This window comes from Enterobacter sp. RIT418 (assembly GCF_003057745.1).
Classification (GTDB): Bacteria; Pseudomonadota; Gammaproteobacteria; order Enterobacterales; family Enterobacteriaceae; genus Enterobacter.
The window spans coordinates 170,296-279,903 of sequence record NZ_QBJD02000005.1; the positions used below are offsets into that span (position 1 = coordinate 170,296).

Genomic DNA, 109,608 nt, shown 5'->3' on the forward strand with positions numbered 1-109,608 from the left:
CCTGGCTCCAGGTCAGCATGTTGTGCGCGTCCGGGAGCGTTTTATCAAACGGCGCGGGGCAGGCGCTAAGCTCCGTGCCTTCGCAGGCCGCCATCGCGACGGGGGAGAGCAGGCTGCCGAAAACCAGGCCCGCCAGCAGGGTGTAATTTAAGGATTTGTTTTTCATGTTGATCTCGTTTGGCTCAGGAATGGCTTCAGTTTAAGAACCTCCGGCCTATAATAAAAAACGCGTAATGGGGGAAATTCCCCCAAAATATCGAACGGAGAGTAACGTGGCGGCGCTAATTTATTCTTTTGCCCAGCTTGAGGCGTTTACCGCCGTGGCCGAGCAGGGCAGCCTGAGCCAGGCGGCGGTTAAGCTTGGGAAAGATCGCACCACGCTGCGCGATCTGATTGATTTTCTTGAGGACGGGCTGGGCTATACGCTGTTCGTGCGCGAAGGGCGCACGCTGCGGCTCACCCCTGAAGGGGAGCAGCTTCAGCGTCAGGCTCATCTGCTGATGCGCCAGGTGCGGGCGTTTGAAGCCTTTGCCAGAGAGGTGCCTTCCGGCGCGACGCAGGAGATTTCCCTCGTTTACGATCCTTTTACCCCACGGGCGTTTTTGCAGACGCTGATTGCCGACATGGCCAGGCGCAGCGTCCGCCTGAGTTTGACCTGTGCGTCGCGCGACGAGGCGGAGCGCGCGCTTGCGCAAGGCAGTGCGGATTTAGGCATCTGCCAGGCGCGCAACCGCAGCGTGGGCAATGAAATGGAGTGGCGGGCGCTGGGCGCCATTGATATGGATTTCTATGCCTCAGAAACCCTTTTTTCAGCCGCGACGGAGCCGCTTTCGCTGCTCGATCTCTCCCTGGTTCCGCAGGTCATCATGCATGCGTCCTCCGACGAGCCCGTTGCCAGGCGGCTGCAAATCTCCGGGCACACGATATTTACCAACGAGCTGGAGATGCTGCGCGGGCTGCTGGAGCAGGGATGCGGCTGGGGGTTTTTGCCAACGCACCTTAACGCCGCGCGCTGGCAAAAGGTTAAAAGGCTTAATGCCGAAGTGGGCAATCAGGGGATCAGCCAGACGATGGTGACCATCTGGAAGCCGGGCAGCGACAAGCGGGCGGTGATCCACGATCTTCTGACGCGATTGCCGACGCTCTGGCAGTGCGATGGGCACTAACTGTACGGAGGCTTTTGCGCACTGCGCCGCAACCCGGTGCAACGTTTTCACTGGCCTCAACGATTGGCCTGAAGCCTCGTTCCCTTTCCCGGCAAACGCACATGCACTTGGTCTTTGAAAACAGCAGTATCTCCTTTATCGATTTGCATCTATATAGCTTGTGATCTATATTGATAAGGAGGCCCTGTGTGGGCAATTAAGACGACGGATTGTTTTGACAGCTGGTTTAGCGCACTTTGTGCTGCCGATCGCGCCTGTGTACTAGCATCGCTACTGGTGCTACGCGAAAAGGAACCGGGCCTGCCACGGCCTTATGCGGATACGGTTAAAGGTTCCCGCTTTGGCAATATGAAAGAATTACGCGTTCAGAGCCGGGGAGACCCGATACGGGCTTTTTTCGCCTTTGATCCCTTTCGTACCGGCATTTTGCTTTGCGCCGGTAGCAAAGTCGGTCATGAAAAACGTTTCTATGACCAGATGATTCCGCTTGCAGACCGGGAATTTACCGATTACCTGGACAGGCTGGCTAATAAGGAGTAACGCAATGGGCAGAACGCTTGAACAGCTTCTTGCGCATGAAAAACCGGACGTTGTGGCCGATGCCAGGGCAATGGCAAACGATATTTTGCTCAACATCCATCTTGCCGAGCTGCGTGAGAAGGTGCAGAAAACGCAGGTTGAAATGGCGCAGGCGCTGGGTATCCGGCAGCCTACCGTTGCCAGCATGGAAAAACCGGGGCGCGATGTAAAACTGTCAACGCTAAAGCGCTACGTGGAGGCGGCGGGGGGAAAACTGCGTCTTGACGTAGAGCTGCCGGACGGCACGCACTACGATTTTGTGTTGTAAATGCAGAGCGAAAGCCGGGCAGACCGCGGTCTGCCCGATCGTTTACTCAGCGCTGTGAACACCCTTTACACTGCGTGTTCTGAATCTGCTGGAAGAAGTCGTTGCCTTTGTCATCCACGAGGATAAAGGCCGGGAAGTTCTCCACTTCGATTTTCCAGATAGCTTCCATTCCCAGCTCAGGATACGCCACGCACTCCAGGCTCTTAATGCTGTTTTGCGCCAGCACCGCTGCCGGGCCGCCGATGCTGCCGAGGTAGAAACCGCCGTGCTTGTGGCAGGCGTCCGTCACCTGCTGGCTGCGGTTGCCTTTCGCCAGCATGATCATGCTCGCACCGTGCGACTGCAGCAGATCGACGTACGAATCCATGCGGCCTGCGGTGGTTGGGCCAAGCGAGCCGGACGCGTAGCCTTCCGGCGTTTTTGCCGGACCCGCGTAGTAAATCGGATGATCTTTGACGTACTGCGGCAGTTCTTCACCGTTGTCGAGCAGCTCTTTCAGCTTCGCGTGGGCGATGTCGCGCGCCACGATGATGGTGCCGCTCAGCGACAGGCGGGTTGACACCGGATGGGCAGAGAGCTGTGCCAGGATGTCGGGCATCGGCTTGTCGAGGTTAATGCTGACCACATCGCCTTCGCCCTGCTGGCGCAGTGACTCGGGAATATACTGCCCCGGATTGTGCTCCAGCTTCTCGATCCAGATGCCGTCGCGGTTGATTTTCGCCTTGATGTTGCGGTCAGCGGAGCAGGAGACGCCCATGCCGATTGGGCAGGACGCGCCGTGGCGCGGCAGGCGGATCACGCGAATGTCGTGGGCGAAGTATTTGCCGCCGAACTGCGCGCCGAGGCCGAGGTTCTGCGCTTCGGTCAGCAGCTCTTGCTCAAGCTGGACGTCGCGGAACGCCTGGCCGTGCTCGTTGCCCTCGGTTGGCAGCGCGTCGTAATAGCGGGTTGAGGCCAGCTTCACGGTTTTCAGCGTGGCTTCTGCGGACGTACCGCCAATGACGAACGCGATATGATACGGCGGGCAGGCCGCGGTGCCGAGCGTGCGCATCTTCTCGACCAGGTAGTTTTTCAGCTTTGCCGGGGTGATCAGCGCCTTGGTTTCCTGGTACAGGTAGGTTTTGTTGGCGGAGCCGCCGCCTTTTGCCATGCACAGGAATTTGTACTCGTCGCCGTCCACGCTGTAGAGATCGATCTGCGCCGGCAGGTTGGTGCCGGTGTTCACCTCTTTATACATATCCAGCGCGGCGTTCTGGGAGTAGCGCAGGTTGTCTTCAATATAGGTGTTATACACGCCCTGGCTCAGCGCCGCTTCGTCACCGCCGCCGGTCCAGACGCGCTGGCCCTTTTTGCCCATAATGGCAGCCGTGCCGGTGTCCTGACAGGTCGGCAGCACGCCTTTTGCCGCGATCTCCGAGTTGCGCAGGAACTGCAGGGCAACGTATTTATCGTTATCGCTGGCGTCCGGGTCGTTAAGAATGGCGCCAACCTGCCGCTGGTGGGAAGGGCGCAGCATGAACGCCGCGTCGTGGAAGGCCTGCTGGGCCAGCAGGGTGAGCGCTTCTGGCTCAACCTTCAGCACCTCCTGACCGTCGAATTCGGCAACGGAGACGTGCTCGTTGGTCAGCAGGTAGTATTCGGTGTCGTCGTGAGACAGCGGGAAGGGGTTCTGGTAGACAAAGGGTTTGTTTGACATAGCTCTTCACTCCATAAAAATAAAACCGCCGGAGGTTGCCCACCGACGGTTATGAATCAGAACATCATGGACATCCACGGATAGCCAATCAGCAGCAGGGCCGCCAGGAAGATGGCACCGAAGATAGTGCCCAGGCGCCAGTAGTCTTTGGTTGGCAGGTAGCCGCTGCCGTAGTAAATCGGGCTTGGGCCGGTGCCGTACGGGGTGATAATCCCCATGATGCCCAGAGACGTCACCATCAGCAGGACGAACACTTCCATGTTCATGCCCGGAATGGTGGAGGCGATGGTCAGCATCGCTGGCAGCAGCGCGGTGGTGTGCGCGGTGGTGCTGGCAAACAGATAGTGCAGCAGGTAGAACGCCAGCAGCAGGACGATGGTCGCCACGCCCGGAGAGATGCCGCTCATCAGCATGCCGCCTTCTTTACCCAGCCAGCCGATAAAGCCGGTAGAGGAGAGGCCATCCGCCAGCGCAACCAGGGTGGCGAACCACACGAAGGTGTTCCAGGCGGCCTTGTTGCCGGTGATGTCGTTCCACTCCAGCACGCCGGTCCACAGCATCAGGCCGACAATCAGCAGGGCGGCCATCGCCGGTTCAATCCACGCGGCAGCAAAGATCCACATCAGCAGGGCACAGCAGACAAACACCAGCAGCAGGATCTCATTGCGGGACAGCTTGCCCAGCTTTTCCAGCTCGCGGGTTGCCCACAGCGGGACTTCGTTGTTCACCTTCACTTCAGGCGGGTAGAACCAGTAGGCCAGCAGCGGCATGGTCAGAATCAGCAGCACGCCCAGCGGCAGGAAGGCGATGAACCAGGTGCCCCAGGAGATGTTAATTCCGACGATGCTTTTCACCAGCGCCAGCGCCAGCAGGTTCGGCGCAAGCGCGGAGAGGAACATAGAGCTGGTGATACAGGCGGCGGTAATGGCAACCCACATCAGATAAGAACCCATGCGGCGCGCGCTCGGATCGTTAGGTTTTGAGCCGTACAGCGGCGGCAGGTTAGCGATGATCGGGTAGATTGTCCCGCCGCTGCGCGCGGTGTTGGACGGCGTGAACGGCGCGAGCAGCAGGTCCGCGAAGGTAATCGCATAGCCGAGCGTCAGGCTGCGGCGGCCCAGGTATTTCACCAGAATCAGCGCCAGGCGACGGCCGAAGCGGGTTTTATCGTAGCCCGCGGCGAACATGAACGCGCCGAAAATCAGCCATACGGTCGAGTTGCCGAAGCCGCTTACGGCCCACTTAAAGGAGGCGCCCGCCAGCTTGAATTTTGGGTCAGCCAGCTGTTCGGGGCTGAACAATACCCACTGGCTGAACAGCGCGATGGCGACCACGCCGGTCAGGCCAATCACCGCACCCGGCAGCGGTTCGAAGATCAGGCCGACGATCACGCCGACAAAGATCGCGAAGTAGTGCCAGGCATAAGGAGGCAGGCCTTCCGGTACCGGTACAAACAGCAGCAGCACGGCGACGACGATGGGCAGCGCCATCATCACCAGACGTTTTGCTTTACCGTCAGATGCTTTACTCGCCGCAGGAGGCGTTACAGCAGTTTTTGTATTCATAGTTTCACGTCTTAAGTTGTTAAGAATGCTGTTCTGAAAAATGCTCGCTCGCTTTTTTTAGTTTCTTTTCTTTCTTTAGTTATTAAAGCGCGTCGCTACATTTTCCATAAATACGAATTAACGCTTTTTTGTCGGCGTTAAATTAAAAAAAGATGATGTTTATATATTGCGCCTTTGGATGCTATTACAATTGATCGCGATCAAAAAAAGAGAATTGGAGAGGTATTTTTCATCGCCATGAAATAACCCTACAGAGCTATGTGGTTAATGACATATTAAGTCAGCCTTGTGTATCTTTTTGGTAACATTGAGAAAGTGGTGTTGTGTATATGCTTCTGTTTTTCATGTTTTTTATTGCTTTGTAGAGCGATTTTGACGTTAGCGTTTGGTTAACATTGTTTAAAATGTTGTGAATTAACTTATTTAGATGACTAACACCAATGTGTTATTAATGTTACTGAAGGGATTAATTAGTTTATTAACTAACGTAATTTCTTTAGTAACTAAAGAAAGCGTTATATTAATAACATGACATCAGCATAAAAATATCGAACTAAAACGAGCCTGATAACGAATTCTTAATTTTTAAAGTTTGGAGTTTTATTATGAACGCGAACGAACGCATGTTAAGCCCATTTACCTTACCCAATGGCACCGAGCTGAAAAATCGTTTGTTTATGGCACCGATGACCACCTGCACCGGCTACTATGACGGTACGGTCACCGGCGAGCTGGTGGAATACTATCGCGAACGCGCGGGTACCATCGGCACCATTATCGTTGAGTGCTGCTTCGTTGACGATCTTGGCCTGGCCTTCCCGGGCGCGATCGGCATCGATAGCGACGAAAAAATCGCCGGGCTGGCGAAAATCGCCGAGGCGATCAAATCCAAAGGTTCAAAAGCGCTGCTGCAGATCTACCACGGCGGCCGCATGGTTGACCCGAAACTGATCGGTGGCCGTACCCCGGTTGGCCCAAGCGCCGTTGCCGCGCCGCGCGACGGTGCCGCCACCCCGGTAGCCCTGACCGGCGAAGAAGTTGAAGGTATGATCGGCAAGTTTGGCGAGGCGGTTCGCCGCGCGATCCAGGCCGGTTTCGACGGCGTGGAAATCCACGGGGCAAATACCTACCTGATTCAGCAGTTCTATTCCCCCAATTCCAACCAGCGCGACGACGAGTGGGGCGGCAGCCGCGACAACCGCGCCAAATTCCCGCTGGCGGTGCTGGATATCACCCATAAAATGGTGCGCCAGTACGCGGACGATGCCTTCATTGTCGGCTACCGCTTCTCGCCGGAAGAGATGGAAGTCCCCGGCATTCGCTTTGACGACACCATGTACCTGCTGGAAAAACTGGCGGCGCGCGGGGTGGACTATCTCCACTTCTCGGTAGGCGCAACCCTGCGTCCTTCCATTGTCGATACCCAGGACCCCACTCCGCTTATCGAAAAATACTGCGCGATGCGCTCCGACACGCTGGCGCAGGTGCCGGTGATGGGCGTGGGCGGCGTGGTGAACGCCGCTGACGTCAATGAGGCGCTGGATCACGGTTACGATCTGGTGGCCGTGGGCCGCGCGACCATTGCCTACCCTGACTGGACCGACCGCATCGCCGCTGGCGAAACGCTGGAGCTGTTTATGGACAGCACTCAGCGCGAGGCGCTGAGCATTCCTGAGCCGCTGTGGCGCTTCTCGCTGGTTGAAGCGATGATCCGCGACATGAGCATGGGCGAATCCAAATTCAAGCCGGGCCTGTTCGTTGAGAAAGTCCAGGATGATGCCAACGAGCTGATCGTTAACGTCAGCCTCGAAACCGACCGTATCGCCGATATCGAGCTGGCCTCCGGCCCGTCCGATGACGTTGAGTTCGTCACCAGCTTTGAAGAGATCCGCTCGCGCATTCTGGACGCCAATACGCCGCACGTGGACGCTATCACTGGCGCAACCAGCCAGAGCGAAGCGGTGAAAAAAGCGGTGTCGAAAGCGATGCTGAAGTCCAGCAAGGCGCTGGCGGCGGAAGAGGGTGTCGATCCGAACGAAACCAAACGCGTTGACGTTGTGGTAGTCGGCAGCGGCGGCGCCGGTCTGGCGGCGGCGATTCAGGCGCACGACGAAGGCGCAAGCGTGCTGATCGTTGAAAAAATGCCGACCATCGGCGGGAACACCATCAAAGCCTCCGCCGGGATGAACGCGGCGGAAACCCGCTTCCAGCGCGTGAAGGGGATTCAGGACAGCAAAGAGCTGTTCTATCAGGAATCGCTGAAGGGCGGCGGAAACAAGAACAACCCGGAACTGCTGCGCCGCTTCGTGGAAAACGCGCCGCAGGCCATCGAGTGGCTGGCAACCCGCGGCATTATGCTTAACGACATCACCACTACCGGCGGGATGAGCATCGACCGTACCCACCGTCCAAAAGACGGCTCCGCGGTGGGCGGCTATCTGATCAGCGGCCTGGTGCGGAACGTGAACAAACGCAATATCGAGGTGATGCTGGATACCTCCGTCAGCGACATTGTCTTTGAAAACGGCGAAGTCACCGGCGTGCGCCTGACCACCGAAGAGAACGAAACGCTGACCGTGGCGACCAAAAGCGTCATCGTGGCGACCGGCGGCTTCAGCGCCAACAGCCAGATGGTGGTGAAATACCGTCCGGACCTGGAGGGGTTTGTCACCACCAACCACAAAGGGGCGACCGGCGGCGGTATCGCGCTGCTGGAGCGCATCGGCGCGGGCACCGTGGATATGGGCGAAATTCAGATCCACCCCACCGTGGAGCAGAAAACCTCGTACCTGATTTCCGAATCCATCCGCGGCGGCGGGGCGATTCTGGTCAATCAGAAAGGAGAGCGCTTCTACAACGAAATGTCGACCCGCGATAAAGTCTCCGCGCAGATTATCGCCCTGCCGGAAAAATACGCTTACATCGTGTTCGACGAGCACGTTCGCGCTAAAAACAAAGCGGCGGATGAGTATATCGCCAAAGGGTTCGTTACCAGCGCCAGCTCGCCTAAGGCGCTCGCTGAAGCGCTCGGCATGGATCCCCACGCCTTCCTCGCCACGCTGGAGCGCTACAACGGTTTCGTTGAGAAACAGCACGACGATGATTTTGGCCGTACCACCGCGCTGCGTGCGCCAATCAACGAAGGGCCGTTCTACGCCATTCAGATTGCGCCGGGCGTGCACCACACCATGGGCGGCGTGACCATCAACACCGATACCTGCGTGCTGGACGCCAACCACAACGTCCTGCCAGGCGCTTACGCGGCCGGTGAAGTCGTTGGCGGCATTCACGGCGGCAACCGCATTGGCGGTAACGCGGTGGCAGATATCATTATATTTGGTACCCTTGCAGGACATCAGGCGGCGATGCGTTCGAAAAAACGCTAAGGCACCTGTTTTGTAGGCCGGATAAGCGCAGCGTTATCCGGCAATTTCCCCGGCGGCGCGGTGCCTGCCGGGGCTACAGCTAAGGAAACTGCCATGTCTGATGACAACCGCGTCTACAGCTACTCCGCCGTCCTGATGGGCTCGCCCATTCTCCTCAAGCTCTTTTCCCACGACGAGGCGCTCGCCTCCCGCGTTTTTCGCCTCATCAAACGCTATGAAGACCTGCTTACGGTAAACCGCGCCCAGTCGCAGGTGATGGATATTAACCACGCCGCCGGGAAGCACGCCGTGGCGGTCAGCCGTCCGGTATTCGAGCTAATACGCTGCGCCAAAGCGGCGAGCATGATAAAGGACAGCGCGTTTAACCTGGCCATTGGCCCGCTGGTGAAGCGCTGGAAGATCGGCTTTCAGGGCGACAGCGTGCCGCCCGCCGATGAGATTGCGGCGCTGCTCAAGATAACGCGCCCTGAAGAGGTGATGCTGGACGAGGCCAGCAGCAGCGTGTTTTTAGCGCGTCCCGGCATGGAGATTGACCTGGGGGCGATTGCCAAAGGCTATATCGCCGACAGGGTGCGGGATTACCTGCGAAAAGAAGGCGCAGATCTCGGCCTGATTAACCTCGGCGGAAACGTTCAGACGCTGGGATCGCCGGACGGCGGCTGGAGCATCGGGCTGAAAAAGCCGTTCGCTGGTGACGCGCTGATCGGCACCCTGACGGTTGAAAACCGCTCGGTCGTCACCTCCGGCACCTACGAGCGCTACTTCGAGCAGAACGGCAGGCGCTATCACCACATTCTTGACCCGCGCACCGGCTACCCGCTGGACAACGCGCTGGACAGCGTCACCCTCATTTCGACGGATTCTATCGACGGCGATATCTGGACCACGCTGCTGTTCGGCATGGGCGTGGAGAAGGGCTGCGCCGCGCTGCGCGCCCGGCCCGATATCGAGGCTATCTTTGTCACCAAAGCAAAAGAAGTGGTGCTCTCTTCAGAACACCACTTCCGCTTTACCCTGCTGGACAACGGCTACAGGGTTACTGGCAGTACTGCTTGAGCAGGCCGGTATGCTCCGGCTGGAGCCGGTAGCGGTAAACGGGACGCCCGGTGGCGCCGTAGTGGATGCTGGTGAAGAGGATATTAATCTGCGCCAGCCAGATCAGGTACTTGCGGCAGGAAACGCGTGAAATATTGACCGCGTTTGCCAGATCGTCGGTAGAAAACTCGCTCTCCGGATGCGCGTCAATCCACTGGCAGATGGTGCGCAGGGTTTGCGGGGTCAATCCTTTTGGCAGCTTTTTGCTGTCTGCCAGCTCCGGCGCGCCGCCGTGCAGCAGCCTGTCCACGTCGGCCTGCTCGTAATACTGGTGCGAGCCCATCAGATTGCGCTTGGCCTTCCAGCCGTTGAGCGCCTCTTCAAAGCGCGGGAACTGGAACGGCTTGATCAGATAATCCACCACGCCGTAGTGCATGGAGGTCTGGATCGTGGCGGCATCCGAGGCGCTTGAAATCATAATCACGTCGATCTGGCGGCCCGACGCCCGAATCACCGGCAGCAGATCGAGGCCGTTATCCTGCTGCATATAGACGTCCAGCAGCACCAGATCGACGGGCTGAGCGGGATCATTAATGATGGCCTCCGCCTGGCCGAGCGTGGAGGCGACGCCGCAGCAGCTAAAACCCTCAACGCGGTTAACGTACAGACGGTTGAGGTCGGCTACCATGGCGTCATCATCGACAATTAATACATTTATCACGCGATATTCCTCTCGCTATCCCAGGGGATGTGAACAAAAAATTGGGTAAATACGCCAGGCTCAGACTCGACGGTAATGTCTCCGCCAAGGTTCTGGATCTGCTGGCGCGCCAGGAACAGCCCAACGCCGCGGTTTTCACCTTTCGTTGAGAAGCCCCGGATAAAGACGTCGTCCAGATGCTCAGGATCGATGCCCGGACCGTCGTCGCTGACTTCACAGCTAAGCCAGCCGTTTTGATAGTGCAATAGCAGGGTTATCTCGCCCTCGGCCTGATCGGCCATGGCGTCGAGGGCGTTTTCAATCAGGTTCCCCAGCGCCGTTACCAGCACGGCGACCTGCTCTTCGCTGGCCGTATCGGGGATGTGGCACTCGTCCGCCAGCGTCAGGGTGATGCCCGCCTCTTTAGCCCGGTTGATTTTCCCCAGCAGGAAGCCCGCAATTACCGGCGATTTAATCTTGCGCTGAACGGTGCCGATGTCCGTCTGGTAGATGTGCGCCGTCTGGAGAATATACTCTTCCAGCTTGTCGTAGCGCTTAATGTGCAGCAGGCCCAGGATTACGTGCAGCTTGTTCATAAACTCGTGGGTATGCGCGCGCAGGGCGTCGACATAGTTCACCATGCCGTCCAGACGCTGCATCAGCTGGCTGATTTCCGTTTTATCGCGGAAGGTGCTAATCGCGCCAATCACCCGGTTCTGACTTTTGACCGGCACCATATTGCAGAGTAGCAGACGACCGTTACAGCCGATCTCCTGATCTTTACGCGCGATGCCGGTTTGTGACACCTCGCGCAGGCTGGCGAGCAGCGCCGCGTGGGGCGGGTTGCCGCTGCCGTCCGCATGCTGACCCGATGGCAGAAGCAGTATTTCGCGCGCGGCGTGGTTGATCATCGTCACGCGACCCTGAATATCCACCGCCACGACGCCTTCACGCAGCGACTGCAGCATCGCCTGGCGCTGCTCGAAAAGCGCGGAGATTTCGTATGGCTCCAGGCCGAACAGGATACGCTTCAGGATGCGCACCAGGCCCCAGATCGCCAGCGAGCTCATCAGAATACTGAACAGGATGGTCCAGACGGCGTTCAGCCGCCCGCGGGTGATTTGCTCCTCGACCTTTTTCAGCGAAATGCCCACGACCACGACGCCAATCTGGTCGTGCTGGTCGTCGTAGACGGGAGTAAATACGCGCAGCGCTTCGTCGAGGACGCCGCGGTTAACGGACACGTTTTCTTTCCCTTCCAGCGCCGGGGGCAGGTCGTCGCCGATAAAATGCAGCCCCAGCAGCGCCTCGTTGGGGTGCGAATAGCGAATACCGCGCATGTCGGTGACGACGGCAAACAGGAGGCCGTTGCGCTTTGTAACGGCCTGCGCGATGGGCTGAATGATATCCGCCTGCGGCGGCTGCAACAGCCCGCGCTTGATCTCCGGGCTGTCGGCCAGCGTGCGGGCAATGCCGAGAGCGGTGTCCTTGACGTCATCCCGCGTGGCGTGGGTGATTTGCACGGAATAGAGCGCAAAGACCAGCAGCAGCACGGAGCCGATAATGGCGCAGACCATCAGCGTGACCAGGGTGTACAGTTTCATGGGGCGCCTGCGCGTCTCAGGGAAAGGCTGCAAATCGCTCATTACCGCTCCGCGATGAAGAAGAAAAGGGGGTAATTATTACCGATGACGGCCATTTCTTAAAGCCATGTAAATCTGGCCGTTGCGCCGCTTTTTCGTGAGCCCCCTCGCAGGTCAGCCATATAAAACACTTTATAGTGTGTGGGAACTCATAATAAGGAGGCTGTTTATGAGCACTATGCTTACCGGTTTGGTCAAGGAAAGACGGCACGCCAGCACGATAAATATCGACAGATTGTCCACGCTGGACATGCTGAACGTTATCCACCAGGACGATGCCCTTATCTCTGAATCTCTCACTCCGTTCTTACCAACCCTCGCCCGCGTGGTGGATAACGCGGCGGCGACGCTTAGCCACGGCGGCCGTCTGGTGCTGGTGGGGGCGGGCGCTTCCGGGCGCATAGCGCAGCAGGCGGCGGACGAATTTGCGCCGGGCAAACATCCCGTTATCGCCCTTTGCGCGGGCGACGACGCCGGAAGCTACGAGCGCGGCGTGGCCTGCCTGCAGGCGATGGCGTTCGGCGAGCATGACATGATGCTGGCGCTGACCGTCAGCGGGAAAACGCCGTGGGTCTGGGGAGCAATGCGCCACGCGTGGTCGTTAGGCGCATCCGTCGCGGTGGTGACCGTGGACGCGCAAAGCGAAGCCGCGCAGCTGGCAAGCATGGTGATTGCGCCCGCGCTGGGGGCGGAAGTCGTCGCAGGCTATAGCCATCCGAAAGCGGGGGTTGCGCAGAAAATGGTCATGAATATGGTCATGACCGGGCTGGCAGTGCGCAGCGGACGGGTCTACAGCAACCTGCGCGTCGACCTGGACGCCAGCAGCACCAAATGGCAGGAGCGCCAGATCGCCATCGTGATGGAAGCGGGCGGCTGTAAGCGCGCCGTGGCGAAAGCGGCGCTGGAAAGCTGCAACCAAAACTGCAAAACGGCGGTGCTGATGGTGTTGACCGGGCTGGACGCGTGGAAAGCGCACGAGCTGCTGGCGCAGAATAACGGGTTTATTCGCGTGGCGCTGCAGGAAGCGCCGTAGCGCTGTGGTGAAGACACAAAAAAAAGGCCGCAATCGCGGCCTTTGCTATTTTTACCAATTAGAACTGGTAGGTCATACCGATACCAACGATGTCGTCGGTAGAGATGCCGAAGTCGGTATACAGCTCGTCATTAGAATCCAGCATGTTGATTTTGTAGTCAACGTAGGTGGAGAAGTTCTTGTTGAAGGTGTAGGTCATGCCCAGGTCGATGTAGTTAACCAGATCCTGGCTGTAGCCCTGACCGTTCAGGTCTTTACCTTTTGAGTAAACCCATGCCAGGGAAGGACGCAGGCCGAAGTCGAACTGGTACTGTGCAACCGCTTCGAAGTTCTGGGTCTTGTTAGCAATGCCGGTGTCGCCGAATGGCGTCATGTTGCGGGTTTCCGCATACATCATGGCCAGGTAAACGTTGTTCGCGTCGTACTTCGCGCCAACGGTCCAGGCTTCTGCACGATCGCCAGCGGCTACGCCATAGCCTTCATAGCTTCTGCCGTAAGCAACCTGTGCGTTAGTACGGTCAGAAGAAGAGTACGCCGCGCCCAGGCTCAGGCCGGACAGATCGCCCGCGAAGTCGTAGGAGGTGGACATGCCGTAGCCGTCGCCGTTCTGGAAGCGAACGTTGTCGTGACCGTTTTTGGTGCCTTCCTGATTTTCTTTAGCGTTAGCACCTTCGTTCGCGCCCTGGTACTGCAGCGCGAAGTTCAGGCCGTCAACCAGGCCGAAGAAATCGGTGTTGCGGTAGGTTGCCAGGCCGTTAGCGCGGCCGTTCATGAAGTTGTCGGTCCAGGTGTAAGAGTCACCGCCGAACACGGGCAGCATATCGGTCCACGCTTCAACGTCGTACACCACGCCGTAGTTACGGCCGTAGTCAAATGATCCGTAGTCGGCAAGCTTCAGGCCAGCGTAGGCCAGACGGTTGAAGGATTTGTCGCCAGCGCTTTCAGTATTGTTTGCGTAGGTTTTGTATTCCCACTGGCCATAACCGATCAGATCGTTGGTGATCTGGCTTTCGCCTTTGAAACCAACCTGAACGTAGGTTTCATCGCCGTCGTCGCCCGGGTTGTCGGAGAAGGTGTGACGCGCATCAACTTTACCGTACAGATCGACCTTGTTGCCGTTCTTGCTGTAGATCTCTGCCGCATTTGCCGCGCCAGCCATTAATAAAGCGGGTACTAAAATCGCCAATACTTTTCTGTTCATTATATATTCCCTTAAACTATAATAGATTTGAATATATGTAGTCACCCTCCGTGACTACAGCATGGATACTATTCCAGGACATCTCTTTTTAGTTCAGAAATAAATGTAATTAAATCATAATAAGTATTTCAAAATGTGTTTATAAATCTCAATATTTTTCATGTGAATGTTTTTGTTGATCGCATTTTTCATATCTATATGTATTTATTGTCTTTTTGAATGCGTCTTTGAGTTGTTATTTCTTCGGTGATTATATTTTTACAGGCGCTTTGCTCAGCGGGTAAGATAATTTTCGTCATGCCTTGCAGCGTGTGATAGAAAATCCTTAATTAAATGAGAATATCCTAATTAAAATTTCAAGACCTGAGGAAAATACGCCATCAAGAATAATGTCGTCGCGATGAATTTCTCTGAGTGTCAGCCCGGATGAATATTGTTATCGTACTTCTTTTACTCGCGAGGCATAACGATGGAACTTGCGCAGTGGCAACACCGCTTTGAAGGCTGGCTTGAGCAACACCATGCGACGGACGACAGCGCGCATGATATTTCTCACTTTCGACGCGTCTGGATGACGGCGCAGAAAATCATGGGTGACCAGGCGGCCGATCCGCTGGTGACCCTTACCGCCTGCTATTTTCATGACATCGTGAGCCTACCGAAAAATCACCCGCAGCGCAGCCGCTCCTCGCAGCTGGCGGCGCGGAAAACGCGCGACATACTCAGGCGTGATTTCCCGGATTTCCCCGTCGAGGCCTATGCCGCCGTGGAGCACGCCATCGAAGCGCATAGCTTTAGCGCGGGCATTGCGCCCGTCACGCCTGAAGCCAAAATCGTGCAGGATGCCGATCGGCTGGAAGCGCTTGGGGCGATCGGCCTCGCGCGCGTCTTTGCCGTGTCGGGCGCGCTGGGCGTGCCGCTGTTCGACGCCGTCGATCCCTTCGCCGACGCGCGGGAATTGAATGATGCCGCGTACGCGCTCGATCATTTCCAGACGAAGCTGCTGCGCCTGCCCGAAACGATGCAGACGCCTGCCGGGCGCGAGCTGGCGCGCCACAATGCCGATTTTCTGATTCACTTTATGGCCAAACTCAGCGCAGAATTGCAGGGGGACTGCCTGGGCGTTGATGGCCGGGTGCTGAGCCGCTTTCGCCACAGTTTGATATCCTGAACTGTGTTACTCTGTTTTCAGTCTATATTGTGCGGTTGAGAGAATGCAGGAATTACACACAGTGATGGAGCCCGCGTCCGAGCGGGTGGTGAAATCAACGGCGACGGTGCAGGCCTTGCTGCGCCAGCTGCTGGATATTTATGATGCCAAAACTCTGGCAAACCAGCTCGAGGCGCACGGCGAGAGCCACTGGAGCCCCGCCATTCTCAAAAGACTGCTCACCAGCGACCGCGCGGGGCATCGCCTGAGCGAAGGTGAGTTCCGCTATCTGCAGCACCTGCTTCCGCGCCCGTCTGCCGCGCACCCTCATTACGCCTTCCGTTTTATCGATCTCTTTGCGGGCATTGGCGGTATCCGTCACGGGTTTGAGGCCATCGGAGGCCAGTGCGTCTTTACCAGCGAGTGGAACAAGCACGCGGTGCGCACCTACAAGGCCAACTGGTACTGCGACCCGCTGGAGCACCGCTTCAACGCCGATATCCGCGACGTGACCCTGAGCCATAAAAGCGGCGTCAGCGATGAGGAGGCCGCAGAGCATATTCGCAAGGCGATTCCGGCGCACGACGTTCTGCTGGCGGGCTTCCCGTGTCAGCCGTTTTCGCTGGCGGGCGTATCGAAGAAAAACGCGCTGGGCCGCGCGCACGGCTTTGCCTGCGACACGCAGGGCACGCTTTTTTTTGACGTCGTGCGCATCATCGACGCGCGTCGTCCGCCCATTTTCGTGCTTGAGAACGTGAAGAACCTGAAAAGCCACGACGGCGGTAAAACCTTCCGCATCATTATGCAAACGCTGGACGAGCTGGGCTACGACGTGGCCGATGCCGAGCATATGGGCGCCGACGACCCGAAAATCATCGACGGCAAGCATTTCCTGCCGCAGCACCGGGAGCGCATCGTGCTGGTGGGGTTCCGTCGCGATCTGAACCTGAAGGGCGATTTTACCCTGCGCGATATTCCGGCGCTGTATCCCGCGCGCCGTCCGACGGTGGCCGATCTGCTGGAGCCTGCCGTTGACGCGAAATTTATTCTGACTCCGGTGCTGTGGAAATACCTCTACCGCTATGCCAAAAAGCATCAGGCGAAGGGGAACGGCTTTGGCTTCGGGATGGTCGATCCCACCGATCCGCACAGCGTCACGCGCACGCTGTCGGCGCGCTACTACAAGGACGGGGCCGAAATCCTCATCGACCGGGGTTGGGATAAGGCGCTCGGCGAGAAGGATTTTGACGATCCGCAAAACCAGCTTCACCGCCCGCGCCGCCTTACGCCGCGAGAGTGTGCGCGACTGATGGGGTTCGAAACGCCGAACGGCTACAGCTTCCGCATTCCGGTGTCGGACACGCAGGCCTACCGCCAGTTTGGTAACTCCGTGGTTGTGCCCGCGTTCGCCGCGGTGGCTAAGCTGCTGGCCTCGCGGATTGCGCAGGCCGTGGCGCTGCGCGCGCGCGAGGCCGTCAATGACGGACGTGCATAATAAAGCCACGCGCAGTAAAAACATGCGTGCCATCGGCACGCGCGACACCGCGATTGAAAAGCGCCTTGCGGGCCTGCTGACCCAGGCCGGGTTTACCTATCGCGTGCAGGACAAGGCGCTCGCCGGACGTCCCGATTTCGTTGTCGATGACTATCGGTGCATCATCTTTACCCACGGCTGCTTCTGGCATCATCACGACTGCTACCTCTTCAAGGTGCCGGCGACGCGCACCGACTTCTGGCTGGAGAAGATTGGCAAGAACGTGGCGCGCGACGCCCGCGATACCGCCGCGCTGATCGCGCAGGGCTGGCGGGTACTGGTGGTGTGGGAGTGCGCGCTGCGCGGGAAGTTAAAGCTGAAGGATGCGGCGCTGGCGGAGCGCCTGGAAGAGTGGATCTGCGGCGGCGGTCAGGCCGCGCAGATCGATACGCAGGGCATTCACCCGGTTACGATTTCTTAACCTCGCAGGGCGTCACCACCGGCTTCGCGGGCAGCAGGTATTTGCCCAGCGTCACCAGCACCACCGCAAACACGATTACTCCCAGCGCCAGCCATTCGATGGTGGAGAGCGTTTCACCGGCAAAACCGGTTCCCAGCAGCACGGCAACAACCGGGTTAACGTAGGCGTAGCTGGTGGCGACGGCGGGGGAGACGTTGCGGATCAGGAACATATAGGCGTTGATGGCGATCACCGAGCCAAACAGCGCCAGATAGCCCACGGCGAGGAAGCCCGAAAGCGGCGGCATCGCCGTCAGCTTTTCACCGGTCAGCAGCGAGGCGATAAGCAGCACGATGCCTGCCGCCAGCATCTCAATCGCTCCCGCCATCATCCCGGTCGGCAGCGCAATGCGCGAGCCGTACACGGACCCAAACGCCCAGCTCATCGAGCCGATCAGAATAATCACCGCGCCCCACGGGTTGCCGCTCAGGTTGCCGCCGCTGTTCAGCATCACGATCCCGGCAAGCCCGATAGCAATGCCCAGCCACTCCAGCTTGCGGGTGCGAATGCCAAACAGGCGGCTAAAGCAGAGCGTAAACAGCGGTACGGTCGCCACCACCACCGCCGCGATGCCGGAGGGCACGTTGCGGTGCTCCGCAATGGTGACGAACCCGTTGCCAACCGCCAGCAGCAGCAGGCCAATCAGGGCGGCGTTCAGCATCGGGCGAAGCGGCGGGAGCCTGTGGCCGCGAAGCAGCAGAAAGGCCAGCAGCACGATCCCGGCGGAAAGAAAACGCACGCCGGCCATCAGCAGCGGCGGCCAGCTTTCTACGCCGATGCGAATAACGAAATAGGTGGAACCCCAAATGATATACAGCGAAAAAAGTGCCCCAATGAGCGGTAATAATTGCCGAAAACGCATAGTCCCTCACGACGGAATAAAAAGGTCGCTCATAGTAAACGCCAAAACTATCGGGCTGGCGAGTGCTTTAACTGGCGCGAGATGTGAATTTTATGTTGACTTAATGTGCCTGTTTCCGGGTTGCCGCTTTTGCTCCATACTATTCATGTCATTACTAAAAAAAGAAGGATAGTGATTTTGGCAGGAAGTAGCTTATTAACATTACTGGACGATATTGCCACCTTGCTGGACGATATTTCCGTTATGGGAAAACTGGCCGCCAAGAAAACGGCCGGCGTGCTGGGCGATGATTTATCGCTGAACGCCCAGCAGGTGAGCGGCGTGCGGGCGAACCGCGAGCTGCCCGTCGTGTGGGCCGTGGCGAAGGGCTCATTGCTCAATAAGGTGATCCTCGTGCCGCTGGCGCTGCTGATCAGCGCCTTTATCCCCTGGGCCATCACGCCGCTGCTGATGATTGGCGGCGCATTTTTATGCTACGAAGGGGTCGAGAAGGTGGTGCATACGCTGTCTTCCCGTAAGGAGAGCGACACGCCGGAGGTGCGCCAGCAGCGCCTCGAGTCGCTTGCCGCGCAGGACCCGAAAACCTTTGAGCGCGATAAGGTCAAAGGCGCTATTCGTACCGATTTTATTCTCTCGGCGGAAATTGTGGCGATCACGCTCGGCATTGTCTCCGAGTCGCCGCTGCTTAACCAGGTGCTGATCCTGGCGGGCATTGCGATTCTGGTGACGATAGGGGTGTACGGCCTGGTGGGGGTTATCGTCAAGCTGGACGATATGGGCTACTGGCTGGAGCAGAAAAAAAGCGCCGTGGCGCGGGGCATCGGCAAAGGCCTGCTGGTGATGGCGCCCTGGCTGATGAAAAGCCTGTCGGTCGTCGGAACGTTAGCCATGTTCCTGGTGGGCGGCGGCATTGTGGTCCATGGGATTGCGCCGCTCCACCATGCGATTGAGCATTTCGCCTCCTCCCAGGGTGCGGTTGTGGCCTCGATTCTGCCTACGCTGCTGAATTTGGTTCTGGGCTTTATCATCGGCGGCATCGTGGTCGGCGCCGTGAAGCTGGTGGAAAAAGCGCGCGGCTCATCGCATTAATTGTTACCTTACTAAGGAGGCAAAAAGGCCGTTCCTCGTCTAAATTGAAAACGTTTCACCCTGATACGGGAGGCAGGTATGGTCTTTTTGGTCAGTGATGAAGTTAAGCCTAAGAATGGCGGCCCGAGCATGATCGTGACCGGGTATGCCAGCGGAATGGTGGAATGCCGCTGGCACGATGGCTATGGCATCAAGCGGGAAGCTTTTCGTGAAGATGAGCTTCAGCCGGGAGACGCGGGGCAAAGGCACGATAAGACTTAATCACGCGACGCCCGGCTTGCCGGGCGTTTTTACGGCTGGCTATCATACCGCCGGGTTTCGCATGTCCGGGGTACGTGTGAAGGGGTGTTAAATGGCAATCAGGGAGTGTGTGTGCAGCGCGATACCTATGACGTGAAGCGAACGGTTCTGCAATGGCTGCGTAAGCGCAGCAATCCCGGCCTGATTGTTAATCTCTGTTTTCTGGTAGTGCTCATTTTTTCAACCCTTCTGACCTGGCGTGAAGTCGTGGTGCTGGAGGGGGCGTACGTCTCAAGCCAGCGCAATCACCTTGAGACGGTCGCCAGTTCGCTGGACAGGCAGCTGCAGTTCAGCGTTGATAAGCTGCTTTTCTTCCGAAAGAGCATGGGCGAAGCGCTGCAAACGCCGCTGGCCTTTGCCGTGCTGCAGGATGCCGTTTCGCGCTTCAACCTAGTGCGGACTCGCGCCTCGTGGCAGCTAGCGGTTGATAAGAACCGCACGCTGCCGATTAACGGCGTGTCCGACGCCTTTGTAAGCAAAACGACGCTTCTCAACCGCGACGACGCGCGGATCGATCGTGAAATTTCCGCCGCGCTGGAAGTGGGCTATCTGCTGCGCCTGGCCTCGTCGGCAGTCAAAAAAGAAGCGCGCGGCATGTACGTCTCCCGCGCCGGCTTTTGGCTCGCCACCGACACCCCCGCGAAGAATGCCGACGCGGTGTCTCGCTATTATCAGTTTGTCACTCAGCCGTGGTTTACCCTCCAGTCAGAGCGCGAAAACCGCGCCCGCGCCGTACGCTGGTTTTTCGCCTCCTCGACTCAGCATGCCGGAACGATCACCGCCAGCGTGCCGGTCTATTTCGATAACTACTGGTACGGCGTGGTGGCGATGGATTTTTCCAACGACACCATACGGCGCCTGCTGGTGGATGCGGTAGACGATCGCACGGAAGGGGAATATCAGCTTTACGACACCCGGCTGTCGCTGATCGCCTCCTCAGCGCCGTCAGCCGACAGCATCAACCCGTTTGACGCGGCGGAGCTGGCCCAGATTGCCCATGCGATAGAAAGTGACACCGAAGGCGGCGTGCGCCTGGGCAGCCGCTTCGTCAGCTGGGAGCGGCTGGATCACTTTGACGGGGTCATGCTGCGCGTCCACACGCTGGATGAAGGCGTGCGCGGCGATTTCGGCAGCATCAGCATCGTGCTGGCGCTGCTGTGGGCCTTATTCACCGCGATGCTGCTGATCTCGTGGCTGGTTATTCGCCGGATGGTCAGCAACATGTACACGCTTCAGCACTCGCTGCAGTGGCAGGCCTGGCACGACCCGCTCACGCGCCTCAATAACCGCGGCGCGCTGTTCGAGCAGGCGAAAATTCTGGGGGAAAAGTGCCAGAAGCAGTCGCGGCCGTTCTCCGTTATTCAGATCGACCTCGACCACTTCAAGGGCATCAACGACCGCTTCGGCCACCAGGCGGGGGATAAGGTGCTGTCCCACGCCGCGGGCATCATCGCCAGCGGGCTGCGCGACAACGACGTAGCAGGACGCGTTGGGGGAGAAGAGTTTTGCGTGGTCCTGCCGGGCATTGCGCTTGCGGAAGCGGCGGCGATTGCCGAGCGGATACGCATGCGCATTGACGCCAAAGAGATCCTCGTGAAAAAGAGCACCACGATCCGCATCAGCGCATCGTTTGGCGTAAGCTGCGCGCATGAAAAGGGCAACTATAGCTTCGAGCAGCTCCAATCGATTGCTGACGACAGGCTGTATCAGGCCAAACAGCGGGGGCGCAACCGGGTGGTCTGGCGCGATGAGGGGAAAGCATAAGAAACGCTGATGCATGAGGTGAGGCTTATTAAGATTATTCCTAAAAAATTGCCGTTAAGTTGGCGAAAATTCTTAGCTCGTCTCGTGAGGCCCGCATTCTGCGCGCACTTCTCTCTTTTAGGAAAATGACTGGCGATAAGTTATACATTCACGAAAAGAATATATGCTTGTCAGCCATATTGGTAGAGGATACTGTGGCTGCTGCATCGGATTTCCTGGTGTAACGAATTTTCAAGTGCTTCTTGCATAAGCAAGTTTCATCCCGGTCATCCCCATGGCCGGGATTTTTTTCGCCTCAGCGGTTCGTTTCAGAGACGCTGAAATCATGAATATCGAGCTCAAAGGCCTCGGCCAGCTCGCGATAGGTGTGATAGTCCCTCCCGTTGACAATGACCCGGTCAGAGCCATCCTCCGTTCGACGCACCTCGGATTCGCTGATCTCATTGATGGCGGCAAGCAGGGCATCGACGTCCACTTCAACCTCGCGTTTGATGGTGTCGCTGTACTCTTTGTCTGTCTTCATTGCAGGTACCTCAGTTAAGCGTGTCCTACACAGTATAGACCGCACAGAAAAACGCCATTCGCGCCGGCAGAGCGATGCCAGTTAGAGCGTTTTGTTCTACACTGGCTCAAAACCACAGGAGGAATCTATGAAGGTCAACGATCGGGTTACAGTTAAAACGGACGGCGGGCCGCGCCGCCCGGGCGTCGTGCTGGCGATTGAAGAGTTTAGCGAAGGCACCATGTACCTGGTCTCGCTGGAAGATTACCCGATGGGCATCTGGTTCTTTAACGAGCTGGGGCATCCGGACGGTATTTTTGTCGAAAGGGCAGAGTAGCGCGGCGTCGGGTAAACCAGCCCGACCTCGGTGGCGGAATGATAAATAGCAAAAATCTCTGGCCAGGCCAGAGATAGATGGTAGAGGACAGTCGGTAAAAGCCGCTCAGCGCATATTGACGAATATTCCATTCGTCACATTATCGGTCAGGCGCACTACATGATATATGACTTGCTTATTATGCGTTTTAATTTTCCTTTTAATATTTCCTTTGTGCGATGAAACGGTCTTGGCTTTGATATTCATCTGATCGGATATCTGAATAGTGCCTTGTCCGGCCATCCACATGCGCAACATGCTTGATTCAGTTCTACTTAATGACAGCGTGGGCAAGTTAACCACCCCTACATTTTTTACTTCTTTATTCAAATAATCGCCAAGTATGTCGTCCAGAGACTCCGGTTTTATCGATTTTGAACTGATCAATAAATTTTTCCTGACCAGCAAATATTCGTCAAAGTGAATATTGGCTATCGCCATAAAAACAATAAACATTGTCTTCGGATGCTGATTAATGATTAGCTTAATTTTCTGACTGTTGGCTGGGTCGTGTATGAAACAGTCCTCATTAATAAACACCACGCCTGGCTTGAACTCCTCACAAGCGGCTGCAAGTTCGTCAACGGTGTGCGCATCGTTGATTTCTCTCTTTCGTACCCCTCTGCTTGCCAAATACCCGGTTAGCCCTAACCGGGTGTAGCTGCATAAATCCATAATGATCGTTGACATGGCATACCCTCACTCAATGCGTAACGATAATTCACCATCTGCCTGAGAGCTCATAAACAGCCATACGGGATGGAAAAACGTAATAAACCTGTGAGCATGACAAAGACTTTCAGGCGGCACTCACTATCCCGTAAAGTTACGTATAATTTGCCAGGAATCTTCTTAAAGTAAAGTAAATATTAAGTATTGTGAAGTGGTTAGAAACATTTAAACCGCACCAGTTATATCCTGGTAGATGTTTTTCAGGATTTATTTTAGGAATATCCTCAGAAAGACAATGCGGAGAGTGAGGGTTATTATTTACGGGGCAGTTCGCTAACAATATCCGCTAAGAGGTTGAATATCTCGCTGAATAAATGTTCGCAGAAGGGGGCGATAAGTGGCATCAGGAATGACATTAATAAAAGCCCGACCATCAGGGTGATCGGAAAACCGATGACAAATACCGAAAGCTGCGGGGCCATTCTGTTCAATAACCCTAATGAGAGGTTTACGGTTAACAGCAGGGTGATAATCGGTAGCGCCAGCATCAGCCCGTTGAGGAAAATCAGCCCCGCCGCGCGCACCAGCGCCAGGAAGGCGTTGCTGTTTACCGGGCTTTCGCCAATCGGCAGCGTGTGGAACGTGTCCACCAGCAGGGAGATAAGCCACAAATGGCCGTTAAACGTCAGAAACAGCAGCATCGCCAGCATATCAATGATGCGGGCGATGACGGGCATGTTGAGGTGGCTTCCCGGGTCTACGAATGTCGCGAACGACAGCCCCATCTGCAGGCCAATCAGCTCCCCGGCGGTACGCACGGCGGCGAAGGCTAGCTGCATCGTGAACCCCACGGCCACGCCGATCATCACCTGCTGCAGCGCAACCCATAGCGCGTTGGCGGAAAAAATCGGAATGTTCACCGGCGGCAGAGACGGGGCAATGATAATGGTGATAATGATCCCCAGGCCCAGCTTGACGCGCTTGGGAATGGCCTTTTCGCTCAGAATGGGCGCCGTTGAAATAAGCGCCAGCACGCGGAGCATCGGCCAGAAGTACAGGCCGAGCCACTGCATCCATTGATCGCTGGTGAAGTGCAGCATCGTAATATCAGCCGATGATGTACGGCAGGTTGGTAAACAGGTTGCGCATATAGTCCAGCAGCAGGTTGAGCATCCACGGCCCGGCGACGACGATCGCCACAAAGACGGCGATAATTTTCGGAATAAACGACAGCGTCATTTCGTTAATCTGCGTGGCGGCCTGCAGGATGCTGATGATAAGGCCGGTGACCAGCGCAACGAGGAGCAGCGGGGCGGCGACGGCAATCGCGACTTTCATCGCTTCCGTGCCCATCATCATGACCGATTCTGGCGTCATTTCGCGCTCCTCAGCTGTAGAAACTTTGCGCCAGCGAACTCACCAGCAGCTGCCAGCCGTCAACCAGCACGAACAGCATAATCTTAAAGGGCAGGGCGATGGTGGCGGGGGGCACCATCATCATCCCCAGCGCCATCAGGACGCTGGCAATGACCAGGTCGATGATCAGGAACGGGATGAAAATGGTAAAGCCGATCTGAAACGCGGTTTTCAGCTCGCTGGTCACGTAGGCGGGCAGCAGAATGCGCATCGGCACGGCTTCTGGCCCCTGAATTTCGCCCGTATTCGCCAGGCGCGCAAACAGGGCCAAATCCGCTTCGCGCGTCTGGCGCAGCATAAACTCGCGCAGCGGCTGTGCGCCCTTGTCCAGCGCCTCCTGCATCGAGATCTTGTCTTCGCTGAAGGGCTGGTAGGCGTCGGTATAAATCTTGTCGATGACCGGGGACATAATAAAAAAGGTCAGAAACAGGGCCAGGCCCAGCAGCACCTGGTTAGGCGGGGCCGAGGGCGTGCCGAGCGCGTTTCGCAGCAGGCCAAACACGATGATGATGCGGGTGAAGCTGGTCATCATCAGCAAAATGGCCGGAATAAAGGTCAGCGAGGTAATGAAAACCAGCGTCTGAACGGGCAGCGACCAGCTCTGGCCGCCTCCGGCGAGCGGGGTGGAGACCAGGCCGGGCAGCTGTGCGTAGACGGCGGGAGCAAACAGGCCAACGCCCGCAAGCGAAAGGGACAACAAACGGCGCATTACGATCTCCCGGAACGCTTAAGCAAACTCTTCATGACGGACTGAAAATCTGCCGGGTTTTCTGCCGGCGCATCTTCGGCGGCGGGGGCAGGCGGCAGCGTATGCAGCAGGTTAATGTTCGAGGCGGTGACGCCCAGCACCAGGCGCGCGTCTTCAACGTCAACGATAACCACGCGCTCGCGCGGCCCCAGCGAGGCGCTGGCGCTGACCTTCAGGCCGCGCGCGGCGGCGGTTTTGCCCGCCAGGCCAAAGCGCTTCGCCAGCCACGCGGCGATAAGAATGAAGGCAATAATACCGAACAGCGCGCCGCTCACCTGAAGCAGCGGTGAGCCCGGAACGGCGGAGGGCTGCGATACGGTTGCCTGGGTTTTCATGCTTAGCGGCTCAGGCGACGCATACGTTCAGACGGGGTGATGATGTCGGTGATGCGCACGCCGTATTTATCGGCCACCACCACCACTTCACCCTGCGCAATCAGATAGCCGTTAATCAGGATATCCAGCGGCTCGCCGGCCAGCCCGTCAAGCGCCACCACGGAACCCTGCGTCAGGCGCAGCAGCTCTTTGATGGTCATCCGGGTGCGGCCCAGCTCAACGGTCAGCTTGACCGGAATATCCATAATCAGATCGATATCCTGAAGCGTGCCGCTCACGTCGCCGCCGCCCAGCTGCTGGAACACGGCGTCCGCCGCGCTTTTGCTCGGGGTCGTTTTCTGCTCGTTTAACGCGTCAGCCCACAGATCGTCCAGTGCTCCGCTGTTCTCATCGGACGGATTGTTCATGTCACTCATTTGGGCTGTTCCTCATTCAGCGAATTTAAAATCGGGTTGATCAAGTGCTCAACGCGTAACGCGTACTGACCGTTAATGGTGCCGTACTGGCTGGTCAGTACCGGTACTCCATCCACATGGGCAATGATGCGGTCGGGTTTGTCTATCGGCAGCACGTCGCCGGGTTGTAATTTCAGGATCTGCGAGAGCCGCATGGAGATATCGGCAAAGTTCGCCACCAGCTCCAGCTGGGAATGCTGCACCTGGCGCACCAGGTTTTCGCGCCAGTTCTGATCCTCGTGGCGGGAGTTCTCCAGCGGCGGGTTCACCAGCAGCTCGCGCAGCGGTTCGATCATGCTGAACGGCAGGCAGATGTTGAACTCGCCGGTCAGGTTGCCGATCTCCACGTGGAACGGCGTGTTCACCACGATATCGTTCGGCGAGGTGGTGATGTTGGTGAATTTCACCTGCATCTCGGAACGCACGTACTCCACTTCCAGCGGGTTGATCGCCTTCCACGCGTCGCTGTAGGACTCCAGCGCCAGCTTCAGCATGCGGTTGATGACGCGCTGCTCGGTGTGGGTAAACTCGCGTCCTTCAACCTTGGTCGGGAAACGACCGTCGCCGCCGAACAGGTTATCCACCGCAATGAACACCAGGCTTGGGGAAAACACCACCAGCCCGGTGCCGCGCAGCGGCTTCAGGTGAATCAGGTTAAGGTTGGTCGGCACCGGCAGGTTGCGGGCAAACTCGTGGTAGGGCTGAATGCGGATCGCGCCGACGGTAATATCCGGGCTACGGCGCAGCAGGTTAAACAGCCCCATGCGGAACTGACGCGCAAAACGTTCGTTGATGATCTCCAGCGCCTGCAGGCGCTCGCGCACCACGCGGCGCTGGGTATTGGGATCGTAGGGACGAATATTATCGTCGCCGCTCAGACCCGGTTGCGGATCGTCGGTTTTATCGCTGTCGCCGTTGAGCAGCGCGTCGATTTCTGCCTGAGAAAGAATGCTGTCGCCCATGTCGTTACCGCAGAATGAAAGCTGTGTACAGAACGTCAGTGACTTCCTGCTTAGGTTGACCGTTAACCAGCGGCGTTGCCAGCGTCTGCTTAATGGCCTCGACCAGCTTTTGCTTGCCGTCATCGGTGGCAAGCGAAGAGGCGTCCTGACGAGAGAACAGCAGCAGCAGGCGGCTACGCACTTCCGGAAGATAGTCGTTCAGGCGCGCGCGGGTCGCTTCGTCTTTCAGGCGCAGCGTAATGCCGACGTACAGCACGCGGTCCGCATCGCCCAGGTTAACCGTAAAGGTATCAAGCGCAAAGAAGACCGGCGCGGGCGGAGGAGGCGCTTCGGCTTTGGCCGCAGCGGTTGAAGGTTCCTGCTGCATACGCCAGTAACTATAGCCAGCGGTGGCGCAGGCCGCGAGCGTGATCAACACCAGCAGCGGGATCCAGATGGAACGCTTGCTTTTTTTGGTGATAGCGGAGTCTGTCATCTGATACGAGCTTCCTGTTTCGGTACAGCTAATACGGTGATTATCCCGTGTCCTGTCCGCGTCAAAGCGTGGAAAAGACGGGGATAATCACGCTACCTCTGGCGTTTAGGCGAAGATATCGACGGCGCCGCTACCGCGCGCGGCGGATTGCAGGGCGGCCGGGGTCGGCAGCAGCTCGTCGGCGTCATCGCCAAATCCGCCCTGCTGGCCGGAGCGGGAGGCCTGCTGCTGGTGCTGGGAAGAGGACTGCTGCTGTCCGGCAAAGCTCTCGCTGCTGACGCTGCTCTGCGAAAGCTGGATGCCGCTTTCAGCCAGCTGGGTGCGCAGCACCGGCAGCGCGGCTTCCAGCGCGGCGCGCACGTGGCTGTGCGGGGAAACCATCTGCAGCTGGGCCTGGTTATCGTCGAGCTTGAGCGAGATGTGGACCTGGCCCAGATCTTCCGGGTGCAGGCGCAGCTCGGCGGTCTGCTGGCCCTGCTTCGTGAACAGCGTAATGTGCTGGCCGAGCGCCTGCTGCCATTCGCCGGTGCCGAGCGGCTGGCTCAGCACGGGGGCGGTGGCAACGGTGGCGGCGGCCTGCGGCACGGAATGGCTGCCCATTACCGGCGCCAGGGTGGCGGTCGGGCTTGTGGACGTGGCCGCGCTGGCGACGTCCGGCTTGTCCGCCGCGGCAACCGCCGGGGCCGCCGCAGGCAGCGCGTTGTCCGCACTCTGCGCCAGAGGCTGATAGCCAGCCTGCGCCTTTTCATGATCCGCAGAAGCACCGTTCAGCGCGGTCTGCTGGGCCAGGCCCGGCGAAACCTGCGCCCGCGCGCTCACGCCCTCGGCGCGGCTCGCCGGAGCGGCTGGAACTGCCGTTGCCGCCTGCTGGTGCGGCAGCATCGCCATCAGCGCGCTGAGCCCCGCCAGCTCTTCGTCGGTCAGATCGGTTTTGCCGTCATCTTTCGCTACCGACTGCGTCAGGGACTTCAGGGCGTCGCCGTGCGCGGCGGGCGCTAAACCGGACACCAGGCCTTGCAGCGCATCCGTTGGCGATGCGCTATGTTCAGGCAGGCTCTCCTGACGCGAGAGGAGATCGGCAAGCTTCGCCTGCAGCGAGACGTCGCCGTCTTTATCCGTGGCGTTCGATAGCCTGCTCCCGGCGGCCTTCAGGTCGGCCAGGGTGAGCGGCGCATCCTTATCCTGGCCGGTCGCCTCCGTCAGCGCGCCCGCGAGCAGGGAGAGAAAATCCTGCGCGCCCTCGGCGCCTTTCCCCGCTGGCGCGCCGCCAGGCAGGTCGCTGTCGGTCATCAGCAGCTGTTGTAGTGTGATCATTCCGGTTTCCTCATTGATGCGCGCTGGGCAAACTCATCCATTTTCTTCTGATCCAGACGGTTTTCCGCCAGGGTCGTGGCGGCCACCTGCCGGTCCTGCAGCGTTTGCCACGCCTGCAGCCGCTGTTTTTTCTCGCGCCAGAAGGTGAGCGCGGTGTCCACTTTTTCAGTCCACTGGTGCAGCTGCTGGCGGTGCTGCTCAATCGCCTTTTCGAGCGTCTGGATGAACTGCTGATAGTTAATCCAGCGCTGGCTGCCAATGCCCTGCGTCATGTCGGTATTAAGGTTGGTGCGATACTCGTGCTGATAGTCGATCAGCATCTTTAGCTGTTCTTCGGCCTGCTGGCATCCGCGCCGCATTGCGCCGAGCTGCAGCGCGGCATCCTCCACCTCTTTTTCAGCCAGATCTTTTAGCGTTGATAACGCGCTGTTTTGCGCCATGACCTTCGCCCTCCACCTGTGTTACACCTGCGGGAAAATCAGCTCCAGAGCCTGGAGAGAGTCTTCCCAGTCGGCACGTTCAAAAATACCCTGTTGCAAAAACGCCTCCAGCTGCGGCCACAGGGCAATCGCTTTGTCGAGCATCGGATCGCTGCCTTTGGCGTACGCCCCGACGCTGACCAGATCGCGGTTGCGCTGAAAGCTGGAAAGCAGCTGCTTGAAGTTACGCACGCGGGCGTAGTGCTTCTCGGTAATCAGCGCCGTCATCGCGCGGCTGATCGACGCTTCAATATCAATGGCCGGGTAGTGCCCGGCCTCGGCCAGCCGCCGCGAGAGCACGATGTGGCCGTCGAGGATCGCGCGCGCGGAGTCGGCGATCGGGTCCTGCTGGTCATCGCCTTCGGTCAGCACGGTATAAAACGCGGTAATGGAGCCGCCGCCGCTGATGCCGTTCCCCGCGCGCTCTACCAGAGCGGGCAGCTTGGCGAAGACCGAAGGCGGGTAGCCTTTGGTGGCCGGCGGCTCGCCGATGGCGAGAGCAATTTCACGCTGCGCCATCGCGTAGCGGGTCAGGGAATCCATGATCAGCAGGACGTGCTGGCCGCGGTCGCGGAAATCTTCCGCAATGCGCGTGGCGTAGGCGGCGCCCTGCATGCGCAGCAGCGGCGACACGTCCGCCGGGGCGGCGATCACCACCGAGCGGGCGCGGCCGTCCGCGCCGAGAATGTTCTCGATAAAGTCTTTTACTTCGCGCCCGCGCTCGCCGATCAGCCCCACGACGATCACGTCCGCCTGGGTATAGCGCGCCATCATGCCGAGCAGGACCGACTTACCGACGCCGGAGCCCGCGAACAGGCCCATGCGCTGCCCGCGGCCCACCGTGAGCAGGGCATTAATTGGGCGCACGCCGGTATCCAGCACGTGCTCAATGGCGGTGCGCTGCAGCGGGTTAAACGGCTGCGTAATCAGCGCGCCGGTTTCGGTAGTGTCCGGTGCGGGCAGGCCGTCGAGCGGCTTGCCGCTGCCGTCCAGCACGCGGCCGAGCAGGGCGGGGCCGAGCGGAAGCTGCTTGCCGCTCTGCAGGCCGTCGCCGCTCATGTTTTTGGCGTAGACGCGCGCGCCGGGCAGAATGCCTTCCACCTCTTCGAGCGGCATCAGGAACAGGCGCTGGCCGTTAAAGCCGACCACCTCGCTTTCCACTTCGCGCGTCTCCAGCCCGTCCTGACGCTCAATCACGCAGGTTGCCCCCAGCGGCAGCTGAAGCCCGGTGGCCTCCAGCACCAGCCCGGTGGCGCGCGTCAGGCGGCCGTAGCGGCGCACGGCGGGCAGCTGCGCCATCTTCGTTTCAAAGTTATCCAGCGTGTTAAGCCAGCGGGTCAGGCGAGCGGTCATCAGACGACTCCCGGCGCGGCCAGGCGGCACAGTTCCTGCCAGCGGGTCGCCACGCTGGCGTCAAGATCGCCTTCATCTGCCGAAACCTTGCAGCCGCCGTGGTGCAGCGACGGATCGCCGCGCAGCCGCCAGCCGTGCAGGCTTAAGGTTGCGCCGAGGCTCTCCTCAACGCGCTGTAAATCATCAGGATGCACGCGCAGCTGCGGCTTGCCGCTGAACAGCGGCTCCTGCTGGAGCAGGCCCTGGATCTGCTTGATCAGCGCCGAGTTGTCGACGCACGGCGTCTGGCCGATCACCTGACGCGCGGCCTCAAGCGCCATCTGCATCAGGCGGGAGGCAATCACGCTGTCCAGCGCGTCGAGGGTGTTCTGAAATTCGCTGACCAGCTGCTGCATGCGGGCGTGGATCGGCGCCTGCTGCTGGCGGGCCTGCTCGGCACCGTGCTCCAGCCCCTGCGCCAGCCCTTCCTGGTAGCCCTGCTCGTGGCCTTTCTGCCGGCCTTCGCTGAGGCCGGCGTTATAGCCCTGTTCATGGGCCTGCATCTGCAGCTGCGCCAGCATCTGCGCGCGCTGTTCTTCTTCGCTCAGCTCGGGCGCGTCGGCCTCATCTTCACCCGCGTCGGCCTTGACGATCGCCGGAGTGAACTCCGTCAGGGGAGGGGCCAGATCGTCGGGCGTCCAGCGGGTCCAGGACAGCTCGTTAGACATAGGTGTCGTCTCCGCTGCCGATTACCATCTCGCCGGTTTCCGCCAGGCGACGAACGATAAGCAGGATCGCTTTCTGCTCGTTTTCCACCTGAGACAGACGCACCGGTCCGCGGTTGGCCAGGTCGTCGCGCAGGATATCCGCCGCACGCTGGGACATGTTGCGCAGGAACTTCTCGCGCAGCGGCTGCTCGGCGCCCTTGAGGGCAATAAGCAGGGATTCGGAATCCACTTCCTGAAGCAGGCGCTGGATGCTGCGGTCGTCCACTTCGACCAGATTTTCGAACAGGAACATCTCGTCGATAATTTTCTGCGCCAGCTCGCCGTCGAACTCTCGAACGGCCGTAATGACCGCCTCTTCCTGCTGGGTTTTCATCAGGTTGATGATCTCTGCCGCGGTTCTCACGCCGCCCATTTTGCTGCGCTTGAGGTTCTGGCCGTCGAGCAGGTTGTTCAGCACCTCGGTCAGCTCTGCCAGCGCGGCAGGCTGCACGCCGCCGAAGGTGGCGATACGCAGCATCACGTCGTGGCGCAGGCGCTCGTCGAACAGGGCCAGAATGTCCGCCGCCTGGCCGCGCTTGAGGTGAACCAGGATGGTGGCGATGATCTGCGGGTGTTCGTCGCGGATAAGGTCGGCGGCGCTCTGCGGCTCCATAAAGTTGAGCGTCTCGATGCCGCTGGCGGTATCGCGGGTTTCCAGAATGTCTTCCAGCAGGCTGGCGGCCCGCTCTTCACCCAGCGCCTTGACCAGCACGGAGCGCAGGTAGTCGTTGGCGTTGATGTTGAGCGCGGCAAACTGCTCGGCTTCCTGCTCAAACTCGGACAGCACGTCCGTCAGCTGCTTGTTGGAGATTTGGCGGACGTTCGCCATCGCCGCGCTGAGGATCTGCACCTCGCGCTGGGAGAGGTGCTTAAACACCTCCGCCGCGCGGTCTTCGCCAATGGTCATCAGCAGGATGACGCTTTTATCGGTGCCCGTAAGCGTATTACTCATGTTCGTTACCCATCCACTGGCGGATGACCAGCGCGACGACGCGCGGATCGTTATCAGACATTTCGCGAATGCGCTGGCTCATCACCTCGGCGCCCATGCGCTGGTTGGCGCGGCGCTGCTGCATTTGTTCATCTTTGCTGAGGCGCACTTCAACCGCGTCTTCCGTTTCCTGGCGGGAGCTCATCTGCTCCAGCGCGGCCTTCTCGGCTTCAGCGCGGCGCTGCAGCTGCGGGCGAATGCCCTTACGCCACAGCAGCCACGCCACGATCAGCACCAGCAGCCAGCGGCCCGCCGCGATCAGCTGGTCGATAAACGCCTGCTGTTGCCAGAACGGCAGCTCGCCGCCGGACTCGTCCGTGGTGGTGAACGGCGAATTGACCACGTTGAGGGTATCGCCGCGCTTCTCGGAATAGCCCATCGCCTCGCGGGTCAGGTCCTCGATCTGCTTCATCTGCTCGGCGGTCAGCGGCAGCGGCTTGCCGTCCGGCAGGGTTTTGTAGTTCACGACCACGGCCACGGAGAGGCGCTGAACGTCGCCCACGTTTAGCTTGGTATGGCGAATCGTGCGGTCGACTTCGTAGTTGGTGGTTTCATTTCGGCTGCTGGTGCGCGGGCCGGAGGCGTTCGCCGTCGAGGTCGTCTGCGGGTTGTTTTGCTGGCCGTTCTGCGGGTTGGCCGGAGGCGTAGAGATCGGCGCCGCGTTAGCCGGGGCAGGCTGGTTGGAGAGCGCGCCCGGCACGCCGCCCGGGTAAGGGCCGCCAACCTGCTCGTTTTCATTCACCTGGCGAGAGCGCATCACCGCCTGAGACGGGTTGCCGTTCGGGCTGTACTGCTCTTCGGTCTGCTCTTTATTGGCAAAGTCGATCTGCGCCGTCACCTGCGCGTGGACGTTATTGTTGCCGACAACCGGGCCGAGGATTGCTTCAATGCGGCGCTGGAGGCGGCCTTCAACGTCAGCGGCATATTTAAGCTGCGCGTCGTTAAGATCGCGCCCGGCGCTGTTGTTCTGGGTTAGCAGGCGGCCGCTTTGATCGACCAGCGTGACGTTGCCCGGCGGCAGGCCCGCCACCGCGCTGGAGACCAGGTGGGTGACCGCGCTGATTTGCCCCTCGTCGAGGGCGCGCCCCGGTTCGAGGTTAACGGTCACGGAAGCGGACGGTGATTTTTGCTCACGAACGAACAGCGACGGCTTTGGCATCGCCAGGTGCACGCGGGCGGCTTTTACCGGGCCTAAGGTTTCGATCGTGCGCGCCAGCTCGCCTTCAAGGGCGCGCTGGTAGTTGACCTGCTCGCTGAACTGGCTGATGCCGAATTTTTCCTGATCCAGCAGCTCGAAGCCGACCGCGCCGCCCTTCGGCAGGCCCTGCTGCGCCAGGCGCAGGCGAAGCTCATGCACTTTATCGGCAGGCACTTCCAGCGCACCGCCGTTATCGGCAAAGCGATACGGGACGTTCATCTGGGTCAGCTGGGTGACGATGGCGCCGCCATCCTGATCGGAGAGGTTGCTGTAAAGCGTGCGGTAATCAGGGCTTTTCGCCCACAGGACCATCGCTACAAGGATCGCAATGGCGGCTGCGCCTGCCACGATCAACGGGATTTTAGGGTTCGCGCGAAGGCGGTTTATCCACTCTGCTGATTTATTCTGTGGCGCCGTTGATGCTGTTGCACTCATTGCGCACCTCTTAAATCCTGGTGGTTTACGTTATTCGTGTAGAGAAACAAAACTGACTCCCGGGTCGGCAAACACGACAAAAGTTCCATACTGATGGCCCTGCCATTATTTGATGATTCCGGATTTTCTATGGGTCAAATAACCTGGTTTTTTAACGCTATTTACCGCCTTTATCTTATTGACAAGCTGTTAGTCTTGACCGCGTAAAAAACCATTCAGGGGAGAGTCATGGCTATACAGGGCATCGAAGGGGTTATCAGCCAGCTACAGGCAACGGCAATGTCAGCCCGCAACCAGAGCATGGCGGAACAGCCGCAGAGCATCAGCTTTGCCGGCCAGCTGCACGCGGCGCTGGACCGCATCAGCGACACGCAGACCGCGGCGCGCGCGCAGGCGGAGAAATTTACCCTCGGCGAACCGGGCGTCGCGCTTAACGATGTGATGACCGATTTGCAAAAATCCTCGGTGTCCCTGCAGATGGGCATCCAGGTGCGCAACAAGCTGGTGTCGGCGTACCAGGAAGTGATGTCCATGCAGGTGTAGCCGTCGAACTTACGCTGGCGGCGCCATCGCTTTAATGCCACAATATTTTTTTCTTCGCATGCAGGAAAGATGATGAAAAAGATAGCAATTGTTGGCGCGCTGCTGGCGTTGACCGGCTGTGCTCAGGTGGATAACTACCAGGACGTGATTAAGCATCCGGCTCCGGCGAGCCTGGCGGGCTACTGGCAGTCGGCAGGGCCGCAGAGCAGCCTGGTCAGCCCGGAGGCGATCGCCACGCTGGTGGTGACGCAAGAGGGCGATACGCTGGACTGCCGTCAGTGGCAGCGCGTGATCGCGGTGCCGGGTAAAATCATGCTGCGCTCAGACGACTACTACAACGTGACCCGCAAGCTGGACGTTTATCCGCTCGAGCGAGACGGTTCGCTGCTGGAGTATGACGGCATGGAGCTGCGCAGGGTTGACCGCCCAACGGTGGAGTGCGCAGATTACCTGAGCAAAAACCCGCTGGAGAGTCAACTACCCTGAAGGTAAACGCAAAACGGCAACCTTGTTGCCGTTTTTGGTATTTGCGTCCTCTCCCTGTGGGGTGAGGGAACCCCACAAATCACAGCCTGGCACAGAATACTCCCTCTCCATTCAGGGAGAGGGCCGGGGTGAGGGCATCAGCCCGCATTTTTCCGGTATTACAGCGCGTCCTCAATCACCCACACGCTGACGCTGCCGCCGTTGCAGGTGAAGGTGCCTTCGCCGTCCGCCGCGGTGGTGACGGTCTCTTCGCGATTGCCGAGGAAATCTCGCCACGTTTTATTCCCATAGTTCTCGCCCAGGCAAATCACCTTTTCTCCCTCGTCGCCGTTGGAGAGCACCACCACGCAGCCGGGGGCGTCTTCGGTGCCGCTGCGGCTAAAGGCAATGCAGTTGGGGTGATCGAAGAACAGCGTCTGCACGCCGTGGGCGAAGCGCTGGCGGGCGAGGATCAGCTCGTGCAGCTGCTCGATAACCGGCATGTCGATGTGATAGCTTTCGCCGTCGCCGCCGGTGTCGTCATAGCTGGCGCCGAACAGATCGGGATAAAAGACGCTCGGCACGCCGTTTTCGCGCAGCAGGATCAGGGCGTAGGCCAGCGGCTTGAACCAGGCCTCGACCGGAGCCTCCAGCGCCTGCAGCGGCTGGGTGTCGTGGTTGGCGACCAGCGTTACGGCGTGGAACGGATCGGCTTCCACCAGCGTGCCGGTAAAGATCTGGCTCATGTCGTAGTCACGGCCCATGCGCGACGCCTCGTGGAACTTCATCTGCAGCGGGGCGTCGAACAGCATCGTTTTGCCCTCAACCTGGTCGATATAGTTCTTCAGCGCGCCGACGTCGTGCGACCAGTATTCTGCCACCACGAACAGCGGCTTTTCCGACACTTCCTGAACATGCTCGATCCACTCCTTGTAGAACCAGGCGGGAATGTGTTTGACCGCATCCAGGCGGAAGCCGTCGCACTGTGTCTGCTCCATGACCCAGCGCGCCCAGTATTTGATCTCTTCGGTGACCGCGTGGTTGCGGAAATCGATGTTCTCGCCCATCAGGTAGTCGAAGTTGCCCATCTCACCGTCAACCTGATCGTTCCAGCCCTCGCCGGTATAGTCGTTGACGATTTTAAAGATGCCGTCCTCGCTGGGGTTTTCGATGTGGTCGATGCCGCTGAAGCATTTATAGTCCCAGACGAACTGCGAGTATTGCCCGGCGCGCACCGGGAAGGTGTAGCGGGTCCAGGCCTCGCACTCGATGATTTCATCGTCAATTTGCGTGCGGTCCTGTTCGTTCACGCGCTGAACGCGCACCCGTTCTTTTTCGTCGGCGCCCATTTTGTGGTTCACCACCACGTCCAGCAGCACCGCAATGTCGTTGCTCTTTAAGGCGCTGATGGCTTCCAGCAGCTGCGCTTTGTCGCCGTATTTGGTGGCCACGCTGCCCTTCTGGTCGAACTCGCCGAGATCGAAAAGATCGTAGGAGTCGTATCCAACGGAATAGCCGCCCGATGCGCCTTTATACGCAGGGGGTAGCCAGACCATATTGATACCGATTTCGTTCAGGTTGGGGGCCAGCGCCGTGACCTCAGGCCACAGTTCACCGCCCGTGGGGTAGTACCAGTGAAAGCATTGTAATAGCGTGGGGTTTTTCATCGTCCGTGCTCCAGAAGCCGTTTGGCTGACTTCTGGAGTATGGATGAAGAAATCATAATTGTGTGTCGCGGGTCAAACTTTCTGGATAAAGAATATTCCCCGACAGCTTTCCGTAGGTCGACGTAACGGATTGCTGTTTGCCGGTTTGATCGATGAGGCTGCGCAGCTCGTCCATGCGGGACTTGAGCATGGCCTTAAGCTGGTTCTCGTTTTCGAGGATCTTCTCCAACAGAAAACGCGCTTGCTCAACCTGAGCGGGGGGGCATGACGTGATGGGGTTTTGCGAAATACGCTCCACCAGTTGGACGTAATGCATTTCCTGCTCGATAAGCTCATCCCATTGGCCGGAACGAGCAAGATTTAGCATAGCAATGCTCTGGGCATGCAAAGCATGCCAGTGACTAAGCGCTGCGCTGGGAATATTCATCAAAATTATCCTGAGATAGAGGACGCATTGGGGCCTATTTGCTTCCACGCATCCGCAATGTTGTTTAATAAACCCTCGACTTCAACAATTGCGTCTACGTCGTTACTCACATTTGCGTGTAACAAACGTCGAACCATATATTCATACAAGGAGGCAAGATTACCGGACAGCTCGCTTTCAACCTCCATGTTCAGCCCCGCTTTTAACCCGTTGTCGATAATGTTGATGGCTTTGGATAAGGCTTCGCCTTTTTCCCGAATTTGTCCGGCCTCGAGAAACAGGCGCGCGCGGACAAGGGCGCTGTGCGCCCCGTCAAACAACATCACGATCAGCTGGTGTGGACTGGCATTCATCACTGCACTTTCAACGCCTATCTTTTGATAGGACTGAACACCAGAGGTGCTATACATATCCACTCCTGAAACAACGATTATTTCTGTGAGAACTGTTGGGTCAAATAGTTGGCGGTGTTGGTCATTTTCGTCACTAACACGTCCAGACTGGTGAACTGCGCTTTGTAACGCGCCATGGTGGCATCAATCTGCGCTTCCATCGCGTCGTAACGCTCGCCGAGGCTTTTCAGCGTTTTGTTGATCCCGTCTTTGGCGTTCTGAATCACGCCCGCGTTGCCCACGCTGGTGCTCAGCATGGAGTCCAGCGTTTTGCTCATCTTGGTGGCCATGCCGGTGGTTTTGCCGTCGCCAATAAAATACTGCTGGATGGCGTCCGGGTTATCCGTCAGGGCTTTTTTCAGCTTATCCGTGTCGACCTTCAGGTTGCCGACGGTGCCGTCCGCGGCTTTGGTCGGGTCCTGCGTAATGCCGAGCTGCGCCATAATCTGGATCGAACCGCTTTGCGCTTCGGTCAGCAGGCCGCGCAGCTGGGACTGAATCCCGCGCACGTTCGCGTCGCCCACCAGCGCGCCGTTGCTGTTGGACTGGCTGCCTTTGCCCGGTTCGACAGCCACGTATTTGGTCAGGCTGTTGATGGTGGACTGCAGCGAGTTGTAGGCCGTTACCCAGTCGGTAATCGCCTTCTGGTTAGCGTCGGTCGCGCGCGACACTTCCAGCATTTCATCCGCTTTGCTTTCTGCTTTTAGCGTAAACGTCACGCCGGGCAGGGCGTCGGTAATGGTGTTGGATTGACGCTCAATCTCGATGTTGTTCACTACGACAATGGCGTTTTGCGCCGCGGTGTTGACCGTCAGCCCGCCGGTTTTCGACGCGGAATCGTAGCCAATCGCGCTTTGCAGCTTGTCGTCGCCGGTGACGCTGATCGTCATCTCACCGTCGGTACCGGTGGTTTTTGAGGTCAGCATCAGGCGATAATCGCCGTCCTTCGCTTTGATCACGCTGGCCGTCACATTGCCGTTGGCCTTGTTGATTGCGCTGGCGATCCCGGCCAGCGAGGTGTCATCGTCCGCGACGTTCACTTCCAGCGGCGTTTTGGTGCCCGGCTGGGTAATGGTGATCTTGCGCGTGGTGCCCGTAGTGTCGCCCAGCTGTGCGGTATTGCTGGCATAGGAGCCGGTGGTCAGCGCCTGCGCTTTCGCCACCTGGTTCACGTTTACCACAAAGGTGCCCACGGAGGCGTTTGCCGCCGTTGTCGCGGTGAACGCCGTGTTGGTGCTGCTCACGGACGTGGAGTTCCAGGTGGCCGTTTTACCGAGCGCGGCGGTCGCGGTTTGCAGCGAAGTCATGGCGCTCTGCAGCTTGCCGTAAGCGCTTAACTGTGCGTTATACGTCGATTGCTGGGAAGTAATCGTCGTCAGCTTGGTTCTTTCTGCCGCGTCCAACTGATTATATAAATCCCCGAGTCCTGCAGAACCTATCCCGAGGTTACTGATAGTAGCCATGCATATTTTCCTTAAAATACGAAAGTAGTTCAGGACTCTTATCGGCCTCTTGTGCGAAAAGTTTACGTATAAGAGAAAAAAATAATCCCAGGAATAGGCGCTGCATTAAGCAGTAAATGAAAGGATTGTCCTTAAGGGAATATATTTGAAGGATAAAAACCGCAAGAAAAGTACGCCTTGAGCGCGGACAAATAAAGGCCAAAATAGCCCGCAGAATTAGGCGTAATTTATGGCTTTAAATCCTTTTTTGAAATTAAAATTCTTTAAAATCAAGGTTATATAATTTTTTCAAAATTGATTTCTAAAGTCTTTTGGGGACCCGTCGATAACCTTGTTGACGGTGAGAGACGCTGTGAGTGTTAGGCACCGGACCTAAAACCCAATTTTTGAAGGAAAGAAAATTATGGCAGTTATCAATACTAACCTGATGTCACTGACTACTCAGAACAACCTGAACAAATCTCAGTCTTCTCTGGGCACGGCTATTGAGCGTCTGTCTTCAGGTCTGCGTATCAACAGCGCGAAAGACGATGCTGCTGGCCAGGCGATCGCAAACCGCATGACCGCTCAGATTAAGGGCATGAACCAGGCTGCGCGTAACGCCAACGACGGTATCTCCATGGCGCAGACCGCTGAAGGTTCCCTGAACGAAATCAACAACAACCTGCAGCGCGTTCGTGAGCTGGCGGTTCAGGCAAGCACCGGTACCAACAGCACCTCTGACCTGGCTTCCCTGCAGGATGAAGTGACCGCGCGTCTGGCTGAAATCAACCGCGTAGCGGGCAAAACCGACTTCAACGGCATCAAGCTGCTGGACGGTTCTGCAGGTACTGGCGGCGTGGTTAAAATTCAGGTTGGCGTAAACGACGGCGACACCATCGATCTGGACCTGAGCGGTGCTAAAGCGGATACAGATACCTTAGGCGTTAAAGATATTGATTTGAAAAACGTACAGGGTACGGATCTGGCAACTATCGATGCTGCAATCGCTAAAGTTGATAAAGCGCGTTCAGGCCTGGGTGCTGTGCAGAACCGCTTCACCTCTGCTATCAACAACCTGAACAACACCTCTAACAACCTGTCTGCTGCTCAGTCCCGTATCCAGGACGCTGACTACGCAACTGAAGTGTCTAACATGTCCCGCGCGCAGATCCTGCAGCAGGCTGGTACTTCCGTTCTGTCTCAGGCAAACCAGGTTCCACAGACCGTTCTGTCTCTGCTGCGTTAATTTACGCGTAAAGCCCCGCTTCGGCGGGGTTTTTTTGTCTCTGCTATTTGAGTATCCGCCGATGAAACAAATCAGTGTTACCCAACCAAAGCTGGTCGCAGATTTTTCCTGCATCGGGGGCGCGTGCCGCGAGCACTGCTGCCAGGGCTGGACCATCTCGTTTGATAAATCGTCGGTTAATCGCTATCAGAACAGCAAAAACGCCGCGATTCGCCATATTGCGAAAACGGGCATAAAGGTAACTAAAAAGCAGTACGAGAACTGGGGCGAAGTGATATTCCATACGGAAAGCAAAAATTGCCCGTTTATGGACGCGGAAAAACTCTGCGCGATCCACGGATCTCTCGGCGCCGAGGCGCTTAGCCCAACCTGCTCAACCTTTCCGCGCGCTAACCGAATCTATAAAAACGACGTTGAAAAATCACTCAACCTGTCGTGCCCCGAGGTGACGCGGCTTTTACTGAGCGACCGCGAGTCGATGGCGCTGATGGAATCCACGCACGTTCAGCAGGACGTCAATAACGCGCCGCCGCTGAATATGCGCACGAAGGTGATTAACCTCTTCTGCCAGAATATCCTGAACGTGGCGAGCGTCAGCGTTGAAGAGCAAATTTACGCCATGGTGAAATTCCTCATGGTGGCCGAAAAGCTTGAGAGTATTGAAGACGGTATTTCCACGCTTGAAACGGTCTATTTCGCGCTGGTGAACGAGCTTGAGAGCGGCAAAATAAAGGCCGAACTACAGGGCTTCTCGCAAAACTACGGTCTTAAATTCTTGCTTATCTCACTGATGCAAAGCTACTTCTCGCAAAAAATGGCGAGCCGGGGCGGGGCGGTGCTGAACCGCTATTTCAGGCAGCTGTACGCCCAGTTTGACGCGGCGGACAACCCGCAGCGTATCATGCAGGATATCGAAGCGGCATGGCGTAGCGCTTCCGCGGATTTACTGATTCAGAATGACCACCTGTTTAAGAACTTTTTCAAATATAAGCTGTGGCAGCAGGGCTTCCCGCAAAATAACGGCCGCGGCATGCTGAATAATCTCTATTTGATCGTGGCGGAATACTATTACATTAAAACGCTGCTGGCGGGCCAGGCGAAGGTGGCGGGGGAAATTTGTCAGGACAACGTCATCGACGTTATTTATAGTTTTCATTCTCTTAGCCAGCATAATGCCGACGTGCAAAAGCTCTTTCACCAGCAAATAGAAAACGTGAGGATGGGAGACGATCTTTCCCTGCTGCAGCTGTTAATTTAGCGCCTGAAAATGCCCCTGCATGGGGCAACCCCAGAATAACCTCACTTTATCCCCCTTTTTCATCCAATTGAACGCCCTGCAGAATCGGATAATCATGCCGATAACTCAATTAACGCAGGGCTGTTTATCGTGAATACACTCTATACCGCTGAAGGTGTAATGGATAAACACTCGCTGTGGCAGCGTTATGTCCCGCTGGTGCGTCACGAAGCATTGCGCCTCCAGGTGCGTTTGCCGGCGAGTGTGGAACTGGACGATCTGCTACAGGCGGGCGGTATCGGGTTATTGAATGCAGTTGACCGATACGACGCTCTGCAAGGAACGGCATTTACGACTTACGCAGTTCAGCGTATTCGTGGTGCGATGCTGGACGAGCTGCGCAGCCGCGACTGGGTGCCGCGCAGCGTTCGCCGCAACGCGCGCGAAGTGGCGCATGCGATGGGGCAGCTGGAACAGGAGCTTGGGCGCAACGCGACGGAAACCGAAGTGGCGGAGCGTCTGGGTATTGCTGTTGAAGAGTATCGCCAGATGTTGCTCGATACCAATAATAGCCAACTCTTCTCCTATGACGAGTGGCGCGAAGAGCATGGCGATAGCATCGAGCTGGTGACGGATGAGCACCAGCAGGAAAACCCGTTACACCATTTAATGGAAGGTAATTTACGCCAGCGCGTGATGGAAGCCATCGAGGCCTTGCCCGAGCGTGAACAGCTGGTGTTGACTCTCTATTACCAGGAAGAGCTCAACCTCAAAGAGATTGGCGCGGTGCTGGAAGTGGGGGAGTCGCGGGTTAGCCAGCTGCACAGCCAGGCCATTAAACGCTTACGGACCAAACTGGGTAAGCTCTAGGTGATTGATTCATCTAACGAATGCCGCACAACGTATTGACAACCAGGAGTTATCATGACGGTGCAGCACCTTAAAAGACGGCCACTAAGCCGCTACCTGAAAGACTTTAAGCACAGCCAGACGCATTGCGCGCACTGCAACAAGCTACTCGACCGCATCACGCTGGTGCGTCGCGGCGAAATCGTCAACAAAATCGCGATTTCTCGTCTCGACACCCTGCTGGACGAAGCCGCCTGGCTCGAAGAGCAGCGGGAGTGGGTAGCGCTTTGCCGTTTCTGTGGCGATCTCCACTGCAAAGAGCAAAGCGACTTCTTTGATATCATCGGCTTTAAGCAATTTCTGTTCGAACAGACGGAAATGAGCCACGGCACCGTGCGCGAATACGTGGTTCGCCTGCGCCGCCTGGGCCAGCATCTGTCCGTGCAAAACATCTCCCGCGATCTGCTGCATACAGGGTATCTGGATGAAAATCTGGAGCCGTGGCTGCCCGCAACCAGCACCAATAACTACCGCATCGCGCTGCGCAAGTACGCGCAATATAAGGTTCAAATGCCCGGCGCGATGAAGCAGAAAGTCCACGCCGAAACAACTTCTGATATATATTAAAAATGAATAAGATGTAGAGAAGTCGCCTTTGACGTTGCGGGCGAATTCTCTACACTACTCAAAAATTCCACTGTATCGGGGTACTTATGAAATTAGCACTTCTGGGTCGTCAGGCGATGATGGGGATGATGGCCGTTGCGCTGGTCGCGGGAATGAGCGTGAAAACGTTCGCGGCGGACAATCTTTTGAATAAAGTGAAAGAGCGCGGCACGCTGCTGGTGGGGCTGGAAGGCACCTATCCTCCCTTCAGCTTCCAGGGCGATGACGGCAAGCTGACCGGTTTCGAAGTGGAATTTGCCGAAGAGCTGGCCAAGCATCTGGGCGTGAAGGCGTCGCTGAAGCCGACCAAATGGGACGGCATGCTGGCGTCGCTGGACTCCAAACGTATTGACGTGGTGATTAACCAGGTCACGATCTCTGACGAGCGTAAGAAGAAATACGACTTCTCCACGCCGTACACCGTGTCCGGTATTCAGGCGCTGGTGAAAAAGGGGAATGAGGGCACGATTAAATCCGCTGCAGACCTGAAAGGTAAGAAGGTGGGCGTCGGCCTGGGCACTAACTACGAAGAGTGGCTGCGCCAGAACGTGCAGGGCGTGGACATTCGCACCTATGACGATGATCCGACTAAATATCAGGACCTGCGCGTTGGCCGTATCGACGCAATCCTGGTTGACCGTCTGGCGGCGCTGGATCTGGTGAAGAAAACCAACAATACCCTGGCGGTAGCCGGTGATGCGTTCTCCCGTCAGGAATCCGGCGTGGCGGTGCGCAAAGGCAATGAAGACCTGCTGAAAGCGATCGATTCCGCGATTGCTGACATGCAGAAGGACGGTAGCCTGAAGGCGCTCTCCGAAAAATGGTTTGGCGCTGACGTGACCAAATAAGTCGTTGACCGTTAAAAAAAGGCGCTTTTAAAAGCGCCTTTTTTATTTCTGGTGCGACAACGTGCATAATAAAAATATTATATAAATACAGAGTTACCGGAGGTTTCATGTCACTGCAGAATTTAACGCGCTTTCCCCGGCTGGAGTTTATCGGCGCGCCGACGCCGCTCGAGTACCTGCCGCGCTTTTCCGACTACGTGGGGCGCGATATTTTTATCAAGCGTGACGACGTAACCCCCATGGCGATGGGCGGGAACAAATTGCGCAAGCTGGAGTTTCTCGCCGCCGACGCGCTGCGCGAAGGCGCAGATACGCTGATTACCGCGGGTGCTATTCAGTCCAACCACGTGCGTCAGACCGCGGCGGTCGCGGCGAAGCTGGGCCTGCACTGCGTGGCGCTATTGGAAAACCCCATCGGCACGAAGGCCGAAAACTACCTCACCAACGGTAACCGCCTGCTGCTGGACCTGTTCAACGTGCAGGTCGAAATGGTTGATGCCCTGACCGACCCGGCGGCGCAGCTCGACGAGCTGGCGACGCGTCTGGAAGCGCAGGGCTTCCGCCCGTACGTCATTCCGGTGGGCGGCTCAAACGCGCTCGGCGCGCTGGGCTACGTGGAAAGCGCGCTGGAAATTGCCCAGCAGTGCGAAGGGGCGGTCAGTTTATCCTCCGTGGTGGTGGCTTCCGGAAGCGCGGGCACGCACGCCGGGCTGGCGGTGGGGCTGGAGCAGCTCCTGCCGGACGTGGAGCTGATCGGCGTGACGGTCTCCCGCAGCGTGGCGGATCAAAAGCCTAAGGTCGTTACGATCCAGCAGGCGGTGGCCGGGCAGCTTGAGCTTCAGGCAAAGGCCGATATTTTGCTCTGGGATGACTATTTCGCGCCGGGTTACGGCACGCCAAACGATGAAGGGATGGAGGCTGTGAAGGTGCTGGCCCGTCTCGAGGGCATTTTGCTGGACCCGGTCTACACCGGCAAGGCGATGGCGGGGCTGATCGACGGGATCGCTCAAAAGCGCTTTAAGGATGAAGGGCCGATTTTATTTGTCCATACCGGCGGGGCGCCCGCGCTGTTCGCCTACCATCCTCAGGTCTAAAATCAGGTCGAAAAATAATAATGCAAGAAAGTATTCAACTGGTTATTGATTCTCTGCCGTATCTGCTGAAAGGCGCCGTGTTTACGCTGCAGCTCAGCATCGGCGGGATGTTCTTCGGGCTGGTGCTCGGGTTTGTGCTGGCGCTGATGCGCATGTCGCAAGTGTGGCCTGTGCGCTGGCTGGCGCGGTTTTACATCTCCGTTTTTCGCGGCACGCCGCTCATCGCCCAGCTTTTTATGATCTACTACGGCCTGCCGCAGTTCGGCATTGAGCTTGATCCAATCCCGGCGGCGATGATCGGTCTGTCCCTGAACACGGCGGCATACACCTCGGAAACGCTGCGCGCGGCCATTTCGTCTATCGACAAAGGGCAGTGGGAAGCGGCCGCCAGTATCGGCATGACGCCGTGGCAAACCCTGCGCCGTGCGATCCTCCCGCAGGCGGCACGCGTCGCGCTGCCTCCGCTGAGCAACAGCTTCATCAGCCTGGTGAAGGACACCTCTCTGGCGGCCACGATTCAGGTACCGGAGCTGTTCCGCCAGGCGCAGCTCATCACCTCGCGCACGCTGGAGGTGTTCACCATGTACCTGGCCGCGTCCCTGATTTACTGGGTGATGGCGACGATATTGTCCGCGCTGCAAAACTATTTTGAAAACCAGCTGAACCGCCAGGAGCGTGATCCGAAATGAGTGCTATCGACGTTAAAAACCTGGTAAAAAAATTCCACGGTCAAACGGTGCTCCACGGCATTGATCTCGAGGTGGAGCAGGGGGAAGTCGTCGCCATCATCGGGCCGAGCGGCTCGGGGAAAACCACGCTGCTGCGCAGCATCAACCTGCTGGAACAGCCTGAGGGCGGCACGATTCGCGTGGGGGATATCACCATCGACACCGCCAAATCCATCAGCCAGCAAAAGGGTTTGATCCGCAGCCTGCGCCAGCACGTGGGCTTCGTATTTCAGAGCTTTAACCTGTTTCCGCACCGTACGGTGCTGGAGAACATCATCGAAGGGCCGGTTATCGTTAAGGGCGAATCGAAAGAAGAGGCCTCGGCGCGCGCGCGTGAACTGCTGGCGAAGGTCGGACTGGCCGGCAAAGAGACGAGCTATCCGCGCCGTCTCTCCGGCGGGCAGCAGCAGCGCGTGGCCATTGCGCGCGCGCTCGCCATGCGCCCGGACGTGATTTTGTTCGATGAGCCGACGTCCGCGCTTGACCCTGAGCTGGTGGGGGAAGTGCTCAACACCATTCGCCAGCTGGCGCAGGAGAAGCGAACGATGGTGATCGTGACGCACGAAATGAGCTTCGCCCGCGACGTTGCCGACCGCGCCATCTTTATGGACCAGGGACGCATCGTTGAGCAGGGGCCGGCGAAGAGCCTGTTTGCCGACCCGCAGCAGCCGCGCACCCGCCAGTTCCTTGAGAAATTCCTGATGCAGTAGCATTTTTGCACCGGTTTGCTCCAGATTGTTTATCTGGAGCAAATTATTCTCTCTGCTTTTACCGCCACCGTGTTTTTTTATTCCATTCAGTTTAAATAAACCCTATTTAATCTAAAGTTAATCATAATATTGCCGATATTTTATGGTCCTAAAAAAGTTTTTATGTGATAGGTTAGATTCACCATAATAATGATTATCTTTAGCAGAGGCTTTATTCAGTACGTATGAGGGATACAGACTTTTTTACCTGGCGACGGGAATGTTATCTACGGTTTCAGGCATTGACCAGTGCCGACGAGGTTTATCAGGAGCTGCAGCAGCAAACGCAGGCGCTGGAATTTGATTATTACTCGCTGTGCGTGCGTCACCCTGTGCCGTTTACGCGCCCAAGAGTTTCCGTTTACGCCAGCTATCCGCAGCCGTGGATGAAGCACTATCAGGCGGAGAATTATTTCGCAATCGATCCGGTATTAAAACCGGAGAATTTCATTCAGGGCCATTTGCCGTGGTCCGATGAATTATTCGCCGATGCGCAGGTATTGTGGGACGGCGCGCGCGATCACGGCCTGCGCTCAGGAATAACGCAGTGCCTGATGCTGCCAAACCATGCGATGGGCTTTTTGTCCGTCTCGCGCGAAAGCGCCAGAGCCATGCCGTTGTCCAACGAAGAAATAGAGCTGCGGCTGCAGATGCTGGTGCAAATGGCGCTTACCTCGCTGCTTCGCTTTGAGCACGAAACGGTGATGCCGCCGGAAATGAAATTCAGCAAGCGCGAACGGGAAATTCTGAAGTGGACCGCAGAAGGGAAGACGTCGGCGGAAATCGCTATCATTCTTTCTATTTCGGAAAATACGGTTAATTTCCATCAGAAGAATATGCAGAAGAAATTCAACGCGCCGAATAAAACTCAGATAGCGTGCTATGCGGCCGCCACGGGGCTGATCTGATCGGATAATACGTTCTGCGTGCCAGGCGAGACAACGGCTGAATGCTTCGCATCCAGCCGTTATTTTTTACTGGCGATAGGCTTGTTTAATTTGCTTAACGGTATTGGCAAAAACGGCGGATTCCGCCTGGTTTTCCATCTGCGCGATCTGTTTTTCCATCTTAATGATCACCCGGCCTGCATCGGCCTGGCCCATCGCTTGCAGCATAAGCGTCAGAAGGGATTTCAGGCAGTTGACTTCCTGAGCCAGCTCCAGGTTATTCTCTGCCGTGGCGAATTCAGGTGTGCTCATTTATTTTCCTCATTATAAAACAGCGCTCGAGCGCGACGATGAACGTTAAGGCGGCGGAGTATACCACAAGCTTTAGCAAAAAATGCAGCGGTTGTTTTTTGTACTTTTCATCGCTTCGTTTATTTACCACGCCGCGGTCGTTGGGTAATCTGAGCAGCATATAGCATATAAAGTCTATTAATTGTTTATCTGGCGTGTTCGTTCCGTTAATTGTTGTTACAAAAAATAGAAGAGACTATTTTGCTCGTCTTTCGTGAAAACGTTTTGTAACTTTTTGAATACAGGTGCTTAAAAAGAGTGGTACAGCCTCTATTTTGCGGGAGCTGTTTCCAGCCTCTGTACAGGCTCATTTCCAAAAACGAGAGCAACGTCCACTCGCCGGATTTTAACGTTTTAATCTTTCCCCGAAAAACGTTAATATAAACGCAATTAGCAGTCAGTAGCGTTATCCCTATTCTGGAGACATTTCCTTTGATCAACGTCCTTCTTGTTGATGACCACGAACTGGTGCGCGCAGGGATACGTCGCATTCTTGAAGATATAAAGGGTATTAAAGTCGCCGGTGAGGCCTGCTGCGGCGAAGATGCCGTGAAATGGTGTCGCGCCAACTCGGCAGACGTGGTGCTGATGGATATGAACATGCCCGGCATTGGCGGGCTTGAAGCTACGCGCAAAATTGCCCGTACGTTTGTTGATACCAAAGTCATCATGCTGACCGTACATACCGAGAACCCGCTGCCGGCGAAAGTCATGCAGGCGGGCGCGGCTGGCTATCTCAGTAAAGGCGCCGCGCCCCAGGAAGTGGTTAACGCCATTCGCTCTGTCTTTGCCGGACAGCGCTACATCGCCTCGGACATTGCACAGCAAATGGCGCTGAGCCAGATCGAACCCGATAAAACGGATTCTCCGTTTTCCAGTTTGTCTGAGCGCGAATTGCAGATTATGCTGATGATCACTAAAGGTCAGAAGGTGAATGAGATTTCCGAGCAGTTGAATCTCAGCCCGAAAACGGTTAACAGCTACCGCTATCGGATGTTCAGTAAACTGAACATTCACGGTGACGTCGAATTGACGCACCTGGCTATTCGTCATGGTCTGTGCAATGCGGAGTCGTTAGTCAGTCAGTGAGTGAAGTTTTCGATTCAAAAGCGTTTCTCAAAACCGTTACCAGCCAGCCTGGCGTTTATCGCATGTATGATGCTGGCGGTACGGTTATCTATGTTGGTAAGGCGAAAGATCTCAAAAAGCGCCTTTCCAGCTATTTCCGCAGCAATCTGGCCTCCCGGAAGACCGAAGCCCTCGTTGCCCTCATCCAGAATATAGACGTCACCGTAACGCACACGGAGACGGAAGCGCTGCTGCTTGAACACAACTATATAAAGCTCTACCAGCCGCGCTATAACGTCCTGCTGCGTGACGATAAGTCGTATCCGTTTATATTCCTGAGCGGGGATACCCACCCGCGTCTGGCGATGCACCGCGGCGCCAGGCATGCGAAAGGTGAATACTTCGGGCCGTTCCCGAACGGCTATGCGGTGCGCGAAACGCTGGCGCTGCTGCAAAAGATTTTCCCGGTGCGCCAGTGCGAAAACAGCGTATACCGCAACCGCTCGCGCCCGTGCCTGCAGTATCAAATTGGCCGTTGCCTCGGGCCGTGCGTCGCGGGGCTGGTCAGCGAAGACGACTATGCACAGCAGGTGGAGTACGTGCGCCTGTTTTTAGCCGGTAAAGACGATCAGGTGTTAACCCAGCTGATTGCCCGCATGGAAAAGGCCAGCGGCGCGCTGGAATTTGAAGAGGCCGCGCGCATTCGCGACCAGATCCAGGCCGTGCGGCGGGTCACCGAGAAACAGTTTGTCTCGAATACGGGCGACGATCTGGACGTGATCGGCGTCGCCTTTGACGCCGGGCTGGCCTGCGTTCACGTGCTGTTTATCCGCCAGGGAAAAGTGCTGGGCAGCCGCAGCTATTTCCCGAAAGTGCCGGGCGGCACGGAGCTCGGCGAAGTAGTCGAAACGTTCGTTGGGCAATTTTACCTCCAGGGAAGCCAGATGCGCACGCTGCCCTCGGAGATCCTGCTCGACTTCAAACTGGACGATAAAACCCTGCTGGCGGAGTCGCTTTCTGAACTTGCCGGGCGGCGGGTGAACGTCCAGACCAAACCGCGCGGCGACCGCGCGCGCTACCTCAAGCTTGCGCGCACCAACGCCGCGACGGCGCTCACGACCAAACTCTCCCAGCAGTCGACGGTGCATCAACGCCTAAGCGCGCTCGCGACGGTGCTCCAACTGCCGGAAGTTAAACGCATGGAGTGCTTCGACATCAGCCACACGATGGGCGAGCAGACGGTGGCTTCCTGCGTGGTGTTTGATGCGAATGGCCCGCTGCGCGCGGAGTATCGCCGCTACAACATCACCGGCATTACGCCGGGGGATGATTATGCGGCAATGAATCAGGTGCTTCGCCGTCGCTACGGCAAAGCGATTGAAGAGAGCAAGATCCCGGACGTGATTCTGATCGACGGCGGGAAAGGGCAGCTCGGCCAGGCGAAAGCGGTCTTTGCCTCGCTTGACGTGGAATGGGATAAAAACCATCCGCTGCTGTTAGGCGTCGCAAAAGGGGCCGATCGTAAAGCCGGGCTCGAGACGCTGTTCTTTGAGCCGGAAGGCGAGGGCTTCAGCCTGCCGCCGGATTCTCCCGCGCTGCACGTCATCCAGCATATTCGCGATGAGTCGCACGATCATGCGATCGGCGGCCACCGTAAGAAACGGGCCAAAGTCAAAAATACCAGCACGCTGGAAACCATCGAAGGCGTGGGGCCGAAGCGTCGACAGATGCTGCTAAAATATATGGGCGGATTGCAAGGCTTACTCAATGCCAGCATTGAAGAAATTGCAAAAGTGCCGGGTATTTCGCAAGCGCTGGCAGAAAAGATCTACTACTCGTTGAAACATTGAGGGCTCTGTAGCAACATAGAGCTAAATTTTACTGACAACAGACAGTTACCGTCATCATGCAATATAATATCCCTACGTTGCTTACCCTCTTTCGCGTCGTACTTATCCCGTTCTTTGTACTGGCGTTTTATCTGCCGGTTGTCTGGGCTCCCTTTGCCTGTGCGCTCATTTTCCTGATTGCGGCCGTCACGGACTGGTTTGATGGCTATCTGGCGCGCCGCTGGAACCAGAGCACCCGCTTTGGTGCGTTCCTCGATCCGGTGGCGGACAAAGTGATGGTGGCGATTGCGATGGTGCTGGTGGCTGAACACTATCACACCTGGTGGGTGACGCTGCCTGCGGCAACGATGATTGGCCGTGAGATCATCATCTCCGCGCTGCGCGAGTGGATGGCGGAACTGGGCAAGCGCAGCAGCGTGGCGGTGTCCTGGATCGGCAAGGTGAAAACTACCGCGCAAATGGCCGCGCTGGTGTGGATGCTGTGGCGTCCAAACGCCTGGGTTGAGTGGGCGGGGATCGGCCTGCTGTGGGTCGCGGCGGTGCTTACGCTGTGGTCAATGCTGCAATATTTAAACGCCGCCCGCGGCGATTTGCTTGAACAGTGATCGTTTCGCCGTAATTTTCAGCAAACGATCCGGGGATGCAAAAAATAACGTTGACTCAAAACGCCATATCAGTAGAATGCAACGCATCGAACGGCGGCACGGTTCGCCAGACGATAATGAAATCAAGTGATTAGATAACACCTGATGACATGCGGGAATAGCTCAGTTGGTAGAGCACGACCTTGCCAAGGTCGGGGTCGCGAGTTCGAGTCTCGTTTCCCGCTCCAAATTAAATGCACTGGCAGTTTGCGGGTGCAGGTCGAAAGACAAAGATTTAAGGCGCGTTAGCAAAGCGGTTATGTAGCGGATTGCAAATCCGTCTAGTCCGGTTCGACTCCGGAACGCGCCTCCACTTTCTTCCCTGGCCGGATGGTGGAATCGGTAGACACAAGGGATTTAAAATCCCTCGGCGTTCGCGCTGTGTGGGTTCAAGTCCCACTCCGGCTACCATGGGAAAACTAGAATAAAATCAATGATAAGCAGTGTCGTATAAACCACCGTAAGGTGGTTTTTTATTGTCTGTTTTTCGCCATTCGCCATTGTTTCGCCATTCGACTTCGCCACAGAAAGAGGGCATTACTGCCCCCCAACCACCGGCACTACAGATATTTTGCGGTTATATCTTGCAGTCTGCGAAGCATTTTTGTGGCCTGATATTTCCTGTTTCTCATGCAGCGTTCCTTCCAGATCAGATATCCCTTTAGCTTTCAGATCATGGAACGTGAAGTTAAATTCGAGCTCAGGGAATTTTTCTGCGGCTAACTTTTTCGCCTTCATCCACTGAGCGTTAAAGGCATCACGCGTATAACGAGAACCAGACTGCTGGTGGATCACGTAAAGGCTTACCATGCCACTATTTAACGGAAGGGAATTGGCCTGGGTGATCGCATCTGATAGGCGCACTGTCCACGCCTTAATCTGACTCACTGCCGTCTTGCTTTGCTGAATTAGAATCCCTTCATCCAGTATCTGACTCTTTTTAAGATCTAGAATGTCTCCCTGGCGCGCGCAGCATAAATAGGCCAACTCCATAGCAATTTTCACAGGGATCGACGAAACACTGAATAGTGCTTCATATTCCTTATCCGTCACGTACCTGGTGCGGGCCTGCTCTTTAAACTGCTTCACACCCTGGCATGGATTCATCTTCACTTTGCCACGCTCATATGCCCATCTGAACACCCTCGACATAAACGCTTTCTCTCGGTTAGCCTGAACCCTGCTCTTAACCCCCCTCTTATCCATATACTTTCTAATGTGCTCCGGCTTTATGTTTTCTGGTTTCATTTTGCCGAAAACGACATTTACCTTTGAACCATATTTCCTGTAATCCTTTCTGGTTTCTGTTGCCAACTCATGGAAATCACCAGAGTTAAAAAACTCTTCGCAAAGTGCATGGAAGTTGGAACCAACCTTGATATCGTTGATGAAGTTTTCATAGGCTGCCCATACCTGAGACTTAGTGAGATCGTGGTTGCACAATCTTACTGTTCTTCCGTCAGGCGTTCTGAACTCATAGGCTGACTTGCCCCGGCGAACGCGGGGCGGCATCCAGTTATCATCTGGGTTTTTGCGGATTCTGGGCATTACATGTCCTTAAAGTTTGGTTCTTCTTCCTCTGGATTGTTCACTACCAGCTTTAGGCCTGCAGGATTAGTTACATGATCCCATGTAGTGCCTGGCCTGCCGTCTTTTCGTGGCACGAAAAACACACCGCTTTCTTTCAGCGCTTGGCACTGAAGGGAAGGGCGACGATAACCAGTAAGCTGATAGAGGTCATCAGGGGTAAGAAAACGTTGGCCTTGTCCGCTCATCGTATAGTTCTCCACTTAACCGGCTGCACCCGGTATTTATTTATGTAACTTATCTTTCATGCTCTTCACTGTTACCGTTAGCAGGTCAATATCAGTTACTTTTCCGTGAACAGTTTCAGCAATGCGCTCAACGATCGCGCGGTAGTTTGTTTGTTCCGCACCCTGAAGCATGGCGGCGCGGCACTGGTTGAATCCATGCGCCCATGCGGATGCCAGTGCGACATCGTCTTCCGTGATTTCCTCTGGTACGTCTTCCCAGCTAACTACGTCCGGCACTACAGGCGCTGGCGGGGCGGTATATAACTTAATGACGCGGCGCGGGTCAGCATGCGGAGTGATTGGCTTAACCGTAAACAGATAGCCACATCCATCTTTCGCAACGTCCCGTAGTTCCTGTTCATCAGTCCACGCCACAGCCTCGGCTTCGAGCGATGCCAGCGAGACACGCGCCAATGCTGAAGCCTCACCACATTGAACGTGGTCAGTTTCGATAATTTCTTTTAACTGCTCTTTGGTGAATTCCATTACTCATCTCCCATCAGTTCGGCGTAATTGATAAATTCACCGAAGCACTGCAATTCGGCTCCAGCCATGAAATAACCCAAAGCCGCGCTCCGCTCCATATCGCTTTTTGAATTCGTCAGGCGGATAGCGCTCATAAAATTTGTTTATCAGATGCGCCATTTTCAATTCATGAGTTGGCACCTCCAGTTCAGCCACGCGCTTATCTTTGGATTCCAGCTCATCCAGGAAAGCGTCGGTGGCTGGGGTTTCGCTGTGGTGCAGGGCATCATTGATAATCATCGCAGCAACTCCGGCCCGTCCTACATCCGTGACCGACACATGCTCAAGAGTTACGGCCATTGCGTGTTTCAGCCCCGCATTCTCCGCAGCCAGCCTCGCGGCATCGTTACGAACCCTATGCAGTTCAAGGACAGCAACCTGGACTGCATAAGCGAACATAGTGGAAAGGCGGTCATTTGCTTTTTCACTGTCGCGCTGTATGTTGACTGCAACCGTCATCAGTTCATCAAGCTGTTCGCCGGTCATTGGTTTATTGGCTGTCATGATTATTTTCCTGCTGCAGTTTGTATTGCTTTACGAAGTGGGCAACAGCTTTAGACTGGCTCGCCACAATTTGCTTATCGCCTAAATCCAGTGTGACGTTCTTACCGCGATAGATAACTGCTTTCCCAATATCCTTACCGTCCATCCTGACGTAGAGAACTTTCCCGATAATTTCTGTGGTAGGGACTGGCTGAGAAAGTCGGTATGTTTCACGCGCTTCTGCAATAGCTTTGTGCTCATCTATGATCGACAGTGCCTCAGCAAGTGCAGCACCTTCGAGAGTAAAAACGCCCTCATCACTGATCGTGGCCTGAGCCATTAGCTCAACGAACCGGCGCGCATTCTTGATGCTGAGTTCTGGTGCGATAGAACTACGGGTTACTTTCGTTTTCCCCTGAGCAGCTGCTACAGCCTTATCGTGCTGGAGAACCTTACCGGCCTGTTCTCCATACTCCATTACACGATCAACGGCTACGTCAACCGACACCGCGCCAGATTTAACTTCCCGCTGAACGTCATGGTTCGCGGTGCTGAGTAGGAGAAGTTTCTCAACAGTGGCAACAGACTTATTAACCAGTTTCGCAATCTCGCTGGTGGTCTGGTTGAAGGCGTTATGAAGCTCCTGAATAACTGCCGCTTGTTCCATATCGGAGAGAGGAAGTTGGTTGTTACTCGTCATGATGCGAGCCAGTCGCTGAACATCGTTACCGTTGAACGGCATGATGTGGATACGGTCTACTGGCTTACCAGCTTCTGCGCAGCGAGCGTAGCAGCGACGGCGGCGGTGGCCTTCAACAACCCACACGCCACCCTCATCACGAGCGATAACCTCCAGCGGGGGAACTGATCCGCCGTTCATCAGGTAGTTGAACAGGTCATCATCAGCCTGGCGGGTGCGTTCATCGTCTTCACGCTTGTTGAAACCTTCACGAACGTGGATATCGGAAAGAGCGATAAACATCCCGGTATCGGTGCGCTTAATTATACCGGCCTTGGTCATTTGCTTGAATGAATTAGCCATTAAAGAGCAACCTCGTTATTCAGGGAAATGTCGACAGGAGCCAACTCGCGAAGTTCGCGCTGAGCCTCCAGCAAGTGCATATTGGAAGGCGTTTTTGTGATGCGTTCTTCGATACGATCACACTCTTTGGCCCAGCTAGTGACATCTTCACGCAAGGTAACGTTCTGCTCGGCCATCTCCTTACGCTGCGCCATCGCTTCGAAAAGCGCTACGCTGGTGATATCTAGACGGTTAGCAAGCTCATTCATAAGCTGAGCTGATGCAACTGGCAGGAACTTAGCGGCGAAACGTGCCGCCTCGATTAGCTGCTCTCTGGTCATGCGTGGTTGTAACTCGGTGACGTTCTGTGTGTTCGTCATAGATAGTTTCTCCGTGTTATAAGCGCTCTGCACAGCGCTGATTTTTGGTCGCACGAATCCCTCGCAAAATTGCGATAAAAAATCATGGGTTTCGTTTAAATAAGTTTTCTAGTTACAGAACTTATGTAAACGACTTCTTGAAATGCTAAAGGGTCTATAAGAACTGGAAATGAAAGATAATTCAACAGCATTAATTTTATTTAAGTAATTGTATTCTTGGTAAAAACAATAGGTAAAATCAATTTTCTTTACTTGAATTAGACATCTAGCATGAAGTAAACACATTCTGAGGTTCAAACATGACTAATCCTGCAGAGCAGTTCAAAGCGAATTTAAAAGCTAAAGAGGATGCTAGTAAAAAGCGTTTAGAAGAAATTAAAGTCAAAAATAACAATAGGTTAGATGCCGAGCAAGCAAGGATGAACCAATATAGTGATTCGTTGCGTGAATTAATCCCTCAGCTTACAAAATGGGCTGAATCAGGTGGGCTCAAAGTTCGTAAGGTTATGAGCAGTTATGTAGATTTCAATAAGTTAGTTTCAGAGGAAGCTTTGTTCGTTTCTCATGGTCAGAAGGAAATCAGATTTGTTCCTGCTGGCGTGGAAAGAGCAGGGGTTTGGATTGGTACTGTTCAGATTGAATTACAGAGAGACGTTGGATTTCATCAACTTTATCTAGCACTAGACTTTGATAAGAAAGAGGAAAAATACTCTTGGTTTTATGTTGATTATGTATCTCAACGAGGTATTGTAAATAAATGCCCTCTCGATGAATCATTCTTCTTCAAATTAATGGAAGAAGTGTTTATGAGTGATTGATGGCTTTAATTTTTAAAGAGCGCAGCGTCCTAATGGGCGCTGTTTTGTTTCTATCGACATATGTGCCATATACCGCACTGCCACCATACCGGTGGAGATTTAAACCATCACCCCGGCGCATAGTAAGTATCACCAATAGTAATTAAATGGTCAACACCTGTAGTGATAAAATATCACCTATAGTGTTAACTTTATGATTAATAAGGTGAAAAAAGATGCAAAAAAAAGGAGCCGATTGGCTCCTTATTGGAAGATATTTTCAGGCCATTGGGCCTTAACAACTTTGCCGATTATTCTACAATTTTCATTACATTCAATTGCTTGATAACGTGGGCTTGGATTAAGTGGTTCTAACCAGGGTCTACCATCCTCACGAACAAATCTTTTAAATGTGACCTCTGAATCATTGAAAATACCAGCAACACAAAAATCACCAGCTTCAACCGGCTGCTCAGGGTCTATAAGTATGAGCATTCCTTCAGGAAAACTTGGCTTTACGCCAGGCGGAGCTGTCATTGAATGGCCTGAAACCTCAAGCCAGAAGGCTGAATCACTGGCTTTTGCGGTAGTTGAAACCCATTCTTTAGCATCACCTTCAGTATAAGCATTTACAGGACAGAATGATCCGGCCTGAACCTCAGTTAAAAGAGGGTATTCATATACTGAAGATAGACTTCTTCCGTTTGCAATGGCTTCGAACATTGCCGATATCTCAGCAGCAAGGGAGGGGCTGAAATCATCGACTTTCACCCCGAGAATCTTGGCAAACTGTGCTGCATGAGTTGCATTAATAGCGTTCGTTCCATTGAGTAATTGCGCTACACCACTCTGACCCATCCCCATTTGTTCAGCCAAAGTCTCCTGAGAGAGCCCGAGAGTTTTTTTCTTGGACTCAAAAATTGCTTTCAGCCTGCTGGCATCAGCTAGTTGTTCGGCGGTCAATGGTTTCTTTTTCATTCTTATAATTTATCACCGCAAGGCATAATTACCAATCACCGCTAGTGTTGACATTATTATCACCAATAGTGATAATTATTGTGTGAAAACCACGAGGAAAACCAATGAAGATTGTTCCGCTATCTGAATATGTTTTGGAAAATGGTCAGGCAAAAACAGCTGAGACTCTTGGGGTATACCAAAGCGCTATCAGCAAAGCCCTCAAGCGTAATCGCCGGGTAAACATCCTAGTTAAGGAAGACGGGAAAATTGAAGCCGAGGAAGTAAGACCATTCCCTAACAAAAACAAACTGGCTGAACCTGGAGCTGCAGTAACACCGTAACCCAGAGAACATCCTTAAGTAACTACCAAAGGAAACACAACATGGTAGAGCCAAGTCTAAAAGAAGTAGTGAAAGCGATGTGCAAAGCGTATCCCGGTGGCCGTGAGGCTATGGCCGGTGCTCTTGGCATGTCCGTATCTCAGTTCAATAACAACCTGTACGAGAAGAACGGCTGTCGCTTCTTTGAAGTGAACGAGCTGGAAGCGATGGAAGACATCTCAAACACGTCTCTCCTGGCTGATTACTTTGCGCAGCGCCGCGGTGCTTTGCTGGTGGACGTACCGCAACTGGAAGACCTAGACCGTGTTGATCTGTTTACGCGCGCCATGAGAACAGCCGCAGCGCGCGGACGTGTAGACACAATCATCCAGAAAGCCTTGGAAGATGGAGTAATTGAGTCGCATGAAGATGAAGAAATTAACGAGTATCACCGCCGTCATCTGGCTGCGCGAGAAGAAGAAATCCGCGCCATTGTCGCGTTGTTTGGCCGTAAGCAAAGCCAAATGAAGTGACGCCCGCGAGTGTGCAGCTCCGGGCGTCGTGGCGTGTCGTATTCAGTGGAGAAACTAACGCATGAACAGTTTAAACCGATTGAGACCAGCGAAGCAATTCAGATGCCTTCCACTGGTGGGAAAAGATTCCCCGTTCGGCTATGTGGAGAAATTAAACGACCAGGCTGAGGTGAACAACTACCAGCCTGAGAACGCGATGGTAGAGGCATATGCTCGGATGAACGAGAAGGGGCGAGAAGAATGGCTGAAGTTAACAGGCGATTCAAAGACCACGGAGAGGTCCCGGTCCACGTCATTCGATGGGAGCCCGAGAGTCGACGCGTTATATACCTTCGCGAAGGGTACGATCATGAGTGCTTCAGCCCTCTTGAACAATTCCAGCGTAAATTTACAGAGTTAAAGGACGACCATGAGCCTGTTGATGCCATCCCGGCCGATAGTGATAAACCCTGACCTTGCATACAGCATTGGCCTTAACGAGGCCATTGCGTTGCAGCAGGTAAACTACTGGCTGAAAGAGACCACCTCCGGACTGGAGCGTGACGGCGTGCGCTGGATTTACAACACCAACGAGCAATGGCTGGAGCAGTTCCCGTTCTGGTCTGAGTCCACTCTGAAGCGCACATTCACCCGCCTGAAAAACCTCGGCGTGCTCAAAGTGGAGCAGTTGAATAAGTCTCAGCGCGACATGACGAACTACTACACGATTAACTACGAAAGCGAGCTTTTAGATGAGGTCATAGTGACCAAATCGAAGAGTTCAAAATGCACTGTTCCATCAGGTCAAAATGAACCGATGGAAGATGTCAAAGTGAAACGCTCCATCGGGTCAAAAAGAACCGCTCTCATCAGGTCAAATTGCACTGATGTTCTTACAGAGAATACAACAGAGATTACTACAGATATAAAAAACCCTTCTTGTCCGGTTGCGCCGCAACCAGACGGTGATGTGTTGATCACCGATCAGGCTAAACAGGTTTTGACCCATCTGAACCAGGTGACCAGTTCGCGTTATCAGGTTTCAACAACCTCGCTGCAAAACATTCGTGCCCGAATCGGGGAAGGTTACACCGTTGAAGAATTATCGCTGGTGGTTGACTACTGCAACGCCAAGTGGAGCGGAGATCTCACGATGTCTGCCTACCTCCGCCCACAAACGCTGTTCCAGCCAAGCAAGTTTCCGGGCTATCTCAAGTCTGCGAACAGCTGGGCCAAAGCTGGGCGTCCTCGTCGCGTCAACGGAGAGTGGGCCCGCGAAGATGGAATTTTCCGTTCCAGCTTCCAGAACACTGACTACAACAAAGTCCCTGCAGGTTTCAGAGGAGCGAACTGATGAGTTTTCTGAAAACAATACAGCTGTTCGTGTCCAAAAATCCTGGACTGACGAACAAAGAGATTGCTGCAGCACTGCCGGAGTATGACTTGCACAGTGTTCAGCGTGCTGTATGTCGCCTTGTCATGCTTAATCGTGCTGAGCGTAAAGGCGAACGTCACAACTTTCGTTACTACGCTAAAGCGCCGGAAGGTCCTATTGGGCCTATTACCCCGCGGATGCCGGTTGAGAAAGCAGAAGTAATTCCTGAGCCAAAGCAGGAAGCCGCACCAAACCCAGCTGTCATTGCGATGATGGACAAGGCTAAAGAGTTATCTGGCAAGGGGCTTTATCTGCGTGCTGCTACCGTTCTGATGGAGGCATTCAATCGCTCAAAGAACGAAACCATGCGCGCCAAAATTCTCAAGGAGCGTAAGCGCTGCCTGAGTATGGTGCCGAGGGTTAAAACCACTGGTGATGGCTGGTGTCTGGCTGGTCGAGCGAGGAACGTCTGATGAAATACTCTCTGATTTACGCTGACCCAGCCTGGGAATACGGCAACACCATCAGCAACGGCGCGGCTACTAACCACTACGGAACAATGAAGCTTATCGACATGAAGCGTCTTCCGGTCTGGGACCTGGCTGCCGATGATGCTGTTCTGGCTATGTGGTTCACCGGCACGCACACCCGCGAGGCTATCGAACTGGCTGAAGCCTGGGGCTTTAAAGTCCGCACGATGAAGGGCTTTACATGGGTGAAGTTCAACCCGCTGGCAGAGCAGCACATTAACAAAGCGCTTCAGGCTGGAGGTGTAGAGGACTTTTACGATTTTCTCGACCTGTTGAACGTGCAGACCCGCATGAACGGCGGCAACTACACCCGAGCCAATACCGAGGACATGCTGATCGCCACAAGGGGGAATGGACTGGAACGCCAGTGCGCCAGTATTAAGCAGGTTATCTACAGCCCACTCGGTGAGCACAGCCAGAAACCTGCGGAGGCGCGTTTCCGTCTGGAGAAACTCTATGGTGATGTCCCGCGAATCGAACTCTTCAGCCGTAGTGGCGCGCCTGGCTGGGACCACTGGGGTAATCAATCAGAGGCACCGGCTGTTGAGCTTATCACAGCAGTGGCCGTTCCTATGGGAAAACCGCAGGAGCATGCAGCATGAGAGCAGAATTAACGTCGCGTCAGAGTGAAGTGCTGGATGCCATAGTGCTCTACAAAGAGCGCACAGGCTTCCCGCCTACTATTCAGGAGCTTGCAGGTTTAATTGGGTGCGCATCCCCGAACGCAGCAGCAGCGCACGTGAAGGCGCTCAAGAAAAAAGGTTACATCTTCATTGCTCCTGGGGCTGCCAGGGGCATTACCATCGTCAAAACGGAACCTGATGAGGATCCGGTATCGATCATCAAAGACCTGTTATCAGGTGGAGAAAAAGCCAGGAATAAGGCTGTTGAATGGCTGAAGAAACAGGGGGTGACTTTATGAAACTGGTGCTCCCGTTCCCGCCGAGCGTAAATACCTACTGGCGCGCCCCGAACAAGGGTCCTTTAAAGGGCCGCCATCTGATAAGTGCCAAAGGTAGGGCATATCAAAGCGCAGCCTGTGTCGCCATTGTCGAGCAGCTTCGCTTCCTTCCAAAGCCATCAACAGCACCAGCTGCTGTCGAAATTATATTGTACCCACCGGATGAACGCCGCCGAGACATCGACAACTACAACAAGGCCTTGTTCGATGCTCTTACACACGCTGGCATCTGGGAGGATGATAGCCAGGTGCAGCGCATGCTGGTTGAGTGGGGCCCGAAAGTACCTGGCGGGAGGACAGAAATATCGATCACTAAATATCAACCCTCAATGGAGGTAAGCGGGTGAGAGCCATACTAACGCCTGAAGTAGCTCCAATGTCTGGAGTAGTGCTATTTCGCCCGAGCAACGAGCTGCTATGGCTCTTCCGTCGTGGGCGAGTGGTGATTGAAACGCCATCTGAAGCTATCCAGCATTTACCATCAGGCCTTATTCCGGAAGCCCACCAGCCGCTGACTGATGATGAGGGTATGCAGGCTCTTTTCATGAACGAAAGGGTTATACAGCGCGCTGGAGGACTGAGCGGACTTGAAGCCTGGTTAGAACGAAAATTCGAATGTCAGTGGCCGCATAATGAATGGCACTCTCAGGACTTTACGGTAATGAGGCATGCCCCCGGAAGCATTCGCCTCTGCTGGGGATGTGATAACCAACTGCGTGAGCAAACCACTGAAAGACTGGCAGGAATTGCCATGCAGAACCTGGTAAAATGGCTGCTCGAAAGGGTGAATATTATGCTGGGTTTCAGTGCTGACCACACCCTGACGTTGCCGGAGTTCTGCTGGTGGATGGTACGTAACGACCTTGCTGACCTTATTCCTGAATCAGTGGCGAGCAAAGCCCTCAGGATTAAGCCTGAATCGCACAACTCAGTGATGCGGGAAAGTGACATTGTTCCTTCATTGCCGGCGACTGAAATCCTCCAAGAGAAAGTTAAGAAGGTTGTTTCGGTGAAGGTCGATCCTGAATCACCGGAATCTTTCATGCTGAGGCCAAAGCGCCGACGCTGGGAGAACGAGAAGTACACCCGCTGGGTGAAGTCGCAGCAGTGCAGTTGCTGCAATAATCCGGCAGACGACCCCCACCACCTGATAGGCCACGGGCAGGGTGGAATGGGTACCAAAGCGCACGACCTGTTTGTGATACCGCTGTGCAGAGCGCATCACGACGAGTTGCACGCTGATCCTGTGGCATTTGAAGCGAAGCACGGCGACCAGTTAACGTTGTTGTTTCGGTTTTTAGATCGTGCGCTGGCAATTGGCGTAGTAGCATGAAAAGTGGAGATAACATGCGTGATATGTATGAGGTAATGGATCGCTGGGGAGCTTGGGCGGCTGCTGATAGCAGTGGAGTCGACTGGAAACCTATTGCAGCTGGTTTTAAGGGGTTGCTGCCACACGGTAAGAAGTTACGCCTGCAATGTGATGATGATGAAGGGATAATGATTGACGGCTGTGTATCCCGCCTGAAGAAGTATAAGCCAGAAGAGTATGAACTAATCATTGCTCATTTCGTAATCGGCATATCGCTACGTACAATTGCGAAGAAAAGACGATGTTCTGATGGGACCATTAGGAAAGAACTACAAACTGCATTAGGATTTGTTTCAGGTGTTATGCTTATGGTAGAAAGTTGAGAATAAGTAGGGAGTCGCTACGACTACTACAGCGACTCCACTATTTTATATTTAATACCACCATTGAAAATCTTCGACCTGCTTCTATAAGATAAAGGATACTGATACTAAGGAAAAATATTATCAGATAGAAGAAACATTTTATCAAATAGTCTTGAGATACGAGACAAACCAAGCAAACTACAATCAGTGAAAGCAGAAATGCGCAAGTTAATATTGTGTCCGCTATCAAACGTCTGTAGTGCCCAGTTTTGAGCATATTTATCACTAGCTTTTTATCCATCAGTGCCGTTATTAGTGACATAGATGTGATTAAGAAGCCTAAAAGAGTTCCAGCTAAACCAGTAATAACACCTGAGGCACTCACTAACACCTCAACTTTTATACTTTCTGATTTAAACCAAAATATGATTACCACTAAGGCGCTTATAACAGACCTAGAGCAGAGCGTCTTCCATTGCACCAAAGTATTCATCTAACGCCTCCTGACATTCTGCTTTAGCTGTGTCAATGATACCATACATTGTAAAACTTGGAGGAAAATGAGAATTTGTCTCAACAGACTGCCACGAAAAGACGCGGTCAGCAACTAGATCAATAGGAAACTCAATGCCATCTTCAAAAACATGAGCTCGAGCAGTCGTGGCCCCGCTACGCATCACATTTCTTAAAGTCCTTTTTAATCGGTTTGTTAACCTTCCTTCAGTGTCTGCCCTTCTCAAATCAACACCCATGCTAATTTTTAAGCTATCTGCATCAGCATCAGTCATCATACCAAGAATGCTGGATCCAAAGTCATCATCTGGATAAAGAGCTGGATTTGTAGGCCTTGGCAAAGTGATTTCAATTTTTTTCAATTCAACATCACCACTCATAAGACGCGCAATTGCATCTGATTGTAAAACAGGTCCGGCTGATAGCTTGATACCTGCTGTACTACTCAAGAAATTAACGAATTGATTAACTCCACTTGAATGATTATTTCTGTGCCATGCGAGAATGTTGTTTTCTTCGTAGAATATAAAAAAATTCTTTTCAATAAGCCCCTCGCCATCCTCTAACTCGATTTCCTCTGCATCCTCACCTGGAAGACCAATCTCGGGAATGTCGGTATCCCTAAATTTACGGAACTGTCCGCAAACACTCATAGGATAACGATCGAAAACTAATCCCCATACCTCTCGTGTGAACCCTCCAATTTCTAAAGATGTATCATATATTTCATTACTCAAAGCTTCGAACAGATTGCGAATTGATAATACATCTTGATTTGGAACAAGATTCAATTGAAAGAACTCAATTTTATATGAACGCTGAGGCATACCCTTTTCCTTTTTTACTTCTACAGGAGGTCTCTTAAAACGGATGAATTCAATGATACGAAAAGTGTAACGCGTACGCAAAAACTATCGTAATCTGTTAAGTATGAACTCTAACGAAACTGCTTAGGTAGCTCTCCACCCTCAAAAAATCGATCTCTATCAAAGATATATCGAATGCTCTTTGCTAATGCTATTTATCTCAGCCTAATCAAGGAGTTTTTTATGGGTGGTTGTACTGTATGTGGATGTTCTCTGAATGATTCACATGATGCAGTGTATGAAGGTATTGACTGTAAGTCTTGCCCAAGGTGTTCAGCAAATGCTGGAGTTCATGTGTTTTACAAAACTGAAGACTTTGGTTACAGGGATATGGGCGATGGTAGGCACATAGTTCAATCATGGTGTCCTTCTTGCCGTGCCGGAGAAAACCCGTCTATTCCTGAAGCGTTCAGATGTAAGTGACTAAAATAATTTTCACAAGGCTGCCACTAGGCGGCCTTTTTTGTTTCCCCTCGTTCTGATGGGACTCACGGTAATTAGAGGGGGCTAAATGTCCGATCCTTTATCTAGTACTATGATAGCGGCCTTTGGTTGGTGTGATGAGAACGCTCTGATTGAATTAGTGAAGCAATGATAGTTGTCGCTTGATACCTAGGCCTTATCTCCTCTGCTACATCAATGGTAAACATGACGTTGAAATGGGCCTAGGAATTACTGACATCTAGCATCTGATTCAGGGAGATGGTAGTTGCCGCAAAGGAGAAGCTGAGGAGATGACGCCTTGTTGTTGTGTATCTTTAAAAGAATATATTCTTCTATAGTCATGGCAGATTTTTAACGCTGTGCATAAGATTTATATGCATCCTGCGGAATGGATGTTTCTGAAAGCGACTTTGTGGTGGATCCCCCTAAGCGGAGGGGCGATTCAGCAGGACATTTCTCCTGAGTGTCCAACCAGCACGCGGAAATGAATGCTGTAAACATTTCCACCGGGAGGCACCCGGCACCACATCATATGTTATTGCCAACTTAGCTTTTCATGCCTGCTCGACCGAGCAGGCTTTTTTTTGCACTGACATATTCAACCATTGACGAAATGAATGATTCTTGACTAGGTTATGCTTGTGATAAATCCCCCTATGCGGTGGGGCGTCTGGTGAACTGCTATATGCAGGTATGCGCGCGGCTTTGATGACCAGAGATAAGTCACCGGGAGGCACCCGGCATCACATCCTAAAACTATTTCGCCGACGACTTTATGCCTTACAGTCATGTATACTTCTTAATGAAATAATTTAAGAGGTGAATTATGAAAGAGGGATATTATTGGATAAGACACAATGAATGTGTCCAGGTTGCTTATTACTCGCACGGTCAAACTGAAGACATGCTGACTGGTAAGATTGTCTGTGGAGTCTGGCACCTGACACATGGCTTCGATCTTTGCCATAACGGTGAAGCCGTCGTTCTAGAGGGACCACTACCACCACCTCTTTGAAACCTATTCAAACATTACGGGCTGCCTCAAGGCGGCCTTTTTTATTTCCCCTCAAATCTAATGAGAGGATTCACAGCATTGAGGGGGACCGATGTCCGATCCGATTTCCGGCACTGGCTTAGCTAGTGGCGCTCTTACGGGTGCCAGTATCTATGGCCTGCTTACAGGCACCGATTATGGTGTGGTATTTGGCGCATTTGCAGGTGCCGTATTCTACATCGCCACAGCTGCGGAGCTGAGTGCAACACGCCGACTAGCATATTTCATAGTGTCATATATCGCCGGGATCTTATGCTCCGGGCTGGTGGGTTCAAAGTTATCTGCCTGGACCGGTTACAGTGATAAGCCTCTGGACGCCATCGGTGCCGTAATTATTTCTGCATTAGCCGTCAAAATCCTGACGTTCCTGAACAACCAGGATATCGGCTCGCTTGTGGCGCTGATAACGCGCCGGGGAGGTTCAGGTGGTAATGAATGACCCAACTGCAACATTAAACGCTCTGCTCTGCGCCGGGGTGGTGATTACCCTGATGTTTTATCGTCGTGGTGATTCACGCCACCGTCCGTGGGTTTCGCGTTTCGCTTGGCTGATTACGGTCACTTACAGCGCTGTGCCGCTGGCTTATCTGTGTGGCATTTATCCTCATTCCTCATGGGCCACTATTGGGGCCAATATTATTTTCCTTTCCGTGCTGGTGGCCGTCAGAGGCAACGTTGCGCGCCTGGTTGATCATCTGAGGCACTAATGAACCAATCACAATTTCAAAAGGCGGCTGGGATAAGCGCCGAGTTAGCTGCGCGCTGGTTTCCGCATATCGACGCCGCTATGAAGGAATACGGCATCATCGCACCGCTTAATCAGGCCATGTTCATCGCACAGATGGGGCATGAGTCCGGCGGTTTCACCCGGCTGGTGGAAAACCTGAACTATGCGGCAGAAAACCTGGTACCTACGTTCGGCAAGCATCGCATTACTGAACAGCAAGCCTCCGCACTCGGCAGAACGGCAACACAACCGGCAAATCAGAAAGCGATAGCCAATCTGGTTTACGGCGGTGAGTGGGGCAAAAAGAACCTTGGCAACCAGGTTGCTGGTGATGGCTGGAAATATCGCGGCCGCGGCCTGAAGCAAATCACCGGGCTTAGCAATTACCGTAACTGTGGCCACGCATTGAAGCTGGACCTTGTAACTCAGCCTGAACTGCTGGAACAGGATGAATATGCTGCTCGCTCAGCTGCATGGTTCTACGTCTCTCACGGATGCCTGCTCTACTCCGGCGACGTTGAGCACGTTACACGGCTTATCAACGGCGGTAAAAACGGCCTTGATGACCGTCGGCGTCGTTTTAATCAGGCAAAAGCCGTGCTGATGTGAGGTCACTATGGGGTTTGAAAATTCAATTGGTATCGCTGCAGCAGTCATTGCTGCCATCGCTGGCGCTTTCGGCCTGGGCCATATTCGCGGCACCAGCAAAGCGGAAGCGAAAGCCGACCAGCAGCTCACCGAAGATAACGCAGCGGCAACGGTCGCAGCAGCAGAACGCCGGATAGAGACAACGAAAGAGGCCAGCAATGTACAGCAAACTGTTAACCATATGTCTGGTGACGATGTTGATCGCGAGCTGCGGGACAACTGGACCCGTAAAGGTTGAGGTAGTGGACACGGCTTGCGACTGGGTTAAACCCATCTACGGAACGGATCACGACTGGGGGGGACTGAACAGGCAGACGAAGAAAGACATTCTGGCGCATAACAAAGCGTGGCAAGCAAACTGCCAAAAATATCAGCTTTGAACTTCTAGGAGTGTGAGTTAAACGCAAAATTCATTGGGTAGGAATAAAAATATCATCATGAAAAAAGGAGGTTGGAATGAAGTATAAACTGATCGTACTGGCGATTCTGTGTTCTCAGCTTACAGCATGTACCACTTTATACTATCGGTGATGCTATGTTGAAGATGGTTGGTTGCATACTACCGCTCTTTCTCACAGGCTGTATTAACGTTTATGGGCCTGTTAAGGGAGGGCCAGAAACACAAAGTACATCGCAAAATGATGATGCGGCAGGAATGTCTGCTTCTTCTTCCATAATCAAAATTGGCAACCGCAAGCCTGATGAGCTGATCAGCGCGGTTCAACTTTATTATCAGAAAAAGGGGATGACTCTTGCTGTAAATGACCAAACCACTGGGATTATTGCAGCAGTTGGTGAGGGTGTTGAATTTGCCTCACTTATTCTTGATTGCTCAGAGGTTAAGCAGAGTCAAAACATTCAGGAGCGTTATCGTGTAGTTACGCAGGTATGGAGTGCAGGAGAGGGATCTAATGTTTTAGTAACAGTTACAGGTACAGCTGGTCTCGTAGCTGCGGACGGGAATGATAAAGTCAAGCCAGTAGAATGCAAGAGTACAGGTACATTCGAAAAAGACCTTCTGGAGATGTTAAGAAAGTGAATATTAGGTGTTTACTCTGACCATGAAGTGCTTTAAAAATTTCCCTTCCGAACTGAAATCCAACACTTCGGAAGGGAGACCAAATCGGTCTTCGTTTCAAGGAGGCTCGGACTTTAAAGCAAAGCCGACGAGAAATCTCAGTTATAAGTTTAAATGCTTTATGCTGTGATTTATAAGTGATTACTAATTTCATTTGTTATAGTTGCGAATGTAATCATTTGTTTTTTCTAACACGTCTACCAAAAATGAAGATGTGTACTAATTTCAATATACACAAGTGAATCGATATCTTTATCATTCGGCTGAATCCCCCTATGCGGTGGGGCAAGCAGTCAGTGTTGTACGTAACGTTTGCGGATTTGCAGACTGTGGCAAATTCACCGGGAGGCACCCGGCAAATGAATGAAAGACTAAAGGAATAACTTAAAAATCGAGCTAAGTGTGATGTGCTACCTACTTACTGCAAGACTCAGCCAGTTCTGTCCGAACTGGCTTTTTTTGTTCTTTCCAAAAAAGTCGCTAAATCCTGTAACATCATTTTGACCGCTTGATCCTGGAGACTTATCATTGTTCACATAGACCCAGCGTTCCGCTTAACCTTCGTAATAAACTTCTCTGTAATAGAAAGACCTTCAACGAGTTCTGAATCTATTACGGAAGTTCCGAATTGGCTTACCGTTTCTAGCAAAACTTCGTATGTCTTAATGAGATCCATAAGTTTGGAAATCATCAGTTGGTCATGCCTGGAAGGCATGTGATGTGAAGCTGATGCTTGATGGACAATCCACTCAAGACCAGCCTTAATTTTTTCTATATCATCATAATTATACATAGTTCATAGGCTTAAATCCTCAAATCAAGATTTTTTGAGAAGAACGCATTATTTCTCATGAAAATAATTTATGAGTAAAGACATTTATATTGCTCAAGGACTTGCTTTGTGGAAGCGGTAATGCATGTACCTTAAAATCTTGCTGCTACTTGCATATCCCTAGAGAGTGAGCTACGAGATAAGAACATCGCGTAGAAAAGAAGAACATTATGCAAAAATTTAAACTGATTGCTTTCTAGGCATCTTACAGCACGCAAAAAATTAAAGCTATAAACCAGTTCTTTTTGAAGAAAGAATAGTATCAACTTAGCTAGTGCCTATTCTGAACTCCAAAAAGTTAGCTGTTTGGAGATAAAATTATCCTTAGTGGCGGATAAACCTACCAATGTCCTTATGACGGGATGAATGCTTAAAATTCGAATCATCTGAAAAGGTACTCCTGGCGATTTTGAACACCGAGGGGGCGAGGACACGCGGAAAACGGCTAGTTTTTTGCATTTTATGGGTTTCATCATCATCCGTTTAACCTATTGATATTTCTGCCCTGAGAATTTGCAGGATGTCGAAATGACTATTTTTTGTTCACCATCATGGATAACGAACTGAAAAATTTCCGGCTGAATATCACTCAGCTGGCAGCCATTACCGATCTACACCGTCAGACGGTCGCAGGCAAGCTTGCAAATGTTCAACCCGCACCCGGCAGCAATCCGAAACTCAAGCTTTATGCCATCACCGATATTTTGCGGGAGTTGCTGACAAGCACCACTCCGTCCGAGCTGGTGGACGTCGACAAAATGCTTCCCCCCGATCGTAAGGCCTGGTTTCAGTCGGAGCGTGAACGCCTCAAGTTTCAGCAGGAAACCGGGGAGCTGATCCCGGCATCCGAAGTCACCAGAGAGTTTTCCTCCATGGCGAAAGCAATGGTTCAGGTGCTGGAAACGCTACCCGATATTCTTGAGCGCGACTGCGCGATGACCCCTGCTGCCGTTGTCAGGGTGCAGCAGGTTATTGACGATCTGCGCGATCAGATCGCCCTCAAAGTTGAGCAGGCCGACTCACCGGAACAGGAGGACATGCCAGAAGAGGAGTAATTCATGCAACAGGCCACGGCAGCGGAAGTCAGGCGTAACGCTTCCGCCATTCTCAAAGCTCCTCGCCGTATGCCTGTGGCTGAGGCAGTACAGAAATTTATGCGCGTCCCGATGGGGGCCGGTAACTCGATACCGTGGGATCCTGCCGTTGCCCCTTATGTGATTGAGCCGATGAACTGCCTGGCGATGCGTGAATACGATGCGGTGGTGTTTGTGGGTCCGGCGCGAACGGGTAAAACGATTGGCCTGGTTGATGGCTGGGTCGTCTACAACATCGTCTGCGATCCGTCGGATATGCTGGTCGTCCAGATGACGGAAGAGAAAGCCCGGGAACACTCAAAAAAGCGTCTGGCGCGAACCTTCCGCGTGAGTCCGGAGGTTGCTAAACGCCTGAGCCCGTTGCGGAACGACAACAACGTGCACGATCGGACGTTCCTGGCCGGTAACTATCTCAAGATTGGCTGGCCTTCCATCAACATCATGTCCTCGTCAGATTTTAAATGCGTGGCGCTGACGGACTATGACCGTTTCCCCGAGGATATTGACGGTGAGGGCGATGGTTTTACCCTGGCATCAAAGCGAACCACCACCTTTATGTCCGCCGGTATGACCCTGGTGGAGTGTTCACCGGGTCGGGACATCCGCGACAGTAAATGGCGGCGCAAGTCTCCCCATGAGGCCCCGCCAACGACTGGTGCGCTTTCTCTGTACAACCGTGGCGATCGCCGTCGCTGGTACTGGCCGTGCCCGCACTGCGATGAATATTTTCAGCCCGCGATGGAGGCGATGACCGGCTACCGTGATGAACCGGATCCGGTAAAAGCCAGCGAGTCGGCCCATCTGCTTTGCCCGCATTGCAACGGCATTATCACGGCAGACAAAAAGCGCGAGCTGAACGGGGTGGGAGTCTGGTTGCGTGAAGGTCAGAGTATTGACCGTGACGGCAATATTTCCGGCGAGCCTCGCCGTTCGCGCATAGCATCGTTCTGGATGGAGGGACCCGCAGCCGCGTACCAGACCTGGGCGCAGCTGGTGTATAAGCTGCTGACCGCAGAGCAGGAGTACGAGGCCACCGGCAGCGAGGAGACCCTGAAGGCGGTAATCAATACCGACTGGGGTCTGCCGTACCTGCCGCGCTCTGCCAGCGAACAGCGACGCGCCGATGCGCTAATGTTGCGCGCAGAAGACTACGGTAAACGCCTGGTCCCGCCAAAAGTACGTTTCCTGCTGGCGGCCGTCGACGTCCAGGGGGGAAAAAAGCGCCGTTTCGTCGTGCAGATTATCGGTTATGGCGAAAACGGCGAGCGCTGGCTGGTGGACCGTTACAACATCCGCCAGTCCCTGCGCTGCAATGAGCATGGCGAGGCAGAGCCTGTTCACCCGGGGGCGTATCCGGAGGACTGGCAGCTGCTGGTCTCCGATGTGCTGGAAAAAACCTATGCACTGCAGTCTGACCCGGCGCGACGCATGCCGATACTGGCGATGGCCGTCGACAGCGGTGGTGAAGAGGGCGTGACCGACAACGCTTATAAATTCTGGCGCCAGTGTCGCCGTGATGGCATGGGCAAACGCGTTTATCTGGTCAAGGGCGACAGCACAAAACGCCAGAAAATCATCACCAAAACCCACCCGAACAATACCGAACGCAGCGACCGTCGCGCCGACGCGCGCGGAGAGGTGCCGGTGTACCTGCTGCAGACCGACCTGCTTAAAGATCAGCTCAGCAACAATCTGGACCGTGAGACCCCCGGTGCTGGCTATATCCATTTTCCTGACTGGCTCGGGGAATGGTTCTACGAGGAGCTGACCTACGAAGAGCGCGGCGCGGACGGAAAATGGCGCAAGCCAGGCAAGGGGGCCAACGAAGCTTTTGACCTGTTTTGCTATGCCCACGCCGTGGCGGTCCTGCGTGGCTACGAAAAAATACGTGACTGGGAAAAACCCCCGGTATGGGCTGAGCCACAGGATCTCAACCCAAATATTCATGAAGGGGAACGCCCCCGGGAGATAACAGTGAAAAAAACAATACCTGTTCAGTCGCCTGTCCAGGCTAAACCTGAAAAGGGCGCCGAACTCTCCGGCAGCTGGCTGGGCGCTTCCGGTAAAGGAGGCTGGCTGTGACGAAAGACGACATCCTGAGAACGTTGTTGATGGTTCGTCAGGCCTACCAGGATTCGCTGGACGGCAAGAGTATCTCCTTTACCGGGGTAAACGGCCGCGCCATTACCAACCACGATCCTAAAGCGCTGCGCGACGAGCTTGAATACTGGGAGCGGCGCTGGCGGACGGTTAACAGCCGCGGCGGATCGTACAAACTCGCTAACTTTCTGTAAGGCGTTCTATGGGCATTTTTGAAAAAACACTGGGTACGCTGGCGCCGGGGTGGGCGGCGGCACGTGCGCTGGATCGTCTCCGGCTCAATGCCTATGAAGCGGCAAGCGCGTCGCGCCTGCACAAAGCGAAAAAACAGAGCCAGTCAGCGGACACCTCGGTATTTGCCGCAGGCCAGTCCCTGCGGGAGCAGGCCCGCTGGCTTGATGAAAACCATGATCTGGTGATCGGCCTGTTCGACAAAATGGAAGACCGGGTTATCGGTGCCCACGGTATCCATGTTGAGCCCCAGCCCCTCGATCTGGAGGGAAACCTCCATTCCGATTTCGCCGGGCAGCTCTCGGCACTCTGGGCGGAGTGGTCCGTGCGTCCTGAAGTGACCGGCATGTTCACCCGCCCGGAAGCCGAGCGCCTGCTGCTGCGTTCAGCGCTGCGTGACGGGGAAGTGTTCACGCAGCTGGTCAGGGGGAATGTACCGGGCCTGCAGCATGCCACCCAGGTACCGTTCTCGCTGGAAATGCTGGAGGCGGATTTTGTGCCGTTCAACCTCAACAGCACCGCCGGCCAGCAGGTGCGCCAGGGCATCATCGTTAACGAGTGGGGGCGACCCACCGGATACCGGGTTTACAAATATCATCCGGCAAACATGACGCGCTTCAGCGCCGACCTCAAAACCGTCTCTGCCGACAACATGCTTCACCTGGCGCAACGTAAGCGTCTGCACCAGCTGCGCGGTATCAGCCTGATCCACGGAGTCATTACCCGGCTTTCGGACATTAAAGATTACGAAGAGAGCGAACGCGTGGCCGCCCGTATTGCCGCCGCGCTGGGGTTCTATATCAAGCGCGGTGATGCGCAGTCTCTTGGCGATGAAAATGAGTTTTCACCCCCTGGCGGCCAGCGTCACTACGATATCGCACCGGGCATGATTTATGACGATCTCAAACCCGGCGAGGATTTGGGGATGGTCGAATCTAACCGGCCTAACGTCCATCTCTACGAGTTCAGAAACGGGCAGATGCGGGCCGTGGCCGCCGGAACGCGTGGCAGCTATTCCAGCATTGCCCGGGACTATAACGGCACCTACAGCTCCCAACGGCAGGAGCTGGTGGAGAGCTTCGAAGGGTACAACGTTCTGCAGCAATGGTTTGTCGGCCAGCACAGCCGCCCCGTTTACCGCGCATGGCTGGCGATGGCGCTACTGAGCGGTATACAGGTTCCGCCGGATGTGGATCCGAACTCTCTCTACAACGCACTTTATCTCGGGCCGGTGATGCCCTGGATTGATCCGGGGAAAGAGGCGAACGCCTGGAAGGCCATCGTGCGCGGAGGAGCGGGTACTGAAGCGGAATGGGCGCGTGCCCGGGGGAAAAACCCGCAGGAGGTTAAGCGCCAGCGCCTGCGTGAGACCGAATTTAACCGTAAACACGGGCTGGTGTTTGATTCCGACGCCGCCAATGACAAAGGAGCGATGCCAGATGCAACGGCAAAACCAGACGATAAGCGGCGCGAGCCGGACGATGATGATTAACCCCCGCGCAAGCCTGGCGGGTGTGGATGCGGCAAACGGCCAGTGCTGGTATGAGATCCGCGCGATGACAGCCGGGCGCGTTGAAATTTTCCTTTACGACGTGATCGGCGGCTGGGGCATCACCGCCCAGCAGTTCGTCGCGGACTGCAAGGAGGCGGGAGTGTTTGACGCCAGCGCAGTGGATTTGCATATCCACAGCCCCGGTGGCGATGTGATGCAGGGCTTTGCCATCTACAACACCCTGTCCCGGTTGAAAGCGAAGGTAGATATCTGGGTGGACGGCGTGGCGGCCAGCATGGCCTCGATGATTGTCTGCCTGCCCGGCGCCACTGTACATATGCCGGAGAACGCCTGGATCATGGTTCATAAACCGTGGGGCGGCATCGCCGGGGATTCTGACGACATGCGGGACTACGCCGCCTGGCTTGATCGTAACGAAGCCCTGATGCTCAGCGCCTACATGAACAAAACCGGACTGGGGCAGGAGGAGCTGGAGGCGATGCTGAAAGCGGAGACCTGGCTTAACGGTGCAGAGGCGGTGGAAAAAGGTTTCGCCGACACGCTTGAACCTGAACTGCAGGCCGCGGCCTGTGTGAATGAAAACAAACTGAAGGATTACCAGAACATGCCACAACAGATTAAATCCCTATTTGCGCCGCGCGCCGAAGCTCCGGTGAATCAGCCACAGCAGCCCGCTCCGGTACAGGCGAATCTTACTCCGCCAGCGACACAGCAACCTGCGCAGCAGATGACAAACATCGATGTCGCCGCGCTGGCGCAACAGCTGCAGCAGCAGATGCAGGCGTCAAATGCCGAGCGCGTGAGCACGGTTTCTGCTGTTTTTGAGGCGTTCCCCACTTTCGCCACGCTGAAGGCGGAGTGCCTCGCCGACTTCACCTGCAGCGCCGAGAAAGCCCGCGAAAAACTGCTGCAGGCGCTGGCGGCGGGTACCACCCCGAGCGCCGGTCCGGGGGCCATTCATCTTTTTGCCGGTAACGGTAATCTGGTCGGGGACTCCATTCGTGCAGCGGTGATGACCCGCGCGGGATATGCGCAGGCCGAGAAGGATAACGCGTACAACGGTTACACCCTGCGCGAACTGGCGCGCGCTTCCCTGGTGGATCGAGGGATCGGCATTTCCGGCCATGCGGCACCGCTGGCGATGGTCGGGCTGGCATTCACCCACAGCAGCAGCGACTTTGGCAATATCCTGATGGACGTGGCGCACAAGGCCGCGCTGATGGGCTGGGATGAAGCCACTGAAACCTTTGACCAGTGGACCCGTAAGGGCACGCTGACCGATTTCAAAACCGCGCACCGGGCGGGGCTGGAGTCTTTTCCGACCCTGCGCAAGGTACGCGCCGGGGCAGAATATAAGTATGTCACCCTGAAAGATCGTGGTGAGCCCATCGCGCTGGCCACTTATGGTGAGCTGTTCAGCCTTGACCGCCAGACCATCATCAACGATGACATGGACATGCTTACGCGTATCCCAATGGCGATGGGCGGCGCGGCGCGCGCCACCATCGGCGATCTGGTGTGGGCAGTGCTGACAAGCAACCCGAAAATGGCCGACGGCAAGCCGCTGTTCCACTCCGACCACGGAAACCTTATTGCTGCAGATCTTAGCATCGATGGTCTCGACAGTGCCCGCAAAGCCATGAAGTTACAGAAGTCAGGAGAGCGACACCTTAATATCCGCCCTGAATTTGTGCTGACACCTGTGGCGATTGAGTCACGTGCAAATCAGTTGATCAAATCTGCCAGCGTGCCGGGCGCTGACGTCAATAGCGGTATTGATAACCCAATCCGGAATTTCGCCACGGTACTTTCAGAGGCGCGCCTGGATGACAGCAGCCCGACGGATTATTACCTGGCGGCAGCGAAGGGGCGCGACACCATTGAGGTGGCCTATCTTGACGGCATAGATACGCCATATCTGGAGCAACAGCAGGGCTTCACCGTTGACGGTGCCGCCTTCAAGGTGCGCATCGATGCCGGGGTAGCCGCTCTTGACCACCGTGGCATGGTGAAAGTGACCAAAAAATAACGACCGTCATCTGACGGTTTTTTTATATCCTGGGGCGGCGTGTGTCGCCCCATAGCCTTGCGGAGAATAAAGATGGCGACAAATTATTATCAGGACGGTACCACGATGGACTGGAGCAATAGCACGGGTAAAGATGTGAAATCCGGCGATCCCGTGGCGGTCGGGCAGTTTATGGGCGTGGCGCACGGGGATATCCCAAATGGCGGGGAAGGTGTTCTACATACCACGGGGGTCTTTGTACTGCCAAAAGTGGCGGACGAAACCTGGCAGCGCGGCACAAAACTTTATCTTAATGACGCCGGGCTGCTGACGGCGGTGAAACCTGCCGACGATGCGCTGGTGGTGGCGGGCACGGCGTGGATCACCAACAACCCGGGCGAAACCGAAACTCGCGTGCGTCTGGGGTTCTGATGAACCGCTTTCGTCAACGCCTGTTAAATGCGGATGCCCGGATCTCCCGGGCATTTGCCGAAGAGGTGCCTGCCGTACTGTCTATCGACGCTGAGGTGCGTCCTGTTACCGTGATTTTCGAGACGCCCGATGCTCCGGTTGACGTGCCCGGCGGCGGGCAAATTCAGGATCGCTCTCCGGCCTTCAGCGCGATGACCGCCGATATCGCGGGGCTTGAGAAGCACCACGGCGTGGAAATCAACGGCACGGCTTATCGTGTGACGCACGTCGGGGCTGATGAAGAAGGCCGCACCCGCGTCACGCTGGCATATGGCGCACCGGGTAAGATGCAGCCGGACATCAATAAGTGGAGCTGATATGGCGCGTGAGTCCAGACTGCGGCGGGATTTGCCCGTCGATATCGATGTGGATGCCATCTGGCGGGTAGCTGAGCACATCGGTGCCACCCATAAGCAGTTTCGGGCAGCGTATTCTCGCGCGCTGAAACGCACCGCCGCTACCCTGCGTAAAAAAGCGATGGCAGACCTGAAGGACGGGCTGGCCCCCCGCAGCCTGGACCTTGTACGTCGACGCCTGCTTTCCTTTCGCCTCGATCGCGCCTCTCAGTCAAAGCTGGATAACTTTCGTCTCTGGTTTGGCCTGAATGCCATCAAGGTCAAAGATTTGAAAGGTCGGATTAACGGGCGGGTACGGCCTCGCCATTCCCGGCGTGATAAATCCACGGGACGGTTTATCAAGGCACGGCGCCAGGCGGACAATGCCGGGTTTACGCCAAAGGGCAGCATGCTTACCCCGCGCACATTTGAAAATGGGGAAGTGGCGCGCTCCCGACGGGAGAACAGGCGAACCGTGGTTATTCGCGATCCTGACACGCGCCGCACCCGCGAGGCGGAAGTTGATATTTATGAGCCGATGCTGAACTACATCGAAGATAACGCCTTTGCGGAGGCGATGGAGATTTTCATGCATCACTTTGAAACCGATCTGCGCGGGCGCGTGAAAGCCCGTATTTCTGTCTGAGGTGAACCATGGCTGAGCCATTACTGCTGGGCCAGTATCATGATGCCGTCACCGGCGCGCTGAAAAACATTACGTGGGTGCGCGACGCCGATGCCTATCCGGAAAAAAACGTGCCCCGTTTTACCGGGCTGACTACCCCGGCAGTGTATTTCTCTATCAACGGCTGGGAGCAGGGTGGAGGCAACGAAGGCCAGCTCAACGTGGAGCTCTCCTGCGATTTGTTCGTGGTCGTGGATGCGGCTGGCACGGGCATCAGCAGGCCAGAAATTTTCCTGCGCACGGCGGCAGCCGATATCACGCAGTGGATTGACGGCCAGCAGTTTGGCCTGACGCATCTGCAGCCCGCCGTTTTTGTCGATGCGTCACGCGACGAGTTCGATCCGCGCATGGATGACTATCTGGTATGGCGAATTTCCTTCACTCAGTCTGCCGCCTTTGGTGCCGATCCGTTTGCGCAGCTGAATGCCCCGTTGAAATCGGCGTGGCTCGGTAAGGCGCCGGATGTCGGTCGCGCGCACGTGGACGACTACCAGCTCATATACGAGGCCAAACCCGATGAGTGATATTGAGGGCGATTTGCAGCGCCGCCTGGCGAATATCGTCCGGCGCGGCGTTATTCATTCCGTAAAACACGATGGTATCCCGAAATGCCGGGTCGATCTGGGCGACATCACCACCACCTGGCTGCCGCTCTGCCAGGGCTTTTCAGGGACGAACCGGGCAGATTCTAATCCGTATGCGGTGGGCGATGCGGTCACGGTGCTGTCGGAGGCGGGCGAGCTGAACAATGGACGGGTGTTTCCCGGCTGGAATACCGGCGGCCTGCCGGTGCCGGAGGGTAGCGACAGCGAACATATTACCCGCTACGGCGACGGTACCGAGATCCGGTATGACCGTGCCGCGCATGCGCTGACCATCACCCTGGCGGAAGGCGGGAGCTACAAAATCGTCGGTAAAGGTACGCTGGACGGCCCGGTGGAAATCACCGACACCCTGACCGTTCAGGGAAAAACGCAGATCAATGCCGATACGAACGTTGACGGGAATATCGGAGCAACACAGGAAATTTCAGACGGTACCGGAAAAATGAGCGGGATCCGCGAAACCTATAACCGACATGACCATAAAGAAAATGGTGACGGCGGTGGAACCACAAATCCCCCCAATCAACAAATGTGACCTGCCGCGGCAGGTTTTTTTATGCCTGGAGAAAATGAATGGCGAATTTACATGGTGTAGAAACGATCGAGCTGACATCCGGTACGGTCGCGGTCACGACGATCCAGACGGCCATTATCGGTCTGGTGGGCACCGCACCGGATGCCTCAGCTGGTAGTCCGGCAGCGGGTACCGTCGGGACGCCAATACTGGACAACGTCGTGGAGTTTACCGCGACGCTCGCCGGAAGGGCTGGCAATGTGCTGGTGGTTAACGCAGCAGCTGGCGTTCCCGATGCGGAAAATCCCGCAGAGGTGGAGACGGCTGCCGTCTGGGACGCCGCGGCTTCAACCCTGACCATCACGCTGGGCTGTGATGAAAGCGGCAAGCTAAAGGCGACCCCTGCAGACGTCGTTAATGCCGTCGGTGCGGTAGAGGATGTGAAGGTCACGGCAAAAGGTTCCGGCAGCGGAATTGTATCTCCGTTTAGCCTGCAGCTGGCCGGCGGCGAGGATGAGCCGTTCCCGCTGAATACGCCCGTTGCGATTGTGGGCACCACGATGCTGTCCCGTCTGGGGGACAAGGGCACGCTCAAACAGGCGCTGACCGAAATTAACGACCAGCGAAACGCCCTGACGGTGGTGGTTCGCGTTGCCGAAAACGCTGATGCGCAAAATACGGAAAAGCAGCGGGCAGCGGTGCTGGCCGGGATCGGCGCGCTGTCGTCTGCCAAATCCGTGACGACGTACCAGCCCCGTATCGTGATTGCCCCGGGATTCAGCGAGGATGATGCCGTGGGCAAGGCGCTGGAGACCGTAGCGGGCAAGCTGCGGGCGGTGGCGTATGTTGACTGCGCTGCGGGTGCCACGCTGCAGGAGGTGGTGCAGCGCCGTCAGTCCTACGGCATGCGCACCGAGCTGCTACGCCCGCGCGTGCAGGTCAGCAACGCCGATGGCCAGCTGGTCTACCGCCCATATTCTGCCTTCGCGGCGGGGCTGCGCGCCCGCATCGACTTCGAGAAGGGCTGGTGGTGGAGCAAATCCAACCAGGACATCAATAACATCCTCGGGGTGGAGCAGATCGACGAGTTCATTCTGGGGGATGAAAACTGCGACGCAAACCTGCTGAACATGCAGAACATCTCTACCATCATCCGCAGGGCCGGGTTTAAGCACTGGGGCAACCGTCTTTGCGGAACCGATACGCAGTGGCGTTTTGAATCAGTCCGCCGTACCGCTGACGTCATCGAGGACAGTATTCAGGAGACGATGCTGGAATATGTTGACCGCCCTCTGGACCGCGAGAACGCCGACGACATCATCGGCACCATCAACGCTTATATGCGCCAGCTCGTCGGGCTCGGGGCCATTTTTGGCGGCCGGGCCTGGCTGGATGAGGAGCTGAATACTGCGGAAAGCATGGCGGCGGGCGTGCTGTACATCAACTACGACTTTGGTCCGAAATCGCCGACTGAGCTTATCAGCCTGCGCGTCCGGGTGAATAACAACTATGCGCTTGAGGAGATGCTGACAGCATGAGCGAAAAAAACACGTTACGCGTCTGGACCTTTTTCCGGCAGGGGATCCGCATTCAGGGGGCACATGAGTTTACGCCGCCGACGTTGTCCATCGTTAAAACCGATCTGCGCACCGGCGCGCAGGATGCACCTTCTCCCGTGGATGACGGCATGGAGGCCCTGACCTGTCAGCTGAAATTCTACGGTATCGATACGGACATGCTGACTGCATTTGGGTTTGTCAGCGGCAGCCGCCCGCGCTTTACTGCCTATCAGGGTTATCTGGCGAACGGTACCGCGCTGGGCACCATTGAGGAGATCGAAGGCTTTGTGCAGACCGTTACGCCGGATGCGCGGGGTAAGGACAGTCTGTCCGAAAATGCCGTCACGGTGGAAATCGCCGTGAGCTATTACCGCCAGACCAAAGATGGCCGAGAGCTTTTTGCCATTGATACCGAGCGATTTGCGCGACGGGTGAATGGTGTCGATGTCCTGTCCGGTCTGTCGGCAAAAGTCCGCCTTTAAAAAAATACTGACAACGGCCTGCGGGCCGTTTTTTTATGGAGATACACATGTCTTTTCCTGGTGAAACCCGCGTTATTAAACTTCATTCCCCTGTTTCGTATGAGAACGGAGGCCTGCTCGAGCAGTTGACGATGCGCGAGCCGCTGGTGCGTGACCGCATCGCCTTTTCCAAGGACCGCGGCAGTGAAGAAGAAAAAGAGGCGCGCATGATTGCGCTGCTGTGCAACCTCAGCGAACAGGATATCTGGCAGCTGACGGCGGCGGATTATGCCCAGCTGCTGGATGCGTTTAACGTTTTTATGCTCCCGCCCGGCAAGCGACCGAAAGAGGACTGATTCGGGCGATGCGTTTTCTGGGGCGGCGCCTGCATTTTCCGATGACGGAATACCTGGATATGCCGTTCAGCGTATTTTCTGATTTTCTTACCGACGAAGTGGAGGCGGTAAATCGTGGCCGGACTAAGCCAGAACCTTAAGGCCGTCATTACCTTTGGCGGCAATATCGACAGTTCCTGGAGCCGTTCAGCGAACGGCCTGCAAAAGAACCTGAAGGACGTCGGCAAGCAGTCAGAAAAGCTGACGAAAGACCAGACCAGGCTGGCGGCAGAGATTAAGCGCGCAAAGCTGGCCGGGCACGGCCTGGGCGATCTCAAGCGGCGTTACAGCGATGTATCTCGTGAAATCCGTAAAACGGAGGCCGAGCAGCAGAAGCTGAATCAGCAGATGCAGAAGGCACAGCGGCTGGCAGCATTCAAGGGCGCAGGGAAGGGGCTGTTTCGCCGCGGGCTGGGTATTGCCGGTCAACTGGGCGGTATGGTGGCGCCGGGGCTGGCAATCGGCGGCGGCGGGGTGGTGGCCTCTGCGCTGGGCACCCTGATCGCCCCGGCGGCGACAAACGAGGAGACGGCCAGGCGCGCCGGCGTGGCAAAAAGCTATGGCGTCGATATCCCCACCTATGACGCCTGGGACACGCTCGCAAAGCAGTACGACATGAACGGGGAGAACATCGGCGATCTGTTTGAGGAGTATCTGCATAAGGCGGGGGAGTACAAGCAGAACGGCAAACAGGGATCGCTGCAGGATGCATTTGAAACGCTGGGCTTTAAAGCCGGTGATTTTGCCGGACTCAGTGATATGGCGCAGTTCGAAAAAATCGTCGAGCGTGCGCTCAGCCTGCAGGATGAATCGAAGGCCTCGTTTGCGCTGGATTCGCTGTTTGGCGGTGAGGCGAGCAAGCTGCTGATGCTGCTGAAGCAGTCCGGCAAGAGCTATCGGGACCTGATGGACGAGCAGCGGCGCTATAACCTCGTCACGAAAGAAGGTGCTGATGGGGCGATGGCGGGCAACCGCGCAGTCTCGAACCTGCGCACCGTCTTCTCCTCGGCTCTTGCAGAAATCTCCGGCCAGCTGGGTAATGAGCTTGCGCCGGATATTCGCCGACTGACGGACGACATGGCGGAGTGGTTTAAGGGCGGCGGTATAAAGCGGATCGTCAGCTTCCTGCGCAATGACCTTTACCCGGGCGTGCTGACGTTCGGCCAGGGCATTGTGTTCGTCGGGAAGGTGGCCTACGCGCTGGCGAAAAAACTTTCCTGGCTTTTACCGGATGAGCGAAGCGATCAGCGGGATGTCCTTAAATCACTGGCACTGACGGGTTCGGTTGATATCGCGCGCATGACGGCCCAGAAGAACGGGCAGGGCGAATGGTTCGAGCAGCAACTGAAGGAAAAGCCGGACCTGCCGGATGATGTGAAAAAATCGTACCGGGACACCAGGGGATTTTTCCGTGATGACGATGACACCTTTAACTCCACCCTCGACAAGTATATGACCCCGGTGGGTAACGGTGCGCTGTTTGACCCGGGTGGTTTCATGAAGCCGGAGCGCCAGCAGCCTGACGCACCTGGTTCCGATACGGCAGCATGGGATAAATATCCCGGTCCGTTGATGCCTCCTTTCACGACATCGAAACCATCCCCTGTCGATCGGCTTTCCGGCGAGCCTCAGGTTAACCGGGTGAATACCCTCCCGGATGACGACGGCCGCTGGGGTACGTTGCTGCAAAAACTTGACTCAGCGGAAGACGCACCCGCGCCCCGGCAGCTGACGGACAACCGCCGATTTGAATTTCATTATGAAATACACGGAGCACCTGGACAGGACGAACGGGCGATCGGTGATGAGGTTGTCGACGTAACGAAAACTAACCCTATTTTTAAAGGTGACAGCAGCATGCTGGACGGAGGGCAAATCTGGTGAGTGAAATTATTCCCGTCTTCGAAGACTTCGGGCAGGCAGGGGCCAGCGCGGCGCGCGGCGCACAGGCTGCCCGGGTGATGATGATGCTGGGTGATTTTGCTTTTTCCATCGACACCACCGCGTATAACCAGCTGACACGCGAGGCCAGCTGGCGATGGAGCGAGCAGGAGCGCATCGGCAAACAGGACCTGCTGCAGTACACCGGCAAGCCGGGTCGAACCGTCCGGCTTGAGGGGGAATCTCATGCATTCTTCCGCAAAGGGGTGGATGCCGTTAACGATCTCTACGATCTTGCAGACCAGAACAAGCCACAGCAGCTGGTCAGCGGTGAAGGGGATGTGCTGGGCTGGTGGGTGGTGATCGACTTCTCAGACACGACAAACCGCTTCCTGCCCGGCGGCGGCCACCGAAATAAAAACTGGACGATGACGCTGAAACATTATGCCGACGACATATCAAACCCGTGAAGGTGACGTGCTGGATGCCGTATGCGCAGCGCGCTACGGCACGGAAAATCTGTCCTATACCCTGACTCAGGTACTCGAAGCAAATCCTGGGCTTGCCGATATCGGTGCGGTCTATCCGGCGGGTTTGATTATTACCCTGCCGGAACTGGCACCGCCAGTGAAGGAATCAGCCTTTAGCTTGTGGGATTAATATGACTGACCAGATTGCTAAACCCGAATACGCCCCGGCGTTCAGCGTCAGCGCGGAGGGGAAGGATATCACCCGCGCGCTGCAGCAAAGCCTGGCTGAAATGACGTTGACCGATTACGGCGGCGCCACGGCAAAAGCGGATGAGCTAAAAATCACGTTACTCTCAGAAACCCTCCCTTTACCAACAAAAGGCGCCCGGCTGAGCGTGGCGCTGGGCTTCAACAACCAGCTGGTGGAAAAGGGCTGGTTTGTGGTGTCCGGCGTCGGCAGCAGTGGTCCGCCCCGGCGTATTGAAATTTATGCCACGGCCGCGCCCATGAACGCGCAGAAACAGCCCGGGGATGTCCTGAGCCAGAAGACCCGAAGCTGGGATAATCTGCGCCTGACGGATCTGGTTAAAACCGTGGCCACCGAAAACGGCCTGATACCGAAAGTGGACTCGGATTTAGCTGATATCCATATCGATCACGTCGATCAGGTCGGGGAGTCTGACGCCAACCTGCTGACCAGACTGGCACGGTCCTGGAACGCAGTCAGCAAACCATCCGGAGGATACTGGCTTTTTCTGCGGCAGGGCGCAACGGCTAAGGCTTCAGGTGAACAGACCGGGGAACTGGTTATCACTCCTGAGGAAGTTTCAAACTGGTCATACAGCGAAGGCGAGCGGGGGAGTTCTACGGGGAAAGCCACCGGCAGCAGCGGTAAGTCTTCAGGCAAAATCGGTGTGCGCTATTACGACGAAGTGGACGGGAAGACCAAGACCACAACGGTTGACCACGACGGCCCCTCGATGGCGAATCCCTATACCCAGCCCGCAAAGGCCACTGCAGATCAGCAGGCCAAATCGAAAAAAACGCAGGCCCGGCGCAACGAGCAGAAGATGACGGTGACGGGACCGTGCCGTCCGAAACATGTCCCGCTTACGGCAGAATCCAGCGTCTCCACGTCCGGTTTTGGCGAGCGGGAAGATCGTGCCTGGGTGGTCGAATCGCTGGTGTACTCCCTGACGCCCGCCGGGTTCAGCTATACGTACAACCTCGTGGTTGATATCCGCAAGCCTGCGAAGTCCTCTAAAAAATCGGGCAGCAAGGATAAAACCGGCCCGGATTATTTCGGTTAACTCTCCGCCCTACGGCGATCTTCATACGGAAAACAATATGAACGGTGTAAACAACCGGACCGGTAAACGCCTGTCCGGTAGCGACCATTTGCGCCAGTCCGTCAGCGATATCCTCTCTACGCCGCTCGGCAGCCGCGTGCTGGTTCGTGACTACGGTAGTGAGCTGTTTTCGCTGGTGGACAACCCCCGGGACGATCTTACCCGACTGCGGATTATCGCGGCCACGGCCTCAGCGCTTGCACGCTGGGAGCCCCGTTTGCGGGTTAAGCGCGTGATGGTCACTTTCCCGGCCGATGAAACTGGGTGTGTCGTCGATATTGAGGGGATCAATAAAGAGAATAATCTTCCCGTAAGCACCGGAGGCATACAGATTTATGGCAAGTAGTTACGACGTAATTAACCTGTCCGCGCTGGCGGTACCGGACGCCATTGTGGTACCGGATGCCGCCGATATTTTTACCCGCTGGCTGGCGCGACTGCGCGAACTGGACCCGGAATTTGACGCACTGGTGGAGTCTGACCCGGCTTATAAACAGGGGGAAGTCAACGCCTACCAGCTGACGCTGGCTTTTCAGCGCGTCAACGATGCGGTAAGGGCCGTTTTACTTTCCAGCGCCAGAGGGGCCGATCTTGACCAACTGGGGGCTACATTTAACGTTTCCCGTCTGGTGATTGACCCTGGCGATCCGGATGCGGTACCGCCCGTCGACCCTGTCTATGAAAGTGATGACGCTTTTCGTGAACGGATCCAGCTTTCGTGGGCGCAGCTGAACACTGCAGGCGCGCGCAACGCGTACCGCTTTCATGCCAAATCGGCCGATAACGATGTGCTGGATGCGGATGCCTATGGGCCGGAAACTCATAACCGACCCGGTGAAGTGGATGTCTATGTGCTTTCACGAACCGGTGATGGTGAAGCAGGTGAAGGTCTTATCAGTGCAGTGATGAACAAACTGAATGCAGATGAGGTGAGACCGCTCACCGATTTTGTCAGCGTGAAAACCGCCACAGTCGTCAGTTATGCCGTCACGGCTGAGCTCTATATTCCGGACGGGCCTGATGCGCAGACGGTGCTGGAGAATGCCGTAAGCACGCTGACGAGCTATACGCAGCTATCTCATCGCATCAACGCCGTTGTACCGCTTTCTGCGATTTACGCTTCCCTGCAGCAGCCCGGTATCTCCCGCGTCAGGCTGATCAGCCCGACGGCAGACCTGGAAGCGACCGCCGGTCAGGCACCGTGGTGCAGCGCGATAAACGTCACGCGCAAAGGAGGCTTAAGTGGATAAATTTTGCTCCCTTCTGCCTGTTTCTGCTATCCATCCAGAACGGTCTCAGGAGCAGGCCAGCACAGAGCAGATAGCCGCGCTTGATACCGATATGGTCCGCAAGGTTAAGGATCCTGATACCTGTCCGGCCCATCTTCTACCGTGGCTTGCCTGGGAATTTGCCGTGGACTCATGGGAAGAGACCTGGACCGAAGAGGAAAAACGGCAGGTTATCAAGGATGCGGCCTATGTTCACCAGCATCGGGGAACGGCTGGTGCAGTACGGCGCTCGCTTAGTGCTGTCAGCCTGCCGACGACCGTCGTGGAGTGGTGGGAGGATGAGCCACGCAGAGACCCTTATACCTTCCGCGTTGAGGTCTACAGCCTGCAGGCCGTGGATGAGGGGCTTTACCAGCGTATCCGACGCCAGGTGGATAAAGCCAAAAATCTTCGCAGCCTGCTGACCACCATCGACGTAATCGCCGATCTGGGCTCGAAGGGAACTTACTACACTGGCGGTGCTGTCACCGCCTGGATTGATATTGTTATTGAGGCAGGAGCTAACCATGGCTGAAAAGTATTACAGCATTTTGACCAATAGGGGAAAGGAGCTGGAAGCGCAGTCTTCTGCAACAGGAAAGCCCGTCATTATTAAAGATTTCGTCGTGGGTGATGGGAACGGCCAGGCAGTAACGCCCGATCCAGCGCGTACCAGCCTGGTAAAAGAGGTATACCGCGGAGCAATCTCTGCGCTACAGATTTCACCCGATCAGACAAACCAGTTTATCGCACAGCTGGCGTTGGGAACCGACGTTGGCGGCTTCGTGGTTCGTGAAGTGGGTCTTCTTACTGACGCTGGTGAGCTCTATTCAGTAGCAAACTGCGCTGCTATCGAAAAGCCGGAAAATAGCGTTAGCGTCAGCCTGCAGTATCGTCTTGCAGTGTCCGAGACGGCGAACATTGAGCTGAAGACCGCCACCGGCGATGGTTTGTTTTTACGTCTCGATAAAAATCTGACTGAGATAGCGGCAAATGGTACTGCAGCACAAAAGGAAGCACGTGAAGCGATTGGTATCATGGATGCGAGCACTGAGCGTAAGGGACTGGTGCAGCTCAGTAGTGCAACGGACAGTGAATCTGAAACGCAGGCAGCAACCCCTAAGGCGATTAAAGCGCTGAAGGATAGCCTCGGTGATGCTGCAAAAAAAACGGTCGTCACCTCAGCAACGGATACTACTGCTGGTCGCGTGCCAGTGGTTGGCTGGCAGGGGCTAGGCGGACCAGGTCAGCAGGCAAAGAATGCAGACTTGCTTTCTACTGCAGGCGTAGGAAGCAGAATCTTTGTGCAGGGTGGCGGTAGCGATACGAATCATTTTGGCTCATATGGTAGCGGACTGCATATACTTTACGGCTCCAGCGGTGACGGGCTCAAGCGGCTGAGTGCAAATATGTTTATAGACTATGCTGGCAATTTAACCGTTGAATGGCTGGAAATAAATATCAGTACAGGCGCTATTGCATCGCAAAGGATTCAGAAGGTATATGGGCCGCTTAATAAACCCACTGCTGGGGAAGTAGGTGCGTTGCCGATCGGTGGCGGCACAATCGAGGGGCAAATTTCTTTACCCGGTGTTGGAGCAGGCTCTTGGGCTAATCAAAACACTAATGGCGCACCTCTGTACCAAAATATCAACACTGCGTCCTCATCACAATACTGGCCTATTTTCAAGCAGCACTACACCCAGGGAAATTCAACCTGGTCGGGTGGTATGTTGATTAATGAGGGGGATTTCCATCTTCATTATTTAGCCGGAACAGGCGGAACAACTAACTTCAGATGGACGAAAGACGGACAATTTATACCGCCTAATTACGCTAATTTTGATGCTAAATATCAGGTCAAAGGAAGCTACACCCCCGCAGGGCAGGCATATACAAAAGCTGAATCTGACGGACGCTATCAGAAAATAAATACAGCCTCAAAAGCTGCGAATGGTTGGTACAAGGACGCCAACACTGGAATGATTTTTCAATGGGGGAGAGTTGGCTCCTCAACGCCTACTAATGTTAGCGTCACATTCCCAATTGCATTTCCCTCCGCGTGCGTATCTGTACAGAATACAATAATTAGGCCTACTAATGATGCTGGGGAGAATAACTGGACGTTTGTTACAAGCATAAGTAAAACTGGTGCATCCATCGGTACAGACCGAAATGGTGCTTTTTGGTTTGCCGTGGGGTATTAAAATTATGACAACTTATTATTACAGTCCAAGCAAAAATGCGTTTTATGCATTTGAATTAAAACAAGATTACTTAAAAGCAGAAAGTTGGCCTGACGATGCAACCCCTATATCAGAAAGATATCACCACCATCTAATCGGAGGGCAACAAGGCGGTAAAGTGATAGTTCCAAACGAATACGGGCAACCAGAGCTTTCCGACCCTGAGCCACCATCCCAAGAACAAATTATTCAGGAAGCTAGCGTTCAAAAAACCATATTGATGCAGCAGGCTAATGACACGATTACTCCGCTGCAGGATGCTATTGATTTGGATATGGCTACAGAGAGTGAAAAACAAAAGCTAATTGAATGGAAAAAATACAGGGTGTTATTGAGTCGGACAAACTACAATGAACCTTGGCCGGATAAACCGACCAACTAGTTTAAATGTTTTTTGAATACAGCGGGTGTCCCAGCATACATTGTGTTCGCTGGGACGTCACAATTAACAACGCTATTAGCAGCAATAATGCTATTCTCACCGATAGTAACGCCAGGTAAAATGACTGCGCCAGCACATACCCATGCGTTCTGTTCAATTACAATTGGAGCAATTATGTCATGAGTATGTCTTTTTTTAATATCACTATTATGGCTAATGGTAACTAATGAGACATTAGGTCCAATCATTGCTCCGTCCTTAATAGTGATTTTCTCCTTATCAAGGAAAATACAGTTTGCGTTAACAAAAACATTTCCTACTAACTCTATATTACCATGCTCATAATGAAATGGTGGAACTATAAGGGCTCTGTCACTTATACGAACTCCTGATTTAATGAGGAGGCTGTATTTCTTTTTCTTTGATAGCTCGGAGTGATTGAATATAAACAATGCACGCTTTGGCTTGATAGTTTTTTTTAAAGAGTAAAAATAATATTTTATCATTTGAACAGACCTTCCAGTTTCCTTTTAAAAATTATTAACTTTCTAATGATGCGCCAATTTCTATCATCTTCTTGAGCACTTTTTGAAGCTCTTCCGGTTTGAGCTCTAACTGAGCAGCCATATAGAACAGCATGTGCAGCCCCATAACCCTTGGCGACTCGCCGCCCGTGTATTTTCTCCAGTGATTACTTCCTGCCAGACCTGCAAGGTCCGCCATCTGGTTTCCTGTTAACCCAAGCTCGTCTTTAAGCCGAGCAAGGTCTTCTGGCGCTGGAGGAGTATAGTTTTCAATTAGTGGCATGATGCACCTGTTAAAAAAGCCCCGAAGGGCTTATTTATTAAATTAGTTTGAGCAATACCGTTGTGATGGTAGCCACTGCGCCAATTAGGCCGGATGCAACTACAATCGGATACCAGGTTGATTCTCTGTTCAATTTTGACGTTTCAGCTATCAGCTTTGCAATTTCTGCGTTGATTTTTGCAAGTTCTGCCTGGGTCATCTCTTTAGCGCTCATGTTTCTTCCTTTCGGGATGTGCGGGTCTCGAACAATTCGTTACCCTATGCAAAAGAGTGTAGCCCTTTTGGGGCTTCATGTCAATGCAGATAAAAGGCTGAATAGCGTAAATTATTAAATATTATCGCAGCCCTTTTTGCGGGAAGGGCTGTGATAGTAATCTCTGGACTTAGACGGGGTTAATCTAATGCCAGCCACATATCGGCCTCTTCAAACATCTCCATAACAGCCTTGCTAATCTGTTCCTTTTCATGCTTGCTCGCATCAGTATTAATCGCAGGCAATGTCATCATCGGCTTAACCCGAACCTCTGCATCTGGAAAGATACGGTGCACTCTTTTGCTTAGTTCGCCATGAATGATCTCTTTGGCGCCAGGTAAACCATCAAAATTCCTTTTGTCATAAACGAGTTCCACGAACATGCTTTAACTCCTCTTTACTGGGGGATGTCAGAGTATATACTGTATATTTAAACAGTATCAATGAGAGTGAGTGTATCATGCAGTTTTATTCACCGACCGAATTGCGCCAGATCGTTGGAATACCTTTGTACAGCGATGTTGTGCAGTGTGGCTTCCCATCTCCAGCTGCTGACTATGTGGAACAACGTATCGACTTGAATGAGTTGCTAATTGCGCATCCCAGCTCAACGTATTTCGTAAAAGCAGCTGGCGACTCGATGATCGAGGCCGGTATTAGCGACGGGGATCTGCTGGTGGTTGATAGCTCCCGGACTGCTGAGCATGGGGATATTGTTATTGCCGCGGTAGAAGGGGAATTTACAGTCAAACGTCTGCAGCTACGTCCTACCGTTCAGCTCATTCCGATGAATAGCGCGTATTCGCCGATCCTTGTTGGTAGCGAAGATACGCTGGATATCTTTGGAGTTGTTACTTTCATCGTTAAATCGGCGAGCTGAGCATGTTTGCGCTCTGTGACGTTAATTCTTTCTACGCATCATGCGAGACGGTGTTTCGTCCCGATTTGAGGGGGCGGCCGGTGGTCGTCCTCTCAAATAACGATGGCTGTGTAATCGCACGCAGCGCCGAGGCCAAGGCCGCTGGGATCACAATGGGGGAGCCTTTTTTCAAGCAAAAGGACTTATTCCGGCGCGCCGGGGTTGTTTGCTTCAGCAGCAACTACGAACTCTATGCTGACATGTCCAACCGGGTGATGACAACGCTTGAGGAAATGAGCCCTCGTGTCGAAATTTACAGTATCGACGAAGCTTTTTGTGACCTGACTGGTGTACGCAGTTGCCGGGACCTGACGGAGTTCGGCAAAGAAATCCGCGCGACGGTTCTGAAGCGTACGCATCTGACTGTAGGTGTTGGTATTGCTCAGACTAAAACACTCGCTAAACTCGCCAACCACGCCGCAAAGAAATGGCAGCGGCAGACGGGCGGGGTTGTTGACCTCTCAAATGTCGATCGGCAGCGTCGGCTATTGGCTATCGTGCCTGTAGAGGATGTTTGGGGCGTTGGCAGGCGCATCAGTAAGAAGCTGAATGCCATGGGCATTAAAACGGCTCTGGACCTCTCAGAACAAAGCACCTGGATTATCCGTAAACACTTTAACGTCGTACTGGAGCGAACAGTCAGGGAGTTGCGCGGGGAACCCTGTCTCGACCTGGAAGAGTTCGCGCCGGCAAAACAGGAAATCGTCTGCAGCCGATCATTCGGAGAACGCGTCACAGATTACGAGCAAATGCGCCAGGCTATCTGCAGTTATGCTGCCCGTGGTGCTGAAAAACTGCGTGGTGAGCACCAGTACTGCCGTTTTATTTCGGCGTTCGTGAAGACCTCTCCTTTTGCGCTTAACGAACCATATTACGGTAATAGCGCCTCAATGAAGCTTATCACGCCAACACAGGATTCCCGCGACATCATCAACGCCGCGGTAAATTGCCTGGACAAAATCTGGAAAGACGGACACCGCTACCAGAAAGCAGGGATCATGCTCGGTGACTTCTTCAGCCAGGGGGTGGCCCAGCTAAACTTGTTCGACGAAAACGCGCCGCGGGCCGGAAGCGATAATTTGATGGAGGTGCTTGATCACCTAAACGCGAAAGACGGAAAAGGCACGCTGTACTTCGCCGGACAGGGCATTAAGCAGCAGTGGCAGATGAAGCGAGAAATGCTTTCGCCGCGGTATACGACGAGGTATTCAGATTTGCTCGTGGTCAGGTGACGGGCTCTATTAACTCCGGTCCCTGATTCTTCACATTACCCACCGCGCGCGTCACGGCGTGCCAGATAAACTTGTCGGCGGGCACTGCACCGTTGGAAATTATCTCCTCAGCTTCTTTCCCGCCTACATTCTGACGCATCCATTCGCGCGCAGCTTCAGGTGACAGAACCAGTGGCCGGCGGTCGTGAATATCGACAAGGCCTTTGTCAGCTGCAGATGTCACGATTAGAAACCCTTCCGCTTCGTCACCGCGCTCGAATGGTGTGCTGCCGATTGCAGCCATAAATATAGGCTGGCCGTCGGCCCGGTGAATGAAGTAGGGCTGTTTTTTGTCGCCTTCCTTCTTCCATTCGAACCACCCATCCGCAAAACAGATTGCCCGGCCATGCTGCCAGAGAGGCTTGAACATCCTGCTGGTGGCTGCCGTCTCGACGCGCGCGTTTATCAATGGTGCTTTATCCCACCACCCAGGCGCGTAAGACCACAGGACCGGGTCAAGATGCAACTGTTCGTCGCGTTCGCTCAGCAGCAGAACTTTGGTTCCGGGCGCTACGTTGTAACGCCCAATAGGCTCGGGGTCATATGCGATATTACGATCGGCTTCGTCGGTCAGGTAAGCTAAGTAATCTTCGCGGGTTTGGGCTTGTGAAAAACGTCCACACATAGAAACCTCCAGCTGGATGTCAGACTGAAAGTATAGGGCAGTGAGAAAAAGTAGCGTGGTGGTAAAGTCTTACAAACGAATCGGTGGCAATTAGCTTGTTGTGCCTGATATTTTGACGGTATTTTTCCCCGGTTTTTCCCCAGTGATTCCCCGAACAAAAAATAGACATGAAAAAAACCAGCCGTAATAGGCTGGTTTCTAGGGGAATTTTGGTCGGCACGAGAGGATTTGAACCTCCGACCCCCGACACCCCATGACGGAGCGTTATTTTTTGGGTCTTTTTACGCGAGGCGGTATTCTTTCAACGATATGAGTGGTTGTTTTAACACTTAAGACTGTTCGTTGAACAAACTGTTCGATCGAGTTTAGCAATTCATCGAATTCCCTTTTCATAGGGCTCCAACCTCGATGAGCCGCGGCATTACCTGCATCAACTACAGTCGACAAAATATTGGCTTCAGTATCCCCAATAAAACCTTCATCCTTGAGTTGTTTTATTTTTTCGTCAAGATACAAACCAGGGTGAATTTGAAGGATTTCTGTCGTCCGGTCAAAAATTGTCCTAAGTCCGATAGAAGCAAGTATTAGATGGCCAGACTTATAAGCAGAATACATTTCGTTGAAAATTTGAAATAGCTGAAAATCTACTGATTCGAGTTTTGGCACCCATGATGGAGTTGGTATGTGATCAAAAGCTGGGTAGGTAGTGATCATGTCTATAGGTGTCTCTTTGAATTCACCATTGATGTAGTCATGAGTCGTATGTTCACTGAAGTGTTCATTCAAATGGTAAAATACGGTAGAGCATCCGTTACATTGAAGTAAGTGATGATCATATGTTCCGTATACAGGATGAACATCATCTTCCCAGGCAACAAGGAGATGTCCATGCACAGTGCAATTTCGTTGCCCGCCACATGTCGGGCAGAGTCCTTTTATCATAGTAACTTCACTGCTCAAAAATCACCCCATGATAGATGTATGATTATTTGCCAAAATGATACAAGGAAAATTGTTCAACCGTATCATTTTATCTTCAATTTCCTTCGCCATTATGACTATTTTATAACGCTAAGTTGTTGATACTTCGGATCAAAAAACTATTGTTTATTGGCGAGAAATCATCGTATGTATCTGATTATTATAGATAACACGCGTGATTTAAAATCCCTCGGCGTTCGCGCTGTGTGGGTTCAAGTCCCACTCCGGCTACCATGGGAAACAAAGAATAATCAAAGCAATAAGCAGTGTCGTGAAACCACCTACGGGTGGTTTTTTTGTGCCTGAAATTCTCCTCTTCACTCACACCCCGCCCAAATACGCCCTCCGCACCTCCTGATTTCCCAGCAGCTCGTCGCCGCTGCCGCTGAGGCGGATTTGGCCGTTGACCATCACGTAGCCCCGATCGGCAAGCTTCAGCGCGTGATGGGCGTTTTGCTCGACCAGAAAAATGGTCATGCCGCCCTGGGCCAGTTCGCGCAGCGTCTGAAAAATCTGCTTCACCACAATCGGGGCGAGGCCCAGGCTGGGTTCATCCAGCAGGAGCAGCTTAGGGCGGCCCATCAGCGCGCGGGCGATGGCGAGCATTTGCTGCTCGCCGCCTGACATCGTCATGGCGCGCTGCTTGCGCCGCTCCTTGAGGCGCGGAAACAGGTCGAACATCTTCTGCATGTCTTCCGCCGCGTGCGTGTTTCCGATCGGAATGGTTCCCATCAGCAGGTTCTCTTCCACGGTCATATCCGGAAAGATGCGCCGCCCCTCGGGCGCCTGGGCAATGCCGCCGGAGGCGACGTAGTGGGTTGAGCGGTGGCTAATATCCTCCCCGCGGAACAGGATCTGCCCGCCGCGTATGCGGGGCTGGCCAAAAATAGACATCAGCAGCGTCGATTTCCCCGCGCCGTTCGCGCCGATCAGCGCCACGGTTTCTCCCTGATTCACCTGCAGGGAGACCTGCTTTAGCGCCTGGATCGCGCCGTAAAACACGTCGACTTCACGAAACTCCAGCATCGGCTCGTTCACAGGGCTACCTCGCTTTCGTCGGTCCCCAGATAGGCGGCGATGACTTTTTCATTATGCTGGATCTCCTCCGGCGTTCCTTCAGCGATCACGTCACCATGGTCGAGCACGATAATGCGGTCGGAAATGTCCATGACCATCCCCATATCATGCTCAATCAGCAACACCGTCATCGCATGATGGTCGCGGAGAAAGCGGATGATGCTGCTCAGCCTGTGCGTTTCAACCGGGTTCAGCCCGGCGGCGGGCTCGTCGAGGCAGATCATCTCCGGCCCGGTGCACATCGCGCGTGCGATTTCGAGCCGCCGCTGCTGGCCGTAGGACATTTCACCCGCCAGGCGGTTAGCGCAATCCACCAGATCCACCACTTCCAGCCAGTAAAATGCGCGATCCAGCGCGTCGCTTTCCGCGCGGCGGTAGGCGGGAGTGTTGAGCACCCCAGCGAGGAGGCTGCGGTTAACGCGCATATGCTGCGCGACCAGCAGGTTCTCAACCACCGACATCTCGCGGAACAGGCGGATATTCTGAAAGGTGCGTGCAAGCCCGGCGCGGTTCACCAGGTGCGTCCCGCCAAACATTTTATAGAACAGCCGCTGTCCCAGCTGCGCCGGGTTAACCCAGTCGCCCGGCTGGAACGCCTGCCCGAGCACCTGGATAACGTCGGTCGTTTTTCGGCGGGTGTTCAGCTGGATAGCGCCGCCGGAGGCCTTGTAAAAGCCTGTCAGGCAGTTAAACACCGTGGTTTTTCCCGCACCGTTCGGACCGATAAGCGCGGTGATCGACCCGCGGCGCACCTCCAGATTGACGTCATTCAGCGCCTTTATGCCGCCAAAATGCATCATCAGGTGCTCTACGCGCAGTATGGTTGCGTTCATGGCGCCACGCCCTTACGCACGGTAAAACCGCTGCGGTTTATCCGGATCAGGCCGCGGGGCCGCCAAATCATCATGCCCACCATCAGCATGCCGAACAGCAGCACGCGGTATTCCGCAAAGCTGCGCAGCAGCTCCGGGGTGACCGTCAGGACAAACGCCGCCAGCACCACGCCCACGGTCGAGCCCATCCCTCCGAGCACCACGATGGCGAGGATCAGCGCGGATTCAAAAAAGGTGAACGAGGTGGGGTTAACGAAGCCCTGGTAGGTGGCGAAGAACACGCCGGCAATGCCCGCCGTCGATGCGCCCAGCGTAAAAGCCGATAGCTTCACCAGCACGTGGTTCAGGCCCATCGCGCGGCAGGCAATCTCGTCTTCGCGCAGCGCCTCCCACGCCCGGCCGATCGGCATTCGCGTCAGCCGGTGCTTGATGTAAAGCACCAGCAGCACCACGATAAACAGCACCGCGTAGATGAAGATAAACTTCATGTTCGGGTTATAGGTCAGGCCGAAGAACTCGTGAAACGGCACGCCGCCCTCTTTTGCGCGTCGGCCAAACTCGAGGCCGAAGAGGGTAGGAGGCGGGGCAGAGACGCCGTTCGGGCCGCCGGTAAAGGTCAGCCAGTTGTTAAGGATCAGGCGAATAATCTCGCCGAAGCCGAGCGTCACGATCGCCAGATAATCGCCGTGCATGCGCAGCACCGGGAAGCCGAGCAGCGCGCCCGCGGCGGCGGCCATCAGCGCGGCCAGCGGCAGCATGCTCCAGAAACCCAGCCCAAGATACTGGTACCCAAGCGCCAGGCCATAGGCCCCGATGGCGTAAAAGGCGACGTACCCCAGATCCAGAAGACCGGCCAGGCCAACCACGATGTTCAGGCCAAGGCCGAGCAGGACGTAGATCAGCCCGAGGATGGCGACGGTCAACACGTATTTGGTTGCGACAAAGGGAAAGCAGATCGCAAGGGCGATAATCAGCGGAACAATCCAGCGCAGGCGGCTTTTATACTCCGGCGGGCGAACGTAAACCCCCGCGCTGTCGGCCTCAAAGCGCGCCTGAAACCGCGCGCCGGGCGGGGTGGCTAAAAATGCGCTCAGCAGAAAGCGTCCCAGCATCACGATGGCGATAATACACGCCAGCCGCTTTCCCTCAACGTTGAAGCTGTAGCCGTCCAGAACAACGCCGGCGACAGGGCCAAAGATAATGAGCGCGATAAGGCCGGAGAAAACCGCGTCCAGCACGCAGCGCTTCAGGGAGAAACCCTCGGATGGTGTCATCTCTCTGTTCCTTATACTTTGGCGACGACGGGGCGGCCAAGAAGCCCCTGGGGGCGGAAGATCAGGATCACGACCAGCAATCCAAACGAGAACACATCTTTGTAGTCGGAGTTCACCATGCCGGAAAACTGCGCTTCGGCGACCCCCAGTATCAGCCCGCCGAGCATGGCGCCGGGCAGAGAGCCAATGCCGCCCAGCACCGCGGCGGTAAAGGCCTTAATGCCAATGACGAACCCGACGTAGAAATCAAAGGTTCCGTAGTTCATGGTGATCAGCACGCCGGCAAGGCCCGCCATCGCCGCGCCGATCACAAACACCAGCGAGATCACCCGGTCGGTATTAATCCCAAGGATCGACGCCATTTTACGGTCCTGCTGCACCGCGCGGCACATGCGGCCCAGCCTGGTGTGGCTGATGATCCACGTCAGCAGCAGCATGCCCGCAAGCGACGCTAAAAGGATGAAGATTTTGGTATAGGTGATCTGAACGAAGCCCTCTCCCAGATGGACGCGGAACACGCCGTCAAGCAGGGTGGGCACCCCCTGCTGGCGCGGCCCCTGGCTGAGCTGGGCATAGTTTTGCAGGATCAGGGACATCCCGATGGCGGAGATCAGCGGCGCCAGCCGCGTCGAGTTGCGCAGCGGCCTGTAGGCGATGCGCTCGATGGTCCAGCCGTACACCCCCGTCACCACGATGGTGAAGACCAGCGTGCCGAGAATAAGCAGGGGAAATGACTGCAGGCCGAAGAACGACAGTAGCGCCAGGCCAATGGCGCAGAGATAGGCGGAGATCATATACACCTCGCCGTGGGCGAAGTTAATCATGCCAATAATGCCGTACACCATGGTGTAACCGATGGCGATCAGCCCGTAGACGGACCCCAGCGTTAACCCATTCACTAGCTGTTGCAGGAAGAATGTGCTCATCATCGCGCGCTCGTGTTATATGCCGCGCGTTGCGCGCGGGCTGCTGTTTATTACGCGCCGGCGGGCGAGCCCGTCGACGCTGAGCGTGACTCCGTCCCGTTACGGCACTTCCTTATACTTTCCTTTATCGTCCCACTGGTACACCACGTAGTCAGAGACCTTCAGATCGCCCTTGCTGTCCCACGCCTTTTTGCCCATCACGGTCTCGACGGGATTGGCCTTCAGCCACTCGCTGGCCTTGGCGGAGTCCGTCCCCTTTGTGGCCTTGAACGCGGCGGCGATCGCCTGAATAGAGGCGTAGGAGTAAAGCGTGTAGCCTTCAGGCTCGAACTTGCCCGCGCGGAATTTTTCGATAACGGCTTTGCCGTCCGGGATCAGGCGCGGATCTTTACCAAAGGTCATGTAGATGCCGTTGGTGTACTGCGGACCTCCGGCGGCGGTTACCATCTCTTCGTTGACGATACAGTCGCCGGAGAAGAACTTCGCCTGCAGGCCCTGCTCACGCATCTGGCGCACCAGCGGGCCGGCCTCCGGATGGCAGCCGCCGAAGAAGACCACGTCCGGCTTTTGCGCGCCGATTTTGGTGACCAGGGCGTTAAAATCTTTCTCGCCGCGCGATAGCCCTTCGTACATCACGTCCTGCACGCCGCGCTTGGCCAGCGCGGCCTTGGTGGCGTCTGCCAGCCCCTGTCCGTAGGTGTCTTTATCGTGGATGATGACCACGCGTTTGGCCTTCAGCTTGTCGATAATAAAATCGCTGGCGACCTGGCCCTGCTGGTCGTCGCGCCCGCACATGCGGAACATATCGCTCATGCCGCGTTCGGTAATGAGCGGGTTAGTCGAGCCCGGAGTGATGGCAAGGATCCCCGCATCGCTATACACCTCCGAGGCGGGCATGGTGGAAGAGGAGCAGAAGTGGCCCACGACGGCCTTCACCTTGTCCTGGTCGACAAGGCGGTTAGCGACGGCCACGGCCTGTTTAGGTTCACAGGCGTCATCGCCCTGAACCAGCTTAATTTTCTCGCCGTTGATCCCGCCCGCCGCGTTAATGTCCTCCGCGGCCTGCGTTGCCCCGTGCCAGTACTGATCGCCATAGGTGGCATTCGGCCCGGTGAACGGTCCGGCAACGCCTATAACAATATCGGCCCGGGCGGAAAACGCCGTCACCAGACAGCCTGCCAGCACGAGAGAGAGAGGAGTTCTGATAAATTTCAGCGACATTATGTTGTTCCTTAGCAAAGAGGTTTTTGCACCACGGTCTATACCCGAGCGCCTGACGGCGTCGTCAATCCAAAAACAAAAGCAAGAACAAAATGCACCAAGTGAGCGGGACACAAATATCAGCCTGCTTATTACGGCGAGGTTTCCTTGTGCATGTCGGCACGTAAAACAATAAGCAAGAATGTTGCCAGAAGGGCCAACCGCAGAGAGCGGGTTGCGACACGTTGAGTATAGAGCGCCGTTTAGCGCCGCCCTGCGGGAGAGCGTGAAATTACAGCGGAGATCACATCTCGTTAACAACGATGCCCATAAGTTGTGCAAGCGTCACGATTTGCACATTTATGCAGCAATAAAGGCCTAAACTTCAGATAGGCATGCGGGATGAACTGTGTCAGGATCGTTTCCTTTTTTATCAGGAGTGACAGCAATGACGGAAGGCCCATTAAATGAAAGCGAAATGGCATGGCTGGAAGACACGCTGATGTCCTACGGCCATGACGATGCGTCCGTGATTGACGTGTCCGAGCTCGACGGCATGCTTACCGCAGTGCTATCAGGTCCGCGCGTGGTTGAGCCGGATACCTGGCTGGTTGCCGTTTGGGGCGGCGAAAAGCACATCCCGCGCTGGAAAAACGATCGTGAGATGAACCGTTTTATCGATCTCTGCTTCAAGCATATGAACGATATCGCCGAGCGTCTGAGCGAGTACCCGGATCAGTTTGAGCCGATGTTTGGCTTTAACGACGTGGACGGACAGAGCTTTACGGTGGTGGAAGAGTGGTGCTACGGCTACATGCGCGGCGTTGCGCTGACCGACTGGTCCGCACTGCCGGACGCGCTGAAGGCGGATCTTGACGCGATTGCGCTGCACGGGTCGGAAGAGTACAGCGAGACGCTGGACGAGCTGACCGAAGAGGAGTACACCGCCAGCATTGAACGCATTCAGCCAGCGGCGCTTCGCCTGTACAACTACTGGGTTGAGAATCCGCAGCAGCCCGAGGCGCAAAAGCCGATCGTTAACGGCACGAAGGTCGGACGTAACGATCCCTGTCCCTGCGGGAGTGGGAAGAAGTTTAAGAGCTGTTGTTTGCACTGAAAAAATACGGGGCGCATGATGCGCCCCGTATTCTTACCCCACTTCCGGCAGCAGCCCCGCTGCGATCAGGAACTGCACCAGAATAATCGCCACGCCGCAGGCGAACACGATGCACAGCAGCGGTTTGCCTCCCGCTACGCGATAGCCTTGCTCAGGATGCTGCTGGCGGCTTTTCCACGCCAGTAGCGACGGCAGCAGCAGGGCCAGCACGGAGAGCGCCACGCCCGCATACCCCAGCGCCATCACAAACCCGCGCGGATAAAACAGCGCAAAGGCCAGCGGCGGCAGGAAGGTGATCGCCCCGGTCTGTAAACGTCCGGCAACGGTGTTGCGGCGCTGGAAAAGGTCGGCCAGATAATCAAACAGGCCGAGCGCCACGCCGAGGAAGGAGGTGGCCAGCGCCAGGTCGGCAAACAGATGCACCGCCAGCTCAACGTGAGACGAGGTCACCACGTTGCGCAGCGCCACCAGGAAACCGTTCAGCCCGGAGTGCTCCGCCATTAGCCCAACAAAGGTTGAGGAGTCAATGCTGCCCAGCGTCACCAGCTGCCAGAAGATATAGGCAATCAGCGGGATCGCGCTGCCGATAACGAACACGCGGCGCAGCTTGCGGGTATCGCCATTCATATAGCTGACGATGCTCGGCACGCTGCCGTGGAAGCCAAACGAGGTGAAAATCACCGGGATGGCGGAAAGCGCCAGCCCTTTTTCAAGCGGCATCGTCAGCAGGTTGACCTTGTGCACGTGCGGCGCGAGAAGGGCCAGCATCACGACAAGGAAAACGATCTTGGCGCTGAACAGGAAGCGGTTGAACAGATCGACCAGCGACGTGCCGACGCAGACCACGCCGCCGCCGATGAGGGCAAAGAAAATGGCCCCCGCTGTGGGCGTGAGGTCAGTACCGAACCCGTCGTTAATGCTGGAGGCAATCAGCTCGCCGGCGCCGCTGATGTAGGCCGCGGTCAGCGCGTACATCAGGAACATCATGCTAAAGCCCGCGATCCACTGCCCGTAGCGCCCGAGGTAGCGCGCAGCAAGCGAGCCGAGCCCGGTATCGGCCGGAACGTGCTGGTAAACCTCAAGCAGCAGCAGGGCGGTGTAGCACATCAGCGCCCACAGGCCGCCCAGCAGCAGTAATGTCACGCTAAACCCAACGCCTGCCGCCGCCAGCGGCATCGCCAGCATTCCTGCGCCAATCGTCGTACCCGCAACGATAAAAATACTTCCCAGAGTTCTGTTTTTCACGCTTTCCTCTACAACGGTGCCGTATCGCGACCAATTCTGCGGCGCAGAGTAAGGGAAAAGTGCACACTCGTCAAATCAGCGTTACAAGGCGTGTAACGATAAAATTACAGTGTTGAGCTGGATCTAAAGAGCGGGCGGTGAAGGAGAAATTACTGCGGGAGAAGAGGATTCAACGCGAAAAAGAAAATGTGGCCGCATAAATAAAAACGGTGCTGAAAGAACAGCACCGTTTTTATTATTAATTCTGCGTATCGAGCGTTGCCAGTTCTTTATCGATAAAGTAAAGACCTTCGCCGGATTTGCCCGCCAGAGAGAGTTTATCCAGCACGGATTTAAACAGCTTCTCTTCTTCATGCTGCTCGGCAACATACCACTGCAGGAAATTAAAGGTAGGATAATCCTGGCTGGTCATCGCGGCGTGAACCAGCTCGTTAATTTTCTGGGTAATTAGCTGCTCGTGCTCGTAGGTCGCGCGGAACAGCTCGTCCAGAGACGCATACTCCGCGAAGGGAGACTGGACCGTTTCGATGCGCGGCAGGCTGCCGGTATCCGTAAGATAATCAAACAGGCGCTGCATGTGCGTCATCTCTTCCTGCGCGTGGCGGCGCAAAAACGCGGCGGCGCCTTCAAAGCTGTGGAAGCTGCACCACGCGCTCATCTGCTGATAGAGCAGAGAGGAAAATAGCTCAAGGTTCATTTGCGCATTAAGCTTGTCGATCATTTCATTTTTCAACATGGTGCCGCTCCGTTTTATTATTTCTGAATGACGATGGGCGACACTATAATTTGTTATTTAATTATTTGCAAAAAGTAAAATAAATAGTTTTTTATTAAAAATACGAATGGGAATAAAACGCATTAACGAGGTGTCTTATTTATTAATGCGAATTACTTCCGTTCTTAATAAGCATAACCGCCAGCGTGAGCTGGCAGCGTTTATTAATACCACGGATTGCTGGCGGCAGGGTTAACGGCATAGCCCGAGCATTTGTACTGAATGGTGACGGTGTCGTTCAGGCACACGGAGCCGCTGGTCAGGCTGCAGGTGGTGATGGGCTGTCCGTAGGCGGACGCGGTGGCATACCCCATGCTTTGACAGGCTTTAGCCGCGGTGCCGTTCGTCACATACTCATCGTATCGGGCGTTTTGCAGCATGGCCTGGCCGTAGTCGAGGCGAACGATGCCGTTTGGCGCATCCTTATTGCTTACCTCAGCCTGGCGGGTCACGCTGCATCCCGCGAGCAGCAGGAGGGCACCGGCAACGAATAATTTGTTCATATGTCGCTCATTGGTGAATGAAGATACCCTATCGTACCTGCAGACGTCCGGCACAATGGCAGGAATAGCCGGACAATCTGCCCTCTCTCTTTTTAACGGGGCGGGTTAATCGGCCATGCTGTCAAAAATGGCTTTGAACCGCAGGTGGTGCTGGCGGAACAGGGCGATCAGCTGCGGGTCGAAATGCCGTCCGGCACCTTCGAGTATCAGCTCGCAGGCGCGCTCGTGCGTAAAGCTCGGTTTATACACCCGCTTTTGCCGGAGCGCGTCATAGACGTCCGCCAGCGCCAGTATCCGCGCCTCAAGCGGGATCTGTTCACCGCGTAACCCCTGCGGATAACCGCTGCCGTCCCATTTTTCATGGTGGAAGTGAATGATATTCTCGGCTATCGCGCCCAGCCCAAGCCCCTGGATGATGCGCCAGCCCTTGAGGGTGTGGAGCTTCATTTCCTCAAACTCTTCTGCCGTGAGCGGGCCTTGCTTGCGCAGTATGCGGTCCGGGACGGCAATTTTACCCACGTCGTGAAGGGAGGCGAAATGTTCGATATCCCGAATCATCCTGCGCGAAAGGCCCAGCTCGCGCGCCATCAGGCCGCAGTACTGCGCCACCCGCTGAATGTGGCTTCCGGTTTCGTCATCGTGAGCGCGGTTAACCTTTTCCAGCGCCTGAACCATGTTGCGGTTCACGATGCGGTTCTGCCTGATATGGCGGCGCATCATTAACAGCATGCCGAGGCTGAACAGCACCGTTATCAGCAACATCACGCTGATGACCTTCAGCGTGTTGCGGGTGAGTTCCGGGAAGGCGCTTTGCTCCTCCCGGCGTTCAATTTGGGTTCTGAATTCAGAGAGGCGATGGATTTGCGACAGCAGGCTAAACAGCGGGTGATCCGGCTGTACCCATGGGCCAATGACAAATTCCGTTCGCGTCACGCCTGCCACTTTCAGCACGCCGCGGAACAGCTCGTTTCCCCGCAGCGATGACTCAAGGGAGCTGAGGTCGCCGAGAATGTAATCAATTTTATTGTTTTCTATGGCATCGATAAGCGCGTCGACGCTGCGGCGCGTCACGACGGTTGCGTCGTTGCCAAACCGCTGGCGCAGGTAGGCGGCGGAAAACGATCCTTCCAGCACGCCGACGCGCTGGTTGCGCACGCTCTCTTCATCCCACAGGAAAGGCTGACCGATGCGGTTGTAATAGGCGTTGTGCCAGGCAACGTCCGGGCCGATGCGCCCGGCGGCATGCTCCGGGCTGGTGCTTTCGGCGATGTCCACCAGGCGCACCGGCCAGGCCTCGCCGCGGAGCGCGCGGGTGTAATTATCAACGTAGTGGACGTCGACCGTCAGGCCCAGCAGGTCGCGCATGTCGTTAATCAGGTCAATGGCCGTTCCGTGATAGCCCTGGCGGTCCTTCCAGATCAGCGGCGCAAAGTTTTCGTTTTTCGGCAGCGTGACGCTCAGCCGATGGGTGGCGATCCAGCGCTTTTCCGTCGGCGAAATGACGATGCGGCTCAGCAGATAGTTCCGTCTGCTCTCGTCGAGGGACTTTTGCAGCTCTCCGCTGCGGTGCCATTCGGCGATAAAGGTATTAATTTTCTCGCGCAGGGGGAGCAGCTCGGGGCTAAAGCCTAGCACGACAGGTATGCGCAGCTCCGGGAAGGGGCGGGAGATGAGGTAATAGCGCTGGGTGTTCTCCATCTCTGAGGCATCGTTAATGTAAAAATCCGCCTCGCGATCGGCAAGCAGCTTAAACGCCTCATCGCTCGAAGAGACGAGCCTCAGCGAGCGGAAGGTGAGATTGGGGTAGCGCTGCTGCACGCCTTCGAGCGTGGCGTCGTCCCGGCGAAACAGCACGCGCGCGTGGTTGAGCTGCTCCACGCTGGTGACCGTCATCGACGGGCTTGCCGCGACCACTTCATTATCAAACAGGCGCGCGGAAAGGATCTTCGTTCTGGCGCGTTTCTCCGTTCTCAATACGCCCGCGTAGATGCCGTAGTCGTCGCGGGCAAAGCGCTGTCCGATATCGCTGCCCGAAAGCGGCTTCAGCTCAAGGCGCGTACCGAGTTTCTGATTAATGGCATTGACCAGGTCCGGATAGAAGCCGCGCAGCTCGCCCTGCGGCGTGCGCCAGGATTCGAAATCATTGGCATCATAAATCCAGACGGGAACCGGCTCATTTGGCTTTGCGGCATGAGTGAAAGGGCACAGTGCCCAGAATAAGGAGAAGATAAAAAACAGTGAGACGGTGCGTGGCTTCCCGCGTCGCAGATTCACAGGTATCCCCATGTGGCATTATTGTCTTGAGATGAAGTCTAGCTAAGTGCGGCTGCCGGGAGTAGCGATTTTTTTACTTTATATTAACGTTTGCGCGGGCGACGGCTCGGGAAACTGTGAGCCTATCTTAATTTTTTAAAACATATTTTCATCTAATTTGAAAGCTTGTTTGGATGATAGTAAGGTGAAGGCGAAAAGGTATCCAAAGCGGGATCTCCCGCCACGCATTCAGGAGAAACGAATGAAAATTGCACTGATGATGGAAAACAGCCAGGCAGCCAAAAATGCGATCGTCCTTAACGAGCTCAGAACCGTCGCGGATGAAAAAGGTTTACCGGTTTATAACGTGGGCATGAGCGACGAGAACGATCATCATCTGACCTACATCCATCTGGGCATTATGGCGAGCATTCTGCTGAACTCAAAGGCCGTGGACTTTGTCGTGACCGGGTGCGGCACCGGGCAGGGGGCGCTGATGTCTCTGAATATCCATCCGGGCGTCATCTGCGGCTACTGTATCGATCCGGCCGATGCGTTCCTGTTTGCCCAGATCAACAACGGCAACGCGCTCTCGCTGCCGTTTGCCAAAGGCTTTGGCTGGGGAGCGGAGCTGAACGTGCGCTTTATCTTTGAAAAAGCGTTCACCGGCCGCAACGGCGAAGGCTACCCGCCGGAGCGTAAAGAACCTCAGGTGCGCAACGCCGGTATTCTTAACCAGGTCAAAGCGGCCGTCGTGAAAGAGAACTATCTGGACACGCTGCGCGCCATCGATCCTGAACTGGTGAAGACCGCGGTCTCCGGCCAGCGCTTCCAGCAGTGCTTCTTTGAAAACTGCCAGGATAAAGCGATCGACGCGTTCGTGCGCGGCATCGTTGGCTAACCGATCCCCGCCGGGCGGCGCTGCGCCGTTCGGCATATACCCCCTCGTAGTCACTCCACTCCGCCGTAACCTATCCATAAGTGTGATGTGTGTCACAAAAAGATTGATTTTTGTGATGATGGTCATATTATAAGCGCATTGACAATAATACCTGCACACCACGTTACCGGAGCACCATCATGAAATTGCGCAAAATCCTGAAAAGCATGTGGGCGAACTACTGCAAAACCTTCAAAGACGTTCCGCCGGGCGCGATGTTTTGATGAAAAAAACCTGCTTCGGCAGGTTTTTTTGTCTCTGCGCCTCGCTCGGGGGAGATGTCGGGGCGCGCGTTTTGCTACTATGACCGCCTTTGAAAAAGGAGAACCCCCATGTCGCAAAACCTGAGCGCCGATCAGGAGCTGGTGTCTGACGTCGTTGCATGCCAGCTGGTCATTAAGCAAATCCTCGACGTCCTTGACGTTATCGCCCCGGTCGAAGTGCGTGAAAAGATGTCCACGCAGCTGAAAAACATCGATTTCGCCAGCCATCCCGCGGCGGCCGATCCGGTTACGCTCCGTGCGATCCAGAAGGCCATTGCGCTGATTGAGCTGCGCTTCACGCCGCAGGGCGAGTCCCACTAGGCCATGACGTAGGGCGACCGCGATGTCGCCCTTCGGCTGCATCAGAAGAAGGTCTGCACCAGCAGGTAGCTCGCCGCGCAGGCGCAGCTCACGCCAATCAGCCCCGGCAGGATAAAGCTATGGTTGATGATAAACTTGCCGATGCGGGTCGTTCCTGAACGGTCGAAGCCAATGCAGGCCAGGTCGCTGGGATAGGTTGGCAGCACAAAGTACCCGTAGGACGCGGGGAAGAAGGCGATCAGCATCTTCGGCTCAACCCCCAGCATCAGCCCCATCGGCGCGACGGCCGTCAGCGCCGCCGCCTGGCTGTTCACCAGCTTGGACACCAGAAACAGCACGATGGCGTAGGTCCAGGGATGGCTTTTTACCACGCCTTCCAGCGCCATTTTCAGCTCGTCCAGGTGCGCCTGGAAAAACGTATCGCTCATCCACGCCACGCCAAACACCGAGAAAATCGCCACCATGCCGGCCTTAAACACCGCGCCGCTGGAGATCGCTGCCGCGTTTACCTTACAGGCGATCAGCATGACCGCACCGGCAATCAGCATCATCATCTGGATGACGAGGTTCATCGACAGGGCGGTCATTTTGCCCTTCACCTCGAAGGCCGGACGCAGGTCGGGCAGCGCGCCCAGCAGCACAACCACCGCGATCCCGGCGAAGAAAATCCAGGTTGACCAGTAGGCCTGCTTAGGGAACCGCTGATTCATCAGGGTTTCCGTACCGCCGTAGATAAACTCCCGCTGCTTCGGATCGGTGAGCTTTTGCTGGAACTCGGCGTCGTCCGCCAGGTCTTTGCCGCGACGCAGGCTCCAGAGTGCGGCGATCGCCACGCCAAACAGCGAGGCCGGTACGGACACCGCCAGAATTTCAAGAATTCCCCAGCCCTGGCCGATGCCGTGCTGAGCGGCCAGAATGGACACCAGCGAGACCACGGCGACCGAAACGGGAGAGGCGGTGATGGCCATTTGCGACGCAACGGAGGCCACGGCCATGGGGCGCTCGGGGCGGATGCCTTTTTTCAGCGCGATGTCGGCGATGATGGGAAACATGGTGTACACCACGTGCCCGGTGCCGCAGAGAAAGGTTAGCGTCCAGGTGGTAAACGGCGCGAGAAGGGTGATGTGCTGGGGATGTTTACGCAGCAGGCGCTCGGCAAACTGCATCATCACGTTCAGGCCGCCGGCGGTTTGCAGCGTGGCCGCGCAGCCAATGACGGCGAGAATAGTCAACATCACGTCGACCGGCGGTTTACCCGGCTGTAAGCCAAACGCGAACGTCAGGATAAACAGGCCGATGCCGCTTATCAGCCCAAGCCCCATGCCGCCAAACCGGGTTCCCACCAGCAGGCAGAGGATAATAACAATAAACTCAATGGTGATCATGATGCTCCCTCGTCGATGATAATGAAATTATGCAAATCATTACACGATGTAGGGTTATTCATTGGGAGCGAGATCTGATTTGTTAAAACTGAATAAAAGCAGGGGGTTGCTGGCAGATAGGGGAGGGAGAATCAGATTAACCGGGAGGCTGTCGCCCGCATATCGGGAGAGCGGGCGACAGACGGCGTGGATCAGTGCTGCTGCTCGGTTGCAATCTCAAGAAGATGGCGATCGGTCTGCTCCTGACAAATTCCCGCGCGTTTTGCGCTGCGAATTTCTTCAGCAAGCGTCTTAAGCAGCGCGCCGTCCAGGCGTTGCTCTTTATCCATGTCGCGCAGGAAATTCAGCGTGGTGCTGTCGTGCTGCGCCTTTGCCTCTGCCGCCAGGCTGCTGAGGGTAAGGCGGCGCTGCTCGTGCTCCTCCAGCGTTTTCTGGAACAATGCTTCCAGGGAATCGTAATCATCGTCCATCGCGTCGAGCGCTTTCACAATGGGGTTACCCCCGGCGTTTTTCATAAAGTTGAAAACGCGCATCATGTGCGTCACGTTATTTTGCGCCTGGGTACGAAAGAAAGTTGCCGTACCCAACAGGCTATTTTCGGAACACCACTTGCTCAGCGACAGGTGCAAATTTGAAGCGTAGAACTCCAGGTTCATCTGGGCGTTCAATTTTTGAATCATCGTTTGAGTAGCCATACAAATATCCTTATAGAGCGTGAGGCCGGTGAAAAGCTAGTCAACCCTGAGGGGGAGATTAACGTCCAGAGCCGCACGTGACCTGATTACATAAAGGGTTTTGCTGCTGAAAAATACATGACCTTAATTCACTTCCCGTGTGCACTATAAATAAGCATACCTTCATCATAGGTCTAAGAAAACTCTTAAGTAGGCTGTGTTTACCGTACATTACAATGTTTAATATAGTTGAAAATTTCAACATTATCTGAGAAATTATCAATTAATTAAAATATTGATTTTATTGTATATATAGTCTTGCGTTGGCAGGTTTGATTGACGCGGCAGTTTGCGGCATAGCGAAAATTCTGAATCAAAAAAGCAATTCAGACTAATCGTTGAAAATATATTATGCAGGGCGAAAATTGATACAGATCATTTTGCCTCTTATTCAGTGAAGTGTGATCGTCACGGGAGAATGTGTAGACGCATGATAATAAAATGAAACATTGTTTTAATTGCTGAATTATTGAGGTTGAAAATGAAGAAAGTGGCCGTACTGCTCGCTCCTGGTTTCGAAGAGGCGGAAGCCATTATCACGATTGATATACTGCGCCGTTTGCAGATTGACGTCGAAACGCTGGCCTGCGCCGACTCGCGCGCTGTGGTGAGCTACCACAACATCCCGATGGTGGCCGACAGCACGTTATCCGAGCGAATGGCAACGCGCTATGACGCCGTTGTACTGCCCGGCGGGCCGCAGGGGAGCCAAAATCTTGCAGCCAGTCGGGAGGTCATACGCTTCGTGGCCGCGCACGATGAAAGTGGAAAGCTCATTTGCCCGATCTGCTCCGCGGCAGCGCGCGTGCTCGGCGGTAACGGCCTGCTGAAGGGGCGGCGCTACGTCTGCTCGGGCGACCTGTGGCAATCCGTCGATGACGGGCAGTACGTTGATGCACCGGTCGTTGGGGATAAAAACCTGATCAGCGGCAAAGGTCTGGGGCACGCCTTCGACTTTGCGCTGACGCTCGCCGCGCGGCTGCTGGGGGACGAAACGCCCGTACGCGACCACGCGGATCACATCTATTACCCCTGGTAATTTCCCTGCCGGGCGCTAAGGCGTCCGGCGAACAGGGACGTCCGGGCTGATCTTATGGATAATTCTGCTTAACCCACTGCTATTTGTAGGACAAAAGCGGCCTTTTTTATGTCTTTTTCCGCTGAATTTATGTACGCAATTACTGTAATTCTGCGGTGTGATGCCGCTCTCTTATGGATGATTAATTTCCCGCTAAAACTATCCCAGCACTCACGCTTATCACCCGTTAAGCGCTAATGCCTTGTTTTACGTCCGATTAAATAAGAAACACGCTGATATTCCCTACAGATTAAAACGCTAAAGCTGGAGTTAACCATGCACAAATTCACTAAAGCGCTGGCGGCCATTGGCCTCGCCGCCGTTATGTCACAATCCGCTATCGCCGAAAATTTAAAGCTGGGCTTTTTGGTCAAGCAGCCTGAAGAGCCCTGGTTCCAGACCGAATGGAAATTTGCCGATAAGGCCGGGAAAGACCTGGGGTTTGACGTCATCAAAATCGCCGTGCCTGACGGGGAAAAAACGCTGAACGCCATCGACAGCCTGGCGGCCAGCGGCGCGAAAGGGTTCGTCATCTGTACGCCCGATCCGAAACTGGGCTCCGCCATTATGGCGAAAGCGCGCGGTTACGATATGAAGGTTATCGCCGTTGACGACCAGTTCGTGAACGCTAAGGGCAAGCCGATGGATACGGTCCCGCTGGTCATGATGGCGGCGACCAAAATCGGCGAGCGTCAGGGGC

The 109,608-nt window shown here is 55.2% G+C and carries 125 protein-coding genes, 3 tRNA genes and 1 pseudogene (2 of these 129 cut by a window edge); 77 read left to right on the forward strand and 52 right to left on the reverse strand.

Annotation, left to right across the window (positions count from 1 at the left end):
* Positions 1–166 carry the start of a serine hydrolase gene (locus tag DBY73_RS07575; RefSeq protein ID WP_112010565.1) on the reverse strand. It extends 1,133 nt beyond the left edge of the window, so only the first 166 of its 1,299 coding nucleotides appear in the window; it begins with the start codon at positions 164–166; the stop codon falls past the left edge of the window.
* Positions 167–233: 67 nt separating this feature from the next.
* On the opposite strand from DBY73_RS07575, the gene DBY73_RS07580 reads away from it, so the two are divergent.
* The 3 genes from DBY73_RS07580 to DBY73_RS07590 all read left to right on the forward strand — a co-directional run bounded on the left by DBY73_RS07580 (position 234) and on the right by DBY73_RS07590 (position 2,013).
* The gene (locus DBY73_RS07580) at positions 234–1,166 is read left to right on the forward strand and encodes a LysR family transcriptional regulator (protein WP_112010566.1); all 933 of its coding nucleotides are present in this window, start codon (positions 234–236) and stop codon (positions 1,164–1,166) included.
* Between the two features lie 186 nt (positions 1,167–1,352).
* On the forward strand, positions 1,353–1,706 hold the full coding sequence (locus tag DBY73_RS07585) for a type II toxin-antitoxin system RelE/ParE family toxin (RefSeq protein WP_112010567.1): 354 nt from the start codon (positions 1,353–1,355) through the stop codon (positions 1,704–1,706).
* 4 nt (positions 1,707–1,710) lie between these two features.
* Complete coding sequence (locus tag DBY73_RS07590; protein WP_112010568.1) at positions 1,711–2,013, forward strand: helix-turn-helix domain-containing protein; 303 nt, start codon at positions 1,711–1,713, stop codon at positions 2,011–2,013.
* A 46-nt stretch (positions 2,014–2,059) separates the two neighbouring features.
* On the opposite strand, the gene fumA is transcribed toward DBY73_RS07590, so the two are convergent.
* Both fumA and DBY73_RS07600 read right to left on the reverse strand, forming a co-directional pair.
* Complete coding sequence (gene fumA, locus DBY73_RS07595) at positions 2,060–3,709, reverse strand: class I fumarate hydratase FumA (RefSeq protein WP_112010569.1); 1,650 nt, start codon at positions 3,707–3,709, stop codon at positions 2,060–2,062.
* A gap of 56 nt (positions 3,710–3,765) precedes the next feature.
* Positions 3,766–5,274, reverse strand: coding sequence for an anion permease (locus DBY73_RS07600; protein WP_112010570.1), 1,509 nt, complete (start codon positions 5,272–5,274; stop codon positions 3,766–3,768).
* 605 nt (positions 5,275–5,879) lie between these two features.
* Between DBY73_RS07600 and DBY73_RS07605 the strand changes: the two genes are divergently transcribed.
* On the forward strand, positions 5,880–8,660 hold the full coding sequence (locus DBY73_RS07605; protein WP_112010571.1) for a flavocytochrome c: 2,781 nt from the start codon (positions 5,880–5,882) through the stop codon (positions 8,658–8,660).
* 93 nt (positions 8,661–8,753) lie between these two features.
* The gene (locus DBY73_RS07610; RefSeq protein WP_112010572.1) at positions 8,754–9,716 is read left to right on the forward strand and encodes an FAD:protein FMN transferase; all 963 of its coding nucleotides are present in this window, start codon (positions 8,754–8,756) and stop codon (positions 9,714–9,716) included.
* On the opposite strand, the gene dcuR is transcribed toward DBY73_RS07610, so the two are convergent.
* Together dcuR and DBY73_RS07620 are read right to left on the reverse strand one after the other, a co-directional pair.
* Positions 9,697–10,416 carry a two-component system response regulator DcuR gene (gene dcuR, locus DBY73_RS07615; RefSeq protein WP_112010573.1) on the reverse strand — a complete coding sequence of 240 codons (720 nt, stop codon included), beginning with the start codon at positions 10,414–10,416 and terminating at the stop codon, positions 9,697–9,699. The two genes, DBY73_RS07610 and dcuR, sit on opposite strands and share 20 nt — an antisense overlap.
* Positions 10,413–12,041: a sensor histidine kinase gene (locus DBY73_RS07620; protein ID WP_112010574.1), complete on the reverse strand. Its 1,629-nt coding sequence runs from the start codon at positions 12,039–12,041 to the stop codon at positions 10,413–10,415. Before DBY73_RS07620 ends, dcuR begins: the two co-directional genes overlap by 4 nt.
* A 166-nt stretch (positions 12,042–12,207) precedes the next feature.
* Here DBY73_RS07620 and DBY73_RS07625 point away from each other — a divergent pair, with 166 nt between their 5' ends.
* Positions 12,208–13,071: an N-acetylmuramic acid 6-phosphate etherase gene (locus tag DBY73_RS07625; RefSeq protein WP_112010575.1), complete on the forward strand. Its 864-nt coding sequence runs from the start codon at positions 12,208–12,210 to the stop codon at positions 13,069–13,071.
* A 58-nt stretch (positions 13,072–13,129) separates the two neighbouring features.
* On the opposite strand, the gene ompC is transcribed toward DBY73_RS07625, so the two are convergent.
* Positions 13,130–14,272 carry a porin OmpC gene (gene ompC, locus DBY73_RS07630; protein ID WP_112010576.1) on the reverse strand — a complete coding sequence of 381 codons (1,143 nt, stop codon included), beginning with the start codon at positions 14,270–14,272 and terminating at the stop codon, positions 13,130–13,132.
* 469 nt (positions 14,273–14,741) lie between these two features.
* Between ompC and DBY73_RS07635 the strand changes: the two genes are divergently transcribed.
* The 3 genes from DBY73_RS07635 to DBY73_RS07645 are packed head-to-tail and all read left to right on the forward strand — an operon-like array spanning position 14,742 to position 17,377.
* Positions 14,742–15,443: a phosphohydrolase gene (locus tag DBY73_RS07635; protein WP_112010577.1), complete on the forward strand. Its 702-nt coding sequence runs from the start codon at positions 14,742–14,744 to the stop codon at positions 15,441–15,443.
* A gap of 43 nt (positions 15,444–15,486) precedes the next feature.
* Positions 15,487–16,917 carry a DNA cytosine methyltransferase gene (locus tag DBY73_RS07640; RefSeq protein WP_112010578.1) on the forward strand — a complete coding sequence of 477 codons (1,431 nt, stop codon included), beginning with the start codon at positions 15,487–15,489 and terminating at the stop codon, positions 16,915–16,917.
* Positions 16,901–17,377: a very short patch repair endonuclease gene (locus DBY73_RS07645; RefSeq protein WP_112010579.1), complete on the forward strand. Its 477-nt coding sequence runs from the start codon at positions 16,901–16,903 to the stop codon at positions 17,375–17,377. Before DBY73_RS07640 ends, DBY73_RS07645 begins: the two co-directional genes overlap by 17 nt.
* Here the strand turns inward: DBY73_RS07645 and yedA are convergent.
* Entirely contained in the window at positions 17,364–18,278 is a 915-nt protein-coding gene (gene yedA, locus DBY73_RS07650; protein WP_112010580.1) for a drug/metabolite exporter YedA, read from the reverse strand. The genes DBY73_RS07645 and yedA overlap by 14 nt on opposite strands.
* Positions 18,279–18,455: 177 nt before the next feature.
* Between yedA and DBY73_RS07655 the strand changes: the two genes are divergently transcribed.
* From DBY73_RS07655 to dgcQ, 3 genes are all read left to right on the forward strand, one after another.
* Positions 18,456–19,367, forward strand: a complete 912-nt coding sequence (locus DBY73_RS07655; protein ID WP_112010581.1) for a DUF808 domain-containing protein — start codon at positions 18,456–18,458, stop codon at positions 19,365–19,367.
* A gap of 78 nt (positions 19,368–19,445) precedes the next feature.
* Positions 19,446–19,628, forward strand: a complete 183-nt coding sequence (locus tag DBY73_RS07660; protein WP_112010582.1) for a DUF2158 domain-containing protein — start codon at positions 19,446–19,448, stop codon at positions 19,626–19,628.
* 111 nt (positions 19,629–19,739) lie between these two features.
* Positions 19,740–21,431 carry a cellulose biosynthesis regulator diguanylate cyclase DgcQ gene (dgcQ, locus tag DBY73_RS07665; RefSeq protein ID WP_112010583.1) on the forward strand — a complete coding sequence of 564 codons (1,692 nt, stop codon included), beginning with the start codon at positions 19,740–19,742 and terminating at the stop codon, positions 21,429–21,431.
* Positions 21,432–21,726: 295 nt separating this feature from the next.
* Here the strand turns inward: dgcQ and yodD are convergent, their stop codons facing one another.
* Complete coding sequence (gene yodD / locus DBY73_RS07670) at positions 21,727–21,954, reverse strand: YodD family peroxide/acid resistance protein (RefSeq protein ID WP_112010584.1); 228 nt, start codon at positions 21,952–21,954, stop codon at positions 21,727–21,729.
* Between the two features lie 127 nt (positions 21,955–22,081).
* Between yodD and dsrB the strand changes: the two genes are divergently transcribed.
* The gene (gene dsrB, locus DBY73_RS07675) at positions 22,082–22,270 is read left to right on the forward strand and encodes a protein DsrB (protein WP_112010585.1); all 189 of its coding nucleotides are present in this window, start codon (positions 22,082–22,084) and stop codon (positions 22,268–22,270) included.
* A gap of 105 nt (positions 22,271–22,375) precedes the next feature.
* Here dsrB and rcsA read toward each other — a convergent pair whose 3' ends face one another.
* From rcsA to fliF, 14 genes and pseudogenes are all read right to left on the reverse strand, one after another.
* Positions 22,376–22,999, reverse strand: a complete 624-nt coding sequence (rcsA, locus tag DBY73_RS07680) for a transcriptional regulator RcsA (RefSeq protein WP_112010586.1) — start codon at positions 22,997–22,999, stop codon at positions 22,376–22,378.
* 289 nt (positions 23,000–23,288) lie between these two features.
* Positions 23,289–24,081: pseudogene (gene fliR, locus DBY73_RS07685) on the reverse strand (flagellar biosynthetic protein FliR); the annotation flags it as partial.
* Between the two features lie 7 nt (positions 24,082–24,088).
* Positions 24,089–24,358, reverse strand: a complete 270-nt coding sequence (gene fliQ / locus DBY73_RS07690) for a flagellar biosynthesis protein FliQ (RefSeq protein WP_112010588.1) — start codon at positions 24,356–24,358, stop codon at positions 24,089–24,091.
* A 10-nt stretch (positions 24,359–24,368) separates the two neighbouring features.
* Complete coding sequence (gene fliP, locus DBY73_RS07695) at positions 24,369–25,106, reverse strand: flagellar type III secretion system pore protein FliP (RefSeq protein WP_112010589.1); 738 nt, start codon at positions 25,104–25,106, stop codon at positions 24,369–24,371.
* Positions 25,106–25,480: a flagellar biosynthetic protein FliO gene (fliO, locus tag DBY73_RS07700; RefSeq protein WP_112010590.1), complete on the reverse strand. Its 375-nt coding sequence runs from the start codon at positions 25,478–25,480 to the stop codon at positions 25,106–25,108. Before fliO ends, fliP begins: the two co-directional genes overlap by 1 nt.
* 2 nt (positions 25,481–25,482) lie before the next feature.
* A complete protein-coding gene (gene fliN, locus DBY73_RS07705; protein WP_101737389.1) occupies positions 25,483–25,896 on the reverse strand; it encodes a flagellar motor switch protein FliN in 414 nt (137 codons plus the stop codon).
* Positions 25,893–26,897, reverse strand: coding sequence for a flagellar motor switch protein FliM (gene fliM / locus DBY73_RS07710; protein ID WP_112010591.1), 1,005 nt, complete (start codon positions 26,895–26,897; stop codon positions 25,893–25,895). Before fliM ends, fliN begins: the two co-directional genes overlap by 4 nt.
* Before the next feature lie 4 nt (positions 26,898–26,901).
* A complete protein-coding gene (fliL, locus tag DBY73_RS07715) occupies positions 26,902–27,372 on the reverse strand; it encodes a flagellar basal body-associated protein FliL (RefSeq protein WP_112010592.1) in 471 nt (156 codons plus the stop codon).
* Between the two features lie 105 nt (positions 27,373–27,477).
* The gene (fliK, locus tag DBY73_RS07720) at positions 27,478–28,686 is read right to left on the reverse strand and encodes a flagellar hook length control protein FliK (RefSeq protein ID WP_112010593.1); all 1,209 of its coding nucleotides are present in this window, start codon (positions 28,684–28,686) and stop codon (positions 27,478–27,480) included.
* A complete protein-coding gene (gene fliJ / locus DBY73_RS07725) occupies positions 28,683–29,126 on the reverse strand; it encodes a flagellar export protein FliJ (RefSeq protein WP_112010594.1) in 444 nt (147 codons plus the stop codon). The genes fliK and fliJ overlap by 4 nt, the downstream gene beginning before the upstream one ends.
* A gap of 21 nt (positions 29,127–29,147) precedes the next feature.
* Entirely contained in the window at positions 29,148–30,518 is a 1,371-nt protein-coding gene (gene fliI, locus DBY73_RS07730) for a flagellar protein export ATPase FliI (protein WP_112010595.1), read from the reverse strand.
* The gene (gene fliH / locus DBY73_RS07735) at positions 30,518–31,225 is read right to left on the reverse strand and encodes a flagellar assembly protein FliH (RefSeq protein ID WP_112010596.1); all 708 of its coding nucleotides are present in this window, start codon (positions 31,223–31,225) and stop codon (positions 30,518–30,520) included. The genes fliI and fliH overlap by 1 nt, the downstream gene beginning before the upstream one ends.
* Positions 31,218–32,216 (reverse strand): flagellar motor switch protein FliG, encoded by a 999-nt coding sequence (gene fliG / locus DBY73_RS07740; RefSeq protein WP_112010597.1) that lies wholly within the window; start codon positions 32,214–32,216, stop codon positions 31,218–31,220. Before fliG ends, fliH begins: the two co-directional genes overlap by 8 nt.
* Positions 32,209–33,888, reverse strand: a complete 1,680-nt coding sequence (fliF, locus tag DBY73_RS07745) for a flagellar basal-body MS-ring/collar protein FliF (RefSeq protein WP_112010598.1) — start codon at positions 33,886–33,888, stop codon at positions 32,209–32,211. Before fliF ends, fliG begins: the two co-directional genes overlap by 8 nt.
* 228 nt (positions 33,889–34,116) lie before the next feature.
* On the opposite strand from fliF, the gene fliE reads away from it, so the two are divergent.
* Positions 34,117–34,431 (forward strand): flagellar hook-basal body complex protein FliE, encoded by a 315-nt coding sequence (gene fliE, locus DBY73_RS07750; RefSeq protein WP_112010599.1) that lies wholly within the window; start codon positions 34,117–34,119, stop codon positions 34,429–34,431.
* A gap of 72 nt (positions 34,432–34,503) precedes the next feature.
* Positions 34,504–34,917 (forward strand): lipoprotein YedD, encoded by a 414-nt coding sequence (yedD, locus tag DBY73_RS07755; protein WP_112010600.1) that lies wholly within the window; start codon positions 34,504–34,506, stop codon positions 34,915–34,917.
* A 158-nt stretch (positions 34,918–35,075) separates the two neighbouring features.
* Here the strand turns inward: yedD and amyA are convergent, their stop codons facing one another.
* Genes amyA through fliD form a run of 4 tightly spaced genes read right to left on the reverse strand, consistent with a single transcriptional unit; the run spans position 35,076 to position 38,845 of the window.
* Positions 35,076–36,563, reverse strand: a complete 1,488-nt coding sequence (gene amyA / locus DBY73_RS07760; protein WP_112010601.1) for an alpha-amylase — start codon at positions 36,561–36,563, stop codon at positions 35,076–35,078.
* Positions 36,564–36,615: 52 nt separating this feature from the next.
* Positions 36,616–36,990 carry a flagella biosynthesis regulatory protein FliT gene (gene fliT, locus DBY73_RS07765; protein WP_112010602.1) on the reverse strand — a complete coding sequence of 125 codons (375 nt, stop codon included), beginning with the start codon at positions 36,988–36,990 and terminating at the stop codon, positions 36,616–36,618.
* Between the two features lie 5 nt (positions 36,991–36,995).
* Positions 36,996–37,400 (reverse strand): flagellar export chaperone FliS, encoded by a 405-nt coding sequence (gene fliS / locus DBY73_RS07770; protein WP_112010603.1) that lies wholly within the window; start codon positions 37,398–37,400, stop codon positions 36,996–36,998.
* 20 nt (positions 37,401–37,420) lie between these two features.
* Positions 37,421–38,845 (reverse strand): flagellar filament capping protein FliD, encoded by a 1,425-nt coding sequence (gene fliD / locus DBY73_RS07775; protein ID WP_112010604.1) that lies wholly within the window; start codon positions 38,843–38,845, stop codon positions 37,421–37,423.
* A 403-nt stretch (positions 38,846–39,248) separates the two neighbouring features.
* Between fliD and DBY73_RS07780 the strand changes: the two genes are divergently transcribed.
* The 9 genes from DBY73_RS07780 (at position 39,249) to sdiA (ending at position 47,152) form a co-directional block, all read left to right on the forward strand.
* The gene (locus tag DBY73_RS07780; protein ID WP_112010605.1) at positions 39,249–40,073 is read left to right on the forward strand and encodes a flagellin; all 825 of its coding nucleotides are present in this window, start codon (positions 39,249–39,251) and stop codon (positions 40,071–40,073) included.
* 61 nt (positions 40,074–40,134) lie between these two features.
* Positions 40,135–41,331 carry a flagellin lysine-N-methylase gene (gene fliB / locus DBY73_RS07785; RefSeq protein WP_112010606.1) on the forward strand — a complete coding sequence of 399 codons (1,197 nt, stop codon included), beginning with the start codon at positions 40,135–40,137 and terminating at the stop codon, positions 41,329–41,331.
* 129 nt (positions 41,332–41,460) lie between these two features.
* On the forward strand, positions 41,461–42,180 hold the full coding sequence (locus tag DBY73_RS07790) for an RNA polymerase sigma factor FliA (RefSeq protein ID WP_112010607.1): 720 nt from the start codon (positions 41,461–41,463) through the stop codon (positions 42,178–42,180).
* Positions 42,181–42,234: 54 nt separating this feature from the next.
* Positions 42,235–42,786 carry a flagella biosynthesis regulatory protein FliZ gene (fliZ, locus tag DBY73_RS07795; RefSeq protein WP_112010608.1) on the forward strand — a complete coding sequence of 184 codons (552 nt, stop codon included), beginning with the start codon at positions 42,235–42,237 and terminating at the stop codon, positions 42,784–42,786.
* Between the two features lie 86 nt (positions 42,787–42,872).
* Positions 42,873–43,673 (forward strand): cystine ABC transporter substrate-binding protein, encoded by an 801-nt coding sequence (gene tcyJ, locus DBY73_RS07800; protein WP_112010609.1) that lies wholly within the window; start codon positions 42,873–42,875, stop codon positions 43,671–43,673.
* A gap of 107 nt (positions 43,674–43,780) precedes the next feature.
* Complete coding sequence (dcyD, locus tag DBY73_RS07805) at positions 43,781–44,767, forward strand: D-cysteine desulfhydrase (protein ID WP_112010610.1); 987 nt, start codon at positions 43,781–43,783, stop codon at positions 44,765–44,767.
* Positions 44,768–44,787: 20 nt separating this feature from the next.
* Positions 44,788–45,456 carry a cystine ABC transporter permease gene (gene tcyL / locus DBY73_RS07810; protein WP_112010611.1) on the forward strand — a complete coding sequence of 223 codons (669 nt, stop codon included), beginning with the start codon at positions 44,788–44,790 and terminating at the stop codon, positions 45,454–45,456.
* Positions 45,453–46,205: an L-cystine ABC transporter ATP-binding protein TcyN gene (gene tcyN / locus DBY73_RS07815; RefSeq protein ID WP_112010612.1), complete on the forward strand. Its 753-nt coding sequence runs from the start codon at positions 45,453–45,455 to the stop codon at positions 46,203–46,205. Before tcyL ends, tcyN begins: the two co-directional genes overlap by 4 nt.
* A 224-nt stretch (positions 46,206–46,429) precedes the next feature.
* A complete protein-coding gene (gene sdiA / locus DBY73_RS07820) occupies positions 46,430–47,152 on the forward strand; it encodes a transcriptional regulator SdiA (RefSeq protein ID WP_112010613.1) in 723 nt (240 codons plus the stop codon).
* Between the two features lie 66 nt (positions 47,153–47,218).
* On the opposite strand, the gene DBY73_RS07825 is transcribed toward sdiA, so the two are convergent.
* Positions 47,219–47,443 (reverse strand): DUF2594 family protein, encoded by a 225-nt coding sequence (locus DBY73_RS07825; protein WP_112010614.1) that lies wholly within the window; start codon positions 47,441–47,443, stop codon positions 47,219–47,221.
* 471 nt (positions 47,444–47,914) lie between these two features.
* On the opposite strand from DBY73_RS07825, the gene uvrY reads away from it, so the two are divergent.
* The 6 genes from uvrY (at position 47,915) to DBY73_RS07855 (ending at position 51,455) form a co-directional block, all read left to right on the forward strand.
* A complete protein-coding gene (gene uvrY / locus DBY73_RS07830; protein WP_112010615.1) occupies positions 47,915–48,571 on the forward strand; it encodes a UvrY/SirA/GacA family response regulator transcription factor in 657 nt (218 codons plus the stop codon).
* Positions 48,568–50,400, forward strand: coding sequence for an excinuclease ABC subunit UvrC (gene uvrC / locus DBY73_RS07835; RefSeq protein ID WP_112010616.1), 1,833 nt, complete (start codon positions 48,568–48,570; stop codon positions 50,398–50,400). The genes uvrY and uvrC overlap by 4 nt, the downstream gene beginning before the upstream one ends.
* A gap of 56 nt (positions 50,401–50,456) precedes the next feature.
* The gene (gene pgsA, locus DBY73_RS07840) at positions 50,457–51,005 is read left to right on the forward strand and encodes a CDP-diacylglycerol--glycerol-3-phosphate 3-phosphatidyltransferase (protein WP_112010617.1); all 549 of its coding nucleotides are present in this window, start codon (positions 50,457–50,459) and stop codon (positions 51,003–51,005) included.
* A gap of 151 nt (positions 51,006–51,156) precedes the next feature.
* Positions 51,157–51,232, forward strand: a tRNA-Gly gene (locus tag DBY73_RS07845).
* 51 nt (positions 51,233–51,283) lie between these two features.
* Positions 51,284–51,357: transfer RNA gene (locus tag DBY73_RS07850), tRNA-Cys, on the forward strand.
* 11 nt (positions 51,358–51,368) lie between these two features.
* Positions 51,369–51,455 (forward strand) — tRNA-Leu (locus DBY73_RS07855).
* A 126-nt stretch (positions 51,456–51,581) separates the two neighbouring features.
* Here the strand turns inward: DBY73_RS07855 and DBY73_RS07860 are convergent.
* From DBY73_RS07860 to DBY73_RS07885, 6 genes are all read right to left on the reverse strand, one after another.
* Positions 51,582–52,592: a tyrosine-type recombinase/integrase gene (locus DBY73_RS07860; RefSeq protein ID WP_112010618.1), complete on the reverse strand. Its 1,011-nt coding sequence runs from the start codon at positions 52,590–52,592 to the stop codon at positions 51,582–51,584.
* Entirely contained in the window at positions 52,592–52,819 is a 228-nt protein-coding gene (locus DBY73_RS07865; protein ID WP_112010619.1) for a DUF4224 domain-containing protein, read from the reverse strand. Before DBY73_RS07865 ends, DBY73_RS07860 begins: the two co-directional genes overlap by 1 nt.
* A 36-nt stretch (positions 52,820–52,855) precedes the next feature.
* Positions 52,856–53,344 (reverse strand): hypothetical protein, encoded by a 489-nt coding sequence (locus tag DBY73_RS22300; protein WP_258458397.1) that lies wholly within the window; start codon positions 53,342–53,344, stop codon positions 52,856–52,858.
* Between the two features lie 36 nt (positions 53,345–53,380).
* Positions 53,381–53,782 carry a hypothetical protein gene (locus tag DBY73_RS22305; protein WP_258458412.1) on the reverse strand — a complete coding sequence of 134 codons (402 nt, stop codon included), beginning with the start codon at positions 53,780–53,782 and terminating at the stop codon, positions 53,381–53,383.
* A gap of 91 nt (positions 53,783–53,873) precedes the next feature.
* Positions 53,874–54,908 carry a chromosome partitioning protein ParB gene (locus tag DBY73_RS07880; RefSeq protein ID WP_112010620.1) on the reverse strand — a complete coding sequence of 345 codons (1,035 nt, stop codon included), beginning with the start codon at positions 54,906–54,908 and terminating at the stop codon, positions 53,874–53,876.
* Positions 54,908–55,267 (reverse strand): hypothetical protein, encoded by a 360-nt coding sequence (locus DBY73_RS07885; protein WP_258458398.1) that lies wholly within the window; start codon positions 55,265–55,267, stop codon positions 54,908–54,910. Before DBY73_RS07885 ends, DBY73_RS07880 begins: the two co-directional genes overlap by 1 nt.
* A gap of 299 nt (positions 55,268–55,566) precedes the next feature.
* Here DBY73_RS07885 and DBY73_RS07890 point away from each other — a divergent pair, with 299 nt between their 5' ends.
* Positions 55,567–56,085: a hypothetical protein gene (locus DBY73_RS07890; RefSeq protein WP_112010622.1), complete on the forward strand. Its 519-nt coding sequence runs from the start codon at positions 55,567–55,569 to the stop codon at positions 56,083–56,085.
* Positions 56,086–56,328: 243 nt separating this feature from the next.
* On the opposite strand, the gene DBY73_RS07895 is transcribed toward DBY73_RS07890, so the two are convergent.
* The gene (locus DBY73_RS07895; protein ID WP_112010623.1) at positions 56,329–57,048 is read right to left on the reverse strand and encodes a LexA family transcriptional regulator; all 720 of its coding nucleotides are present in this window, start codon (positions 57,046–57,048) and stop codon (positions 56,329–56,331) included.
* Positions 57,049–57,146: 98 nt separating this feature from the next.
* Between DBY73_RS07895 and DBY73_RS07900 the strand changes: the two genes are divergently transcribed.
* From DBY73_RS07900 to DBY73_RS07945, 10 genes are all read left to right on the forward strand, one after another.
* On the forward strand, positions 57,147–57,365 hold the full coding sequence (locus DBY73_RS07900) for a Cro/CI family transcriptional regulator (RefSeq protein WP_112010624.1): 219 nt from the start codon (positions 57,147–57,149) through the stop codon (positions 57,363–57,365).
* Positions 57,366–57,406: 41 nt separating this feature from the next.
* The gene (locus DBY73_RS07905) at positions 57,407–57,877 is read left to right on the forward strand and encodes a YmfL family putative regulatory protein (protein WP_112010625.1); all 471 of its coding nucleotides are present in this window, start codon (positions 57,407–57,409) and stop codon (positions 57,875–57,877) included.
* 240 nt (positions 57,878–58,117) lie between these two features.
* Positions 58,118–58,330, forward strand: coding sequence for a DUF4222 domain-containing protein (locus DBY73_RS07910; protein ID WP_112010626.1), 213 nt, complete (start codon positions 58,118–58,120; stop codon positions 58,328–58,330).
* On the forward strand, positions 58,287–59,210 hold the full coding sequence (locus tag DBY73_RS07915) for a conserved phage C-terminal domain-containing protein (RefSeq protein WP_112010627.1): 924 nt from the start codon (positions 58,287–58,289) through the stop codon (positions 59,208–59,210). The genes DBY73_RS07910 and DBY73_RS07915 overlap by 44 nt, the downstream gene beginning before the upstream one ends.
* Positions 59,210–59,704, forward strand: a complete 495-nt coding sequence (locus tag DBY73_RS07920) for a hypothetical protein (RefSeq protein ID WP_112010628.1) — start codon at positions 59,210–59,212, stop codon at positions 59,702–59,704. Before DBY73_RS07915 ends, DBY73_RS07920 begins: the two co-directional genes overlap by 1 nt.
* Entirely contained in the window at positions 59,704–60,363 is a 660-nt protein-coding gene (locus DBY73_RS07925; protein WP_112010629.1) for an MT-A70 family methyltransferase, read from the forward strand. The genes DBY73_RS07920 and DBY73_RS07925 overlap by 1 nt, the downstream gene beginning before the upstream one ends.
* A complete protein-coding gene (locus DBY73_RS07930; RefSeq protein ID WP_112010630.1) occupies positions 60,360–60,683 on the forward strand; it encodes a LexA family transcriptional regulator in 324 nt (107 codons plus the stop codon). The genes DBY73_RS07925 and DBY73_RS07930 overlap by 4 nt, the downstream gene beginning before the upstream one ends.
* A complete protein-coding gene (locus DBY73_RS07935; RefSeq protein WP_112010631.1) occupies positions 60,680–61,069 on the forward strand; it encodes a RusA family crossover junction endodeoxyribonuclease in 390 nt (129 codons plus the stop codon). The genes DBY73_RS07930 and DBY73_RS07935 overlap by 4 nt, the downstream gene beginning before the upstream one ends.
* Positions 61,066–62,055 carry a DUF968 domain-containing protein gene (locus DBY73_RS07940; protein ID WP_112010632.1) on the forward strand — a complete coding sequence of 330 codons (990 nt, stop codon included), beginning with the start codon at positions 61,066–61,068 and terminating at the stop codon, positions 62,053–62,055. The genes DBY73_RS07935 and DBY73_RS07940 overlap by 4 nt, the downstream gene beginning before the upstream one ends.
* A 14-nt stretch (positions 62,056–62,069) precedes the next feature.
* A complete protein-coding gene (locus DBY73_RS07945) occupies positions 62,070–62,417 on the forward strand; it encodes an antiterminator Q family protein (RefSeq protein ID WP_112010633.1) in 348 nt (115 codons plus the stop codon).
* Positions 62,418–62,854: 437 nt separating this feature from the next.
* Here DBY73_RS07945 and DBY73_RS07950 read toward each other — a convergent pair whose 3' ends face one another.
* Positions 62,855–63,739: a DUF6731 family protein gene (locus DBY73_RS07950; protein ID WP_112010634.1), complete on the reverse strand. Its 885-nt coding sequence runs from the start codon at positions 63,737–63,739 to the stop codon at positions 62,855–62,857.
* Positions 63,740–65,048: 1,309 nt separating this feature from the next.
* On the opposite strand from DBY73_RS07950, the gene DBY73_RS22310 reads away from it, so the two are divergent.
* The 28 genes from DBY73_RS22310 (at position 65,049) to DBY73_RS08110 (ending at position 88,128) form a co-directional block, all read left to right on the forward strand.
* Complete coding sequence (locus DBY73_RS22310) at positions 65,049–65,237, forward strand: hypothetical protein (RefSeq protein ID WP_112010635.1); 189 nt, start codon at positions 65,049–65,051, stop codon at positions 65,235–65,237.
* Positions 65,238–65,328: 91 nt separating this feature from the next.
* On the forward strand, positions 65,329–65,715 hold the full coding sequence (locus DBY73_RS07965) for a phage holin family protein (RefSeq protein WP_112010636.1): 387 nt from the start codon (positions 65,329–65,331) through the stop codon (positions 65,713–65,715).
* The gene (locus DBY73_RS07970; protein ID WP_181573206.1) at positions 65,702–65,983 is read left to right on the forward strand and encodes a phage holin family protein; all 282 of its coding nucleotides are present in this window, start codon (positions 65,702–65,704) and stop codon (positions 65,981–65,983) included. Before DBY73_RS07965 ends, DBY73_RS07970 begins: the two co-directional genes overlap by 14 nt.
* On the forward strand, positions 65,983–66,612 hold the full coding sequence (locus DBY73_RS07975) for a glycoside hydrolase family 19 protein (RefSeq protein ID WP_112010638.1): 630 nt from the start codon (positions 65,983–65,985) through the stop codon (positions 66,610–66,612). The genes DBY73_RS07970 and DBY73_RS07975 overlap by 1 nt, the downstream gene beginning before the upstream one ends.
* 7 nt (positions 66,613–66,619) lie before the next feature.
* Positions 66,620–66,889, forward strand: coding sequence for a hypothetical protein (locus DBY73_RS07980; RefSeq protein WP_112010639.1), 270 nt, complete (start codon positions 66,620–66,622; stop codon positions 66,887–66,889).
* A 297-nt stretch (positions 66,890–67,186) separates the two neighbouring features.
* Positions 67,187–67,690, forward strand: a complete 504-nt coding sequence (locus tag DBY73_RS07990; RefSeq protein WP_112010641.1) for a hypothetical protein — start codon at positions 67,187–67,189, stop codon at positions 67,688–67,690.
* Positions 67,691–69,112: 1,422 nt separating this feature from the next.
* On the forward strand, positions 69,113–69,616 hold the full coding sequence (locus DBY73_RS08000) for a DUF1441 family protein (protein WP_047955401.1): 504 nt from the start codon (positions 69,113–69,115) through the stop codon (positions 69,614–69,616).
* Positions 69,617–69,619: 3 nt separating this feature from the next.
* Complete coding sequence (locus DBY73_RS08005; RefSeq protein ID WP_112010643.1) at positions 69,620–71,737, forward strand: phage terminase large subunit family protein; 2,118 nt, start codon at positions 69,620–69,622, stop codon at positions 71,735–71,737.
* Positions 71,734–71,949, forward strand: a complete 216-nt coding sequence (locus tag DBY73_RS08010) for a hypothetical protein (RefSeq protein ID WP_112010644.1) — start codon at positions 71,734–71,736, stop codon at positions 71,947–71,949. Before DBY73_RS08005 ends, DBY73_RS08010 begins: the two co-directional genes overlap by 4 nt.
* An 8-nt stretch (positions 71,950–71,957) precedes the next feature.
* The gene (locus DBY73_RS08015; protein WP_112010645.1) at positions 71,958–73,478 is read left to right on the forward strand and encodes a phage portal protein; all 1,521 of its coding nucleotides are present in this window, start codon (positions 71,958–71,960) and stop codon (positions 73,476–73,478) included.
* Positions 73,426–75,528 (forward strand): ClpP-like prohead protease/major capsid protein fusion protein, encoded by a 2,103-nt coding sequence (locus DBY73_RS08020; RefSeq protein ID WP_258458400.1) that lies wholly within the window; start codon positions 73,426–73,428, stop codon positions 75,526–75,528. The genes DBY73_RS08015 and DBY73_RS08020 overlap by 53 nt, the downstream gene beginning before the upstream one ends.
* A 72-nt stretch (positions 75,529–75,600) precedes the next feature.
* Positions 75,601–75,939: a DUF2190 family protein gene (locus tag DBY73_RS08025; RefSeq protein WP_112010647.1), complete on the forward strand. Its 339-nt coding sequence runs from the start codon at positions 75,601–75,603 to the stop codon at positions 75,937–75,939.
* A complete protein-coding gene (locus tag DBY73_RS08030) occupies positions 75,939–76,295 on the forward strand; it encodes a hypothetical protein (protein WP_112010648.1) in 357 nt (118 codons plus the stop codon). The genes DBY73_RS08025 and DBY73_RS08030 overlap by 1 nt, the downstream gene beginning before the upstream one ends.
* A 1-nt stretch (position 76,296) precedes the next feature.
* Positions 76,297–76,959 (forward strand): hypothetical protein, encoded by a 663-nt coding sequence (locus DBY73_RS08035; protein ID WP_112010649.1) that lies wholly within the window; start codon positions 76,297–76,299, stop codon positions 76,957–76,959.
* Positions 76,960–76,967: 8 nt separating this feature from the next.
* On the forward strand, positions 76,968–77,522 hold the full coding sequence (locus DBY73_RS08040) for a hypothetical protein (RefSeq protein ID WP_112010650.1): 555 nt from the start codon (positions 76,968–76,970) through the stop codon (positions 77,520–77,522).
* On the forward strand, positions 77,515–78,138 hold the full coding sequence (locus DBY73_RS08045; RefSeq protein WP_112010651.1) for a phage baseplate assembly protein V: 624 nt from the start codon (positions 77,515–77,517) through the stop codon (positions 78,136–78,138). Before DBY73_RS08040 ends, DBY73_RS08045 begins: the two co-directional genes overlap by 8 nt.
* A 38-nt stretch (positions 78,139–78,176) precedes the next feature.
* The gene (locus DBY73_RS08050; RefSeq protein WP_112010652.1) at positions 78,177–79,655 is read left to right on the forward strand and encodes a phage tail sheath C-terminal domain-containing protein; all 1,479 of its coding nucleotides are present in this window, start codon (positions 78,177–78,179) and stop codon (positions 79,653–79,655) included.
* Entirely contained in the window at positions 79,652–80,158 is a 507-nt protein-coding gene (locus DBY73_RS08055; RefSeq protein WP_112010653.1) for a phage major tail tube protein, read from the forward strand. The genes DBY73_RS08050 and DBY73_RS08055 overlap by 4 nt, the downstream gene beginning before the upstream one ends.
* Positions 80,159–80,205: 47 nt before the next feature.
* Positions 80,206–80,493 (forward strand): phage tail assembly protein, encoded by a 288-nt coding sequence (locus DBY73_RS08060; protein ID WP_112010654.1) that lies wholly within the window; start codon positions 80,206–80,208, stop codon positions 80,491–80,493.
* A 114-nt stretch (positions 80,494–80,607) separates the two neighbouring features.
* Positions 80,608–82,416, forward strand: coding sequence for a hypothetical protein (locus DBY73_RS08065; RefSeq protein WP_112010655.1), 1,809 nt, complete (start codon positions 80,608–80,610; stop codon positions 82,414–82,416).
* Positions 82,413–82,883 (forward strand): phage tail protein, encoded by a 471-nt coding sequence (locus DBY73_RS08070; RefSeq protein WP_053085150.1) that lies wholly within the window; start codon positions 82,413–82,415, stop codon positions 82,881–82,883. The genes DBY73_RS08065 and DBY73_RS08070 overlap by 4 nt, the downstream gene beginning before the upstream one ends.
* Positions 82,858–83,073: a tail protein X gene (locus DBY73_RS08075; protein ID WP_112010656.1), complete on the forward strand. Its 216-nt coding sequence runs from the start codon at positions 82,858–82,860 to the stop codon at positions 83,071–83,073. The genes DBY73_RS08070 and DBY73_RS08075 overlap by 26 nt, the downstream gene beginning before the upstream one ends.
* Before the next feature lies 1 nt (position 83,074).
* The gene (locus DBY73_RS08080) at positions 83,075–84,193 is read left to right on the forward strand and encodes a contractile injection system protein, VgrG/Pvc8 family (protein ID WP_112010657.1); all 1,119 of its coding nucleotides are present in this window, start codon (positions 83,075–83,077) and stop codon (positions 84,191–84,193) included.
* Between the two features lie 37 nt (positions 84,194–84,230).
* Entirely contained in the window at positions 84,231–84,578 is a 348-nt protein-coding gene (locus tag DBY73_RS08085) for a GPW/gp25 family protein (protein ID WP_112010658.1), read from the forward strand.
* Positions 84,568–85,482, forward strand: a complete 915-nt coding sequence (locus DBY73_RS08090) for a baseplate J/gp47 family protein (RefSeq protein ID WP_112010659.1) — start codon at positions 84,568–84,570, stop codon at positions 85,480–85,482. Before DBY73_RS08085 ends, DBY73_RS08090 begins: the two co-directional genes overlap by 11 nt.
* Positions 85,475–86,035: a phage tail protein I gene (locus DBY73_RS08095; RefSeq protein ID WP_112010660.1), complete on the forward strand. Its 561-nt coding sequence runs from the start codon at positions 85,475–85,477 to the stop codon at positions 86,033–86,035. The genes DBY73_RS08090 and DBY73_RS08095 overlap by 8 nt, the downstream gene beginning before the upstream one ends.
* On the forward strand, positions 86,028–87,707 hold the full coding sequence (locus tag DBY73_RS22315; RefSeq protein ID WP_258458402.1) for a phage tail protein: 1,680 nt from the start codon (positions 86,028–86,030) through the stop codon (positions 87,705–87,707). Before DBY73_RS08095 ends, DBY73_RS22315 begins: the two co-directional genes overlap by 8 nt.
* A gap of 4 nt (positions 87,708–87,711) precedes the next feature.
* Positions 87,712–88,128 (forward strand): tail fiber assembly protein, encoded by a 417-nt coding sequence (locus DBY73_RS08110; RefSeq protein WP_112010661.1) that lies wholly within the window; start codon positions 87,712–87,714, stop codon positions 88,126–88,128.
* Here the strand turns inward: DBY73_RS08110 and DBY73_RS08115 are convergent.
* The 4 genes from DBY73_RS08115 to DBY73_RS08125 all read right to left on the reverse strand — a co-directional run bounded on the left by DBY73_RS08115 (position 88,125) and on the right by DBY73_RS08125 (position 89,571).
* Positions 88,125–88,634, reverse strand: coding sequence for an acetyltransferase (locus tag DBY73_RS08115; protein WP_112010662.1), 510 nt, complete (start codon positions 88,632–88,634; stop codon positions 88,125–88,127). The two genes, DBY73_RS08110 and DBY73_RS08115, sit on opposite strands and share 4 nt — an antisense overlap.
* A 34-nt stretch (positions 88,635–88,668) precedes the next feature.
* A complete protein-coding gene (locus DBY73_RS08120) occupies positions 88,669–88,935 on the reverse strand; it encodes an XRE family transcriptional regulator (protein WP_112010663.1) in 267 nt (88 codons plus the stop codon).
* Between the two features lie 37 nt (positions 88,936–88,972).
* Entirely contained in the window at positions 88,973–89,149 is a 177-nt protein-coding gene (locus DBY73_RS22185) for a hypothetical protein (RefSeq protein WP_181573215.1), read from the reverse strand.
* A 179-nt stretch (positions 89,150–89,328) separates the two neighbouring features.
* Positions 89,329–89,571, reverse strand: coding sequence for a DinI-like family protein (locus DBY73_RS08125; RefSeq protein WP_112010664.1), 243 nt, complete (start codon positions 89,569–89,571; stop codon positions 89,329–89,331).
* A 77-nt stretch (positions 89,572–89,648) separates the two neighbouring features.
* Between DBY73_RS08125 and DBY73_RS08130 the strand changes: the two genes are divergently transcribed.
* Entirely contained in the window at positions 89,649–90,068 is a 420-nt protein-coding gene (locus tag DBY73_RS08130; protein WP_112010665.1) for a translesion error-prone DNA polymerase V autoproteolytic subunit, read from the forward strand.
* A gap of 2 nt (positions 90,069–90,070) precedes the next feature.
* The gene (locus DBY73_RS08135; RefSeq protein WP_112010666.1) at positions 90,071–91,339 is read left to right on the forward strand and encodes a Y-family DNA polymerase; all 1,269 of its coding nucleotides are present in this window, start codon (positions 90,071–90,073) and stop codon (positions 91,337–91,339) included.
* Here DBY73_RS08135 and DBY73_RS08140 read toward each other — a convergent pair.
* The 7 genes from DBY73_RS08140 to DBY73_RS08175 all read right to left on the reverse strand — a co-directional run bounded on the left by DBY73_RS08140 (position 91,332) and on the right by DBY73_RS08175 (position 98,315).
* Entirely contained in the window at positions 91,332–92,003 is a 672-nt protein-coding gene (locus tag DBY73_RS08140; protein ID WP_112010667.1) for an SOS response-associated peptidase, read from the reverse strand. The two genes, DBY73_RS08135 and DBY73_RS08140, sit on opposite strands and share 8 nt — an antisense overlap.
* 264 nt (positions 92,004–92,267) lie before the next feature.
* Positions 92,268–92,963, reverse strand: a complete 696-nt coding sequence (locus DBY73_RS08150) for a DUF4145 domain-containing protein (protein ID WP_258458403.1) — start codon at positions 92,961–92,963, stop codon at positions 92,268–92,270.
* 342 nt (positions 92,964–93,305) lie between these two features.
* On the reverse strand, positions 93,306–94,022 hold the full coding sequence (locus DBY73_RS08155) for an ABC transporter ATP-binding protein (RefSeq protein WP_112010670.1): 717 nt from the start codon (positions 94,020–94,022) through the stop codon (positions 93,306–93,308).
* Positions 94,019–94,894: an ATP-binding cassette domain-containing protein gene (locus DBY73_RS08160; RefSeq protein WP_112010671.1), complete on the reverse strand. Its 876-nt coding sequence runs from the start codon at positions 94,892–94,894 to the stop codon at positions 94,019–94,021. Before DBY73_RS08160 ends, DBY73_RS08155 begins: the two co-directional genes overlap by 4 nt.
* Positions 94,891–96,168: a high-affinity branched-chain amino acid ABC transporter permease LivM gene (gene livM, locus DBY73_RS08165; RefSeq protein WP_112010672.1), complete on the reverse strand. Its 1,278-nt coding sequence runs from the start codon at positions 96,166–96,168 to the stop codon at positions 94,891–94,893. The genes DBY73_RS08160 and livM overlap by 4 nt, the downstream gene beginning before the upstream one ends.
* 11 nt (positions 96,169–96,179) lie before the next feature.
* Positions 96,180–97,094 carry a branched-chain amino acid ABC transporter permease LivH gene (locus DBY73_RS08170; RefSeq protein WP_112010719.1) on the reverse strand — a complete coding sequence of 305 codons (915 nt, stop codon included), beginning with the start codon at positions 97,092–97,094 and terminating at the stop codon, positions 96,180–96,182.
* A gap of 99 nt (positions 97,095–97,193) precedes the next feature.
* Positions 97,194–98,315, reverse strand: a complete 1,122-nt coding sequence (locus DBY73_RS08175; protein ID WP_112010673.1) for a branched-chain amino acid ABC transporter substrate-binding protein — start codon at positions 98,313–98,315, stop codon at positions 97,194–97,196.
* 427 nt (positions 98,316–98,742) lie between these two features.
* Between DBY73_RS08175 and DBY73_RS08180 the strand changes: the two genes are divergently transcribed.
* The gene (locus DBY73_RS08180) at positions 98,743–99,411 is read left to right on the forward strand and encodes a YecA family protein (RefSeq protein ID WP_112010674.1); all 669 of its coding nucleotides are present in this window, start codon (positions 98,743–98,745) and stop codon (positions 99,409–99,411) included.
* Between the two features lie 33 nt (positions 99,412–99,444).
* Here DBY73_RS08180 and tyrP read toward each other — a convergent pair whose 3' ends face one another.
* The 4 genes from tyrP to DBY73_RS08200 all read right to left on the reverse strand — a co-directional run bounded on the left by tyrP (position 99,445) and on the right by DBY73_RS08200 (position 104,208).
* On the reverse strand, positions 99,445–100,596 hold the full coding sequence (gene tyrP, locus DBY73_RS08185) for a tyrosine transporter TyrP (protein WP_349254574.1): 1,152 nt from the start codon (positions 100,594–100,596) through the stop codon (positions 99,445–99,447).
* Between the two features lie 298 nt (positions 100,597–100,894).
* On the reverse strand, positions 100,895–101,392 hold the full coding sequence (gene ftnA, locus DBY73_RS08190) for a non-heme ferritin (RefSeq protein ID WP_112010676.1): 498 nt from the start codon (positions 101,390–101,392) through the stop codon (positions 100,895–100,897).
* 203 nt (positions 101,393–101,595) lie between these two features.
* Positions 101,596–101,934: a YecR family lipoprotein gene (yecR, locus tag DBY73_RS08195; RefSeq protein WP_112010677.1), complete on the reverse strand. Its 339-nt coding sequence runs from the start codon at positions 101,932–101,934 to the stop codon at positions 101,596–101,598.
* 105 nt (positions 101,935–102,039) lie between these two features.
* Positions 102,040–104,208 carry an HD domain-containing phosphohydrolase gene (locus DBY73_RS08200; RefSeq protein ID WP_258458404.1) on the reverse strand — a complete coding sequence of 723 codons (2,169 nt, stop codon included), beginning with the start codon at positions 104,206–104,208 and terminating at the stop codon, positions 102,040–102,042.
* A gap of 241 nt (positions 104,209–104,449) precedes the next feature.
* Between DBY73_RS08200 and DBY73_RS08205 the strand changes: the two genes are divergently transcribed.
* From DBY73_RS08205 to DBY73_RS08215, 3 genes are all read left to right on the forward strand, one after another.
* Complete coding sequence (locus DBY73_RS08205; RefSeq protein WP_112010679.1) at positions 104,450–105,088, forward strand: RpiB/LacA/LacB family sugar-phosphate isomerase; 639 nt, start codon at positions 104,450–104,452, stop codon at positions 105,086–105,088.
* Between the two features lie 179 nt (positions 105,089–105,267).
* Positions 105,268–105,351, forward strand: coding sequence for a stress response protein AzuC (gene azuC, locus DBY73_RS08210; protein ID WP_112010680.1), 84 nt, complete (start codon positions 105,268–105,270; stop codon positions 105,349–105,351).
* A gap of 108 nt (positions 105,352–105,459) precedes the next feature.
* The gene (locus DBY73_RS08215) at positions 105,460–105,711 is read left to right on the forward strand and encodes a DUF2766 family protein (protein WP_008500405.1); all 252 of its coding nucleotides are present in this window, start codon (positions 105,460–105,462) and stop codon (positions 105,709–105,711) included.
* A gap of 41 nt (positions 105,712–105,752) precedes the next feature.
* Here the strand turns inward: DBY73_RS08215 and DBY73_RS08220 are convergent, their stop codons facing one another.
* Together DBY73_RS08220 and DBY73_RS08225 are read right to left on the reverse strand one after the other, a co-directional pair.
* A complete protein-coding gene (locus tag DBY73_RS08220; protein WP_112010681.1) occupies positions 105,753–107,096 on the reverse strand; it encodes an anaerobic C4-dicarboxylate transporter in 1,344 nt (447 codons plus the stop codon).
* Between the two features lie 191 nt (positions 107,097–107,287).
* Positions 107,288–107,791, reverse strand: a complete 504-nt coding sequence (locus DBY73_RS08225) for a non-heme ferritin-like protein (protein WP_112010682.1) — start codon at positions 107,789–107,791, stop codon at positions 107,288–107,290.
* Between the two features lie 520 nt (positions 107,792–108,311).
* On the opposite strand from DBY73_RS08225, the gene DBY73_RS08230 reads away from it, so the two are divergent.
* Both DBY73_RS08230 and araF read left to right on the forward strand, forming a co-directional pair.
* On the forward strand, positions 108,312–108,869 hold the full coding sequence (locus DBY73_RS08230; RefSeq protein WP_112010683.1) for a DJ-1 family glyoxalase III: 558 nt from the start codon (positions 108,312–108,314) through the stop codon (positions 108,867–108,869).
* 315 nt (positions 108,870–109,184) lie between these two features.
* Positions 109,185–109,608, forward strand: partial view of an arabinose ABC transporter substrate-binding protein AraF gene (araF, locus tag DBY73_RS08240; protein ID WP_112010684.1) — the start only. Its footprint extends 566 nt past the window's final position; only the first 424 of its 990 coding nucleotides appear in the window; its start codon is at positions 109,185–109,187; the stop codon falls past the right edge of the window.

What these genes read in the sequence shown, in the direction of transcription:
- DBY73_RS08045 (WP_112010651.1), top strand. Translation starts at nt 77,515, where the DNA reads ATGAGTGATATTGAGGGCGATTTGCAGCGCCGCCTGGCGAATATCGTC.
- fliT (WP_112010602.1), bottom strand. Translation starts at nt 36,990, where the DNA reads ATGAATATTCCCAGCGCAGCGCTTAGTCACTGGCATGCTTTGCATGCC.
- amyA (WP_112010601.1), bottom strand. Translation starts at nt 36,563, where the DNA reads ATGAAAAACCCCACGCTATTACAATGCTTTCACTGGTACTACCCCACG.
- tcyJ (WP_112010609.1), top strand. Translation starts at nt 42,873, where the DNA reads ATGAAATTAGCACTTCTGGGTCGTCAGGCGATGATGGGGATGATGGCC.
- DBY73_RS08140 (WP_112010667.1), bottom strand. Translation starts at nt 92,003, where the DNA reads ATGTGTGGACGTTTTTCACAAGCCCAAACCCGCGAAGATTACTTAGCT.
- fliI (WP_112010595.1), bottom strand. Translation starts at nt 30,518, where the DNA reads ATGACCGCTCGCCTGACCCGCTGGCTTAACACGCTGGATAACTTTGAA.
- yedA (WP_112010580.1), bottom strand. Translation starts at nt 18,278, where the DNA reads ATGCGTTTTCGGCAATTATTACCGCTCATTGGGGCACTTTTTTCGCTG.
- DBY73_RS08230 (WP_112010683.1), top strand. Translation starts at nt 108,312, where the DNA reads ATGAAGAAAGTGGCCGTACTGCTCGCTCCTGGTTTCGAAGAGGCGGAA.
- yodD (WP_112010584.1), bottom strand. Translation starts at nt 21,954, where the DNA reads ATGAAGACAGACAAAGAGTACAGCGACACCATCAAACGCGAGGTTGAA.
- fliN (WP_101737389.1), bottom strand. Translation starts at nt 25,896, where the DNA reads ATGAGTGACATGAACAATCCGTCCGATGAGAACAGCGGAGCACTGGAC.
- fliP (WP_112010589.1), bottom strand. Translation starts at nt 25,106, where the DNA reads ATGCGCCGTTTGTTGTCCCTTTCGCTTGCGGGCGTTGGCCTGTTTGCT.
- tcyN (WP_112010612.1), top strand. Translation starts at nt 45,453, where the DNA reads ATGAGTGCTATCGACGTTAAAAACCTGGTAAAAAAATTCCACGGTCAA.
- DBY73_RS07580 (WP_112010566.1), top strand. Translation starts at nt 234, where the DNA reads ATGGGGGAAATTCCCCCAAAATATCGAACGGAGAGTAACGTGGCGGCG.
- DBY73_RS08025 (WP_112010647.1), top strand. Translation starts at nt 75,601, where the DNA reads ATGGCGACAAATTATTATCAGGACGGTACCACGATGGACTGGAGCAAT.
- DBY73_RS07590 (WP_112010568.1), top strand. Translation starts at nt 1,711, where the DNA reads ATGGGCAGAACGCTTGAACAGCTTCTTGCGCATGAAAAACCGGACGTT.
- DBY73_RS07605 (WP_112010571.1), top strand. Translation starts at nt 5,880, where the DNA reads ATGAACGCGAACGAACGCATGTTAAGCCCATTTACCTTACCCAATGGC.
- DBY73_RS07910 (WP_112010626.1), top strand. Translation starts at nt 58,118, where the DNA reads ATGGCTGAAGTTAACAGGCGATTCAAAGACCACGGAGAGGTCCCGGTC.
- rcsA (WP_112010586.1), bottom strand. Translation starts at nt 22,999, where the DNA reads ATGTCAACGATCATTATGGATTTATGCAGCTACACCCGGTTAGGGCTA.
- dcyD (WP_112010610.1), top strand. Translation starts at nt 43,781, where the DNA reads ATGTCACTGCAGAATTTAACGCGCTTTCCCCGGCTGGAGTTTATCGGC.
- DBY73_RS08115 (WP_112010662.1), bottom strand. Translation starts at nt 88,634, where the DNA reads ATGATAAAATATTATTTTTACTCTTTAAAAAAAACTATCAAGCCAAAG.
- DBY73_RS07980 (WP_112010639.1), top strand. Translation starts at nt 66,620, where the DNA reads ATGGGGTTTGAAAATTCAATTGGTATCGCTGCAGCAGTCATTGCTGCC.
- DBY73_RS07900 (WP_112010624.1), top strand. Translation starts at nt 57,147, where the DNA reads ATGAAGATTGTTCCGCTATCTGAATATGTTTTGGAAAATGGTCAGGCA.
- DBY73_RS08125 (WP_112010664.1), bottom strand. Translation starts at nt 89,571, where the DNA reads ATGTTCGTGGAACTCGTTTATGACAAAAGGAATTTTGATGGTTTACCT.
- DBY73_RS08205 (WP_112010679.1), top strand. Translation starts at nt 104,450, where the DNA reads ATGAAAATTGCACTGATGATGGAAAACAGCCAGGCAGCCAAAAATGCG.
- DBY73_RS07990 (WP_112010641.1), top strand. Translation starts at nt 67,187, where the DNA reads ATGTTGAAGATGGTTGGTTGCATACTACCGCTCTTTCTCACAGGCTGT.
- DBY73_RS08225 (WP_112010682.1), bottom strand. Translation starts at nt 107,791, where the DNA reads ATGGCTACTCAAACGATGATTCAAAAATTGAACGCCCAGATGAACCTG.
- DBY73_RS08130 (WP_112010665.1), top strand. Translation starts at nt 89,649, where the DNA reads ATGCAGTTTTATTCACCGACCGAATTGCGCCAGATCGTTGGAATACCT.
- DBY73_RS08035 (WP_112010649.1), top strand. Translation starts at nt 76,297, where the DNA reads ATGGCGCGTGAGTCCAGACTGCGGCGGGATTTGCCCGTCGATATCGAT.
- DBY73_RS07925 (WP_112010629.1), top strand. Translation starts at nt 59,704, where the DNA reads ATGAAATACTCTCTGATTTACGCTGACCCAGCCTGGGAATACGGCAAC.
- DBY73_RS07620 (WP_112010574.1), bottom strand. Translation starts at nt 12,041, where the DNA reads ATGAGCGATTTGCAGCCTTTCCCTGAGACGCGCAGGCGCCCCATGAAA.
- DBY73_RS08055 (WP_112010653.1), top strand. Translation starts at nt 79,652, where the DNA reads ATGAGCGAAAAAAACACGTTACGCGTCTGGACCTTTTTCCGGCAGGGG.
- DBY73_RS07640 (WP_112010578.1), top strand. Translation starts at nt 15,487, where the DNA reads ATGCAGGAATTACACACAGTGATGGAGCCCGCGTCCGAGCGGGTGGTG.
- DBY73_RS07975 (WP_112010638.1), top strand. Translation starts at nt 65,983, where the DNA reads ATGAACCAATCACAATTTCAAAAGGCGGCTGGGATAAGCGCCGAGTTA.
- DBY73_RS07885 (WP_258458398.1), bottom strand. Translation starts at nt 55,267, where the DNA reads ATGACGAACACACAGAACGTCACCGAGTTACAACCACGCATGACCAGA.
- DBY73_RS07935 (WP_112010631.1), top strand. Translation starts at nt 60,680, where the DNA reads ATGAAACTGGTGCTCCCGTTCCCGCCGAGCGTAAATACCTACTGGCGC.
- tyrP (WP_349254574.1), bottom strand. Translation starts at nt 100,596, where the DNA reads ATGCTGGCGATGCCGCTGGCGGCGGCAGGCGTTGGGTTTAGCGTGACA.
- fliB (WP_112010606.1), top strand. Translation starts at nt 40,135, where the DNA reads ATGAAACAAATCAGTGTTACCCAACCAAAGCTGGTCGCAGATTTTTCC.
- ompC (WP_112010576.1), bottom strand. Translation starts at nt 14,272, where the DNA reads ATGAACAGAAAAGTATTGGCGATTTTAGTACCCGCTTTATTAATGGCT.
- fumA (WP_112010569.1), bottom strand. Translation starts at nt 3,709, where the DNA reads ATGTCAAACAAACCCTTTGTCTACCAGAACCCCTTCCCGCTGTCTCAC.
- DBY73_RS22300 (WP_258458397.1), bottom strand. Translation starts at nt 53,344, where the DNA reads ATGGAATTCACCAAAGAGCAGTTAAAAGAAATTATCGAAACTGACCAC.
- livM (WP_112010672.1), bottom strand. Translation starts at nt 96,168, where the DNA reads ATGACACCATCCGAGGGTTTCTCCCTGAAGCGCTGCGTGCTGGACGCG.
- DBY73_RS08085 (WP_112010658.1), top strand. Translation starts at nt 84,231, where the DNA reads ATGAACGGTGTAAACAACCGGACCGGTAAACGCCTGTCCGGTAGCGAC.
- DBY73_RS07625 (WP_112010575.1), top strand. Translation starts at nt 12,208, where the DNA reads ATGAGCACTATGCTTACCGGTTTGGTCAAGGAAAGACGGCACGCCAGC.
- DBY73_RS08000 (WP_047955401.1), top strand. Translation starts at nt 69,113, where the DNA reads ATGGATAACGAACTGAAAAATTTCCGGCTGAATATCACTCAGCTGGCA.
- dsrB (WP_112010585.1), top strand. Translation starts at nt 22,082, where the DNA reads ATGAAGGTCAACGATCGGGTTACAGTTAAAACGGACGGCGGGCCGCGC.
- ftnA (WP_112010676.1), bottom strand. Translation starts at nt 101,392, where the DNA reads ATGTTGAAAAATGAAATGATCGACAAGCTTAATGCGCAAATGAACCTT.
- DBY73_RS08135 (WP_112010666.1), top strand. Translation starts at nt 90,071, where the DNA reads ATGTTTGCGCTCTGTGACGTTAATTCTTTCTACGCATCATGCGAGACG.
- DBY73_RS07780 (WP_112010605.1), top strand. Translation starts at nt 39,249, where the DNA reads ATGGCAGTTATCAATACTAACCTGATGTCACTGACTACTCAGAACAAC.
- DBY73_RS08060 (WP_112010654.1), top strand. Translation starts at nt 80,206, where the DNA reads ATGTCTTTTCCTGGTGAAACCCGCGTTATTAAACTTCATTCCCCTGTT.
- DBY73_RS07865 (WP_112010619.1), bottom strand. Translation starts at nt 52,819, where the DNA reads ATGAGCGGACAAGGCCAACGTTTTCTTACCCCTGATGACCTCTATCAG.
- DBY73_RS22315 (WP_258458402.1), top strand. Translation starts at nt 86,028, where the DNA reads ATGGCTGAAAAGTATTACAGCATTTTGACCAATAGGGGAAAGGAGCTG.
- yedD (WP_112010600.1), top strand. Translation starts at nt 34,504, where the DNA reads ATGAAAAAGATAGCAATTGTTGGCGCGCTGCTGGCGTTGACCGGCTGT.
- DBY73_RS08005 (WP_112010643.1), top strand. Translation starts at nt 69,620, where the DNA reads ATGCAACAGGCCACGGCAGCGGAAGTCAGGCGTAACGCTTCCGCCATT.
- fliQ (WP_112010588.1), bottom strand. Translation starts at nt 24,358, where the DNA reads ATGACGCCAGAATCGGTCATGATGATGGGCACGGAAGCGATGAAAGTC.
- DBY73_RS07930 (WP_112010630.1), top strand. Translation starts at nt 60,360, where the DNA reads ATGAGAGCAGAATTAACGTCGCGTCAGAGTGAAGTGCTGGATGCCATA.
- DBY73_RS07645 (WP_112010579.1), top strand. Translation starts at nt 16,901, where the DNA reads ATGACGGACGTGCATAATAAAGCCACGCGCAGTAAAAACATGCGTGCC.
- DBY73_RS08160 (WP_112010671.1), bottom strand. Translation starts at nt 94,894, where the DNA reads ATGAACGCAACCATACTGCGCGTAGAGCACCTGATGATGCATTTTGGC.
- DBY73_RS08175 (WP_112010673.1), bottom strand. Translation starts at nt 98,315, where the DNA reads ATGTCGCTGAAATTTATCAGAACTCCTCTCTCTCTCGTGCTGGCAGGC.
- DBY73_RS08075 (WP_112010656.1), top strand. Translation starts at nt 82,858, where the DNA reads ATGCCGACGACATATCAAACCCGTGAAGGTGACGTGCTGGATGCCGTA.
- fliD (WP_112010604.1), bottom strand. Translation starts at nt 38,845, where the DNA reads ATGGCTACTATCAGTAACCTCGGGATAGGTTCTGCAGGACTCGGGGAT.
- fliS (WP_112010603.1), bottom strand. Translation starts at nt 37,400, where the DNA reads ATGTATAGCACCTCTGGTGTTCAGTCCTATCAAAAGATAGGCGTTGAA.
- DBY73_RS07600 (WP_112010570.1), bottom strand. Translation starts at nt 5,274, where the DNA reads ATGAATACAAAAACTGCTGTAACGCCTCCTGCGGCGAGTAAAGCATCT.
- fliE (WP_112010599.1), top strand. Translation starts at nt 34,117, where the DNA reads ATGGCTATACAGGGCATCGAAGGGGTTATCAGCCAGCTACAGGCAACG.
- DBY73_RS07635 (WP_112010577.1), top strand. Translation starts at nt 14,742, where the DNA reads ATGGAACTTGCGCAGTGGCAACACCGCTTTGAAGGCTGGCTTGAGCAA.
- DBY73_RS08220 (WP_112010681.1), bottom strand. Translation starts at nt 107,096, where the DNA reads ATGATCACCATTGAGTTTATTGTTATTATCCTCTGCCTGCTGGTGGGA.
- DBY73_RS08110 (WP_112010661.1), top strand. Translation starts at nt 87,712, where the DNA reads ATGACAACTTATTATTACAGTCCAAGCAAAAATGCGTTTTATGCATTT.
- DBY73_RS07880 (WP_112010620.1), bottom strand. Translation starts at nt 54,908, where the DNA reads ATGGCTAATTCATTCAAGCAAATGACCAAGGCCGGTATAATTAAGCGC.
- DBY73_RS08020 (WP_258458400.1), top strand. Translation starts at nt 73,426, where the DNA reads ATGCAACGGCAAAACCAGACGATAAGCGGCGCGAGCCGGACGATGATG.
- DBY73_RS08050 (WP_112010652.1), top strand. Translation starts at nt 78,177, where the DNA reads ATGGCGAATTTACATGGTGTAGAAACGATCGAGCTGACATCCGGTACG.
- sdiA (WP_112010613.1), top strand. Translation starts at nt 46,430, where the DNA reads ATGAGGGATACAGACTTTTTTACCTGGCGACGGGAATGTTATCTACGG.
- DBY73_RS08090 (WP_112010659.1), top strand. Translation starts at nt 84,568, where the DNA reads ATGGCAAGTAGTTACGACGTAATTAACCTGTCCGCGCTGGCGGTACCG.
- fliH (WP_112010596.1), bottom strand. Translation starts at nt 31,225, where the DNA reads ATGTCTAACGAGCTGTCCTGGACCCGCTGGACGCCCGACGATCTGGCC.
- DBY73_RS08040 (WP_112010650.1), top strand. Translation starts at nt 76,968, where the DNA reads ATGGCTGAGCCATTACTGCTGGGCCAGTATCATGATGCCGTCACCGGC.
- DBY73_RS22185 (WP_181573215.1), bottom strand. Translation starts at nt 89,149, where the DNA reads ATGAGCGCTAAAGAGATGACCCAGGCAGAACTTGCAAAAATCAACGCA.
- fliO (WP_112010590.1), bottom strand. Translation starts at nt 25,480, where the DNA reads ATGAAAACCCAGGCAACCGTATCGCAGCCCTCCGCCGTTCCGGGCTCA.
- DBY73_RS07860 (WP_112010618.1), bottom strand. Translation starts at nt 52,592, where the DNA reads ATGCCCAGAATCCGCAAAAACCCAGATGATAACTGGATGCCGCCCCGC.
- tcyL (WP_112010611.1), top strand. Translation starts at nt 44,788, where the DNA reads ATGCAAGAAAGTATTCAACTGGTTATTGATTCTCTGCCGTATCTGCTG.
- fliK (WP_112010593.1), bottom strand. Translation starts at nt 28,686, where the DNA reads ATGATCACACTACAACAGCTGCTGATGACCGACAGCGACCTGCCTGGC.
- DBY73_RS22310 (WP_112010635.1), top strand. Translation starts at nt 65,049, where the DNA reads ATGAAAGAGGGATATTATTGGATAAGACACAATGAATGTGTCCAGGTT.
- DBY73_RS07825 (WP_112010614.1), bottom strand. Translation starts at nt 47,443, where the DNA reads ATGAGCACACCTGAATTCGCCACGGCAGAGAATAACCTGGAGCTGGCT.
- DBY73_RS07950 (WP_112010634.1), bottom strand. Translation starts at nt 63,739, where the DNA reads ATGCCTCAGCGTTCATATAAAATTGAGTTCTTTCAATTGAATCTTGTT.
- DBY73_RS07915 (WP_112010627.1), top strand. Translation starts at nt 58,287, where the DNA reads ATGAGCCTGTTGATGCCATCCCGGCCGATAGTGATAAACCCTGACCTT.
- fliG (WP_112010597.1), bottom strand. Translation starts at nt 32,216, where the DNA reads ATGAGTAATACGCTTACGGGCACCGATAAAAGCGTCATCCTGCTGATG.
- DBY73_RS07920 (WP_112010628.1), top strand. Translation starts at nt 59,210, where the DNA reads ATGAGTTTTCTGAAAACAATACAGCTGTTCGTGTCCAAAAATCCTGGA.
- pgsA (WP_112010617.1), top strand. Translation starts at nt 50,457, where the DNA reads ATGCAATATAATATCCCTACGTTGCTTACCCTCTTTCGCGTCGTACTT.
- DBY73_RS08015 (WP_112010645.1), top strand. Translation starts at nt 71,958, where the DNA reads ATGGGCATTTTTGAAAAAACACTGGGTACGCTGGCGCCGGGGTGGGCG.
- azuC (WP_112010680.1), top strand. Translation starts at nt 105,268, where the DNA reads ATGAAATTGCGCAAAATCCTGAAAAGCATGTGGGCGAACTACTGCAAA.
- yecR (WP_112010677.1), bottom strand. Translation starts at nt 101,934, where the DNA reads ATGAACAAATTATTCGTTGCCGGTGCCCTCCTGCTGCTCGCGGGATGC.
- DBY73_RS08215 (WP_008500405.1), top strand. Translation starts at nt 105,460, where the DNA reads ATGTCGCAAAACCTGAGCGCCGATCAGGAGCTGGTGTCTGACGTCGTT.
- DBY73_RS08180 (WP_112010674.1), top strand. Translation starts at nt 98,743, where the DNA reads ATGACGGAAGGCCCATTAAATGAAAGCGAAATGGCATGGCTGGAAGAC.
- fliF (WP_112010598.1), bottom strand. Translation starts at nt 33,888, where the DNA reads ATGAGTGCAACAGCATCAACGGCGCCACAGAATAAATCAGCAGAGTGG.
- DBY73_RS07890 (WP_112010622.1), top strand. Translation starts at nt 55,567, where the DNA reads ATGACTAATCCTGCAGAGCAGTTCAAAGCGAATTTAAAAGCTAAAGAG.
- DBY73_RS22305 (WP_258458412.1), bottom strand. Translation starts at nt 53,782, where the DNA reads ATGTTCGCTTATGCAGTCCAGGTTGCTGTCCTTGAACTGCATAGGGTT.
- DBY73_RS08170 (WP_112010719.1), bottom strand. Translation starts at nt 97,094, where the DNA reads ATGAGCACATTCTTCCTGCAACAGCTAGTGAATGGGTTAACGCTGGGG.
- DBY73_RS08030 (WP_112010648.1), top strand. Translation starts at nt 75,939, where the DNA reads ATGAACCGCTTTCGTCAACGCCTGTTAAATGCGGATGCCCGGATCTCC.
- DBY73_RS07660 (WP_112010582.1), top strand. Translation starts at nt 19,446, where the DNA reads ATGGTCTTTTTGGTCAGTGATGAAGTTAAGCCTAAGAATGGCGGCCCG.
- DBY73_RS07945 (WP_112010633.1), top strand. Translation starts at nt 62,070, where the DNA reads ATGCGTGATATGTATGAGGTAATGGATCGCTGGGGAGCTTGGGCGGCT.
- DBY73_RS08120 (WP_112010663.1), bottom strand. Translation starts at nt 88,935, where the DNA reads ATGCCACTAATTGAAAACTATACTCCTCCAGCGCCAGAAGACCTTGCT.
- fliM (WP_112010591.1), bottom strand. Translation starts at nt 26,897, where the DNA reads ATGGGCGACAGCATTCTTTCTCAGGCAGAAATCGACGCGCTGCTCAAC.
- fliL (WP_112010592.1), bottom strand. Translation starts at nt 27,372, where the DNA reads ATGACAGACTCCGCTATCACCAAAAAAAGCAAGCGTTCCATCTGGATC.
- fliJ (WP_112010594.1), bottom strand. Translation starts at nt 29,126, where the DNA reads ATGGCGCAAAACAGCGCGTTATCAACGCTAAAAGATCTGGCTGAAAAA.
- DBY73_RS07965 (WP_112010636.1), top strand. Translation starts at nt 65,329, where the DNA reads ATGTCCGATCCGATTTCCGGCACTGGCTTAGCTAGTGGCGCTCTTACG.
- DBY73_RS07610 (WP_112010572.1), top strand. Translation starts at nt 8,754, where the DNA reads ATGTCTGATGACAACCGCGTCTACAGCTACTCCGCCGTCCTGATGGGC.
- fliZ (WP_112010608.1), top strand. Translation starts at nt 42,235, where the DNA reads ATGACGGTGCAGCACCTTAAAAGACGGCCACTAAGCCGCTACCTGAAA.
- DBY73_RS08080 (WP_112010657.1), top strand. Translation starts at nt 83,075, where the DNA reads ATGACTGACCAGATTGCTAAACCCGAATACGCCCCGGCGTTCAGCGTC.
- DBY73_RS07905 (WP_112010625.1), top strand. Translation starts at nt 57,407, where the DNA reads ATGGTAGAGCCAAGTCTAAAAGAAGTAGTGAAAGCGATGTGCAAAGCG.